107 protein-coding genes and 5 tRNA genes (2 of these 112 running past the window's edge) are annotated in these 115,343 nt (G+C 70.5%); 69 read left to right on the top strand and 43 right to left on the bottom strand.

All coding sequences use genetic code 11. The features are described from left to right. The 6 genes from mqnC to JO379_RS15640 all read left to right on the top strand — a co-directional run. Positions 1-334, top strand: the final stretch of a protein-coding gene (gene mqnC / locus JO379_RS15665; protein ID WP_130878892.1) for a cyclic dehypoxanthinyl futalosine synthase. 878 nt of this gene lie to the left of the window's left edge; the window shows 334 of its 1,212 coding nt (coding positions 879-1,212); the start codon falls outside the window, past its left edge; it ends in the stop codon at positions 332-334. Positions 335-343: 9 nt separating this feature from the next. Continuing rightward, positions 344-790, top strand: coding sequence for an imidazolonepropionase-like domain-containing protein (locus tag JO379_RS15660; protein WP_130878893.1), 447 nt, complete (start codon positions 344-346; stop codon positions 788-790). Positions 791-898: 108 nt separating this feature from the next. After that, positions 899-1,516 (top strand): Uma2 family endonuclease, encoded by a 618-nt coding sequence (locus tag JO379_RS15655; protein ID WP_130878894.1) that lies wholly within the window; start codon positions 899-901, stop codon positions 1,514-1,516. A gap of 383 nt (positions 1,517-1,899) precedes the next feature. Continuing rightward, positions 1,900-2,598 (top strand): demethylmenaquinone methyltransferase, encoded by a 699-nt coding sequence (locus JO379_RS15650; protein ID WP_130878895.1) that lies wholly within the window; start codon positions 1,900-1,902, stop codon positions 2,596-2,598. A 181-nt stretch (positions 2,599-2,779) separates the two neighbouring features. Beyond that, on the top strand, positions 2,780-5,158 hold the full coding sequence (locus JO379_RS15645) for a serine/threonine kinase C-terminal domain-containing protein (RefSeq protein ID WP_209515422.1): 2,379 nt from the start codon (positions 2,780-2,782) through the stop codon (positions 5,156-5,158). A gap of 108 nt (positions 5,159-5,266) precedes the next feature. Further along, entirely contained in the window at positions 5,267-6,544 is a 1,278-nt protein-coding gene (locus tag JO379_RS15640) for a geranylgeranyl reductase family protein (RefSeq protein ID WP_130878896.1), read from the top strand. 31 nt (positions 6,545-6,575) lie between these two features. On the opposite strand, the gene JO379_RS15635 is transcribed toward JO379_RS15640, so the two are convergent. After that, positions 6,576-7,046 carry a protein-tyrosine phosphatase family protein gene (locus JO379_RS15635; protein ID WP_207303943.1) on the bottom strand — a complete coding sequence of 157 codons (471 nt, stop codon included), beginning with the start codon at positions 7,044-7,046 and terminating at the stop codon, positions 6,576-6,578. An 11-nt stretch (positions 7,047-7,057) separates the two neighbouring features. Then, a complete protein-coding gene (locus JO379_RS15630; protein ID WP_165451570.1) occupies positions 7,058-7,231 on the bottom strand; it encodes a hypothetical protein in 174 nt (57 codons plus the stop codon). Positions 7,232-7,352: 121 nt separating this feature from the next. Between JO379_RS15630 and JO379_RS15625 the strand changes: the two genes are divergently transcribed. Beyond that, positions 7,353-8,696, top strand: a complete 1,344-nt coding sequence (locus JO379_RS15625; protein WP_209515419.1) for a trypsin-like peptidase domain-containing protein — start codon at positions 7,353-7,355, stop codon at positions 8,694-8,696. 11 nt (positions 8,697-8,707) lie between these two features. Here JO379_RS15625 and JO379_RS15620 read toward each other — a convergent pair whose 3' ends face one another. Together JO379_RS15620 and JO379_RS15615 are read right to left on the bottom strand one after the other, a co-directional pair. Next, positions 8,708-9,469, bottom strand: a complete 762-nt coding sequence (locus JO379_RS15620; RefSeq protein ID WP_209515416.1) for a class I SAM-dependent methyltransferase — start codon at positions 9,467-9,469, stop codon at positions 8,708-8,710. A 136-nt stretch (positions 9,470-9,605) separates the two neighbouring features. Then, positions 9,606-10,448 (bottom strand): C40 family peptidase, encoded by an 843-nt coding sequence (locus JO379_RS15615; protein ID WP_130878900.1) that lies wholly within the window; start codon positions 10,446-10,448, stop codon positions 9,606-9,608. A gap of 751 nt (positions 10,449-11,199) precedes the next feature. On the opposite strand from JO379_RS15615, the gene JO379_RS15610 reads away from it, so the two are divergent. From JO379_RS15610 to nuoN, 14 genes are read left to right on the top strand one after another with little or no spacing between them, the layout of a single operon-like run. Next, positions 11,200-11,559: an NADH-quinone oxidoreductase subunit A gene (locus JO379_RS15610; RefSeq protein ID WP_130878901.1), complete on the top strand. Its 360-nt coding sequence runs from the start codon at positions 11,200-11,202 to the stop codon at positions 11,557-11,559. Between the two features lie 12 nt (positions 11,560-11,571). Further along, positions 11,572-12,126: a NuoB/complex I 20 kDa subunit family protein gene (locus tag JO379_RS15605; protein ID WP_130878902.1), complete on the top strand. Its 555-nt coding sequence runs from the start codon at positions 11,572-11,574 to the stop codon at positions 12,124-12,126. Further along, the gene (locus JO379_RS15600) at positions 12,123-12,839 is read left to right on the top strand and encodes an NADH-quinone oxidoreductase subunit C (protein WP_209515413.1); all 717 of its coding nucleotides are present in this window, start codon (positions 12,123-12,125) and stop codon (positions 12,837-12,839) included. The genes JO379_RS15605 and JO379_RS15600 overlap by 4 nt, the downstream gene beginning before the upstream one ends. Then, a complete protein-coding gene (locus JO379_RS15595; RefSeq protein ID WP_130878904.1) occupies positions 12,839-14,161 on the top strand; it encodes an NADH-quinone oxidoreductase subunit D in 1,323 nt (440 codons plus the stop codon). Before JO379_RS15600 ends, JO379_RS15595 begins: the two co-directional genes overlap by 1 nt. Positions 14,162-14,196: 35 nt before the next feature. Further along, positions 14,197-15,030, top strand: coding sequence for an NADH-quinone oxidoreductase subunit NuoE (nuoE, locus tag JO379_RS15590; RefSeq protein WP_207303952.1), 834 nt, complete (start codon positions 14,197-14,199; stop codon positions 15,028-15,030). Next, entirely contained in the window at positions 15,027-16,388 is a 1,362-nt protein-coding gene (gene nuoF / locus JO379_RS15585) for an NADH-quinone oxidoreductase subunit NuoF (RefSeq protein WP_130878906.1), read from the top strand. Before nuoE ends, nuoF begins: the two co-directional genes overlap by 4 nt. After that, positions 16,385-18,910: an NADH-quinone oxidoreductase subunit G gene (locus tag JO379_RS15580; protein ID WP_209515411.1), complete on the top strand. Its 2,526-nt coding sequence runs from the start codon at positions 16,385-16,387 to the stop codon at positions 18,908-18,910. Before nuoF ends, JO379_RS15580 begins: the two co-directional genes overlap by 4 nt. A gap of 47 nt (positions 18,911-18,957) precedes the next feature. Next, positions 18,958-20,304 (top strand): NADH-quinone oxidoreductase subunit NuoH, encoded by a 1,347-nt coding sequence (gene nuoH / locus JO379_RS15575; protein ID WP_130879198.1) that lies wholly within the window; start codon positions 18,958-18,960, stop codon positions 20,302-20,304. Further along, positions 20,294-20,944 carry an NADH-quinone oxidoreductase subunit NuoI gene (nuoI, locus tag JO379_RS15570; RefSeq protein WP_209515408.1) on the top strand — a complete coding sequence of 217 codons (651 nt, stop codon included), beginning with the start codon at positions 20,294-20,296 and terminating at the stop codon, positions 20,942-20,944. The genes nuoH and nuoI overlap by 11 nt, the downstream gene beginning before the upstream one ends. Next, a complete protein-coding gene (locus tag JO379_RS15565; protein WP_130878909.1) occupies positions 20,941-21,780 on the top strand; it encodes an NADH-quinone oxidoreductase subunit J in 840 nt (279 codons plus the stop codon). The genes nuoI and JO379_RS15565 overlap by 4 nt, the downstream gene beginning before the upstream one ends. Next, positions 21,777-22,076 (top strand): NADH-quinone oxidoreductase subunit NuoK, encoded by a 300-nt coding sequence (gene nuoK / locus JO379_RS15560; protein ID WP_130878910.1) that lies wholly within the window; start codon positions 21,777-21,779, stop codon positions 22,074-22,076. Before JO379_RS15565 ends, nuoK (JO379_RS15560) begins: the two co-directional genes overlap by 4 nt. A gap of 9 nt (positions 22,077-22,085) precedes the next feature. After that, positions 22,086-24,026 carry an NADH-quinone oxidoreductase subunit L gene (nuoL, locus tag JO379_RS15555; RefSeq protein WP_130878911.1) on the top strand — a complete coding sequence of 647 codons (1,941 nt, stop codon included), beginning with the start codon at positions 22,086-22,088 and terminating at the stop codon, positions 24,024-24,026. A gap of 3 nt (positions 24,027-24,029) precedes the next feature. Next, positions 24,030-25,637, top strand: coding sequence for an NADH-quinone oxidoreductase subunit M (locus JO379_RS15550; protein WP_130878912.1), 1,608 nt, complete (start codon positions 24,030-24,032; stop codon positions 25,635-25,637). Continuing rightward, positions 25,634-27,286, top strand: a complete 1,653-nt coding sequence (gene nuoN / locus JO379_RS15545; protein ID WP_209515405.1) for an NADH-quinone oxidoreductase subunit NuoN — start codon at positions 25,634-25,636, stop codon at positions 27,284-27,286. The genes JO379_RS15550 and nuoN overlap by 4 nt, the downstream gene beginning before the upstream one ends. A gap of 85 nt (positions 27,287-27,371) precedes the next feature. Here nuoN and JO379_RS15540 read toward each other — a convergent pair whose 3' ends face one another. From JO379_RS15540 to fahA, 3 genes are all read right to left on the bottom strand, one after another. Continuing rightward, positions 27,372-27,878 carry a hypothetical protein gene (locus JO379_RS15540; RefSeq protein ID WP_130878914.1) on the bottom strand — a complete coding sequence of 169 codons (507 nt, stop codon included), beginning with the start codon at positions 27,876-27,878 and terminating at the stop codon, positions 27,372-27,374. Between the two features lie 67 nt (positions 27,879-27,945). Next, positions 27,946-28,638 (bottom strand): GOLPH3/VPS74 family protein, encoded by a 693-nt coding sequence (locus JO379_RS15535; protein ID WP_209515403.1) that lies wholly within the window; start codon positions 28,636-28,638, stop codon positions 27,946-27,948. Beyond that, entirely contained in the window at positions 28,635-29,819 is a 1,185-nt protein-coding gene (fahA, locus tag JO379_RS15530) for a fumarylacetoacetase (protein WP_209515401.1), read from the bottom strand. The genes JO379_RS15535 and fahA overlap by 4 nt, the downstream gene beginning before the upstream one ends. Before the next feature lie 445 nt (positions 29,820-30,264). Here fahA and JO379_RS15525 point away from each other — a divergent pair, with 445 nt between their 5' ends. The 6 genes from JO379_RS15525 (at position 30,265) to JO379_RS15500 (ending at position 37,898) form a co-directional block, all read left to right on the top strand. Further along, complete coding sequence (locus JO379_RS15525) at positions 30,265-31,470, top strand: carboxylate--amine ligase (RefSeq protein ID WP_130879199.1); 1,206 nt, start codon at positions 30,265-30,267, stop codon at positions 31,468-31,470. A gap of 18 nt (positions 31,471-31,488) precedes the next feature. After that, positions 31,489-32,691 carry an NAD(P)-binding domain-containing protein gene (locus JO379_RS15520; protein ID WP_209515399.1) on the top strand — a complete coding sequence of 401 codons (1,203 nt, stop codon included), beginning with the start codon at positions 31,489-31,491 and terminating at the stop codon, positions 32,689-32,691. 404 nt (positions 32,692-33,095) lie between these two features. Then, complete coding sequence (locus JO379_RS15515; protein WP_130878918.1) at positions 33,096-34,106, top strand: polyprenyl synthetase family protein; 1,011 nt, start codon at positions 33,096-33,098, stop codon at positions 34,104-34,106. Positions 34,107-34,398: 292 nt separating this feature from the next. Continuing rightward, complete coding sequence (locus JO379_RS15510) at positions 34,399-35,694, top strand: LolA family protein (RefSeq protein WP_209515397.1); 1,296 nt, start codon at positions 34,399-34,401, stop codon at positions 35,692-35,694. Positions 35,695-35,857: 163 nt separating this feature from the next. Further along, on the top strand, positions 35,858-37,027 hold the full coding sequence (locus JO379_RS15505) for an ATP-binding cassette domain-containing protein (protein ID WP_372449140.1): 1,170 nt from the start codon (positions 35,858-35,860) through the stop codon (positions 37,025-37,027). Then, positions 37,014-37,898 (top strand): ABC transporter permease, encoded by an 885-nt coding sequence (locus tag JO379_RS15500; RefSeq protein WP_130878922.1) that lies wholly within the window; start codon positions 37,014-37,016, stop codon positions 37,896-37,898. The genes JO379_RS15505 and JO379_RS15500 overlap by 14 nt, the downstream gene beginning before the upstream one ends. 135 nt (positions 37,899-38,033) lie before the next feature. Here the strand turns inward: JO379_RS15500 and JO379_RS15495 are convergent, their stop codons facing one another. The 8 genes from JO379_RS15495 to JO379_RS15460 form a co-directional block, all read right to left on the bottom strand. Beyond that, entirely contained in the window at positions 38,034-39,368 is a 1,335-nt protein-coding gene (locus tag JO379_RS15495) for a M28 family metallopeptidase (RefSeq protein WP_130878923.1), read from the bottom strand. Positions 39,369-39,551: 183 nt separating this feature from the next. Next, positions 39,552-40,517 carry an EamA family transporter RarD gene (gene rarD / locus JO379_RS15490; protein WP_242626181.1) on the bottom strand — a complete coding sequence of 322 codons (966 nt, stop codon included), beginning with the start codon at positions 40,515-40,517 and terminating at the stop codon, positions 39,552-39,554. Positions 40,518-40,757: 240 nt separating this feature from the next. Next, on the bottom strand, positions 40,758-42,728 hold the full coding sequence (locus JO379_RS15485) for an APC family permease (RefSeq protein ID WP_209515395.1): 1,971 nt from the start codon (positions 42,726-42,728) through the stop codon (positions 40,758-40,760). A gap of 89 nt (positions 42,729-42,817) precedes the next feature. After that, positions 42,818-43,897, bottom strand: a complete 1,080-nt coding sequence (locus JO379_RS15480; protein WP_130878926.1) for a 2-oxoacid:ferredoxin oxidoreductase subunit beta — start codon at positions 43,895-43,897, stop codon at positions 42,818-42,820. After that, on the bottom strand, positions 43,890-45,854 hold the full coding sequence (locus JO379_RS15475; protein ID WP_209515393.1) for a 2-oxoacid:acceptor oxidoreductase subunit alpha: 1,965 nt from the start codon (positions 45,852-45,854) through the stop codon (positions 43,890-43,892). Before JO379_RS15475 ends, JO379_RS15480 begins: the two co-directional genes overlap by 8 nt. A 384-nt stretch (positions 45,855-46,238) precedes the next feature. Beyond that, a complete protein-coding gene (locus JO379_RS15470) occupies positions 46,239-46,898 on the bottom strand; it encodes a response regulator (protein ID WP_307842211.1) in 660 nt (219 codons plus the stop codon). Between the two features lie 261 nt (positions 46,899-47,159). Then, positions 47,160-48,485 (bottom strand): sensor histidine kinase, encoded by a 1,326-nt coding sequence (locus JO379_RS15465; RefSeq protein WP_209515391.1) that lies wholly within the window; start codon positions 48,483-48,485, stop codon positions 47,160-47,162. A gap of 299 nt (positions 48,486-48,784) precedes the next feature. Beyond that, complete coding sequence (locus JO379_RS15460) at positions 48,785-50,026, bottom strand: sensor histidine kinase (protein WP_130878930.1); 1,242 nt, start codon at positions 50,024-50,026, stop codon at positions 48,785-48,787. Between the two features lie 198 nt (positions 50,027-50,224). On the opposite strand from JO379_RS15460, the gene JO379_RS15455 reads away from it, so the two are divergent. The 14 genes from JO379_RS15455 to JO379_RS15390 all read left to right on the top strand — a co-directional run bounded on the left by JO379_RS15455 (position 50,225) and on the right by JO379_RS15390 (position 65,518). Beyond that, a complete protein-coding gene (locus JO379_RS15455; protein WP_130878931.1) occupies positions 50,225-50,641 on the top strand; it encodes an NADH-quinone oxidoreductase subunit A in 417 nt (138 codons plus the stop codon). Beyond that, the gene (locus JO379_RS15450) at positions 50,632-51,306 is read left to right on the top strand and encodes an NADH-quinone oxidoreductase subunit B (RefSeq protein WP_209515388.1); all 675 of its coding nucleotides are present in this window, start codon (positions 50,632-50,634) and stop codon (positions 51,304-51,306) included. Before JO379_RS15455 ends, JO379_RS15450 begins: the two co-directional genes overlap by 10 nt. Positions 51,307-51,602: 296 nt before the next feature. Beyond that, positions 51,603-53,009, top strand: a complete 1,407-nt coding sequence (locus JO379_RS15445; RefSeq protein WP_209518714.1) for an NADH-quinone oxidoreductase subunit C — start codon at positions 51,603-51,605, stop codon at positions 53,007-53,009. Beyond that, positions 53,006-53,971 (top strand): complex I subunit 1/NuoH family protein, encoded by a 966-nt coding sequence (locus JO379_RS15440; RefSeq protein WP_209515386.1) that lies wholly within the window; start codon positions 53,006-53,008, stop codon positions 53,969-53,971. The genes JO379_RS15445 and JO379_RS15440 overlap by 4 nt, the downstream gene beginning before the upstream one ends. Then, entirely contained in the window at positions 53,971-54,531 is a 561-nt protein-coding gene (locus tag JO379_RS15435) for a NuoI/complex I 23 kDa subunit family protein (protein WP_130878934.1), read from the top strand. Before JO379_RS15440 ends, JO379_RS15435 begins: the two co-directional genes overlap by 1 nt. Continuing rightward, entirely contained in the window at positions 54,528-55,136 is a 609-nt protein-coding gene (locus JO379_RS15430) for an NADH-quinone oxidoreductase subunit J family protein (protein ID WP_130878935.1), read from the top strand. The genes JO379_RS15435 and JO379_RS15430 overlap by 4 nt, the downstream gene beginning before the upstream one ends. Beyond that, complete coding sequence (nuoK, locus tag JO379_RS15425; RefSeq protein WP_242626151.1) at positions 55,136-55,549, top strand: NADH-quinone oxidoreductase subunit NuoK; 414 nt, start codon at positions 55,136-55,138, stop codon at positions 55,547-55,549. Before JO379_RS15430 ends, nuoK (JO379_RS15425) begins: the two co-directional genes overlap by 1 nt. After that, on the top strand, positions 55,546-57,540 hold the full coding sequence (locus JO379_RS15420) for an NADH-quinone oxidoreductase subunit 5 family protein (protein ID WP_209515385.1): 1,995 nt from the start codon (positions 55,546-55,548) through the stop codon (positions 57,538-57,540). The genes nuoK (JO379_RS15425) and JO379_RS15420 overlap by 4 nt, the downstream gene beginning before the upstream one ends. 17 nt (positions 57,541-57,557) lie before the next feature. Continuing rightward, on the top strand, positions 57,558-59,147 hold the full coding sequence (locus JO379_RS15415) for a complex I subunit 4 family protein (protein WP_130879201.1): 1,590 nt from the start codon (positions 57,558-57,560) through the stop codon (positions 59,145-59,147). After that, a complete protein-coding gene (locus JO379_RS15410; protein WP_130878937.1) occupies positions 59,147-60,676 on the top strand; it encodes an NADH-quinone oxidoreductase subunit N in 1,530 nt (509 codons plus the stop codon). Before JO379_RS15415 ends, JO379_RS15410 begins: the two co-directional genes overlap by 1 nt. Positions 60,677-60,908: 232 nt before the next feature. Further along, positions 60,909-61,772: a zinc metalloprotease HtpX gene (gene htpX, locus JO379_RS15405; protein WP_130878938.1), complete on the top strand. Its 864-nt coding sequence runs from the start codon at positions 60,909-60,911 to the stop codon at positions 61,770-61,772. Between the two features lie 161 nt (positions 61,773-61,933). Further along, a complete protein-coding gene (locus JO379_RS15400; RefSeq protein ID WP_130878939.1) occupies positions 61,934-62,326 on the top strand; it encodes a YccF domain-containing protein in 393 nt (130 codons plus the stop codon). Positions 62,327-62,410: 84 nt separating this feature from the next. Next, positions 62,411-63,133, top strand: coding sequence for a hypothetical protein (locus JO379_RS15395; protein ID WP_209515382.1), 723 nt, complete (start codon positions 62,411-62,413; stop codon positions 63,131-63,133). A gap of 48 nt (positions 63,134-63,181) precedes the next feature. Next, positions 63,182-65,518: a tetratricopeptide repeat protein gene (locus tag JO379_RS15390; protein ID WP_209515380.1), complete on the top strand. Its 2,337-nt coding sequence runs from the start codon at positions 63,182-63,184 to the stop codon at positions 65,516-65,518. Positions 65,519-65,815: 297 nt separating this feature from the next. On the opposite strand, the gene JO379_RS15385 is transcribed toward JO379_RS15390, so the two are convergent. Further along, a tRNA-Asp gene (locus JO379_RS15385) sits at positions 65,816-65,890 on the bottom strand. An 84-nt stretch (positions 65,891-65,974) separates the two neighbouring features. Beyond that, entirely contained in the window at positions 65,975-66,463 is a 489-nt protein-coding gene (locus JO379_RS15380; protein ID WP_030368439.1) for a YajQ family cyclic di-GMP-binding protein, read from the bottom strand. A 187-nt stretch (positions 66,464-66,650) separates the two neighbouring features. On the opposite strand from JO379_RS15380, the gene JO379_RS15375 reads away from it, so the two are divergent. Then, positions 66,651-66,732: transfer RNA gene (locus JO379_RS15375), tRNA-Tyr, on the top strand. A 98-nt stretch (positions 66,733-66,830) separates the two neighbouring features. Here JO379_RS15375 and JO379_RS15370 read toward each other — a convergent pair. Further along, entirely contained in the window at positions 66,831-67,493 is a 663-nt protein-coding gene (locus tag JO379_RS15370) for an NAD(P)H-binding protein (RefSeq protein ID WP_209515377.1), read from the bottom strand. Between the two features lie 79 nt (positions 67,494-67,572). After that, positions 67,573-68,847 carry an amidohydrolase family protein gene (locus JO379_RS15365; RefSeq protein WP_209515373.1) on the bottom strand — a complete coding sequence of 425 codons (1,275 nt, stop codon included), beginning with the start codon at positions 68,845-68,847 and terminating at the stop codon, positions 67,573-67,575. A gap of 217 nt (positions 68,848-69,064) precedes the next feature. Between JO379_RS15365 and JO379_RS15360 the strand changes: the two genes are divergently transcribed. The 6 genes from JO379_RS15360 (at position 69,065) to JO379_RS15335 (ending at position 71,676) form a co-directional block, all read left to right on the top strand. Then, positions 69,065-69,137, top strand: a tRNA-Thr gene (locus JO379_RS15360). 51 nt (positions 69,138-69,188) lie between these two features. Next, positions 69,189-69,261 (top strand) — tRNA-Met (locus tag JO379_RS15355). Between the two features lie 85 nt (positions 69,262-69,346). Then, complete coding sequence (gene rpmG / locus JO379_RS15350) at positions 69,347-69,511, top strand: 50S ribosomal protein L33 (protein WP_087927546.1); 165 nt, start codon at positions 69,347-69,349, stop codon at positions 69,509-69,511. A gap of 90 nt (positions 69,512-69,601) precedes the next feature. Next, a complete protein-coding gene (locus JO379_RS15345) occupies positions 69,602-70,054 on the top strand; it encodes a MaoC family dehydratase N-terminal domain-containing protein (RefSeq protein ID WP_130878944.1) in 453 nt (150 codons plus the stop codon). Further along, the gene (locus JO379_RS15340) at positions 70,054-70,485 is read left to right on the top strand and encodes a MaoC family dehydratase (protein WP_130878945.1); all 432 of its coding nucleotides are present in this window, start codon (positions 70,054-70,056) and stop codon (positions 70,483-70,485) included. The genes JO379_RS15345 and JO379_RS15340 overlap by 1 nt, the downstream gene beginning before the upstream one ends. A 135-nt stretch (positions 70,486-70,620) precedes the next feature. After that, positions 70,621-71,676, top strand: coding sequence for a UDP-N-acetylmuramate dehydrogenase (locus JO379_RS15335; protein ID WP_209515370.1), 1,056 nt, complete (start codon positions 70,621-70,623; stop codon positions 71,674-71,676). Positions 71,677-71,740: 64 nt separating this feature from the next. Here the strand turns inward: JO379_RS15335 and JO379_RS15330 are convergent, their stop codons facing one another. Together JO379_RS15330 and JO379_RS15325 are read right to left on the bottom strand one after the other, a co-directional pair. Beyond that, positions 71,741-72,814, bottom strand: a complete 1,074-nt coding sequence (locus JO379_RS15330; protein ID WP_130878947.1) for an adenosine deaminase — start codon at positions 72,812-72,814, stop codon at positions 71,741-71,743. A 143-nt stretch (positions 72,815-72,957) separates the two neighbouring features. Continuing rightward, positions 72,958-74,196, bottom strand: coding sequence for a pyridoxal phosphate-dependent aminotransferase (locus JO379_RS15325; protein ID WP_130878948.1), 1,239 nt, complete (start codon positions 74,194-74,196; stop codon positions 72,958-72,960). 239 nt (positions 74,197-74,435) lie between these two features. On the opposite strand from JO379_RS15325, the gene JO379_RS15320 reads away from it, so the two are divergent. The 9 genes from JO379_RS15320 to JO379_RS15280 all read left to right on the top strand — a co-directional run bounded on the left by JO379_RS15320 (position 74,436) and on the right by JO379_RS15280 (position 87,044). Beyond that, a tRNA-Trp gene (locus JO379_RS15320) sits at positions 74,436-74,508 on the top strand. Between the two features lie 108 nt (positions 74,509-74,616). Then, a complete protein-coding gene (gene secE, locus JO379_RS15315) occupies positions 74,617-74,907 on the top strand; it encodes a preprotein translocase subunit SecE (protein WP_130879202.1) in 291 nt (96 codons plus the stop codon). Between the two features lie 80 nt (positions 74,908-74,987). Next, positions 74,988-75,908 carry a transcription termination/antitermination protein NusG gene (nusG, locus tag JO379_RS15310; RefSeq protein WP_130878949.1) on the top strand — a complete coding sequence of 307 codons (921 nt, stop codon included), beginning with the start codon at positions 74,988-74,990 and terminating at the stop codon, positions 75,906-75,908. Positions 75,909-76,071: 163 nt separating this feature from the next. Next, positions 76,072-76,506, top strand: a complete 435-nt coding sequence (gene rplK, locus JO379_RS15305) for a 50S ribosomal protein L11 (protein WP_130878950.1) — start codon at positions 76,072-76,074, stop codon at positions 76,504-76,506. A 171-nt stretch (positions 76,507-76,677) separates the two neighbouring features. After that, positions 76,678-77,394 carry a 50S ribosomal protein L1 gene (gene rplA, locus JO379_RS15300; RefSeq protein WP_130878951.1) on the top strand — a complete coding sequence of 239 codons (717 nt, stop codon included), beginning with the start codon at positions 76,678-76,680 and terminating at the stop codon, positions 77,392-77,394. 483 nt (positions 77,395-77,877) lie between these two features. After that, entirely contained in the window at positions 77,878-78,438 is a 561-nt protein-coding gene (gene rplJ, locus JO379_RS15295) for a 50S ribosomal protein L10 (protein WP_130878952.1), read from the top strand. A 109-nt stretch (positions 78,439-78,547) separates the two neighbouring features. Continuing rightward, positions 78,548-78,934, top strand: coding sequence for a 50S ribosomal protein L7/L12 (gene rplL / locus JO379_RS15290; RefSeq protein WP_130878953.1), 387 nt, complete (start codon positions 78,548-78,550; stop codon positions 78,932-78,934). Positions 78,935-79,539: 605 nt separating this feature from the next. Next, positions 79,540-83,022 carry a DNA-directed RNA polymerase subunit beta gene (gene rpoB / locus JO379_RS15285; RefSeq protein ID WP_130878954.1) on the top strand — a complete coding sequence of 1,161 codons (3,483 nt, stop codon included), beginning with the start codon at positions 79,540-79,542 and terminating at the stop codon, positions 83,020-83,022. A gap of 122 nt (positions 83,023-83,144) precedes the next feature. Next, positions 83,145-87,044, top strand: coding sequence for a DNA-directed RNA polymerase subunit beta' (locus JO379_RS15280; protein ID WP_130878955.1), 3,900 nt, complete (start codon positions 83,145-83,147; stop codon positions 87,042-87,044). 180 nt (positions 87,045-87,224) lie between these two features. Here JO379_RS15280 and JO379_RS15275 read toward each other — a convergent pair whose 3' ends face one another. From JO379_RS15275 to JO379_RS15225, 11 genes are all read right to left on the bottom strand, one after another. After that, positions 87,225-87,497, bottom strand: a complete 273-nt coding sequence (locus tag JO379_RS15275; protein WP_130878956.1) for a hypothetical protein — start codon at positions 87,495-87,497, stop codon at positions 87,225-87,227. Further along, a complete protein-coding gene (locus tag JO379_RS15270) occupies positions 87,494-87,769 on the bottom strand; it encodes a hypothetical protein (RefSeq protein WP_130878957.1) in 276 nt (91 codons plus the stop codon). The genes JO379_RS15275 and JO379_RS15270 overlap by 4 nt, the downstream gene beginning before the upstream one ends. A gap of 38 nt (positions 87,770-87,807) precedes the next feature. Further along, the gene (locus JO379_RS15265) at positions 87,808-88,842 is read right to left on the bottom strand and encodes a peptidoglycan-binding protein (protein ID WP_209515367.1); all 1,035 of its coding nucleotides are present in this window, start codon (positions 88,840-88,842) and stop codon (positions 87,808-87,810) included. Positions 88,843-89,001: 159 nt separating this feature from the next. After that, complete coding sequence (locus tag JO379_RS15260) at positions 89,002-90,483, bottom strand: phage tail protein (protein ID WP_130878959.1); 1,482 nt, start codon at positions 90,481-90,483, stop codon at positions 89,002-89,004. 31 nt (positions 90,484-90,514) lie between these two features. Next, positions 90,515-91,225 carry an NHL repeat-containing protein gene (locus tag JO379_RS15255; RefSeq protein ID WP_130878960.1) on the bottom strand — a complete coding sequence of 237 codons (711 nt, stop codon included), beginning with the start codon at positions 91,223-91,225 and terminating at the stop codon, positions 90,515-90,517. Continuing rightward, entirely contained in the window at positions 91,226-92,344 is a 1,119-nt protein-coding gene (locus JO379_RS15250; protein WP_209515364.1) for a hypothetical protein, read from the bottom strand. After that, on the bottom strand, positions 92,341-93,459 hold the full coding sequence (locus tag JO379_RS15245; protein ID WP_209515361.1) for a hypothetical protein: 1,119 nt from the start codon (positions 93,457-93,459) through the stop codon (positions 92,341-92,343). Before JO379_RS15245 ends, JO379_RS15250 begins: the two co-directional genes overlap by 4 nt. A gap of 113 nt (positions 93,460-93,572) precedes the next feature. After that, a complete protein-coding gene (locus JO379_RS15240; protein ID WP_209515358.1) occupies positions 93,573-94,499 on the bottom strand; it encodes a phage distal tail protein in 927 nt (308 codons plus the stop codon). A 26-nt stretch (positions 94,500-94,525) separates the two neighbouring features. After that, positions 94,526-95,707, bottom strand: coding sequence for a phage tail family protein (locus JO379_RS15235; protein ID WP_209515355.1), 1,182 nt, complete (start codon positions 95,705-95,707; stop codon positions 94,526-94,528). 45 nt (positions 95,708-95,752) lie between these two features. Next, positions 95,753-96,826, bottom strand: a complete 1,074-nt coding sequence (locus tag JO379_RS15230) for a phage tail family protein (RefSeq protein WP_209515353.1) — start codon at positions 96,824-96,826, stop codon at positions 95,753-95,755. Positions 96,827-96,875: 49 nt separating this feature from the next. Next, positions 96,876-97,418 (bottom strand): hypothetical protein, encoded by a 543-nt coding sequence (locus tag JO379_RS15225; RefSeq protein WP_209515350.1) that lies wholly within the window; start codon positions 97,416-97,418, stop codon positions 96,876-96,878. Positions 97,419-97,552: 134 nt separating this feature from the next. Here JO379_RS15225 and JO379_RS15220 point away from each other — a divergent pair, with 134 nt between their 5' ends. Continuing rightward, a complete protein-coding gene (locus JO379_RS15220) occupies positions 97,553-97,972 on the top strand; it encodes a hypothetical protein (RefSeq protein WP_209515347.1) in 420 nt (139 codons plus the stop codon). Between the two features lie 46 nt (positions 97,973-98,018). On the opposite strand, the gene JO379_RS15215 is transcribed toward JO379_RS15220, so the two are convergent. The 5 genes from JO379_RS15215 to JO379_RS33925 all read right to left on the bottom strand — a co-directional run bounded on the left by JO379_RS15215 (position 98,019) and on the right by JO379_RS33925 (position 101,122). After that, the gene (locus JO379_RS15215) at positions 98,019-98,366 is read right to left on the bottom strand and encodes a hypothetical protein (RefSeq protein WP_209515345.1); all 348 of its coding nucleotides are present in this window, start codon (positions 98,364-98,366) and stop codon (positions 98,019-98,021) included. A gap of 65 nt (positions 98,367-98,431) precedes the next feature. After that, positions 98,432-98,722, bottom strand: coding sequence for a hypothetical protein (locus JO379_RS15210; RefSeq protein ID WP_130878967.1), 291 nt, complete (start codon positions 98,720-98,722; stop codon positions 98,432-98,434). Positions 98,723-98,848: 126 nt separating this feature from the next. Continuing rightward, on the bottom strand, positions 98,849-99,424 hold the full coding sequence (locus tag JO379_RS15205; RefSeq protein WP_130878968.1) for a phage tail tube protein: 576 nt from the start codon (positions 99,422-99,424) through the stop codon (positions 98,849-98,851). 106 nt (positions 99,425-99,530) lie between these two features. Further along, positions 99,531-99,938, bottom strand: coding sequence for a hypothetical protein (locus tag JO379_RS15200; protein ID WP_130878969.1), 408 nt, complete (start codon positions 99,936-99,938; stop codon positions 99,531-99,533). A gap of 254 nt (positions 99,939-100,192) precedes the next feature. Beyond that, on the bottom strand, positions 100,193-101,122 hold the full coding sequence (locus JO379_RS33925) for a peptidoglycan-binding domain-containing protein (protein ID WP_209515342.1): 930 nt from the start codon (positions 101,120-101,122) through the stop codon (positions 100,193-100,195). Between the two features lie 231 nt (positions 101,123-101,353). On the opposite strand from JO379_RS33925, the gene JO379_RS15190 reads away from it, so the two are divergent. Beyond that, positions 101,354-101,719, top strand: a complete 366-nt coding sequence (locus tag JO379_RS15190; protein ID WP_130878971.1) for a cupin domain-containing protein — start codon at positions 101,354-101,356, stop codon at positions 101,717-101,719. A 137-nt stretch (positions 101,720-101,856) separates the two neighbouring features. Here JO379_RS15190 and JO379_RS15185 read toward each other — a convergent pair whose 3' ends face one another. After that, positions 101,857-102,369, bottom strand: coding sequence for a GntR family transcriptional regulator (locus JO379_RS15185; protein WP_245382144.1), 513 nt, complete (start codon positions 102,367-102,369; stop codon positions 101,857-101,859). A 194-nt stretch (positions 102,370-102,563) separates the two neighbouring features. Between JO379_RS15185 and JO379_RS15180 the strand changes: the two genes are divergently transcribed. Beyond that, positions 102,564-102,782, top strand: coding sequence for a DUF397 domain-containing protein (locus JO379_RS15180; RefSeq protein ID WP_372449085.1), 219 nt, complete (start codon positions 102,564-102,566; stop codon positions 102,780-102,782). Between the two features lie 155 nt (positions 102,783-102,937). Here the strand turns inward: JO379_RS15180 and JO379_RS15175 are convergent, their stop codons facing one another. Next, on the bottom strand, positions 102,938-103,495 hold the full coding sequence (locus JO379_RS15175; protein ID WP_209515339.1) for a hypothetical protein: 558 nt from the start codon (positions 103,493-103,495) through the stop codon (positions 102,938-102,940). Between the two features lie 50 nt (positions 103,496-103,545). Continuing rightward, positions 103,546-104,223 carry a hypothetical protein gene (locus JO379_RS15170; RefSeq protein WP_209515337.1) on the bottom strand — a complete coding sequence of 226 codons (678 nt, stop codon included), beginning with the start codon at positions 104,221-104,223 and terminating at the stop codon, positions 103,546-103,548. Between the two features lie 262 nt (positions 104,224-104,485). Here JO379_RS15170 and JO379_RS15165 point away from each other — a divergent pair, with 262 nt between their 5' ends. Continuing rightward, positions 104,486-104,812 (top strand): hypothetical protein, encoded by a 327-nt coding sequence (locus JO379_RS15165; RefSeq protein WP_242626154.1) that lies wholly within the window; start codon positions 104,486-104,488, stop codon positions 104,810-104,812. 107 nt (positions 104,813-104,919) lie between these two features. Here JO379_RS15165 and JO379_RS15160 read toward each other — a convergent pair whose 3' ends face one another. The 3 genes from JO379_RS15160 to JO379_RS33695 are packed head-to-tail and all read right to left on the bottom strand — an operon-like array spanning position 104,920 to position 106,240. After that, entirely contained in the window at positions 104,920-105,141 is a 222-nt protein-coding gene (locus tag JO379_RS15160) for a hypothetical protein (protein WP_242626155.1), read from the bottom strand. Beyond that, positions 105,138-105,902 carry a hypothetical protein gene (locus tag JO379_RS15155; protein WP_242626156.1) on the bottom strand — a complete coding sequence of 255 codons (765 nt, stop codon included), beginning with the start codon at positions 105,900-105,902 and terminating at the stop codon, positions 105,138-105,140. The genes JO379_RS15160 and JO379_RS15155 overlap by 4 nt, the downstream gene beginning before the upstream one ends. An 8-nt stretch (positions 105,903-105,910) precedes the next feature. Beyond that, positions 105,911-106,240 carry a WhiB family transcriptional regulator gene (locus JO379_RS33695; RefSeq protein WP_130878975.1) on the bottom strand — a complete coding sequence of 110 codons (330 nt, stop codon included), beginning with the start codon at positions 106,238-106,240 and terminating at the stop codon, positions 105,911-105,913. Between the two features lie 290 nt (positions 106,241-106,530). On the opposite strand from JO379_RS33695, the gene JO379_RS15145 reads away from it, so the two are divergent. The 8 genes from JO379_RS15145 to JO379_RS33690 form a co-directional block, all read left to right on the top strand. Next, complete coding sequence (locus JO379_RS15145; RefSeq protein WP_372449084.1) at positions 106,531-106,986, top strand: helix-turn-helix domain-containing protein; 456 nt, start codon at positions 106,531-106,533, stop codon at positions 106,984-106,986. Between the two features lie 664 nt (positions 106,987-107,650). Continuing rightward, complete coding sequence (rpsL, locus tag JO379_RS15140) at positions 107,651-108,022, top strand: 30S ribosomal protein S12 (protein WP_003948652.1); 372 nt, start codon at positions 107,651-107,653, stop codon at positions 108,020-108,022. A gap of 2 nt (positions 108,023-108,024) precedes the next feature. Further along, complete coding sequence (rpsG, locus tag JO379_RS15135) at positions 108,025-108,495, top strand: 30S ribosomal protein S7 (RefSeq protein ID WP_130878978.1); 471 nt, start codon at positions 108,025-108,027, stop codon at positions 108,493-108,495. 38 nt (positions 108,496-108,533) lie between these two features. Continuing rightward, entirely contained in the window at positions 108,534-110,657 is a 2,124-nt protein-coding gene (gene fusA / locus JO379_RS15130; RefSeq protein WP_130878979.1) for an elongation factor G, read from the top strand. 168 nt (positions 110,658-110,825) lie between these two features. Next, positions 110,826-112,019 carry an elongation factor Tu gene (tuf, locus tag JO379_RS15125; RefSeq protein ID WP_130878980.1) on the top strand — a complete coding sequence of 398 codons (1,194 nt, stop codon included), beginning with the start codon at positions 110,826-110,828 and terminating at the stop codon, positions 112,017-112,019. A gap of 181 nt (positions 112,020-112,200) precedes the next feature. Then, positions 112,201-112,986, top strand: coding sequence for a thioesterase II family protein (locus JO379_RS15120; protein WP_130878981.1), 786 nt, complete (start codon positions 112,201-112,203; stop codon positions 112,984-112,986). A 215-nt stretch (positions 112,987-113,201) separates the two neighbouring features. Next, positions 113,202-114,851: an SDR family NAD(P)-dependent oxidoreductase gene (locus JO379_RS33920; RefSeq protein ID WP_307842014.1), complete on the top strand. Its 1,650-nt coding sequence runs from the start codon at positions 113,202-113,204 to the stop codon at positions 114,849-114,851. 46 nt (positions 114,852-114,897) lie between these two features. Continuing rightward, positions 114,898-115,343: the start of a type I polyketide synthase gene (locus tag JO379_RS33690; protein WP_209515334.1), read on the top strand. 9,883 nt of this gene lie beyond the right edge of the window; the window shows 446 of its 10,329 coding nt (coding positions 1-446); the start codon lies at positions 114,898-114,900; its stop codon lies off the right edge, out of view.

The raw sequence follows: 115,343 nt of genomic DNA, 5'->3' as shown, positions 1-115,343 counted from the left end.
CGCCCACATCCAGGGCTCGTGGCTGACCACCGGCAAGGAGGTCGGCCAGCTCTCCCTGCACTACGGCGCGGACGACCTCGGCTCGATCATGCTGGAGGAGAACGTGGTCTCCTCGGCCGGTGCGAAGCACCGCTCCAACCGCATGGAGATCATCGACCTCATCCGCAAGGCGGGCCGGGTCCCGGCGCAGCGCGCCACGACGTACGAGCACCTGGTCGTGCACGACGACCCGGCGAACGACCCGGTGGACGACAAGGTCGTCTCGCACCTGTCCTCGACGGCGATCGAGGGCGGCACGGCGCACCCCGAGCTGAAGCTCGTCTCCTCCGACTGAGGCCGCGTTGTGCTGACGCTTCACGCGGCGCCCCTCGTGTGCCGCACCTGGGACGCCGAACCGATCGCCGACGGCGGTGTCGCCGTCGACGGCGACCGGATCGCGGCGGTCGGCCCGCTCGCGGACCTGCTGGAGCGGTTCCCGGGCGCCCGGGTCCGGCGGTGGCCGGGCACGCTCGGCCCGGCGCTGGTGCACGAGGGCCCGCTGCCGGACGCGCCCAGCCCGCGCGAGCGGGTGCACGAGGTGCTGAAGCGGGGCGGCGGGGCCGTGCTGGCCGCGCACGCGGCCGACCCCGAGCTGCGGGCGGCGGCGGGTCGGGTCGGTGTGGCCGTGCTGGGGCGGGTACGTCCGGTGGCGGTCGCCGAGACCGGGCGCGCGGATCTGGCCGCCTTCGCGGAGGACGGCCGGTGCGTCGCGACGGTGCTGGGCGGACGGCTGGTGCATCGTCGGGCCTGACGGCCTGCGGCCGGGCGTCGTCAATGGCGTTACGGGTAATCACCACTTCGGGTGGCACTACCGTCGTATGTAGGACCGCGAACCGTACCTACGTCCACACTCGCGTCCATGGGAGCAGTTGGGACTACTCGCCGACGCGACGAGGTCGCCACCACGGACAACTGGATGTTTCCGCCCTCCGAGGGCTGGACGTTCGACCAGGTGAAGGATCTTGAGCTGCCCTTCGGCTGGGAACTCGTGGACGGAGGGATCACGGTTCGTGGACGGACGAAACTGTGGCACGACTGCGTGCGTGGCAAACTCCTCCGAGAGCTCGAGCAGGCGATGCCGGACAATTGCGCGGTCAACGTCGAGCGGTGTGTGATGTTGGACGAGAACAACGTCCGGAAGCCGGATGTGGTCGTCTTCGACGCGACGGACCTCGATATCTTCGCCGTGGAGTGCACCTCTGTGGACAGGGTGCGGCTGGCCGTGGAAGTGGTGTCGACCGGGTCGAAGAGTGAAGACCGGATTCGTAAGCCCGCGTTGTTCGCCGAGGCCAAGGTTCCGCATTACTGGCGCATCGAGCTTGAGTCGGACCGGCGCCTTGCCGTGCACGAGTTCTGGCTGCCCGTCGATTCACGGTCGTACATTCCGGCACCTATGCACCCGGTCCACCGGGAGAAGTTGGTCACGGAACTGCCATTCCCGGTCGAGATCGACCTGACGGCCTTGCTCAGGATCTGAGCAAGTGGCGCTCTCGCCGTCAGTGATCCGTCAGGACGCCGTCACCGCACGTCAGAGCCGCATCAAGGGGAGTCACCGCTACCGCTTCACCCACCAGGATGGAAACCGCGGGGACGGCCGCTCAGGCCGCTTCGCGATGCGCCCTGTGGAGGGCTCGGGCAACCATACGTACTGCCGGGCCGCAAGGACGCGCACGCCGGAGGAAGCATCGGCCGTCGAGGGGGCGGTCGGGCAGGGGCCGGCGGTCCCGGGAAGCGGGGGTTTCCGGGGCGGCGCAGTCGGCATCGCGGGGCGGCGGCCCGCCAAGGGGAGCGCGCCGTCCTCGACCAGGCGAATGGGGTACCGGCGCCCCGCGCCGGACGCGCACCGTGAACAATGGGGGCGTGACCCGAGCATCCCTGGACAAGCAGCCGCACGAAGTCGCCGCGATGTTCGACGACGTGGCGGCGAAATACGACCTGACCAACGACGTGCTGTCGCTCGGCCAGGCCCGCCTGTGGCGCAAGGCGGTGGCCCGCGCGGTGGCCGCGCGCCCGGGGGAGAAGGTGCTGGACCTCGCGGCCGGCACGGGCACCTCCTCGATGCCCTTCACCGCCGACGGCGCCTACGTCGTGCCGTGCGACTTCTCCGTCGGCATGCTGCGCGAGGGCAAGAAGCGCCACCCGTGGCTGCCGCTCACCGCCGGTGACGCCACCCGGCTTCCCTTCGCGGACGACGTGTTCGACGCCGTCACGATCTCCTTCGGGCTGCGCAATGTGCAGGAGACCGACACCGCGCTGCGCGAGCTGCTGCGGGTGACGAAGCCCGGTGGGCGCGTGGTGATCTGCGAGTTCAGCCACCCCACGTGGGCGCCGTTCCGCACCGTCTACACCGAGTACCTGATGCGGGCCCTGCCGCCGGTCGCGACGGCCGTCAGCAGCAACCCCGACGCCTACGTCTACCTCGCCGAGTCGATCCGCGCCTGGCCCGACCAGGCCGCGCTCGCGGCACGGCTCCAGCAGGCCGGCTGGTCCAAGGTCGCCTGGCGCAATCTGACGGGCGGAGTCGTGGCCCTGCACCGGGGGATCAAGCACGCCGGGTAACCCTTGGGCACGGCATACCCCGCAATTCGGGCGCGTATTGACGGTTTGTCATGGGCAGGGTGCGTGATCTGTACGATCATCCGCACCCCCCATCCGAACCGCCCGCCCGAATACGGGAGCACCATTGCCGTCGTTCTGTCCTGCCTGTGGTTCCGCGTTCGTCCAGGACGCGCGTTTCTGCATGAAGTGTGGCCGGGAGCGTCCGCAGGAGGCGGGTGCGGCTGCCTCGGCGACTCCGGCCGCCGTCTCGGCGACCCCGTCCGTGCCGCCCGCGGCACCGCCGTCCGTGCCGCCCGCGGCACCGCCGTCCGTGCCGCCCGCGGCACCGCCCCTGCCACCGCCGCCCTCGTCACCCGCGCCGCCTGCCTACGCGCCGCAGGGCGGCTACGCGCAGCCCGGCCCCGGCGCGCTGTTCCTGCGCCGGACGTTCACCGGCGACTGGCTGGGCTCGGCCAAGGCCGTCCTGTGGCCGACCGCCCTCCTGCTCGTCCTCGCGCTGGCGGTCTCCCTCCCCTCCTCGGACGACTACGAGGAGGCGGACTTCGCTCATTGGAGTGACCGCTTCCAGGTCGTCATCGCGGTCCTGATGCAGGGCCTCGGTGGCACCTTCGAGGTGGAGACCCGCCGCGGCGGCAGCCTCATCACCATGTTCGTCCAGGGCGGCGGCTCGCTGTCCGTATGGCTGCTGACGTTCACGCTCGCGTGGGCGGGCGCCGTGGCGCTCGGCGCGCGTCTGCTGCGCCGCTCGCGGCCGCAGGGCGCGGGCGGCGGCGCGGAGGCCGCGCTGCGGATCGGGCTGCTGTCGGGCGCGGTCGTGCTGGTGCTCGGCCTGTACGGGCAGCCGGACGTGAAGCTCTTCACGGTCGACACCTCCCCGGTGCTCGCCGCGCTGTTCACGTTCGCGCTGTCGGGCGCGGTGAGCGCGAGCGTGCTGTGCCGCGAGGAGCTCCTCGCCCGGTCCGGCGCGGGCGCGTTGATGGCCGTACGGGCGTGGGGCACCGCCCTGCGCGCCCTCGGTCTGACGGTCGCGCTCTGCGCCGTCGTCGTGTTCGTGGTCGTCGCCTCGCACGAGAGCGACGTGTCCGGCTGGGGTGTGCTGGCCTCGCTGCTGGTCCTCGTCAACCTGGCGCTCATGGCGCTCGGGCTGTCGTGGGGCGCGAGCGTGGAGGCGTCGGCCGCCAAGGGCCGCGGTGGCGAGGAGGGCGGCACCTTCGGGCTCTCCCAACTCGGTGACACCTACGGCGGCTGGGCCCAGACCGGCGCGCTGGCGCTCGGCGTCGTGTGCGCGGTGATCCTGGCCCTCCTGCTGGCACGGCGCTCGGCCGACCGGCGCGAACAGATCCTCTCCGGGGCCTTCTTCCTCGGGGCGTTCTGGCTGCTGTCCCTCGTCTCCGGCGCGGAGATGGAGATGTCGGCGGGGACGAGCTTCGGTTACGGCTCGCAGTCCGGCGGGGGCCGGATGGGGCCGAACGTCGGTGAGTCGCTGCTGTTCGGCCTGCTGTGGACGGCGGGAGCGGTGCTCCTGGCCGCGTTCCTCACCCGTACCGGACGCACGACACCGGGCGTCCCGCCGGGCTACCCGGCACCGCCGGTGGCGTGGCCGGCCCCTGCGGCGCCCACGGCACCCGCCGCACCCGCCGCACCCGCAGCGCCCACCGGGCCTCCCGCAGCGCCCGCACAGCCGCCGGTCGCCCCGGCGGTGTCGGCGGCCCCCGCGGCTCCTGCCGCCCCTCCCGCACCCGAGGTGCCGACGGCCGTCACGGACGTCACCCCGGCCCCGGTGGCTCCCGCGGCAACTCCGCCGCGCCGCACCGGCCGTAGCCGGATCTTCATGTGGGTGGCCGTCGGTCTCGCCGCCTTCGTGGTGGGCGGCGCCGCCGCGGGCGGTGTGCTGCTGATGAACAAGAAGAACGACGAGAAGAGCGGCGGCGGGACCGCCCAGGCGAACAAGCCCGCCGCGAGCCCGGCAGAGGGCGCGAAGGCGAGCGGCGGCCCGGCCACGGCGCAGCCGCCCGCCTCTCCCTCCACGTCCCCCTCCATGTCCCCCTCCACCTCTCCGTCCTCCCCGGCCCCGTTCCACGACGGGCCCGTTCCGGAGAAGGACCTGCCCAGCGGCTACTCGACGACGATCGCCCCCGAGGGCTTCTCGGTCGTGCTGCCCGACGGCTGGCACCGCATGGACAAGGGCAGCGGCCAGATCGACTTCGTGGGCTCCACGGGCTTCCGCCACCTGCGCGTCGGCATCGCCAGGGACCTCGGGAAGTCCGCGCACGACCACTTCCTGGAGCTGGAGAAGGTGGTCTCCCGGCAGGACGGCTACCAGCGGGTCCAGCTGACGGCCAACAGGTTCCAGGGCAAGCCGGGCGCGCTGTGGGAGTGGACGTACAAGGAGAAGGGCTCCGGCCGTCTCGTGCGCTCCATCGACCAGGCGTACATCGACGACACCGGCACCGAGTACGCCATCCAGTACGAGGACTACGACGAGAACTGGACCGCTACGCGGACCGTCTTCGACAACGCGGTGCGGTACTGGAGGGTCGCCCCGCTCGACATCGACTAGCGGGGGCCGCTCCGGGCGGAAGGGTACGGGGTGGCCACTGGCCGCCCGTACCCGTCCGGCTCATAGACTCGGTCGTGACCAGCCCCTCGCCGAACGGGAGAGCCGACCGTGACCGACTCAGAGCGCAGCGCCGATGTGATCGTGGTCGGGGCGGGTCCCGCCGGCTCGACCACCGCGTACTACCTGGCCAAGGCGGGGCTCGACGTCCTCCTGCTGGAGAAGACGGCGTTCCCGCGCGAGAAGGTGTGCGGTGACGGCCTGACCCCGCGGGCCACCAAGCAGCTCGTCTCCATGGGGATCGACATCTCCGAGGAGGCGGGCTGGCTGCGCAACAAGGGCCTGCGCATCATCGGCGGCGGCGTCCGCCTCCAGCTCGACTGGCCGGACCTCGCCTCCTACCCCGACTACGGCCTGGTCCGTAAGCGCGACGACTTCGACGAGCAGCTCGCCCGCCAGGCCCAGAAGGCCGGCGCCCGGCTGTACGAGCGCTGCAACGTGGGCGCGCCCGTCATCGACGACCGCACGGGCCGCATCACCGGCGTGCACGCCAAGCTCGGCGAGGAGAAGACGCCGGTCACCTTCCACGCCCCCCTGGTGGTCGCCGCCGACGGCAACTCCACCCGGCTCTCCCTCGCGATGGGCCTGCACCGCCGCGAGGACCGCCCGATGGGCGTGGCCGTCCGTACGTACTTCACCTCCCCGCGCCACGACGACGACTACCTGGAGTCGTGGCTGGAGCTGTGGGACCGGCGCGGCGCCACCGACCGGCTGCTGCCCGGCTACGGCTGGATCTTCGGCATGGGCGACGGCACGTCCAACGTCGGCCTCGGCGTCCTGAACACCTCCAACTCCTTCAAGGAGCTGGACTGGCGCGAGATCCTCAAGGCGTGGTGCGCCTCGATGCCGGAGGACTGGGGCTACACCCCGGACAACATGACGATGCCGATCCGCGGCGCCGCACTCCCGATGGCCTTCAACCGCCAACCGCACTACACGCGCGGCCTGTTGCTCGTCGGCGACGCGGGCGGCCTGGTCAATCCGTTCAACGGCGAGGGCATCGCCTACGCCATGGAGTCCGGCCAGCTCGCCGCGGACGTCATCGTCCAGGCCCACGCCCGCTCCTCCTACGCCCAGCGCGAGCTGGCCCTCCAGCGCTACCCGAAGGTCCTCAAGGACACCTACGGCGGCTACTACACGCTGGGCCGCGCGTTCGTGAAGCTCATCGGCAACCCGAAGGTCATGCAGATCGCGACGCAGCGCGGTCTGACGCACCCGCTGCTGATGAAGTTCACGCTCAAGATGCTGGCGAACCTGACGGACCCGACGGGCGGCGACGCGATGGACCGCATCATCAACGGGCTGAGCAAGGTGGCTCCGCGCTCCTGACGGCGGTCGGCGCGCGCCGCCCGGCGCGCGCCTACGCCGGCCCGTCCGCGAAGCGCCGTACGTAGCGCCGCTGCCAGGGAGTCTCGACGGCGTGCGGGTCGTAGTGCTCGCGGACGAAGGCCACCGCCCGGTCGGCCGGCACCCCGTCGAGCACGGCGATGCAGGCCAGAGCCGTCCCGGTGCGCCCCCGGCCGCCCCCGCAGGCCACCTCGACCCGGTCGCCACCGGCCCGCTCCCAGGCCTCGCCCAGCACGCCCCGGGCATCCGCGCCCCGGGCGGGCAGCCGGAAGTCCGGCCACCGCAACCACCGTGCCTCCCAGGGCACTTCGGGCGGCTGCTTGCCGAGCAGATACACGGCGAAGGTGGGCGTGACCCCGGCCGGCAGGGCCCGCCGCAGCCCCCGCCCGCGCACGAGCCGCCCGGACGGCAGCGTCAGCACACCGGCGGCGTTCGGATCCCAGGTCTCGGTCACGCCCGCCACGATAATCGGCTCCGGCCGCATCCGAGGGCGGTTCACGCCCGGGGGCCGGGCCGGCCGCCGCGCCACGACGCGTACAGGCCGGACAGTGCGATGGCGATCGTCGCCAGGGACTGCGGCGCCACGCCCAGGCAGATGAGGACGATGCCCGTGGCGAGTACGGCGACGAAGACGATGAGGTCGTGCGACCCCTGCTTGTTGTTGCGCATTGAGGCTCTCCCCCGCTTGCTGTGGTGTATCACCCACGGTCGAGGGGGAGGGGTGTGCTGCGGCAGGTGCAGCGGTGCTGCCGGGCGGTCGGCAGCACCCGAGCGGCGATCGGGGGATTCCGTGACGGAGTTACGGCAGTTCGGGCAGGGGCTCTCGCGCGAGATGCGGGCACTGGCGGAAGCATTGCGCGGGCTCTTCGTGGGGCTGAGGATCTCCGAGAGGCGCTATGCCGCCCGCAGGCGCTATGACTCCTCGACGATCTCCCGCTACCTCAGTGGCCAACGGCTGCCGCCGTGGGAGTTCGTCCTCAACCTGCTGCACGACGTCGCGGAGGAACGGGGCACGGTGCCGACCGCCGAGACGACGGAGATGCTGCGCTCCCTGCACCTCGCCGCGCTCGAGGCGGGCAAGAGCCCCACCCACAGGATTCAACTGCTCGAACAGCGGTTGGCGCTGGCCGATGAGCAGGCACGGCGGGTGGCCACGCGCGAGCGGTGGCTGGAGGACACCCTGCGGGACCGGGAGCATCGCATCCGGGACCTGCAGATGCAGTTCCGTGAACTCCAGGCCTCGATCTCCCTGGACCCCGGGCCACCCGTCGACGACGGGGATGCCGACGGCATGGACAGGGGTGCCGAACGGGCGCGGCTGTGCGCGGAGATCCGGCAGCTGAAGGAGGAGCTGGAGCAGGCCCGGGCCTTGCACCGGCAGGCGGAGGAACGCTGTGACCAGCTCGAACGACAACTGGCCGAAGCCGAGACCGAAGACGGTCCACGCGAGGACGGGCCGGGCGGGTCGACGGCCGTCGGCCCCGTGGGCGGCGACGGGAGCGCGCATCGCAACGTCATCCACGGCGATGTCGTCTACAACATCAGCTCGACGGAGACGGGCATCGACGAGCGGTTCGCCGATGCCATGACGGTGCAGTTGCTGATCGATGGCCGGATCATGAGCAACGGCCTGCTCCTCGGCCCCACGACCGTCGTCACCACGTGGTCGGCGATCGGGCCCCCTGGCACAGCGGAGCCGGTGGCGGTCGTAGCGAACAACAAGCGCGTGGACGCGACCGTGGTGGAGTGGCTGCCGTCCGAGGACCGGACGAGTCCGGAGGCATTCCCGAGGCTGGCGGTACTGCGGCTGGCCTCTCCCGTCGCCGCGTCCGTGCCGGCCGTCGAGATCGACATGCAGCCCTCCCCGGGCAGCCGACTGCTGGTCAGCGGATACGGCAGCGATCACAAGCCGGCGGGGCACTATTCGTGCCTGCTGGAGGTCAAGGGCCGGACCGGTAGCTGGGTGCGGGTGGAGGGAGAGCTCGTCCCCGGCCTCGGGGGCGCTCCGGCCTTCCACGTCGGGACCGGTGCGCTGGTGGGGCTGGTCAGCTCCCGGTTCCGCGACGCCCCCAAGGGCCTGCTGGCCCCCGCCGAATCCCTCCGCGACCTGACCACCCTGTCCTGGCCGGACTAGGGCAGGCGGCGTCAGGCCGGCTTGCGGGCCTCGATCAGGAAGCGGGTCGCGTGCGCGACGAAGGGGCCCTCGGCCCGGATGCGTTCGTCGAGCTCGCGCAGCCGGTCGCGGTACCGGTCGACGGTGAAGCCGGGGACCATCCAGATCACCTTACGCAGGAAGTAGATCACCGCGCCGATGTCGAAGAACTCGGTCCGCAGGGACTCCAGCCGCAGGTCGTGGACCTGAAGGCCGGCCGCCTCCGCCTCCCGCCGTTCGTCGTCGGGGTGGCGCCTGCGGCGGATCTCCTCGGGCTGCGGGCCGAGGAAGTACTCGACCAGCTCGAAGACGCTGGCCGGGCCGACGTGCTGGGCGAGGTAGGTGCCGCCGGGCCGGAGCACCCGGGCGATCTCCGACCACCACACCGTGGCGGGGTGACGGCTGGTCACCAGGTCGAAGGCCGCGTCGGCGAACGGCAGGGGCGGCTCGTCGGGGTCCGCGACGACGACCGCCCCGAGCGGGTGCAGCAGCTCGGTCGCCTTGGTGACGTTCGGCGGCCAGGATTCCGTGGCCACCATCAGGGCGGGCAGCTTCGGCACCCCGGCGAGGACCTCACCGCCGCCCGTCTGGATGTCGAGAGCGGCGGACGCGCGGGCCAGGTGCTCGCCCATCGTGCGCTGGTAGCCCCAGGAGGGGCGCTGTTCGGTGGCCCGGCCGTCCAGCCAGGAGAAGTCCCAGCCGTCGACCGGGACGGTCTCGGCCTCGGCCACCAGTTCCTCAAAGGTTCGTGCCATACCGGGATTGTCGCGGCAAAACACTCGGCGGCCAAGCGAATTGTCCCGCGTCGGGGCGTCCGCCGCACACGGCGAAGGCCGCCGTCCCGAGCGGAGGGAACGGCGGCCTTCGGAAGAATGCTGGGGGTACCCCGCGTCACATGACGCGAACGGCACCCGTCGGCGGGGAGTAGCTCATCGAGCGCTCGACGACACCCGTGCTCGGGTTCTGCGCGCCGATGAACTTGCCGTCGCCGATGTACACGCCCACGTGGTACGCGCTGCCGGCGGAGCCCCAGTAGAGGATGTCGCCGACCTGGAGGTTGTCGAGGGACACCGCGGTGCCCGCCGTCGACTGGTCCTGCGAGATGCGGGGGAGGTCGATGCCGATCTGGCTGTAGGCCGACATGACCAGGCCCGAGCAGTCGAAGGAGGAGGGGCCGGTGGAGCCCATCACGTACGCCTTGCCGACCTGCGCCTTGAGGTAGGAGACCAGCGTCGCGGCCGAGCCCGTGGCGGAGGAACCGGCGGTGGAGCCGGAGCCTGCGGTCTCGGTGCCCTCGGAGGAGTCGGCGGAAGCGGACTTGGTGCCCAGGTCCGAACGGTCGGAGGTGCGGGAGGCGCGGGCCTGCGCGGCCTCCTTCTCCTTGGCCTCGGCGACCTTCTTCTCGGCCTCGGCCTTGCGGTCGGCCTCGTCCTTGACCTTCTTGGCCTCGGCGCGGGCCTCGCCCTCGGCCTTCTCCTGCTGCGCCTGGACCTCGTAGTCGAAGGCGGCCTGGTGCGTGGAGGCGGCGCTCTGCGTGATGGAGGCGGCGAGGGCGGCGTTGATCGCCGGCATCTCCATCGTCGACTCGACGGGCTTCTCAGCGGCGTTGGCCGCCGCCGCCCCGGTCACCGCGAGGGTGCCGAGGACACCGCCTGCAACGCCGGTGCGGACCACCCAGGACTGCGTCGCACGGCGGGGCTTCCGGTGGCTGGTTATCTGCGCGTTCGGGGACATGGAACAACGGCTATCAGTCCCCGTAGGTTGAGATCAACAAAAGTGGCGTGCGCCACAATCGCCGCGCTCGCGCCTGGAATTCGGACTTTTCGCCCCCGGGGTCGTCGCGGCCGTGACCTGTCCGTAACCCGCGATCATGTGCCTCAGCATGGCATTTGGCCATCCGCGCCGCCCATTGGACGGCCTATCACTTTTACGGCACGCCCGTCGAGGCTTCCCCTCGAATCCGCATCGGAAACCTGCCGTCGCGTGGCGGACGTCACGCCACTCCCGCCCCGTGCGCCCTTCCCGGATCGGGGTGCGAATCGGAGCACACGTCGTGATCGAGGGGCGGCGGGTACCGGTGGATGACTGCCGTCGTCCCACCGAGTGGCACTCCCTTATCAGTTGACGGGTGCTATTGCCAATTTGCCTGGACCGGCCATGGCTTGATAATGGCTCACCCCTTCCGACCAGCGCGGACGCCCCTGAATGTCACCTCTCGTGATCACTCGGCCGCTTCGCGTATGAAGATCACTGCTCATCCGACTTGATGATCGTTCGTCAGGTGGCGTAGATCACAAACACCGGCGCGTACCCCGTGTCGCAGATCACAGACCGGCGGGCATAGGATGCAGGCGACCCGGGCTTGTGAACTGCCTCACATGGGGGTGATCTTCGTGGCGACGCCGCGGCCCCCGGCCTTGAGCGCGGTCCGCCCGCCGGGTCCGGTCAGCCAGCAGTCAGCGTCGACTGGAAGGAGCGAGGAGCGGTGAACGCCTACGCGCCCATCCTCGTACTGGGAGCCCTCGGAGCAGGCTTCGCGATCTTCTCCGTGGTCATGGCCTCGCTCATCGGGCCCAAGAGGTACAACCGCGCCAAGCTCGAGGCCTATGAATGCGGCGTCCAACCGACCCCGCAGCCGGCCGGTGGCGGGCGCTTCCCGATCAAGTACTACCTGACGGCGATGCTCTTCATCGTCTTCGACATCGAGATCGTCTTCCTCTATCCCTGGGCCGTCACCTTCGACGCCCTGGGGTTGTTCGGGCTCGTGGAGATGCTGCTCTTCGTGCTCACCGTCTTCGTCGCCTACGCCTATGTCTGGCGGCGCGGCGGCCTGGAATGGGACTAGGGGGCACCAACCGTGGGACTCGAAGAGAAGCTGCCCAGCGGCTTCGCGCTGACCACCGTCGAGCAGGCCGCCGGCTGGGTCCGCAAGTCGTCCGTCTTCCCGGCCACCTTCGGCCTGGCCTGCTGCGCCATCGAGGTGATGTCGACCGGCGCCGGGCGCTACGACCTCGCCCGCTTCGGCATGGAGATCTTCCGTGGCTCGCCCCGCCAGGCCGATCTGATGATCGTGGCCGGGCGGGTCAGCCAGAAGATGGCGCCGGTGCTGCGCCAGATCTACGACCAGATGCCGAACCCCAAGTGGGTGATCTCCATGGGGGTCTGCGCCTCCAGCGGCGGCATGTTCAACAACTACGCCATCGTGCAGGGCGTCGACCACATCGTGCCGGTCGACATCTATCTGCCCGGCTGCCCGCCCCGCCCCGAGATGCTGATGGACGCGATCCTGAAGCTGCACCGGAAGATCCAGGGCGAGAAGCTCGGCGCGCACCGCGAGGAAGCGGAGCGCGAGGCGGAGCAAACGGCGCTGAAGGCCCTGCCGTTGATCGAGATGAAGGGTCTGCTGCGGTGAGCGAGCAGGAACAGGCGCCGGACGAGCGGCTCCCGGGCCAGCGCGGCGAGCAGGGCGAGGCCATCCGGGTCCAGCGCGGCATGTTCGGCGTCGGGAACGGCGGCGACACCAGCGGCTACGGCGGCCTGGTGCGGACCGTACGGCTGCCGGGAGCGTCGAACCGCCCGTACGGCGGCTGGTTCGACGAGGTGGCCGACGAGCTGGAGGGCGCCCTCGAAGAGCAGGGCCTCCTCCCGGAGAACGCGATCGAGAAGACCGTCGTCGACCGCGGCGAGATCACCTTCCACATCGCCCGCGAACACCTGCCGCGCGTCGCCCGCACCCTGCGCGACGACCCGGCGCTCCGCTTCGAGCTGTGCACCGGCGTGAGCGGAGTGCACTTCGAGGGCGACAAGGGACGCGAGCTGCACGCGGTCTACCACCTGCGCTCGATCACCCACAACCGGCTGATCAGGCTGGAGGTCAGCGCCCCCGACAGCGATCCGCACGTGCCGTCGATCGTCGACGTCTATCCGACCAACGACTGGCACGAGCGCGAGACCTACGACTTCTTCGGCCTGATCTTCGACGGCCACCCGGCGCTCACGCGGATCTTCATGCCGGCCGACTGGCAGGGCCACCCGCAGCGCAAGGACTACCCCCTCGGCGGCATCCCCGTCGAGTACAAGGGCGCCCAGATCCCGGCTCCGGACCAGCGGAGGTCGTACAGCTGATGAGCACTCCCCGAGCCAGTGCCCGCGACACCACCGAGGGCCCCGTCTACACCGTCACCGGCGGCGACTGGGACGAGATCGCGGCGGCGGCCAAGCGGGCCGACGACGAGCGGATCATCGTCAACATGGGCCCCCAGCACCCCTCCACCCACGGGGTGCTCCGCCTCATCCTGGAGATCGACGGCGAGACGGTCACCGAGGCCCGCTGCGGCATCGGCTATCTCCACACCGGCATCGAGAAGAACCTCGAGTACCGCAACTGGACGCAGGGCACCACCTTCGTCACGCGCATGGACTACCTCACCTCGTTCTACAACGAGACGGCGTACTGCATGGGCGTGGAGCGGCTGCTCGGCATCGAGGACCAGGTCCCGGACCGGGCCACGATCGTCCGCGTGATGCTGATGGAGCTCAACCGCATCTCCTCGCACCTGGTGTGCATCGCCACCGGCGGCATGGAGCTCGGCGCCACCACGATCATGATCTACGGCATCCGGGACCGCGAGATGATCCTGGACCTCTACGAGCTGATCACCGGGCTGCGGCTGAACCACGCCTACATCCGGCCCGGCGGGCTCGCCCAGGACCTGCCCCCGGGCGCGGTGGACGCGGTGCGCGAATTCGTGAAGAAGATGCGCAAGAACTTCCCCGAGTACGACAAGCTCGCCACCGGCAACCCGATCTTCAAGGGCCGGTTGCAGGACGTCGGTTATCTCGACCTCGCCGGCTGCATGGCCCTCGGCGCGACGGGCCCGATCCTGCGCGCCGCCGGCCTCCCGCACGACCTGCGCAAGGCCCAGCCCTACTGCGGCTACGAGACGTACGACTTCGACGTGCCGACCGCCGACACGTGCGATGCCTACGGGCGCTTCCTCATCCGGCTGGAGGAGATGCGCCAGTCGCTGCGGATCGTCGAACAGTGCCTGGACCGGCTGGAGCCGGGCCCGGTCATGGTGGCCGACAAGAAGATCGCCTGGCCCGCCCAGCTGGCGCTCGGCCCGGACGGCCTCGGCAACTCCCTCGACCACATCAAGAAGATCATGGGCACCTCGATGGAGGCCCTGATCCACCACTTCAAGCTGGTGACGGAGGGCTTCCGGGTACCGCCCGGGCAGGTGTACGTGGCGGTGGAATCCCCCAAGGGCGAGCTGGGCGTGCACGTGGTCAGCGACGGCGGCACCCGCCCCTACCGCGTCCACTTCCGCGACCCCTCCTTCACCAACCTCCAGTCCATGGCGGCGATGTGCGAGGGCGGCCAGGTGGCCGACGTCATCGTCGCCGTCGCGTCCATCGACCCCGTGATGGGAGGCGTCGACCGGTGAGTGCCACATCGAGCAGTCAAGGGGTGCAGCTGGGGATGCCGCAGCTCCCCGCCCCCGACTACCCCGCCGAGGTCCGCGCCCGGCTCGACGCGGACGCGAAGGAGGTGATCGCCCGCTACCCCGACAGCCGCAGTGCGCTGCTGCCGCTGCTGCACCTCGTACAGGCCGAGGAGGGGCACGTCACCCGCACCGGTGTCCGCTTCTGCGCCGAGCAGCTCGGCCTGACCACCGCCGAGGTCACCGCGGTCTCGACCTTCTACACCATGTACCGCCGCCGGCCCAGTGGCGATTACCAGGTGGGGGTCTGCACCAACACCCTGTGCGCGGTGCTCGGCGGCGACGCCATCTTCGACGCGCTGAAAGAGCACCTGGGCGTCGGCAACGAGGAGACGACCCCCGACGGCAAGGTCACCCTCGAACACATCGAGTGCAACGCGGCCTGCGACTTCGCGCCCGTCGTGATGGTCAACTGGGAGTTCTTCGACAACCAGACCGTCGAGAGCGCCAAGCGGCTCGTCGACGACCTGCGGGCGGGACGCACCGTCGCGCCCACACGCGGCGCGCCCCTGTGCACCTACCAGGAGACGGCCCGCATCCTGGCCGGCTTCCCCGACGAGCGGCCGGGCGCCGTCGAGGCGACCGGTGGTGCCGGGCACGCCTCGCTGGCGGGGCTCCGGCTGGCCCGGGGCGAGAGCGGCCCGGCCCGGGTCGGCCCCCCGCGCGGCGGCGTACCGCAGCAGGACACCCCGCAGCATCACGACGAACAGCCGCCCCAGCGGCACCCCAGCTCGCACGACGCACCCCAGAAGACGTCCGACTCCGACCCGGACTTCCCGGCCGGGCCGATCGCCGAGGAGGGGGAGGGATGACCGTGGCAGCCGCTCTCAACGAAACCAGTCCCGAGAAGCTGCTCGCACCCGTGCTGAGCGCCTTCTGGGACCAGCCGGAGTCCTGGACGCTGGAGACCTACCGGCGCCACGACGGCTACCAGGGCCTGCGCAAGGCACTCGCGATGTCCCCCGACGAAGTGATCGCCTACGTCAAGGACTCCGGGCTGCGCGGCAGGGGCGGCGCGGGCTTCCCGACCGGGATGAAATGGCAGTTCATCCCGCAGGGCGACGGCAAACCGCACTACCTCGTCGTCAACGCGGACGAGTCCGAGCCGGGCACCTGCAAGGACATCCCGCTGCTCTTCGCCAATCCGCACTCCCTCATCGAGGGCATGCTGATCGCCTGTTACGCGATCCGCTCGGAACACGCCTTCATCTATCTGCGCGGCGAGACCGTCCCCGTACTGCGCCGGCTGCACGAGGCCGTGCGCGAGGCCCGCGCGGCGGGCTACCTCGGCCGGAACATCCTGGGCAGCGGACTCGACCTCGAGATCACCGTGCACGCGGGGGCGGGGGCGTACATCTGCGGCGAGGAAACGGCACTCCTCGACTCGCTCGAAGGCCGTCGCGGCCAGCCCCGGCTCCGGCCCCCCTTCCCCGCGGTCGCCGGCCTCTACGCCTGCCCCACCGTGGTGAACAACGTCGAGTCCATCGCCTCGGTTCCCGCGATCCTCAACCGCGGTAAGGACTGGTTCCGTTCGATGGGCAGCGAGAAGTCGCCAGGCTTCACGCTCTACTCCCTCAGCGGCCATGTCGCGGGCCCCGGCCAGTACGAGGCGCCGCTGGGGATCACGCTGCGCCAGCTGCTGGAGATGAGCGGCGGCATGCGCCCCGGCCACCGCCTGAAGTTCTGGACCCCGGGCGGCTCGTCCACCCCGATGTTCACCGACGAGCACCTCGACGTGCCGCTCGACTACGAGGCGGTGGGCGCCGCCGGATCGATGCTCGGCACCAAGGCCCTGCAGTGCTTCGACGAGACGACCTGCGTGGTGCGGGCCGTCACCCGCTGGACCGAGTTCTACGCCCACGAGTCCTGCGGCAAGTGCACACCCTGCCGCGAAGGCACGTACTGGCTGGTGCAGTTGCTCCGCGACATCGAAGCCGGCAAGGGGCGCATGGCCGACCTCGACAAGATCAACGACATCGCCGACAACATCAACGGCAAGTCCTTCTGCGCGCTCGGCGACGGCGCCGCGAGCCCGATCTTCTCCTCGCTGAAGTACTTCCGCGAGGAGTACGAACGGCACATCACCGGCAAGGGCTGCCCCTTCGACCCGGCCGCGTCGACGGTGTGGGCCGACGACACCAGGACGTCGCACCCGGAGGTGCACGCATGACCGTCACCACGTCCGCCCCCTCCGGAGGAGAGGCGGCACCGCCGCCGGACGATCTCGTCTCCGTCACCATCGACGGCATCGCCCTCTCCGTGCCCAAGGGCACGCTCGTCATCCGGGCCGCCGAGCTGCTCGGCATCGAGATCCCCCGGTTCTGCGACCACCCGCTGCTCGACCCGGCCGGCGCCTGCCGCCAGTGCATCGTCGAGGTCGAGGGCCAGCGCAAGCCGATGGCGTCCTGCACCATCACCTGCACCGACGGCATGGTGGTCAGGACCCAGCTCACCTCGCCCGTCGCCGAGAAGGCCCAGCGCGGGGTGATGGAGCTGCTGCTCATCAACCACCCGCTCGACTGCCCCGTCTGCGACAAGGGCGGCGAGTGCCCCCTGCAGAACCAGGCGATGTCCGCCGGGCAGTCCGACACCCGCTTCGAGGGCCCCAAGCGCACGTTCGAGAAGCCGGTGCCGCTCTCCCCCCAGGTGCTGCTGGACCGCGAGCGCTGCGTGCTGTGCGCGCGCTGCACCCGCTTCTCCGAGCAGATCGCGGGCGACCCGATGATCGAGCTCCTGGAGCGCGGCGCGCTCCAGCAGGTCGGCACGGGCGAGGGCGACCCCTTCGAGTCGTACTTCTCGGGCAACACCATCCAGATCTGCCCGGTGGGGGCGCTCACTTCGGCGGCGTACCGCTTCCGCGCCCGGCCCTTCGACCTGGTCTCCTCGCCGACGGTCTGCGAGCACTGCGCGGGCGGCTGCGCGACGCGCACGGACCACCGGCGCGGCAAGGTCATGCGCCGCCTCGCCGCCGACGACCCCGAGGTCAACGAGGAATGGGTGTGCGACAAGGGCCGCTTCGCGTTCCGCTACGCGCAGCGGCCGGACCGGCTGACGCACCCGCTCGTGCGGAACGCCGACGGCGTACTGGAGCCGGCGAGCTGGCCCGAGGCGCTCGACGCCGCGGCCCGCGGGCTGTCCGCCGCGCGCGGCCGGGCCGGGGTGCTCACGGGCGGACGGCTGACGGTCGAGGACGCCTACGCCTACGCCAAGTTCGCCCGCGTCGCCCTCGACACCCATGACATCGACTTCCGCGCCCGCGTGCACAGCGCGGAAGAGGCCGACTTCCTCGCGGCCCGGATCGCCGGCCGCGGCCGGGACATCGACGGCGGCGGGCTGACGTACGCGGCGCTGGAGAAGGCCCCGGCGGTGCTGCTCGTCGGATTCGAGGCGGAGGAGGAGGCGCCCGGGGTGTTCCTGCGGCTGCGCAAGGCGCACCGCAAGCACGGGCAGCGCCTCTTCGCCCTCGCCACGCACGCCACGCGCGGGCTGGTGAAGGCCGGCGGCACGCTGCTGCCCGCCGCCCCCGGCACCGAGACCGAGTGGCTGCGGGCGCTGGCGGACACCACCGGTCTCTCCGGCGGGCTCGACACGGGTGGCCGGGCCGCGGCCGACGCGCTGCGCGCCCCCGGCTCGGTGATCGTCGTGGGGGAGCGGACGGCGGCCGTGCCGGGCGCCCTGACCGCCGCCGTGGCGGCCGCCACGACGACGGGGGCGAGCCTGGTGTGGATCCCGCGCCGGGCGGGCGAGCGGGGCGCGCTGGAGGCGGGCGCCCTGCCGGGCCTGCTGCCGGGCGGCCGTCCGGCCACCGACCCGCGCGCGCGGGAGGAGACGGCCGTCGCGTGGGGCACGGGTGAACTGCCCCGCAGCCCCGGCCGGGACACCGGCCAGATCATCGAGGCGGCCGCCACGGGCGAGCTGGGTGCCCTGGTGGTGGCCGGGGTGGAGGTCGCGGACCTGCCCGACCCGGCACGCGCGCGTACCGCGCTGGACGCCATCGGCTTCCTCGTCAGCCTGGAACAGCGGCCGAGCGAGGTGACGGACCGGGCGGACGTGGTGCTGCCGGTCGCCGCGGTGGCGGAGAAGTCGGGCACGTTCCTCAACTGGGAGGGCCGGGCCCGCCCGTTCGAGCTCGCGATCAAACCGGACCAGGTGACGCGGCGCCATCTCATGCCGGACATCCGGGTGCTGCACATGCTCGCGGACGCCATGGGCGCGGCCCTCGCGCTGCCGGACGTCCCGGCCGCACGGGCGGAAATGGCCCGGCTCGGCACCTGGACCGGCGCGCACGCGGCGGACCCGGCCGAGTCCGCCCGCCCGCTGCCCGCCCCCCGGCCCGGCGAAGCGGTCCTCGCGGGCCACCGGCTGCTGCTCGACGAGGGACGGCTGCAGGACGGCGACGAAGCCCTCGCCGGCACCCGGCACGCGGCGCTCGCCCGGCTCTCCGCCGCCACGGCGGCGGAGGCGGGGGTGCGCGACGGCCAGCCGCTGGCGGTGACCGGCCCGGCCGGGACGGTGCGGCTGCCGCTCGCCGTCACGGCCATGCCGGACCGGGTGGTGTGGCTGCCGCTGAACTCCGTCGGCGGCTCGGTCGCCGACGCGGTGGGCGCGAGCCCGGGCGCGCTCGTACGGATCGGCCCGGACACCTCCGGGGCGGATACGGCCGGCACCGGTGCGCGGGAGGTCCGGCTGTGATCACGAACCTCGCCCCGCTCCACGAACTGGCCGCCGAGGACCTGTCGATGTTCGGCCGGGACCCCTGGTGGCTGATCGCCCTCAAGGCGGTCTTCTGCTTCGCGTTCGTCATGGTGACCGTGCTGCTCTCGATCGTCTTCGAGCGCAAGATCGTCGCCTGGATGCAGTTGCGCATCGGCCCCAACCGGCACGGCCCCTGGGGCATGCTGCAGTCCCTCGCGGACGGCATCAAGCTGATGCTCAAAGAGGACGTGATCGTCAAGCGCGCCGACAAGGCGGTCTATCTCCTCGCCCCGGTCGTCGCCGCCGTCCCGGCCTTCATGGCGATCGCGGTGATCCCCTTCGGCCCGGCCGGCAACGAGGTCTCCATCTTCGGCCAGCGCACGACGATGCAGCTCACCGATCTGCCGATCGCGGTGCTCTACATCCTGGCCACCGCCTCCATCGGCATCTACGGCATCGTCCTCGCGGGCTGGTCCTCCGGCTCGACCTATCCGCTGCTCGGCGGGCTGCGCTCCTGCGCGCAGATGATCTCCTACGAGATCGCGATGGGCGTCTCCTTCGCCGCCGTCTTCCTCTACTCCGGTTCCATGTCGACGTCGACGATCGTCGACGCGCAGGAGGACCGCTGGTATGTGCTGCTGCTGCCGGTGTCCTTCCTGATCTACATCGTGTCGATGGTCGGCGAGACCAACCGGGCGCCGTTCGACCTGCCCGAGTCCGAGGGCGACCTGGTCGGCGGCTTCAACACCGAGTACTCGTCGATCAAGTTCGCGATGTTCATGCTGGCCGAGTACGTCAACATGGTCACGGTCTCGGCGGTCGCGGTGACGCTCTTCCTGGGCGGCTGGCGGGCCCCGTACCCGGTCTCGGCGTTCTGGGAGGGCGCGAACCACGGCTGGTGGCCGATGCTCTGGTTCGTCATCAAGCTCCAGCTGCTGCTGTTCTTCTTCATCTGGCTGCGCGGCACGCTGCCGCGGCTGCGCTACGACCAGTTCATGAAGCTGGGGTGGAAGGTCCTCATCCCCGTCTCGATGGTCTGGCTGATGCTCGTCGCCACGGTGCGGGCGCTGCGCAACGAGCGGTACGACTTCCAGGAGATCGTGCTCTACGTCGGCGGCGCGGTCGTCGCGATCCTGCTGGTCTCCTTCGTGTTCGACATCTTCCGCGACCGCGGCGGGCAGCGGGACGGCGCCGACGGCGTGCCCGCCGAGCCGGGGCCCGGCTTCGACCCGATGGCGGGCGGCTTCCCCGTGCCGCCGCTGCCCGGGCAGACCCTGCCGCCGGTGCCCCGCCGGCGGTCGCGCCAGGACCGCGAGCTGATTGTCAGTGGTGGCGTCGATACTCTCAGTGACGACTCCCGTGACGGAAAGGAGGCCGGTGGTGCCTGCTGAGCCCTCCCGGGGGGACACCCCCCGGACCCCCTTCCAGAACCCCGTGGCCGGCTTCGGCGTGACCTTCAAGGCCATGTTCAAGAAGCGGCTCACCGAGCAGTACCCGGAGGAGAAAAAGCTCACCGCCCCCCGCTTCCACGGCCGTCACCAGCTCAACCGCCACCCCGACGGCCTGGAGAAGTGCGTCGGCTGCGAGCTGTGCGCGTGGGCCTGCCCGGCGGACGCGATCTATGTGGAGGGTGCGGACAACACCGACGAGGAGCGCTACTCCCCGGGTGAGCGCTACGGCCGCGTCTACCAGATCAATTACCTGCGCTGCATCCTCTGCGGCCTGTGCGTCGAGGCGTGCCCCACCCGGGCACTGACGATGACCAACGACTACGAGCTGGCCAACACCACTCGCGCCTCCCTCATCTACACCAAGGAGGAGCTGCTGGCGGGGCTCGACGACCGGATGGTCGACACCCCGCACGCGATCTTCCCCGGGATGACCGAGCAGGACTACTACCGCGGTCTGGTGACCGGCGCCGCACCCGGAACGGTCCAGCAGACCGCCGTCTCCAAGGGGGCCGCGCCGCAGGAGGGTGCCTCCGACTTCGGCCCCGAGGAGCCCGCCTCACGGAAGGTGGCCGGGAAATGAGTGCCGGTACGATCGCCTTCGCCGCCGCGTCCGCCACCTCCACGGGTGAGGCGGTCCAGTTCTGGGTGCTGGGCACCGTCGCCGTGCTCGGCGCGCTCGCCACCGTGTTGATGAAGAAGGCCGTGCACAGCGCCCTGTCGCTGGCCGCCACCATGATCATCCTGGCGGTCTTCTACCTCGCCAACGGCGCGTACTTCCTCGGCATCGTCCAGATCGTCGTCTACACCGGCGCGATCATGATGCTGTTCCTCTTCGTCGTCATGCTGGTCGGCGTCACCGCCGCCGACTCCCTCAAGGAGACCATCAGGGGACAGCGCTGGCTCGCCGCCTGCTGCGGGCTGGGCTTCGGCATCCTGCTCATCGCCGGCCTCGGCAATGCCTCGCTCCGCCAGTTCAACGGACTCGGCCAGGCCAACTCCGGTGGCAACGTCCAGGGCCTCGCCGCCCTCATCTTCACCAAGTACGTCTTCGCCTTCGAGCTCACCGGCGCCCTGCTGATCACCGCCGCCGTCGGCGCGATGGTGCTCACCCACCGCGAGCGCGCCGAGCGTGCCGCGACCCAGCGCGAGCTGTCCGAGGCGCGCGTCCGGGAAGGCAAGCAGCTGCCGCCGCTGCCCGCACCCGGCGTCTACGCCCGGCACAACGCCGTGGACATCCCCGGCCTGCTGCCCGACGGCACGCCCTCCGAGCTCACCGTCAGCCCGACGCTCCGCGCCCGGGGCCAGATCCGTGACGTATCCGGCCAGGCGCTCGCCGAGCTGGCGGCCCTGGAGCAGCGCTCCGGGGACTGGGTGGAGCGCGGCCACAGCGAGGACACGAAGGGGGCCGCGAAGTGAGCCCGGTCAACTACCTCTATCTGGCGGCGCTGTTGTTCACCATCGGAGCGGCCGGCGTGCTGATCCGGCGGAACGCGATCGTCGTCTTCATGTGCGTCGAGCTGATGCTGAACGCCTGCAATCTGGCGTTCGTCGCCTTCTCCCGGATGCACGGCAATCTCGACGGCCAGATCATCGCCTTCTTCACGATGGTCGTGGCCGCCGCCGAAGTCGTCGTCGGCCTGGCGATCATCATGACGATCTTCCGCTCCCGCCACTCGGCCTCGGTCGACGACGCCAGCCTGCTGAAGCTGTAAGGGGACGCTGTGGAGAACCTCATCGGATTGCTCGTCGCGGCACCGCTGCTGGGCGCGGCCCTGCTGCTGTGCGGCGGGCGGCGGCTGGACAAGAGCGGCCATTGGATCGGCACCCTGCTCGCGGCCGTGTCGTTCGCCATCGGCGTGGTGCTCTTCGCCGACATGCTGGGCCGTGACGGCGAGCGGCGCGCCCTGCACACCACGGTGTTCAGCTGGGTGCCGGTCGGCGGCTTCCGGGCGGACGTCGGCTTCCAGCTCGACCAGCTGTCGATGACCTTCGTCCTGCTGATCACGGGCGTGGGCACGCTGATCCACCTCTACTCGGTCGGCTATATGGAGCACGACGAGAAGCGGCGGCGCTTCTTCGGCTATCTGAACCTGTTCCTCGCCGCGATGCTGTTGCTCGTCGTCGCCGACAACTACCTGCTGCTGTACGTGGGCTGGGAGGGCGTCGGCCTCGCCTCGTTCCTGCTGATCGGCTTCTGGCAGCACAAGCCCAGCGCGGCCACCGCCGCGAAGAAGGCGTTCATCGTCAACCGTGTCGGTGACGTCGGCCTCTCGATCGCGATCATGCTGATGTTCACCACCTTCGGCACCTTCGCCTTCGGGCCGGTCCTGGAGAGCGCGGGCGACGCGGGGCAGGGCAAGCTGACGGCCGTCGCGCTGATGCTGCTCCTCGCCGCCTGCGGAAAGTCCGCCCAGGTGCCGCTGCAGTCCTGGCTCGGTGACGCGATGGAGGGCCCGACCCCGGTCTCGGCCCTCATCCACGCGGCGACGATGGTGACCGCCGGGGTGTATCTGATCACCCGCTCCGGGGCGATCTTCAACGGCGCTCCGGACGCCCAGTTGGCGGTCGTCACGGTCGGCGCGGTCACGCTGCTCTTCGGTGCGATCGTCGGTTGCGCGAAGGACGACATCAAGAAGGCCCTGGCCGGCTCGACCATGTCCCAGATCGGGTACATGATCCTCGCAGCCGGGCTCGGCCCGATCGGCTATGTCTTCGCCATCATGCACCTGGTGACCCACGGCTTCTTCAAGGCCGGCCTCTTCCTCGGGGCGGGATCGGTCATGCACGGCATGAACGGCGAGGTCGACATGCGGCGTTACGGCGGCCTGCGGAAGTACATGCCGGTCACGTTCGTCACCTTCGGCCTCGGCTATCTCGCCATCATCGGCTTCCCCGGTCTGTCCGGCTTCTTCTCCAAGGACAAGATCATCGAGGCCGCCTTCGCCAAGGGCGGCACGGAGGGCTGGATCCTCGGCGGGGTGGCACTGCTCGGCGCGGCCATCACGGCGTACTACATGACCCGGGTCATGATCATGACCTTCTTCGGTGACAAGCGCTGGCAGCCGGCCCCGTCCGCGCAGGAGCCCGGTGCTGAGCCGGCCGCGGGGACGGAAGGGGCCGGGGAGCTGCCCCACCCGCACGAGTCGCCGCGGACGATGACGATCCCCATGGTCGTGCTGGCCTTCGGATCGGTCTTCGCCGGCGGGCTGTTCAGCCTCAACGACGCCTTCCTGAAGTGGCTGGAGCCCGTCACCGGTCACGCGCACGGGAATTCGCCGGTCAGTGCCCTGACGGTGACGGCCGCGACCGTGGTGGTGCTCGTCGTCGGCGTCACGCTCGCCTGGTTCCAGTACGGGCGCGGTCCCGTTCCGGTCACCGCGCCGCGCGGCAGCCTGCTGACCCGGGCCGCCCGCCGCGATCTGCTCCAGGACGACTTCAACCACGTGGTGCTGGTCCGCGGCGGCGAGCACCTCACCCGCAGCCTGGTCTACGTCGACCACAGCCTGGTCGACGGCGTCGTCAACGGCACCGCCGCCTCCGTCGGCGGGCTCTCGGGCCGGATGCGCAAGCTGCAGAACGGTTACGCGCGCAGTTACGCGGTCTCGATGTTCGGCGGTGCGGCGGTGCTCATCGTCGCCACCCTGCTGATGAGGGCGGTCTGATCCATGTCATTTCCCCTGCTGACGGCCACGGCCGTGGTTCCCGCGCTCGGCGCGGTCCTCACCGCCGCCGTCCCGGCCGCGCGGCGCTCGGCCGCCAAGTGGCTCGCACTGGTCTTCTCGCTCGCCACCCTGGCGCTCGCCGCCGTCCAGCTCGTGCGGTTCGACCCGGGCGCCGAGGGACCGTTCCAGCTCACCGAATCCCACGCCTGGATCAAGGACTTCGGGGTCCGCTACGAGCTGGGCGTGGACGGCATCGCGGTCGTGCTGATCGCCCTGACCGCCCTGCTGATCCCCTTCGTGATCCTGGCCGGCTGGCACGACGCCGATCCCCTTGAGACGACGTCGTCGCGCTGGCGGCCCACCCAGGGCTTCTTCGCTCTGATCCTCATGGTCGAGGCGATGGTGGTGATCTCCTTCGAGGCCACCGACGTCTTCCTCTTCTACATCTTCTTCGAAGCCATGCTGATCCCGATGTACTTCCTCATCGGCGGCTTCGGCGACCGGGCCGGCGGGCGCGGCGCGGAGGAGACGGCGGCCCAGCGGTCGTACGCGGCCGTGAAGTTCCTGCTCTACAACCTGGCCGGCGGGCTGATCATGCTGGCCGCCGTCATCGGGCTGTACGTGGTCACCGCCGACCAGCTCGGCACCGGCACCTTCTCCCTCCAGGAGATCGTCCAGGCCCGGGCCGACGGCAAGCTGGACATCGCCACCAGCACCGAACGGGCGCTGTTCCTCGGCTTCTTCTTCGCCTTCGCGGTGAAGGCGCCGCTGTGGCCGCTGCACACCTGGCTGCCCAATGCCATGGGCGAGGCCACCGCCCCCGTCGCCGTGCTGATCACCGCCGTGGTCGACAAGGTCGGCACCTTCGCGATGCTGCGCTTCTGCCTCCAGCTCTTCCCGGAGGCCTCCAAGTGGGCGACGCCCGTGATCCTGGTGCTCGCGCTCGTGAGCATCCTCTACGGCGCGCTCCTCGCGGTCGGCCAGCGGGACATCAAGCGGCTGGTCGCCTACGCCTCGATCTCGCACTTCGGCTTCATCATCCTCGGCATCTTCGCGATGACCACCCAGGGCCAGGGCGGCGCGACGCTCTACATGGTCAACCACGGCATCTCCACGGCCGCGCTGATGCTCGTCGCGGGCTTCCTGATCTCGCGGCGCGGCTCCCGGCTCATCGCCGACTACGGCGGCGTCCAGAAGGTCGCCCCCGTCCTCGCGGGGACGTTCCTCGTCGGCGGACTGGCCACCCTGTCGCTGCCGGGGCTCGCGCCCTTCGTCTCCGAATTCCTGGTCCTGGCCGGCACGTTCAGCCGGTATCCGGTCATCGGGGCCATCGCGACGTTCGGCATCGTGCTCGCCGCGCTGTACGTCCTCGTGCTGTACCAGCGCACCATGACCGGCCCGGTGAAGGACTCCGTCCGGGGCATGCCGGACCTGCGGGTGCGTGAGCTGGTCGTCGTCGCTCCGCTGATCGCCCTGCTGATCTTCCTCGGCGTCTATCCGAAACCGGTGACCGAGATCGTCGACCCGGCCGTCGAGCACACGATGACCCAGGTGGACAAGGTCGACCCCAAGCCCGATCTGCCCGTGACCGATGTGGAGGCCGCGAAGTGAGCCACGCAGCACCCGTCCACAGCCTGTGGACACTGGCGGCCGACCCCCCGAGGGAGATCCCCGCGCCGCACATCGAGTACGCCCAGCTGGCGCCGACGCTGATCGTGCTCGGCGTCGCCGTCCTGGGCATTCTCGTCGAGGCGTTCCTGCCGCGCCGCGCCCGGTACCACGCACAGCTCCTGCTGTCCGTCGTCGGCCTCGCCGCCGCCTTCGCCGCCGTCGTCGCCCTGGCGGCGGGCGGTCACGCGGGCGAGAAGGCGCAGATCGCCGCCATGGGGGCCGTCGCCGTCGACGGTCCGGCGCTGTTCCTCCAGGGCACCATTCTCCTCGTCTCACTGATCGCCGTCTTCACCTTCGCCGAGCGCCGGCTCGACCCCGCCGCGCACGGCAACCGGGTCGACTCCTTCGCCGCGCAGGGCTCCGCCGTCCCGGGCGGAGAGGCCGAACAGGCCGCGGTGAAGGCCGGGTTCACCACCACCGAGGTCTTCCCGCTCGCGCTCTTCGCGATCGGCGGGATGCTGGTCTTCCCCGCGGCGAACGACCTGTTGACGCTCTTCGTCGCGCTGGAGGTCTTCTCCCTCCCGCTGTACGTGCTGTGCGCGCTGGCCCGCCGCCAGCGGCTGCTCTCGCAGGAGTCGGCCGTCAAGTACTTCCTGCTCGGTGCCTTCTCCTCCGCCTTCCTGCTCTTCGGCGTGGCCCTCCTCTACGGCTACGCGGGCACCGTCACGTACTCCGGCATCGCCGAGGTGGTGAGCGGCACCACGCGCACGGTCGACCCCGCCCTGGCCTCCACCATGGGCAATGACGCGCTGCTGCTGATCGGCGGGGCGCTGGTGCTGATGGGCCTGCTGTTCAAGGTCGGCGCGGTGCCGTTCCACATGTGGACCCCCGACGTCTACCAAGGCGCCCCGACGCCCGTCACCGGCTTCATGGCGGCCGCGACGAAGGTCGCCGGCTTCGGCGCCCTGCTGCGGCTGCTGTACGTGGTGCTGCCGGGGATGCGCTGGGACTGGCGGCCGGTCATGTGGGGCGTCGCGATCGTCACGATGCTGCTCGGCGCGATCGTGGCCGTGACGCAGACGGATGTGAAGCGGCTGCTGGCCTACTCCTCCATCGCCCACGCGGGGTTCATCCTCGCCGGTGTCATCGCGGCCAGCCCGGACGGCGTCTCCTCCGTGCTGTTCTACCTCGCCGCGTACTCCTTCGTGACGCTCGGCGCCTTCTCGGTCGTGACGCTGGTGCGCGACGCGGGCGGCGAGGCCACGCACCTGTCGAAGTGGGCCGGTCTCGGGCGGCGTTCGCCCCTGGTCGCAGCCGTCTTCGCGGTCTTCCTGCTGGCCTTCGCGGGCATTCCGCTCACGAGCGGCTTCGCCGGAAAGTTCGCCGTCTTCAAGGCGGCGGCGCAGGGCGGCGCCGGGACGCTCGTCATCGTGGGTGTGCTGTCCTCGGCCATCGCCGCGTTCTTCTACGTCCGGGTGATCGTGCTGATGTTCTTCAGCGAGCCGAAGGCCGACGGCCCGACGGTGGCCGTGCCCAGCGTGCTCACCTCCACGGCCATCGCCGTCGGCGTCGCCGTCACCGTCGTCCTCGGGGTGGCCCCGCAGTACTTCCTGGATCTCGCGGGCCAGGCGGGCACGTTCGTGCGCTAGCCGCCACGGACGCGGTACGGACGTCACGCCGCTGCCCGGCACCCCACGGGGTGCCGGGCAGCGGCGCGTCCGGGTACCGGAGCCGTCAGCCCGCCGGGATGGTCGGGGTGTCGATCTTCGGCATCTCGATCTTCGGCATCTCGACCTTGATGGGGTCCTTGGTGAAGTCCTCGGTCGGGCCGTTGTCCCAGCTGACCGTGAGCTTCTTGCCGTCGGCCGACAGGGTGGCGGTGCCCTTGGCGCGGGTGTTGTCGCTCGCGTTGCACTTGAGGTCGAGCTTCGCCGTGGTGCCGGACTTCGTCGCCGGGCCGTTGCACACCGCACCGGCGGAGGCGGAGATGGCCGTGGTGCTCATGATGGTCACCCGGACGATCTCGGTGCCCTTCTGGCGGTTCCACATGCCGTCCATCCTGGCGGGGTCCCCGGCGCCGGGCTTGGCGGACTCCCCGCCCGCGCCCGGCTTGTCGGACGCCGGGGCCGTGGCCCCGGTCTCCTTGTCCTTCTTCTTGCCGTCGTCGCTTCCGCTGCCACAACCGGTCATCAGCACAGCGGCGATGAGCGCCGCCCCCGTGAACTGCGCTGCCTTGCGCACGTACTACTCCTCAGACGTCGAACAGGACATGCCAAGTTAGCAGCCCCGTTCCGGCGGGCCGGGGCGTTCAGTCGCCCCCGCCTCCGCCCCCTCCGCCGTCGCCGCCACCGTCACCGCCGAAGCCACCGGAACCGCTGGACTTGTCGGCCTGGACGTTGCGGCGCACCGCCTTGGCCGTCCAGGAATGGTCCAGGGCGTCCCGCATGGCCGAGCGTTGGTGCCGCGCGCCCCAGCCGGGGTAGAGGACACCGCCGACGCCTATGGCGAACACCAGGGCGGCCAGCGCCCGGGAGCGCGGGTCGGGCCAGCCCGCCGTCCGCGCCGCCTCGAACCGCCGCCGGGTCTCGCTGGTCAGATCGACCGGCCCGACGGGATACCGCGTGTACGGGAAGAGGCCGAGCGCCCGCCGCCGCTCCGCGCGCACGGCCCGCCGCTCCACCAGCCCCGTGAGCCAGGGCTCCTCCACGTGCCGGGCGGCGGTCCGCACCCAGCGGTATGTCTTCGGCGCCTTGGCGCCGGGCTCACCGAGGCTCCGCAGAGCCCCGGCCAGCCGCCGGTCGGCCGGCGGTGCGCCCGGGAGCACGACCGGGCGCACCCGGTCCTCCCTGATGTGCCCGCCCAGCTGGAGTTCGGCCAGTACGGCCCCGGCCATGCCGTACCCCAGATACCGGGCGCTGCACAGCCTGTTGCCCTTTTCGGGGTGGAGGGCGAGCAGCAGCAGCTCTTCCGGCAGCGTGAGGTCCGGCGTGCCGTGGTTCATGGCGCGGTGGTGCCGTGCGCGGGGACGATACGGCCGGTGACCTCGCCGAGCCCGATCCGGGCGCCGCCCGGACCCGGCGCCCAGGCCGTCAGGGTGACCTCGTCGCCGTCCGCCAGGTACGGGCCCTTGCCCTCGGTGAGCTCGAGGAGGCAGCCGCGCTGGTCGGGCTCGGGGCCGCTGACCGTGCCGGAGGCGTAGAAGTCGCCCGTGCGCAACGAGGCGCCGTTGACCGTCATATGGGCCAGCTGCTGGGCCGCCGTCCAGTACATGGCGGCGAACGGCGGCCGGGCGACGGTCTCGCCGTTGATGCGCACCTCGATGCGCAGGTCGATGCCGCCCGGCTCGCTGTCGGTGTCGTCGAGGTAGGGCAGCAGCGGGTGGGTGCGCTCCGGCGGCGCGGTGCGGGCCTCGTCGAAGGCGTCGAGCGGGGTGATCCACGCGGAGACGGAGGTCGCGAAGGACTTGCCGAGGAACGGGCCGAGCGGCACGTACTCCCAGGCCTGGATGTCGCGCGCCGACCAGTCGTTGACGAGGCAGACGCCGAAGACGTGCTTGCGGAAGCCGTCGAGGCCGACCGGGGTGTTCTCCGGTGCCGGGGTGCCGACGACGAAGCCCACCTCGGCCTCGATGTCGAGCCGCACGGACGGCCCGAAGACGGGCGTGGCGTCGGCGGGGGTCTTGCGCTGGCCCTGGGGGCGCACGACGTCGGTGCCGGAGACCACGATCGTCCCGGCGCGGCCGTGGTAGCCGATGGGCAGGTGCTTCCAGTTGGGCGTGAGCGGCTCGCCGTCGGGCCGGAAGATCTTGCCGACGTTGGTGGCGTGGTGCTCGCTCGCGTAGAAGTCGACGTAGTCGGCGACCTCGAACGGCAGCCGCAGCGTCACCTCGGCGAGCGGGTGGAAGTGCTCCCCGGTGAGCCAGGAGCGGACCTCGGCGCGCACGGCCTGCCACACGGGGCGTCCGGCGGCGAGCAGGGGGTTGAGCGTCGGCTGGTCCAGCAGCGCGGCGTGCGCGGAGCCGTGGGCGGCCGCGGCGGCCGCCGCGTCGAGCACGAAGTCGCCGTAACGGACACCGATCCGGGGGTGGTCCGGGGCGTCGGGCGTCGTGAACACGCCGTAGGGGAGGGTGGCCGCGCCGAAGGGGTCGCCTTCGGACAGTTCGCGGGGGCGGTGCTCGGGCATGGGACGCTGCCTCGCTTTCTCCGGGACGCTCCTGGAGGGCCGGTGGGAACTGGGCACCACATTACGTGCTGGCCGCCGCGTGGAGCCTGCCCGGCGGCTTTCGGCTGTGCACCTCCGCTGCGCGGCGGTGTCCTCGATCGCCGGACGGGCCGGATGTGGCTGACCTCAGCCGAAACAGCCCGTCCGGCGATCGAGGACGCGCCCGCAGGGCGCCCGCCGCCGCAGGCGGCTCGAACGGTTGCGCAAGCGCTGGTCGCGCGCCGTCCGTACACCCGCCAAAGAGCTGGCAATGTCCCGGATTGCCTTGCTGGAAGCGGTAGTTCCGAAGTAGCGTCCTGTGTCGAGTCACACACAGTGGGGGGCCGCTGCGGGTGAGTGGCCGAGGGGGGTGCTGGTGGCGAGCAGAAGCACGCCCATCGCGGCGGACCGGTCGGTGCCCGGGCTGATGGTGAAGATCGGCGGCTATCCCCTGCACCACGGCGGCGTCGGCGCGATCCGCAGTCTCGGCCGGCTCGGGATCCCGATGTACGCCATCACCGAGGACCGCTGGACCCCCGCCGCGCTCTCCCGCTATCTGGACCGTGCCTTCGTCTGGCCCACCACCGGCACCGAGCGGTCCGAGGAGCTGGTCGACGGGCTGCTGACGATCGGGCGGTCCATCGGGCGCCCCACGGTCCTGGTGCCGACCGACGAGGAGGCGGCGGTGCTCATCGCCGAGCACGCCGAGGCACTGTCCGGGCCGTTCCTCTTCCCACCGGTGGAGCGGGGATTACCCCGCCGGCTCGCCAGCAAGCAGGGGCTGTACGAGCTGTGCGTGGAGCACGGGGTGCCCGCCCCGGCGTCCCTCTTCCCCGCCTCCTACGAGGAGATCGAGAAGTATGCGACGACCGCCCGCTTCCCCCTGGTGGCCAAGAACCGGGAGGCGTTCGAACGCCGCCGGCAGCCCGCCGTGCACGGCACGACGCGGATAGGCGGCCCCCGTGAGCTGCTGGATCTGGCACGCGGCTGGGGGCGGATGCCGGGGGTGATCCTCCAGGAGTATCTGCCGCGCGAGGACGCCGAGGACTGGATCGTCCACGCGTACTTCGACGCGGAGAGCGCGCCGCTGGCGATGTTCACCGGGGTCAAGGTGCGTTCCTGGCCCCCGCACGCGGGCATGACGGCCAACGCCTACGTCGTCGACAATCCCGAACTCGCCGCGATGGCAGCGCAGTTCATCAAGCAGATCGGCTTCAGCGGCATCATCGACCTGGACTGGCGCTACGACCGCCGCGACGGCCGTTACAAACTCCTGGATTTCAACCCCCGCATGGGTGCGCAGTTCCGTCTCTTCGAGAGCGTGGCGGGCATCGACGTCGTCCGCGCCCAGCATCTGGACCTCACCGGCCGTGAGGTCCCCGAGGGGGAGCAGCGCGCGGGCCGCCGCTTCGTCGTGGAGAACATCGACCTGCCCGCGCTCGCCGCCTACCGCCGCAGCGGTTACACCACCCCCCACGCACCCGTCCGGGCCAGCGGCACCGAGCTGGCCTGGGCCGCGGCGGACGACATGAAGCCGTTCTTCACCATGCTCGCCCGGTTCATACGACCGGGCGCGCGGCACCTGTGGCAGCTGTGGCGATCCCGTCGCCGTGCCGCTGCCGTCGTCGAGTAACGCCCTGGGAGGGGACTCGTGACACTTCCGGTAGCAGTCATCGGGGCCGGTCCGTACGGTCTCTCGACCGCCGCCCATCTGCGGGCACGCGGCATACCCGTGCGCGTCCTGGGCTCGCCGATGGTGAGCTGGCGTGCGCACATGCCCGCCGGGATGCTGCTGAAATCCACCCCCGACGCCTCCAACATCGACGCCCCCCAGCCCGGGCACACCCTCCTCGACTTCTGCCGCGCGACGGGGGAGCGGCGCTACGAATCGGACTGGGACCCCATCCCGGTCGAGACCTTCGCCCGCTACGGGCTGTGGTTCCAGGAGCGGCTGGTGCCGGGGCTGGAGCAGGTGCGGGTGGTCTCGGTCGACCGGCGCGGCGCCCGGCCGGGCTTCGAGCTGAAGCTCGACTCCGGGGAGCAGTTCACCGCCCGTGCCGTCGTCGTCGCCACCGGGCTGAGCGGCTTCGCCCACCTGCCGCCCCAGCTGGCCACCGCCGTCCCCGACGGCCCCTCCCCGAGCGGCCCCGTCTCGCACAGCTCGCAGCACCGTGACTTCGACCGCTTCAGCGGCCAGGACGTCGTCGTCGTGGGCGCCGGGCAGTCGGCGCTGGAGAGCGCGGTGCTGCTCGCCGACGCCGGGGCCGCCTCGGTGCGCGTCCTCGCCCGCACCCGGGGCGCGGTGCGCTTCGGAGCCGCACCGGACGGACAGCCTCCGCTGCGTCCCTCGTCCCCCTTCGGGCGGGCCTGGTCGCTGTACGCCTTCTCCTACTACGCGGACGCTTTCCGCCATCTTCCGGCCCCGGCCCGCCGGTTCCTGGTGGGGCGGGTGCTGGGGCCGCTCGGCGCCTGGTGGCTGCGCGAGCGCTTCGTCGGCCGGGTGCAGGTCACCGAGGGCAAGCGGATCGCGCGGGCCCGGGTGGAGTCGGGACGTCCGGTGCTGACCCTCGTCGGCGACGGCGGCGCGGCCGGTGAGCTGGCCGCCGATCATGTCCTGGCCGCGACGGGCTACCGGGTGGACCTCGCCGCCCTGGACTTCCTGGGCCACGGCCTGCGCGCCAAGCTCGCGGTCGGCGCGGGCGGCCCGCGCCTGGGCCCCGGCTACCACTCGTCCGTGCCCGGCCTGTTCTTCACCGGGCTCCCTGCCGCCGCCAGCTACGGCCCGGTCATGCGGTTCGTCTGCGGCACCGAATACGCCTCCCCGCGGCTGGCCAGGGCGGTGGCTGCGCTCTAGGCGTGTGCACCTCCGCTGCGTAGCGGTGTCCTCGAGCGCCGGACGGGCTCATTCGAGCCCGTCCGGCGCTCGAGGACGCGCCCGCGGGGCGCCCGCCGCCGCAGGCGGCAAAGGCGCCCCGCACTCCACAGAGGAATCCGTACTGGCCGGTCTGCCACGGGTGGCGGAGCCGGCCAGTACGTCTGTGCGGAAACAACCGGGTGATCAAGGACACGGCGGGGCAGACGTCGAGCAGTGTGACGGCGGAGGCCGACGCGTGTTCCAAGGCAGCCGGGGAGCCCCGGGAGAGTGCCAGCCGGGCAGGCGCCCACGGTGATCCACAGTCGACCGGATACGCTGACTTTTGGTGGAGACAGCGACACATCGACAATCCCCGTGTTCGCAGGCAGACAGGAGTACCCCTCGTGACCGTCGTCGGGCCTTTCGGGCTGAGCGTGCGGGACCAGGCTCTTGAAGCCGATGTCCAGGCCGGTTTGGCCGCCGTCGAGGAGGGCCTCCTGGAGGCCACCAAGAGCGGTGTGCCCTTCATCACCGAGGCCGCCCAGCACCTCGTCCGGGCCGGAGGCAAGCGGTTCCGGCCGTTGCTGGTGATGCTCGCCGCCCAGTTCGGCGACCCCTACGCCCCGGGCATCGTGCCGTCGGCCGTCGTCGTCGAGCTGACGCACCTGGCCACGCTCTACCACGACGACGTCATGGACGAGGCCGATGTGCGCCGCGGCGTGGACAGCGCCAACGCCCGCTGGGGCAACTCCGTGGCCGTCCTGACCGGCGACTTCCTCTTCTCCCGGGCCTCGCACATACTGGCCGACCTCGGCCCCGAGGCCGTGCGGATCCAGGCCGAGGCCTTCGAGCGCCTGGTCACCGGCCAGATCCTGGAGACCGCGGGCCCGCGCGACGGCCGCGACCCCATCGAGCACTACCTCGACGTCATCGCCGGCAAGACCGGCTCGCTGATCGCCGTCGCCGGACGGTACGGCGCGATGATGTCCGGCGCCGACGAGCGCACCGTCGAGATCCTCACCCACTACGGCGAGCGGCTCGGCACCGCCTTCCAGCTCGCCGACGACGTCCTCGACATCGCCAGCGACTCCCATGAGTCGGGCAAGACCCCCGGCACCGACCTGCGCGAGGGCATCCCCACCCTGCCCGTGCTCCACCTGCGCGCGCAGGCCGCCGCCAGCGGTTCGGCCGACGACCGCCGGCTGTGCGAACTCCTCGACGGCGACCTCACCGACGACGCCCGGCACGCCGAGGTGCTGCGCCTGCTGCGTGCCCATCCGGCCCTGGAGCAGGCGCGCCGCGACACCGTCCGCTACGCGCAGGAGGCCCGCGCGATCCTCGCGCCGCTGCCCGAGTGCGACGCGAAGTCCGCGCTCGAGGACCTCTGCGACGCGGTCGTGCACCGGGCGGGCTGAGCCCGCCGCGCCGGGGCCCGCGCGCCCCGGCCCGCCCCGGAGGGACCGCTCGGTCTCGGCCGATTCCCCTGTGGTGGGACGGCCCTTAAGGGGTGTCATACCCGAGAACTACGGGAAAGTGATCCCGTCGGCTGACGACGTCGCGTGGCCGGTTTGGTGGAATTGACAGTGTCGTTCCCCGGGGGAAACCCCCGGACTCCCGCGCCACCACCGAGCGGTCGGGCCACAATGAGCCTAGGGGTGGGCGAGTGCACGACGCGTATGACCGCCGCCGACGACGGAGGTAGAGCAGATGGCACGGATCCAACCGACCCAGGGCGCCGACGAGGCCGGGACGCCCGGCACGGGCCGCCGCAAGGCCGCCCGTTACGTGGTGCCGGTCGCGGTGGCCGGTGTCGCGGCGGCGACGATCGGGTTCGTCGTACCGGCGCTGGCGAGCACCGGAGACCCGGACCTGCCGAAGATCAGTGCGCAGGACCTGATAGCCAAGATGGCGAAGTCGGATGTGCAGCAGGCCTCCGGCACCGTCAAGATCTCCACCGACCTCGGCCTGCCGTCGCTGCCCTCGGGCTTCTCGCTCGGTGACGCCGGCAAGGGCTCGGGCGGCGGAAAGGGCGGGGACGCCGCCGACCCGCAGGCCAAGCTGACCGAGCTCCTCTCCGGCTCGCACACCCTGCGCATAGCCGTCGACGGCCCCGACAAGCAGCGGCTCTCCATAGTCGAGCGCGCCGCCGAGTACAGCGTGATCCGCAACGGCGACGACGTCTGGGCGTACGACAGCGCCAGCGACTCCGCCCACCACTCCAAGGCCCCGAAGTCCAAGGCGCCGAAGCAGCAGGGCGGCGACGGACACGAGGTGCCGAAGGACCTGGCCGGTGCCTCGCCGCAGGAGCTGGCCAAGCGGGCCCTGGCCACCGTGGACGACACCACCTCGGTGACCGTCGACGGCACCGCCAAGGTGGCCGGCCGGGACGCGTACCAGCTGGTGATCAAGCCGAAGGGCGGCGACTCCACGGTCGGTGCCGTCCGGATCGCGGTCGACGCGAAGAACGGCGTGCCGCTGAAGTTCACCCTCGCTCCGAAGAGCGGCAAGGCCATCGTCGACGCCGGCTTCACCAAGGTCGACTTCGGCAAGCCCGCCGCGAAGAACTTCACCTTCACCCCGTCGAAGGGCACCAAGGTCACCGAGGACTCCGGGAAGCCGGGCAAGGGTGACGACGCCGCGAAGCTCAAGGGCAAGCTGCCCGGCGCCGGTGAACTGCCGGGCCTGACCGGTCTGCCCGGTCTGGACGGCGCCTCCGACGCGTCCGGCATGAAGGTCATCGGCAAGGGCTGGTCCTCGATCGCCGAGATCAAGGGCCCCAAGGACGCGGTCGGCAAGCTGAGCGAGGACGCCAAGGGCAAGGGCAAGAGCGGCGACGCCGCGGCCCTGCTGGACAGCTTCGGCAAGAAGGTCTCGGGCGACTTCGGCTCCGGCCGGGTGTTCAGCACCCGCATCGTCAATGTCCTCATGACGGACGACGGCAGGGTCTACGCGGGCGCGGTCACCAAGGACGCGCTGGTCAAGGCCGCCAACAGCGCGAAGTAGGCAGGCTGCCGGCCCTCCCGCTCGGCCCGCTCGGCCCCCGCTGCCCGGCGGCACCACGGTGCCGCCGGGCAGCGGGTTTGGCGCAGGGCACGCGGTACGGGGGCGGGGGATGACGAAAGGGGAACCGGTGGAGGAGCAGCGGATCGCCTCCGGCGGGGGCCGGATGACAACGCCACCCGTCGGGCCGGTCAAGGCGCCCGGTCACCCGGGTGCGCCCGCCGCGTCTGCGGCTTGCGCCGCGACCGTCCCGTCAGGCGCTCCCGCGCCCGCCGGGGCCGCCGGGGCCGCCGTGCACTCCGAGCCGGAAGCGTCCGGCGAACCCGCCGGCCCGGGCCCCGCCGACAGCGCCGCGTCCGCCGCATCCGCCGCCACGGCCCCCGCCGTCGCCGCCGTCATCGAGACGCGGGGGCTCACCAAGCGGTATCGCGGTGGGCAGCTCGCCGTCGACGGCTTGGACCTCACCGTCCCGCGCGGCAGCGTCTTCGGTTTCCTCGGGCCCAACGGGTCCGGCAAGACCACCACCATCCGCATGCTCATGGGCCTGATCGAACCGAGCTCCGGCACCGCCCACGTCCTCGGCGAGCCCATGCCGCGCGCCGGACGGCGCGTGCTGCCCCGGGTGGGAGCGCTCATCGAGGGCCCCGCCCTCTACGGCTTCCTCAGCGGTCGCGAGAACCTCGTGCGCTACGACGCCGCCGACCCCACCGCCGACCCCCGCACCCGCGCGGCCCGGGTCGCCGCCGCGCTCGACCGGGTGGGTCTCGCCGCCGCCGCGGGCAAGAAGGCCCGCGCGTACTCCCTCGGCATGAAGCAGCGCCTCGGCCTCGCCGCGGCCCTCCTCCAGCCCCGCGAGCTGCTGGTGCTGGACGAACCGACCAACGGCCTCGACCCGCAGGGCATGCGGGAGATCCGTACCCTCGTGCGCGAGCTCGCCGCCGACGGCACCACCGTCTTCCTCTCCTCCCACCTCCTCGACGAGATCGAGCAGGTCTGCACACACGCCGCGGTCATGGCCCAGGGGCGGCTGCTCACCCAGGGCACGGTCGGCGAGCTGGCCTCCTCCACCCGCGGCCGGCTGGCCGTCACCACCCCCGACCCCGTGGACGCCGCCCGCGTCCTCAAGGAGCACGGCCTGACCGATCTCGTCGTCCTGGAAACGGGCGTCACCGGAGAGCTGCCCCTGAGCTCTCCCTCCGCCCCCCTCGACCTCGCCGACCTCAACGCGGCCCTGGTCCGGGCGGACGTGCGGGTGCGGTCCTTCGGCGTCGAACGGGCCTCACTGGAGGACGCCTTCGTCGCGCTCACCGGGGAGGGCTTCGATGTCGCGGGCTGATGTGGCGGACGACCGGGGCGCGCGGCCGGCCCCGAGCCCCCTGTGGCAGCTGTCCCTCTTCCGCAGCGAGGTCACCACCGTGCTGCGCCGATGGCGGACGCTCGCGCTGCTCGGGGTGCTCGCGGCGGTCCCCGTGCTGGTCGGCACCGCCGTGAAGATGGAGACGGGCGACGGCGGCTCGTCCGGTAGCGACGGTCACGGCCCGGCGTTCATCAGCCAGATCAGCAACAACGGCCTGTTCCTGGTCTTCGCGTCCCTCGCCGCGACGCTGCCGTTCTTCCTGCCGATGGCCGTCGGCGTGGTCGCGGGCGACGCCGTGGCGGGCGAGGCCGGCTCCGGCACGCTGCGCTATCTCCTCGTCGCACCCGCCGGGCGGAGTCGGCTGCTGCTCGCCAAATACGCCTCGACGCTGGTCTTCTGCCTCACCGCCACCCTGGTCGTGGCCGTCTCGGCGCTGACGGTGGGGATGCTGCTCTTCCCCGTCGGGGACGTCACGCTGATCAGCGGCACACAGATCTCCTTCGGCGAGGGGCTGCTGCGCGCGGTGGCGATCGCGGGCGTGGTCGCCGCGTCCCTGGTCGGGGTGGCGGCGGTGGGGCTGTTCGTCTCGACGCTCACCAACAGCGGCATCGCGGCGATGGCCACCACCGTGGGGCTGTTGATCACGGTGCAGATCCTGGACCAGTTCCCGCAGCTGCACGCCGTCCAGCCGTATCTGTTCCCGCACTACTGGCTGAGCTTCGCCGACCTGCTGCGCGAGCCGGTCTACTGGGAGCAGCTCCAGCGCAACCTCGGCCTTCAGGCGCTCTACGCGGCGGTCTTCGGCTCGGCCGCGTGGGCCCGGTTCACCACGAAGGACATCACCGTCTGAGCCGTCCGAGCCGTCGGAGCCGTCGGAGCCGTCGGAGCCGTCTGAGCTGTTTGTGGCCATGAACGGTGTGGCCGGCCCCCGTCCCGCACGGCGGGGGCCGGCCACGTCACCGTGGCCTTACCGGGGTGGCAGCGCTCAGAAGGTGATCTTCCAGCTGTCGATGTAGCCGGTGTCCTGCGCGGCCGTGTCCTGGACGCGGAGCTTCCAGGTGCCGTTCGCCGTTTCGGCCGAGGCGTCGACGGCGAAGGTCGCGACGATGTTGTCGCCCGAGTCGTTGCCGCTGGCGCCCTTCAGCCGGTACGCCCGCCCGCTCGGCCCGACCAGGTCGACGGCGACGTCACCGCGCCAGGTGTGCTTGATGTCGACCCCGACCTGGAGGGACGAGGGTGCGTTCCCCGTGATGCCGGTGACGGCGATCGGGGAGTCGACCGGGGAGCCCGCGTCGGGGATCGCGACATCGGTGGTGCTCTCGAAGGTGCGCCCGGGCGGGTTGGTGGCACCCGCGCTCAGCGTCCAGACGGCGTTGGCGATGGCGTCGCTGTTGTTGTCCAGCGCCGTCTCGTTGATGTTCGCCGTGGTGTCACAGGCCGAGTGGTAGCAGCGGTCGAAGGCCTGGCCCGCCGTGCCGCCCCACTTGGCGGCCTGGGCCGAGGTCTTGCGGCTGCTGGCACCGGTGAACAGACCGCCGACCCGCACGCCGGCGCTCTTGAAGGAGGCGTGGTCGCTGCGGCCGTCGCCCTCGGTCTCGATCTCGGTCGAGATGTTCTTCGCCGCGAAGAAGTCCTTGAAGACCTTCTCCAGCTGGGTGTCGTCGTCGTAGACGAAGTAGCCCGGGTTCGGCGAGCCGATCATGTCGAAGTTCAGATACGCGTCGATCTTCGACCGCTCGGTGCCGGGGAGGTTGTTGACGTAGTGCCGCGACCCGACCAGGCCCAGCTCCTCGGCCCCCCACCAGGCGAACCGCAGGTGCTTGTCGGGCTTGTAGCCCTCGCGGGCGACGGTGAGCGCGGTCTCCAGCACGGCGGCCGAGCCGGAGCCGTTGTCGTTGATGCCGGGGCCGGAGCCCACCGAGTCGAGGTGCGATCCGGCGAAGATCACGTGGTTGGCGTCGCCGCCGGGCCAGTCGGCCACGAGGTTGTAGCCGGTCGAGCCGCCGGAGGTGAACTGCTGGATGCTGGTCGTGTAGCCGACGGCGTCCAGCTTGGCCTTCACGTAGTCGATCGAGGCCTTGTAACCGGCGCGGCCGTGCGCGCGGTTGCCGCCGTTGGCGGTGGCTATCGACTGCAGTTGGTTCAGATGGCCCTTGACGTTGGCGACGGATATGTCGGGCGCGGCGGCGGCGACGGTGGGAGTCGCGTGCGCCGCGCCCGGGAAGGCGCCGAGCAGGGTGGCCGTGAGGGCCGCGCCGGTGGCCAGCAGCGCGGTGGCACGAGATCTTCGGGGCAGGGTGGGTCCGTTGAGTCCAAGCATGGGGGGCTCCCAACTCCATTTGACGTGGCCATGATGTTGAGGGCGCCCTGATGGTGCGTCAAGGGCGGATTTCGGACACCGAGCACCGCTTTCCGGATATCGGGCAGCGGAAAACCACGCTGATCTGTGGTTTCAGGGACCACTGCGCTCTTTGTTATTTCTGTGTTTCGTGGGGCGTGATGCCTAAGTCGTGGCTTTTGTCGGCGTGTCGCTGACGCTCTCCGACACGCCCGGGGCCCCACCTTCCACTGCCGCCTCCGCCGCCTTGGCCCGCGCGTTCCGCAGCTCCGCCCGCGAGATCCGCGCGGTCCGCAGCGCGTCCCAGGTGAGCACCGCCAGCGCCAGCCAGACGAGCGCGAAGCCCGCCCAGCGCTCGGCCGGCATCGCCTCGTGGAAGACCAGCAGCCCGAGGGCGAACTGGAAGATGGGGGCCAGGTACTGGAGCATCCCGATCACCGACAGCGGCAGCCGGACCGCCGCCGCGCCGAAGGAGATCAGCGGCAGCGCGGTGATGGCCCCGGTGCCCATCAGGAGCAGCAGATGGCCGCTGCCCTCAGAGGTGAAGGTGGACTCGCCGCGCGAGCCGAGGAAGACCAGCACGGCGAGCGCGGGCAGGAACTGCACGGCCGTCTCGGCGGCCATCGACTCCAGGCCGCCCAGCCCGACCTTCTTCTTGACCAGGCTGTACGTGCTGAAGGTGGCCGCGATGGCGAGCGCGATCCACGGCGGCTTGCCGTAGCCGACGGCCAGCACGATCACGGCGGTCACGCTGACCCCCACGGCCACCCACTGCGCGGGCCGCAGCCGCTCACGCAGCACGAGGACGCCGAGGGCGATGGTGGCCAAGGGGTTGATGAAGTACCCGAGGGAGGTCTCGACGACGTGCCCGGAGTTCACGGCCCAGATGTAGACCCCCCAGTTCAGGGAGATGACGGTCGCGCCGACCGCGATCATCCCCAGGCGCTTGGGCTGCCGCAGCAGCGGTCGTATCCAGTCCCAGCGCCGGGTCACGGCCAGCACGACGGCGACGGCGGCCAGCGACCACACCATGCGGTGGGCGAGGATCTCGACCGCGCCCGTCGGCTCCAACAGCGGCCAGTAGAGGGGGAAGAGCCCCCAGATCCCGTAGGCGAGGACGCCGCACAACATCCCGGTGCGGGTCTCGGTCTTCGACTCGTGCGACTCCACGGGGCTCCTTCCGGAGGTTTCGATGAGTGGACCTTCGGAAGGTAGCGCCGCCGTGGCCCGACTGTCATGCGCGTATCGCATGATGGTCCTGACAGGTGTCCTCAATCGCCGGACGGGCTTGATGTTGCTGAGCTCAGCAACATCAAGCCCGTCCGGCGATTGAGGACACGCCCGCAGGGCGCTTGCCGCCGCAGGCGGCACCTACACCCGCGCGGAGCGCAAGCGCTCGACGGCCCGGCCGACATCGAACGGCAGGATCGTCACGGCGACATCCGGCAGGTGCTCCAGGGCCTTCGCCAACTCGTCGCCCGTGCCCGGGTGCAGCAGCCGGCCGAGCGGTGGCCGATAGGCACGGCGGGGGATCAGCAGGGTCAGGGCGGTGGTGCCGTCGGCCGTCGTCCGGGCCGCGAGGGCGACGAGCGTGTGCCGCAGCCGTCGGTCGGGGCAGTCGATCAGCTCCAGCGGCACCGTCGTGGCGGGTGACCGCTCCCACCGCTCCACGAGCCGGTGCGCGCGGGCCTCGTCGACCACGACATGCAGGGCCCTTACCTCGTCCGGCCGCAGCTCGTGCGCGTAGGCCAGTGCCTTGAGGGTGGCCAGATCGAAGCCATCGACGAGGACGTGCACCAGGTGCCGCCGCCAGCGCGGGCGGTCCGTGGCGAACGGGGGCAGGTTCTCCAGGGCCTCCGCCTCCGCCCGGTACTGCTCGTTGACGCGGATCAGCGCCCACACCCCGAGCGGGAAGACCGCGACGACGAGCCACGCGCCCTCGGTGAACTTGGTGACCGCGAAGACCACCACGACCAGCGCGGAGACCACGGCGGCGGAGACGTTGACGGTGAGCTTCCAGTGGCGGTGCGGCTCGCCGGGCCGCCGCCAGTAGTGGGCCGTCAGCCCGGCGGCGGCCATGGTGAAGCCCGTGAAGACACCGATGGCGTAGAGGGCGACGAGCTCGTCGACGTTGGCACGCGTCACCAGCAGCAGCGCGAGGGAGACGACGGCGAGGCAGACGATGCCGTTGGAGAAGGCCAGCCGGTGCCCGCGCCGCGTCAGCTGACGCGGCAGGAAGCTGTCCCCGGCGACGAAACTGGCGAGGAACGGGAAGCCGGTGAACGGCGTATTGGCACCCGTATAGAGGATCAGCGCGGTCGCGAGCTGCACGAAGACGAGCCCGGCCGTGCCCGGCGGGCTGTCGCCGAAGACGAGCCGCGCCTCCTGCGCGAGCACGGTCGGGTTGCCGTCGGCGTAGGGGATCGCGTGGGTGTAGTGGGCGAGGACGGAGACGCCGAGGACCATGCCGCCCAGCAGGCAGCTCATGACGGTGAGGGTGCGGCGGGCATTGGGGCCCTGGGGGCGGCGGAAGGCGGAGACGCCGTTGGAGATCGCCTCCAGGCCGGTCAGCGAGGAACCGCCGTTGGCGAAGGCCCGCAGCACCATGAACAGCGAGGCGCCGTACAGCCAGCCGTCGCCCGCCTCGCCGAGCGGCACCGCCCCGGCCGCGTGCACGTCCGCGCGCGGAAGGCCCCCGGTCAGGGCCCGGACGAGACCGAAGGCCAGCATCAGCGCCACGGCCAGCACGAAGAGGTACGCGGGCGCGGCGAAGGCCCGCCCGGCCTCCCGGATGCCGCGCAGGTTCCCGTACGCCAGCAGCAGCACCATGCCGGCGGACAGGGGGACCTTGAGATGGTCGATGCCCGTGTACCCCTCCCCGACGAGATGGGCGAGGGAGATCAGGGCATCGGTTCCGGCGGCGGTCTGCACGGCCACGGTGACGATGTAGTCGACGAGCAGGGCGACCGCCGCGATCTGCGCGACGCGCGGCCCGAAGTTCTCCCGGGCGACGACGTAACTGCCGCCGGCGCGGGTGTAGACCATGACGACGTCACGGTAGGAGAGCGTCAGCATCAGCAGGACCAGCAGGATCGCCCCGGTCACCGGCAGCAGCAGGGTGAACGCGGCGACCCCCACGACCGGCACCAGGATGCGCAGCATCTCCTCGCTGCCGTACGCGGTCGAGGACATGCAGTCGGAGGCGAGGACGCCGAGCGCCATCGGGTTCGACAGCTTCTCGCGCGCGAGCTGCTCGGTGACCAGCGGCGGGCCGAGCAGACGGCGCTTGAGCCGGTAGCCGAGCGGATCACGGGGAACGAGGGCGGCTTCGGTGTCGGCCATGGGCCCCATCAGAGCGGGTGCCCGGCGGGGGCGCCGTCAGACGCCCCGGCCGGGCACCCGTCTGTGCCCGTACGTACCAGTACGAAGAGCTATCCGACGACCGTCCAGGTGTCGTTGCCGGCGAGCAGCGCGGACAGGTCGCCCTTGCCCTTCTGCTCGATGGCGGCTTCGAGCTGGTCCGACATCTGGGTGTCGTAGACCGGCCGGCCGACGCTGCGCAGCACACCGATGGGGGTGTGGTGGAGGGTGTCGGGGTCGGCGAGGCGGGAGAGGGCGAACGCGGTGGTCGGGGACGTGGCGTGCGCGTCGTGGATCAGCACGTCGGCCTCGTTCTCCGGCGTCACCGCGACGACCTTGAGGTCGCCGGTGGCCGGGTCGCGGACGACGCCCTTGTTCCGGTCGGTGCCGAAGCGGATCGGCTTGCCGTGCTCCAGACGGATCACGGCCTCCTCCGCCTGCTGCTTGTCCTTGAGGACTTCGAAGGCACCGTCGTTGAAGATGTTGCAGTTCTGGTAGATCTCCACCAGTGCGGTGCCCGGGTGGGCGGCCGCCTGTCGCAGCACCTCGGTGAGGTGCTTGCGGTCGGAGTCCACGGTCCGGGCCACGAAGGAGGCCTCCGCGCCGATGGCGAGGGAGACGGGGTTGAAGGGTGCGTCCAGTGACCCCATCGGCGTGGACTTGGTGACCTTGCCGATCTCCGAGGTGGGGGAGTACTGGCCCTTGGTGAGCCCGTAGATCCGGTTGTTGAACAGCAGGATCTTGAGGTTGACGTTGCGGCGGAGGGCGTGGATGAGGTGGTTGCCGCCGATGGAGAGGGCGTCGCCGTCGCCGGTGACGACCCAGACCGACAGATCGCGCCGCGAGGTGGCGAGGCCGGTGGCAATGGCGGGTGCGCGTCCGTGGATGGAGTGCATCCCATAGGTGTTCATGTAATAGGGGAATCGGGAGGAGCAGCCGATTCCGGAGACGAAGACGATGTTTTCCTTCGCGAGGCCGAGCTCGGGCATGAAGCCCTGGACGGCGGCGAGGATGGCGTAGTCACCGCAGCCGGGACACCAGCGCACTTCCTGATCGGACTTGAAGTCCTTCATGGACTGCTTGGCGTCGGCCTTCGGCACCAGGGAGAGCGCCTCGATCGAGGAAAAGCCCTCCGAGATCGTCTCAGTCATTGATGGCCTCCTTGAACACATCGGCGAGCTGCTCGGCCTTGAACGGCATTCCGCTCACCTGGGTGTAGGAGCGGATGTCGGTCAGGAACTTCGCTCGCAGCAGGGTCGCGAGCTGACCGAGGTTCATCTCCGGCACGACCACCTTGTCGTAACGCCCCAGCGTCTCCCCGAGATTCCCGGGGAAGGGGTTGAGGTGACGCAGGTGGGCCTGGGCGATGCGGTGGCCCTCGGCGCGGGTGCGCCGCACGGCCGCGGTGATGGGCCCGTAGGTCGAACCCCAGCCGAGGACGAGGGTGTCGGCCTCGCCGCTGGGGTCGTCCACCTCCAGATCGGGGACGGTGATGCCGTCGATCTTGGCCTGGCGGGTGCGGACCATGAAGTCGTGGTTGGCGGGGTCGTAGGAGATGTTGCCCGTGCCGTCCTGCTTCTCGATGCCGCCGATGCGGTGTTCGAGACCGGGGGTGCCGGGCACCGCCCACGGGCGGGCCAGGGTCTCCGGGTCGCGCTTGTACGGCCAGAAGACCTCGGTCCCGTCGGCCAGCTCGTGGTTCGGCCCGGAGGCGAACCGCACCCGCAGATCGGGGAGTTCGTCGACCTCCGGGATCCGCCAGGGCTCGGAGCCGTTGGCCAGATAGCCGTCCGACAGCAGGAACACCGGCGTCCGGTACGTCAGCGCGATACGCGCCGCGTCGATCGCCGCGTCAAAACAGTCCGCCGCGGTCCGGGGCGCCACGATCGGCACGGGGGCCTCGCCGTTGCGCCCGTACATCGCCTGGAGCAGGTCGGCCTGCTCGGTCTTGGTGGGCAGACCGGTGGAGGGCCCGCCGCGCTGGATGTCGACGATCAGCAGCGGCAGTTCGAGGCTGACGGCCAGTCCGATGGTCTCGGACTTGAGCGCGACGCCGGGGCCGGAGGTGGTGGTGACGGCGAGGGCACCGCCGAAGGCGGCTCCCAGGGCGGCGCCGATGCCGGCGATCTCGTCCTCGGCCTGGAAGGTCCGCACGCCGAAGTTCTTGTGCTTCGACAGCTCGTGCAGGATGTCCGAGGCCGGAGTGATCGGGTACGAGCCGAGGTAGAGCGGCAGGTCGGCCTGGCGGGCGGCGGCGATGAGCCCGTAGGACAGCGCCAGGTTTCCGGAGATGTTGCGGTAGGTGCCGGCGGGGAAGGCGGAGGTCGCGGGGGCGACCTCGTAGGAGACGGCGAAGTCCTCGGTCGTCTCGCCGAAGTTCCACCCGGCCTGGAAGGCGGCGACGTTGGCCTCCGCGATCTGCGGCTTCTTCGCGAACTTCGCCCGCAGGAACTTCTCGGTGTTCTCCGTCGGCCGGTGGTACATCCACGACAGCAGGCCGAGCGCGAACATGTTCTTGCTGCGCTCCGCCTCCTTCCGCGACAGCCCGAAGTCCTTCAGCGCCTCGATCGTGAGCGTCGTCAGCGGGACGGGATGGACGTTGTAGGCGTCCAGGGAGCCGTCCTCCAGCGGGCTCGTGGCGAAGCCGACCTTCGCCATCGGGCGCTTGGTGAACTCGTCGGTGTTGACGATGATCTCCGCGCCGCGCGGCACGTCCGCGAGATTCGCCTTCAGTGCCGCCGGGTTCATCGCCACCAGAACGTCCGGTGCGTCACCGGGGGTGAGGATGTCGTGATCGGCGAAATGCAGCTGGAACGACGAAACCCCCGGCAGGGTGCCTGCGGGGGCTCGGATCTCGGCGGGGAAGTTCGGCAGCGTCGACAGGTCGTTGCCGAACGACGCGGTCTCGGAAGTAAACCGATCACCCGTGAGCTGCATACCGTCACCGGAGTCACCCGCGAAACGGATGATCACCCGGTCCAGTCGGCGCACCTCCTTGGCGCCGCCCGGGCCCCCGGAGGGGCTGCGCTGTCCGGCGAGGTGTGACGGCTCGCCTCGCTGCTCGGCTGGATCGGCCTGCTCGGCCGGGCTACTGACCTGGCTGGTCACTGCTTCGGACCTCCCTCATGGCGGCGGTCCGCACATGGTGGTGCCGACCGGCGTTCCCACGGCCATCGTACGTGGGGAAGGGTTTCCTCCTCCGGAGGTACCACAGGATGAACCCACGGATGTGACCCCCTTATGCCCTTGTATGTCATGGTCATCCGCCCCCGCGCCCTCTCATTTACGAGGGTTACTGCTAGGACTTTGTTTCGGGGGCCACGTATCCGACGCGGCCCGCGCCGCACCCCGACCGGAGTACATCAGGGGTGCGGCAGGGTCGCGCCGGGCGGATGACAGCACGTCAGAACGGTGAGCCGGGTCGGAACGAGGGAATCCGGATCAAATGCGGACGACAGCGGCGGGAGCCGGTCAGGGCCGCGGAGCCGCCGGTCAGGACCGCAGGTAGGTCAGGACCGCGAGAACCCGACGGTGATCCCCGTCACTCGGCGACAGGCCCAGCTTCGCGAAGATGTTGCTGACGTGCTTCTCGACCGCCCCGTCGCTCACCACCAGCTGCTTGGCGACCGCGGAATTCGTCCGTCCCTCGGCCATCAGACCGAGGACCTCCCGCTCCCGGGGGGTCAGCCCGGCCAGCACGTCCTGCTTGCGGCTGCGGCCCAGCAGCTGCGCGACGACCTCGGGGTCCAGCGCGGTGCCGCCCCGGGCGACCCGCACCACCGCGTCCACGAACTCGCGGACCTCGGCGACGCGGTCCTTGAGCAGATAGCCCACGCCCCGGCTGCTGCCGGCCAGCAGCTCCGTCGCGTACTGCTCCTCCACGTACTGCGACAGCACCAGCACACCCAGGCCCGGATGGTCCCGGCGCAGCCGCACCGCCGCCCGGACGCCCTCGTCGGTGTGGGTGGGCGGCATCCGGACGTCCGCGACCACCACGTCCGGCAGGGCGTCCTCGGCGGCGAGCTCCGTGATGGTCTTGATCAGCGCCTCGGCGTCGCCGACCCCGGCCACGACATCGTGCCCCCGGTCGGTCAGCAGCCGGGTCAGCCCCTCCCGGAGCAGCACCGAATCCTCGGCGATGACCACCCGCACCCTGTCCTCCACGATTTACGGCCCCCCAGGCCCGGCGCGCACGCCGAGCGGTTCACGCTGTAGGCAATTGTCACCGCCCAGCATGTCAGCATCCGGCCCCCCAGCGGGCGCGCGATGCCGCCCGCGCCCGGACCTTTCCCGGCCCCGCGCCCGCACCCGCCTGCCACGCGGCAGCACGTCGCCCCGCCGGCGACCGGCGGGGCGACGTGATCAGGCGGGGTCAGGCGTGGGACGGACGCGGGCCGCCCGGGGCAGGGCGCGTCAGCCGCGCCAGGGCAGCTCCGCCGTGATCGTCGTCGGACCGCCGGCGGGGGAGTGCACCACCAGCAGGCCGTCCACCGCGTCCAGCCGCTCGGCCAGCCCCGCGAGGCCGCTGCCGCCGGCCGTCGACGCACCACCGCGGCCGTCGTCGGAGACCTGGAGCATCAGCCGGTTCGCCGACCGCCACACGTCGACGCGGGCCGTACGGGCGGCGCTGTGCTTGCTGATGTTCTGCAGCAGCTCGGAGACGATGAAGTAGGCCGTGCCCTCGATCGCGGCGGCCGGCCGGAGCGACAGGTCCACGTCGACCCGCACGGGCACCGTGCAGCGCGCGGCCAGCGCCGACAGCGCCGGGCCGAGCCCGCGGTCGGTGAGGATCGCCGGGTGGATGCCGCGGGCGAGGTCCCGCAGCTCCTGGAGGGCGAGCTTCACCTCGCCGTGCGCTTCGTCCACCATCCTGGCGGCGGCCTCCGGGTCCTCCTCCAGCTTCTCCTTCGCGAGGCCCAGGTCCATGGCGAGGGCGACGAGCCGGGCCTGGGCGCCGTCGTGCAGATCGCGCTCGATGCGGCGCAGATCGGCGGCGGCCGTGTCGACGACGACCCCGCGGTCCTCCTCCAGCTCCCACACCCGGCTCGCCAGCCGGGACGGCCCGAGCAGCCCCGCCACCATCAGCCGGTCCACCTGCGTCAGCCCACGGATGATCCACGGGTTGACCAGCACCAGGAGCAGACCGGCGGCGCAGGTGACGCCGACCTCGAAGGGGTTGTCGAGGTAGACGGCCGTGCCGCTCGCGTCGCCGTACAGCTGCATCCCCGGCTGGTCCCAGTACTTCGGGTAGACCCAGGAGTAGGCCGGGTAGAGCAGCAGCGCCCAGCCGACGATCGTCAGCGTCAGCGACACGCAGAACGCGCCGACCGCCCACGGGAAGTGCAGCACCCCGTACAGCAGGTGCCGCCAGGACGCACCGCTCTTGAGGACCGCCCCCATCCAGGCCATCGGCCCGCTGTGCCCCTTCCGCGGCCGGATCGGCTCCGGGTCGGCGATCTCCAGATCCAGCAGCCCCCGCGCCCGGGTCCGCTCCACCGCGCCCAGCGCCCGCGCCCCGAGGAGCGCGCCGGCCAGTACCGGCACCCCGATGAAGGTGATCAGCAGACCGGCGCCGAGGCTGGTCATGGTGATCGCGTACGAGAAGAAGAGGACCGCCATCGGGAGGCTGAGCATCAGATAGAGGAACTCGCGCCATGTGCGGCCCGCCAACGGCGCGCGCAGCACGACGGGCACACGGTGGGGCCGGGGGGCCGGCTGCCGTCCGTAATCGATGGCCATTTCTCTTCCGATCTCCGAGCATCCGGGGGTTCGCCTGATGACTCAAGACTCCGGGAACGCGGGCCCGGGAACCATGTGGTGAGTGGGTGTCTTGGGGGTGGGGCCAGCCCTACCCCTCCGGGGCGGGCGGGCCGGCGACGGCAGCCGCGGGATGTGCCCGCAGGGGCCGGGCGGACCAGCAGGCCGGCGGTGGCGCGATGGCGAGCCGGCCCGCCGGGCGGTGGCGTCGGCGTAGTTCCGCCGTGACGACCGCAGGGCGTGCCGGGCATCGGGACCCGTGAAGATCCGCCGGACAGGCCCTAGCGGTCGCGCCAGGGCAGTTCCGCCGTGACGACCGTCGGGCCGCCCACGGGTGAGTCCACGACGAACAGCCCGTCCACCGACCCCAGGCGCTCGGCCAGCCCCGCCAGCCCGCTCCCGGTCGCCGTCGAGGCGCCGCCGCGCCCGTCGTCGCGCACCTGGATCAGCAGCCGGTCCGTCGTCCGCCACAGCTCGATGCCGGCCGTGCGGGCGCCGCTGTGCTTGCTGATGTTCTGCAGCAGCTCGGAGACGGTGAAGTACGCGATGCCCTCGATCGCCGGCGCCGGGCGGGCGTCCAGCTCCACGGTCACGCTCACCGGCACGGTGCAGCGCGCCGCCACCGACGACAGCGCCGCGTCCAGCCCCCGGTCCGTCAGCACCGCCGGGTGGATGCCGCGGGCGAGGTCCCGCAGCTCCTGGAGGGCGAGCTTCACCTCGCCGTGCGCCTCGTCGACCATCTGCGCGGCGGCCGCCGGATCCTCCAGCACCTTCTCCTTCGCCAGCCCGAGCCCCATGGCGAGGGCGACGAGCCGGGCCTGGGCGCCGTCGTGCAGATCGCGCTCGATGCGGCGCAGATCGGCGGCGGCGGTGTCGACGACGACCCCCCGGTCCGACTCCAGCTCGGCGACCCGCCGCTCCAGCTCGTCGGACGGGCTCAGCAGGCCGCGCACCATCGCCCGGTCGACATTGGTCATGGCACGCGCCAGATAGCCGAGAACCGGCCACAGCACGAAGAGCGAACAGAGCGTGACCGCGAAAGTGAGAACGCCCCATGGCAGTCTGATGAACGAATACAGCGTGCTCCGCCACCCCACCGGGTCCTTCAGCGTCATCCACAGCCAGGGGAAGAAACCGGCGGTCCCGCGCCGCCCCCGCAGCAGCGGACTCGGCTCCTCGATCCGCACGCCCAGCAGCCTGCGCGCCCGCATCCGCTCGAAACGGCCCACGTACCGGGCGCCCATCAGCCCGAGCGCCAGCAGCGGCAGCCCGATCACGGTGATCGACAGACCGACGCCCACATACAGCCATACCGAGACATAGACGAAGCCCACGATGCCCTCGGGCAGGTTCAGCAGGAGATGCGCGATCTCCCGCCACGTCTGCCCGCCGAAGGCCGGGCGGGCGGGCGGAAGCCGCTCGCCCGTGCCGCCGCCGGGGTCGTCATGGGTGTCGTGGGCGGCGAAACCGGACCGACGGGAGGTGCCCGGGGCGGCCTCGCGGGCCGTACTGCTGGCGTTCATAGGGCAAAGACTGCCGGGCGGCCGGGCACGACGCCATGGGGGCCGTGGGTGCGAAGGTGTAGGGATAACCCCACCACAGGCCGGTAGCGCTGCTCACTCCAGGCGCGGCAGGGCCTAGACTCCCGTGCGTACAGATCGTCGAACGCGGGTGACCGGGACAAACCGGAAGAACAGCCGCACAGGGAGCGAGGGGCGGACGTGCCGGAGGCGACCGTGCGCACCGCGAGTGCCGACGTCCGGCTCGCGGCCGACTACTTCGATGGCTACGCGACGGTCGGCCTGCTGGCCGTCGTCGGCGTGCTGTTCGTCGCCGTGTCCTTCGTGGCCGGGCGACTGCTGCGGCCCGTGGTGCCGACCCCCGAGAAGCTGCTGACCTACGAATGCGGCGTGGACCCCGTCGGCGAGGGCTGGGCGCACACCCAGGTGCGCTACTACGTCTACGCCTTCCTCTACGTCATCTTCGCGGTGGACTCGATCTTCCTGTTCCCCTGGGCGACGGTCTTCGCCGCGCCGGGCTTCGGCGGCGCGACGCTCGTCGAGATGTTCATCTTCCTCGGCTTCCTCGCCGTGGGCTTGTTGTACGCATGGAAGAAGGGCGTCCTCGAATGGACGTGACACCCCCGGTTGACCTTCCCGAGCCGCGCCGGCTCGGGGTGCTGTCCCGCCTCGCGCCCGAACCCATGAAGGTGGTCCTGAACTGGGGCCGCCGCTACAGCCTGTGGGTCTTCAACTTCGGCCTCGCCTGCTGCGCGATCGAGTTCATCGCCGCGTCGATGGCCCGGCACGACTTCATCCGCCTCGGCGTCATCCCCTTCGCCCCGGGCCCCCGCCAGGCGGACCTCATGATCGTCTCCGGCACGGTGACGGACAAGATGGCCCCGGCCGTGAAGCGGCTGTACGAGCAGATGCCCGAGCCGAAGTACGTGATCTCCTTCGGCGCCTGCTCGAACTGCGGCGGCCCCTACTGGGACTCGTACTCCGTCACGAAGGGCGTCGACCAGATCATCCCGGTCGACGTCTACGTACCGGGCTGCCCGCCCCGGCCGGAAGCGCTGCTGCAGGGCATCCTCAAGCTTCAGGAGAAGATCGCGAAGGAGTCGCTGAGCGACCGGTACGGGCCCGCCTCCGGCGCGGGCGCGTCCGTCGCGGCGCTGCGCAGCGATCTGGTGACGCCGCCGCCGACGCCCGGCACCTCCGGTGCGGGTGCGGGCGCCTCCGGCGGTGCGGCCGGTGCCGGTGGCGCGACTGGCGCCGGTGGCGCGGAGGAGACGGACCGATGACGACCGATCCGACGAGCCCGGCGGGGAGCCCGGACGGGGATTCCGGCGCGGCCGGGCAGCCGACGTCCGGGGCCGCTCCCGGCGAGGGCCCCGTGTCCGCCAAGGGGCCGGCCTCCGGCGCGGCCGAGCCGACCTCGGGCGGGGACGCCGAATCCGCCCCGAAGGCGGGGAAGGTCTCCGAGGGGACCGCTCGCACCGCCCGCCCGGCCGGGGCGACCGCCCCGGAGCCGACCGAGGACGACGCCGAGTCCGCCGGACCGTCGGAGGCCCCCGCTCCCGAGCCCGTCGTCGGGTGGCTGCCGAGTGGCGCCTCCGAGCTGTTCGGCGAGGGGGCGAGCGCGGAGGAGTCGTACGGGCTGCTCACCGTGGACGTACCCGCCGCCGCGTGGATCACCGCGCTGGAGACCGCGCGGGACACCCTCGGCTGCACCTACTTCGACTGGCTGAGCGCGGTCGACGAGCCCGGCACGGGCTTCCGCATCTGCGCGCACGTCGTCGCCCTGCCCGTGGGGCCCGGCGCGGCCGGTGGCATGCGGCGGCTCGTCGTACGCACCACCGTGCCGCACGACGCCCCCGCGCTGCCCAGCGCGATCGGCGTCTACGCCGGAGCGGCGTGGCACGAACGCGAGACGTTCGAGATGTTCGGCGTCGACTTCACCGGTCACCCGCACCTGGTGCCGCTGCTGCTGCCCGAGGGCTTCGAGGGGCACCCGCTGCGCAAGGACTTCGTGCTCGCCGCGCGGGTCGCGAAGGCGTGGCCCGGGGCCAAGGAACCGGGCGAGACGGAGGGCGGTGGCCCCAAGCGCCGTCAGATGCTCCCGCCGGGCGTCCCCGACCCCAACGAGTGGGGCCCCCTCAAGGGCCAGCTCCCGCCCGCACCCGCCCGCCCGGCCCGCGGCCCCCGCGCCGCGGGTGCGGCGGGCGCCGCAGCCGCCGACCGCCCGGCCCGCCGCACGCGCAGCGTGGCCGCCGGCTCGGCGAGCCAGGCGGAACCGGCGGCCGACACTCCGGCAGCGGCTCCCGAGCGGCCTGCCCGCCGTAGCCGCAGCGTGAGCGAGGGCTCTGCGAGCCAGGCCGCACCCTCGGCCGAGGCGTCCGGTGCGGACGCCCCGGCGCGCCCTGCCCGTCGCAGCCGCAGCGCGAGCGAGGGCTCTGCGAGCCAGGCCGCGCCGCCTGCCGAGGCCGGGACGCCCGCTGCCGAGCGCCCGCGCCCGGCACCGCGCTCGGCCGACGCCCCGTGGCACCACGCCCGCCCCGCGTTCGAAGGCACACCGGGGGAGCCAGGCCCTGAGGCCGGATCCCCCAAGGGCGCCACCCCGTCGGCACCCGCCGAGGGCCCCGGGCCTGCGGCCGGGCCTGCGGCCGGGCCTGCGGCCGGGCCTGCGGCCGGGCCGACCCCGACAGCCCCCGCAGCACCACCGGCAGCTGCCGAGCCCGCCCCAGAGGCCAAGCCCGGCGCAGCCGAACCCGCAGCACCGGCCCCGGTGGCCAAGCCCGGCGCAGCCGAACCCGCTCCCGGGAGCAAGCCTGAGCCCGGCGCAGCCGAAGCCGCAGCCGAAGCCGCAGCCGAAGCCGCCGCCGAACCGCCGCCCGGCGAAGCCGAGCGCCCCGAGGGGGAGGCCCCCACGACCCGCCCGCCCAAGGGCGGTCGCGATCGCGACACCCGAGACGACGACGACCCGGCAGGAGGCGCCCCCGCATGAGCGACATCCTCGACGTGGCCGTCCGCCTGGCCGCCGTGTTCGTCGCCTTCCTCGTGCTGCCGCTCGTCCTCGGGCAGACCGAGCACAAGGTGATGGCCCATATGCAGGGCCGGCTCGGGCCGATGTACGCCGGTGGGTTCCACGGGTGGGCGCAGCTCATGGCGGACGCCGTGAAGTTCGCGCAGAAGGAAGACATCGTGCCCGCGGGCGCGGACCGGCGGATCTTCCAGCTCGCGCCGGCCGTCGCCCTGCTGCCCTACCTCCTCGTGCTCGTCGTGATCCCGATCGGGCCGGGCAACGCCGTCGGTGAGTTCATCGACGCCGGGATCTTCTTCGTCCTCGCCGTCCTGGGCATCGGCGTGCTCGGCTCGCTGATGGCCGGCTGGGCGTCGGCCAACAAGTTCTCCCTGCTCGGCGGTCTGCGGACCGCCGCGCAGCTGATGGCCTACGAGCTGCCGATGCTGCTCGCCGCGGCCTCCGTCGCGATGGCGGCCGGGACGCTGTCGCTGCCCGGCATCCTGGAGGCCTTCCACTGGTGGTGGGTGCCCTGGCAGATCGTCGGCGGCGTCGTCTTCTTCACCGCCGGGCTCGCCGAACTCCAGCGGCCCCCGTTCGACATGCCGGTCGCCGACTCCGAGATCATCTTCGGTGCGTACACCGAGTACACCGGCCTGCGCTTCGCGCTCTTCCTGTTCGCGGAGTTCGTGGGCATCGTCGTGCTCTGCGTGCTGACGACCGTCCTCTTCCTCGGCGGCTGGCACGGGCCCTTCGGGGCCGACGGCCTCGGCCCCGTGTGGACCCTGCTCAAGACGGCGCTGCTCGCCTTCGTCGTCATCTGGCTACGGGTCAGCTACCCCCGGCTCCGTGAGGACCAGCTGCAGAAGCTGGCCTGGACCGTACTCATTCCGCTCGCTCTCGCGCAGATCGCACTGACCGGCGTGATCAAGGTGGTGATCCAGTAATGGGGATTCCCGGTTCCGGCCTCGCCAAGGGCCTCGCCGTCACCCTCCGCACGATGACGCGGCGTTCGATCACCGACCAGTACCCGGACGTCCAGCCCGAGCTGTCGCCCCGCACCCGCGGAGTGATCGGCCTGTTCGAGGAGAACTGCACGGTCTGCATGCTGTGCGCCCGTGAGTGCCCCGACTGGTGCATCTACATCGACTCCCACAAGGAGACCGTGCCCCCGGCCGCGCCGGGCGGGCGGGAGCGCAGCCGCAATGTGCTCGACCGCTTCGCGATCGACTTCTCGCTCTGCATGTACTGCGGTATCTGCATCGAGGTGTGCCCCTTCGACGCGCTGTTCTGGTCGCCGGAGTTCGAGTACGCCGAGACCGACATCCACGAACTGACCCATGAGCGCGACAAGCTCCGCGAATGGATGTGGACCGTGCCGGAGCCGCCCGCGCTCGACCCGGCGGCCGAGGAGCCGAAGGAGCTCGCGGCGGCCCGGAAGACGGCCGAGAAGCTGGCCGCGCAACAAGCCGCCGAGGCGGAGAAGCAGCAGGAGGACGAGGCATGACCGGCACCGCCGACGTCACCGCGCTCGCCGCGAACGCCCACGGCTTCCTCTCCCCGACCGGCGTCGAGATCCTCTTCGTGCTGGTCGGCATCGTGACCCTCGGCGCCGCCGTCGTCACCGTCACCACCAAGCAGCTGGTGCACGCCGCCCTGTGGCTGGTGGCGGCGCTCGGCGGGCTCGCCGTGGAGTACCTGCTGCTCACGGCGGAGTTCATCGCCTGGGTGCAGGTGCTGATCTACGTCGGCTCCGTCGTCGTCCTCCTCCTCTTCGGGCTGATGCTCACCAAGGCCCCCATCGGCCGCTCCCCGGACGCGGACTCCGGCAATCGCTGGGCCGCCCTCGCGGTCGCGGCGGCCGCGGCCGCCGCGCTCGTCTGGGTGGTCGTGGACGCCTTCCGCGCCACCTGGATCGATCTCGACGGCGCCGTCCAGGGCTCCACGAAGGTCTCCGGAGAGAGCCTCTTCCGGTACTGGGTGCTGCCCTTCGAGGCGCTGTCCGTGCTGCTGCTCGCCGCCCTCGTCGGCGCGATCGTGCTCTCCCGCCGCGACATCGAAGGCGGCTCGGACAAGCAGCCCGGCAAGGCCGGCAAGGGGGGCGAGCGCTGATGCACCTCGTCTACCCCGCCGTCCTCGCCGCCCTCCTCTTCGCCGTCGGCCTCTACGGCGTGCTCGCCCGGCGCAACGCGATCCTCGTCCTGATGTCCGTCGAGCTGATGCTCAACGCCGTCAACCTCAACCTCGTCGCCTTCGACGTGTGGCTGCGCGACACGCTCCACGCCGGGCAGGCGCTCACCCTCTTCACCATCGCCATCGCCGCCGCCGAGATCGGCATCGGCCTCGCGATCGTGCTGCTCGTCTACCGCAACCGCGGCACCGCCGACGTCGACCGGCTCCGCGACCTCAACGAGGGCGAGGACGCCGAGCGCTACGCGGCCGACACGGACATCCCCGTGGACCCGGCCCGCGCCGACGGTGACCGGCCGAACGGCCCCGACAAGAAGGCAGAGGCCGTCGCGTGACGACCACGACCACCGCCGTCCTCGTCCCGCTGCTGCCCTTCCTCGGTGCCGTCGCCGGCATCCTGCTCGGCCGCCGCGCCCCCGGCTTCGTACGACCGCTGGCCATCCTGCCGACCCTCGCCGCGGCCGTGCTCGCCGTCGTCGTCGCCTGGCAGCAGGGCGGCGGCGAGGACATCGACGCCGCCACCCGGCTCACCCCGACCGGGTCCGTGCCCATCGACCTCGCCCTGCACCTCGACGGCTTCGCCGTGCTCGTCGCGGTCCTCGTCGGCGTCGTCGCGTCCTGCGTACAGCTCTACTCGACCGCCTACCTGCGCGACGCCCCCCGCTACCCCTCCTACGCGGCCCTCGTCTCCCTCTTCACCGCCGCGATGCTGCTCGTCGTCTACTCCGGCGACCTGATGGTGCTGCTGGTCGGCTGGGAGATCATGGGCGTCTGCTCGTACTTCCTCGTCGGCCACTACTGGGAGACCGAGGCCGCCCGCGCCGCCTCCCTCAAGGCCTTCCTGGTCACCAAGCTCGGCGACGTCCCCTTCCTGATCGGCATCCTCGCGCTGGCCGCCGACGCCGGAACGTTCCGCATCAACGGCATCCTGACCGCCGCCGTCTCCGGCGACGGGCTGGACCACCCGACCGTCATCGCGCTGCTGCTCCTCGCCGGAGTCGCGGGCAAGTCCGCGCAGTTCCCGCTGCACACCTGGCTGCCCGACGCGATGGCCGGCCCCACGCCCGTCTCCGCGCTGATCCACGCCGCGACGATGGTCGCCGCCGGTGTCTACTTCATCGCCCGGCTCCTGCCCGTCTTCGCCGCCTCCACCGCGGCGCTGGTCGTGCTCGCCGCGATGGCCGCGATCACCATGATCGGCTCGGCGCTCGCCGCCCTCGCCCAGGACGACATCAAACGCGTCCTCGCCTACTCGACCGTCGGCCAGCTCGGCTACATGACCGGCGCCCTCGCCGTCGGCGACCGCGGTGCCGCCGTCTTCCACCTGATCACCCACGGTGCGTTCAAGGCGCTCCTCTTCCTCGGGGCAGGCGTGATCATCCACGCCGCCGGCACCAACTCGCTGGCCGCGATGGCACGCATGGGCCACCTCACCAAGCGCATCCCCGACGCCTACTGGACGATGACCGTCGCCCTCCTCGCCCTCGCCGCGATCCCCCCGTTCAGCGGCTTCTTCTCCAAGGAAGCCGTCCTCGGCGCGGCCGAGCACGCCGCCACCGGCGACGCGAGCGGCATCCCCGGCACGGTCGGCTGGATCGTCCTGGTCGCCGGACTGCTCACCGCCCTCCTCACCGCGGGCTACGCCACCCGGCTGTGGCTGCTGGCCTTCCACGGCCGCGGCACCGAGGCCGCCGACCACGGCAAGCAGCCTGCCGTCATGAACGTCACCCTCTGGGTCCTGTTCGTCCCCGCCCTCGGGCTCGGCCTCGCCGCCTGGAAGCTCCCCGACTGGTTCGACGGGCACTCCCTCACCCCGACCCTCACCACCTCCGTCCTCGGCACCGGCTGCGCCCTCATCGGCGCGCTCGTCGTCTGGGCGGCCTGGCGGCGGACCGCCGCGCTCGCCGCCGGCACGCCCATGGGCGCCGTCGCCGCCGACCCGGACGCCGCCCCCGCGGTCTCCGAGGAGGAGGCCGTCGCCAGCCACACGGCCGCCTACGGAAACATCGCCTCCGCCCAGGACCCGGCCGACCCCGGCCGGCTCCTCCTCGGCCCCCTGCACCGCCACGCCGCCGTCGGCTTCCACCTCGACGCCGCGTACAGCGCCCTGTTCGTCCGGCCCGTGCGCGCGGGCGCCCGCCTCGCGCACTTCCTCGACCGCGAGGTCGTCGACACCTACGTACGCGGCGCGGGCGCGGCCCCCGGCCTGCTGGGACGGGCCGTCCGCCGGGCCCAGACCGGCAATGTGCAGACCTACCTCGGCGCCCTGCTCGCCGGCTCCGTCGTCCTGGCCGTCGCCGCCGTTCTCGTAGCCACCGGAGCCTGACCGTGAGTCATACCGTCATGCAGATCCTCCTCGCTGCGATCGTCGTCCTCCCCCTCCTCGGAGCCGTCGCCGCCCTGCTCCCGGCCCCTCCCGGCCTCAAGGGCAAGAGCCCCGGCCAGGCCGTGCTCCGGCACGGCGTCACCGTCACGGGCGCCGTGCTCGGGCTGTCCGTCGCCCTCGCCGCCGGCTTCGACCACGACGACCCCGCCCGGATGCAGGCGACCACCGACATCAGCTGGATCCCGGCCCTCGGCATCCGGATCCACCTCGGCGTGGACGGCGTCTCGCTCCCCCTCCTCGTGCTGACCGCGCTGCTGACCTTCCTCAGCGCGCTCTACAGCTACTTCAAAATGCCCGACGGCCCGTCACCGAAGGCATTCGTCGCACTGATCCTCGTCCTCGAGTCCGGCACCCTCGCGTCCTTCGCCGTCCTCGACCTGATGCTGTTCTTCCTCGCCTTCGAGATGGTGCTCATCCCGATGTACTTCCTCATCGCCCGCTGGGGCGGTGACGGCCGCGAGCGCGCGGCCTGGCGGTTCATCCTCTACACCCTGCTCGGCTCCGTCGTGATGCTGCTCGGCCTCCTCCTCATCGGCATCAAGGGCGGCACCTTCGACATGGTGGCACTCGCCACTGACAACGGGTCCGGGCTCAGCCACACCACCCAGCTCGTCGCGGTGCTCGCCATCGGCGTCGGCCTCGCCGTCAAGGCCCCCATGTGGCCGCTGCACAGCTGGCTGCCCGACGCCCACACCGCCGCCCCGACCGTCGGCTCGGTCCTCCTCGCGGGCGTCCTGCTGAAGATGGGCACCTACGGGTTCGTCCGCATCCTGCTGCCCATCACCCCCGACGGCGTGCACACCTTCGCGCCCTACCTCGCCGCCTTCGCGGTCGTCGGCATCATCTACGGCTCCCTGGTCTGCCTCGCCCTCGCCCGCAGCGGCGCCGGCGGCGACCTCAAGCGCCTGATCGCCTACTCCTCCGTCGGCCACATGGGCTTCGTGCTCCTCGGCATCGCCACCCTCACCCCCACCGGTGTGAACGGCGCGCTGTTCGCCAACATCGCCCACGGCCTCATCACCGGCCTGCTGTTCTTCCTCGTCGGCGCCGTCAAGGACCGCTACGGCACCAGCGACCTCGACCGGCTCTCCGGCGCGAGCGGCGCCGCGCTCTACGGCAAGGCGCCCCGCCTCGGCGGGCTCCTCGCCTTCGGCGCCGTCGCCTCGCTCGGCCTGCCCGGCCTCGCCGGGTTCTGGGGCGAGATGCTCGCGATGTTCGGCTCCTTCGAGCCCGCCGAGGGGCTCAGCCGCCCCGCCTACCTCACCTTCATGGTCATCGCCGGCTTCGGCACCCTGCTGACCGCCGCGTACATGCTGATCGTCGTGCGCCGGGTCTGCATGGGGGGCGACGGCGAGACCGGCAGCCACCCCGGCGGCCACGGCGGCGGTTCCGCACCGGCACCGACGTCGCTCCCCGACGTCCAGACGTACGAGTTCGCCGCCTGGACCCCGCTCGTCGCCCTCACCGTCCTCGCCGGACTCTGGCCCGCGGCCCTCCTCGGCCTCACCGACCCGGCCGTTCAGCAGCTCCTCCGAGGAGGCAACTGATGGGCTCCCTGGTCCAGTCCGTCGACTGGCTCGCCATCGCCCCGCCCACCATCACCGCCGTGGTGGCGCTCGTCATCCTGGTCGCCGACCTCTTCCTGCCCCAGGAGCGCAAACCCCTCCTCGGCGGGATCGCGATCGGCGGACTGCTGCTGGCCGGGCTCTCCCTGCTGCCCCTGCACGACGGTGACCGCTCCACGTTCTGCCTGAGCACCGGCACGCGCGCGTGCAGCTACTCGGCGGACCACTTCACGCTCGTCATCCAGTTCCTGGTGCTCGGCGGCGCCCTGCTGACGGCGCTTCTGTCCGTCAGTACGCTCACCGACTTCAAACTCCCCTCCGGCGAGTACTGGTTCCTGCTGCTGTCCTCCGCCGCCGGCGCCGCCCTGCTGCCCGCCTCCCGGGACCTCGCGACCCTCGTCGTGGCGCTCGAAGTGGCCTCGCTGCCCGCCTTCGCCCTCGTCGGCCTGCGCCGCGACGACCGCCGCTCCTCGGAGGCGGCGCTCAAGTTCTTCCTCTCCTCGGTCACCGCGACCGCCGTCATGCTGCTCGGCGTCAGCTTCGTCTACGCGGCCACCGGCACCCTGCACCTCACCGAGGTGGCCAGGGCCCTCACCGACGTCGACCCGCGCCTGGAAACCCTCGCCCAGGCGGGCGTCGCCCTCACCCTCGTCGGCTTCGCCTTCAAGACCGCGGCCGTGCCCTTCCACTTCTGGGTACCCGACACCTACGTGGGCGCCCCGCTGCCCATCGCCGCCTACCTGTCGGTCATCGGCAAGGCCGTCGGCTTCACCGGCCTCATCCTCGTGACCGTCGTCGGCTTCCCCTCGTACTCCGACATCTGGGGCCCGGCCCTCGCCGTCCTCGCCGCCCTCACCATGACCGTGGGCAACGCCGCCGCGCTGCGCCAGCGCGCGGACCGCGCCCACAGCGCCGTACGCCTGCTGGCCTGGTCCTCCGTCGGCCAGGCGGGCTATCTGCTGGTGCCGATCGCCGCCGCGGCGTACACCGACGACCCGGCCCACGCCATCGGCTCCACCGTCGCGTACGCCCTGATGTACGCCGTCGTGAACCTCGGCGCCTTCGCCGTGGCCGCGCTCGTCGCCCGTACGCGCCCCGCCAACCGCATCACGGACTACCGGGGCCTCTACGCCCGCCGTCCGCTCGCCGCCCTGGCCATGGGCTTCTTCCTGCTCTGCCTGGCCGGGCTGCCGCCGGGGATCATCGGCCTGTTCGCCAAGGTCACCGTCTTCTCGGCGGCGGTCGACGCGGGCCTGGGCTGGCTGGCGGTCGTCATGGCGGTCAACGTCGTGATCGCGCTCTACTACTACCTCCAGTGGACGGCGGTCCTCTTCCGCGCGCCGGAGGAGGCCGCGCCGGAAGACTCGGAGACCGCTTCGCCCGGCGGACAGCAGCGGCTGCGGGTGCCGGCCCCCCTGGCGACGGCGATCGCCCTCGCCGCCGTCCTCGGCATCGCCCTCTCCGGCGCCCCGCAGCTCGTCCTGCGCTTCGCCTCCGGCGCCCTGCTGTAACGCGGCTCCCGAACCGCCCGCAGGCGGGCCGCACGGTCACCCGTACGGCCCTACGGGCGGGCGGCGCGCTGCCCGGTGCCCGGCCGGGGCGCGCGCGGTGCGCGTGAGGGAACCAGCCACCTTCATCTGGCGTTGACCAGTTCGGAAGGTTCCACTGGAACGTGGAAGCGGAAGCGCAAGGTGGCAGCACCGAGCAAAGGGTTCCCCTGCCGCACCATTTGGAGGGCGTACCGTGCACCGCCGGCACAACGGGTTGAAGACCGCCGTACTCCTCGGTGGGCTGTCCGCACTCATCATCGTCATCGGCAGCCTCTTCGGACGTACGGGCCTGATCGTCGCCGTCCTCGTGGCGCTCGGCACCAACGCCTACGCCTACTGGAACAGCGACAAGCTCGCGCTGCGCGCGATGCGCGCCCGGCCGGTCAGCGAGTTCGAGGCCCCGCAGCTCTACCGCATGGTCCGCGAGCTCTCCACCGCCGCCCGCCAGCCGATGCCCCGCCTCTACATCTCCCCGACCGAGGCCCCCAACGCCTTCGCCACCGGCCGCAACCCGCGCAACGCCGCCGTCTGCTGCACCGACGGCATCCTGCGCCTCCTCGACGAGCGCGAGCTGCGCGGCGTCATCGGCCATGAACTCAGCCACGTCTACAACCGCGACATCCTCATCTCCTCGGTGGCGGGCGCGCTCGCCTCGGTGGTGATGTTCCTGGTCAACTTCGCCTGGCTGATCCCCTTCGGCCGCTCGGACGACGACGAGGGCCCCGGTCTCATCGGCATGGTCATGATCATGCTGCTGGGCCCGATCGCCGCGTCCGTCATCCAGCTCGCCGTCAGCCGCTCCCGCGAATACGAGGCCGACGCCTCCGGCGCCCGCCTCACCGGCGACCCCCTCGCCCTCGCCGACGCCCTCCGCAAACTCGACGCCGGCACCAAGCGGCTGCCCCTGCCGCCCGAGCCGCGCCTGGAGACCGCGAGCCACATGATGATCGCGAACCCGTTCCGCGCGGGCGGGGGCATGTCCAAGCTGTTCTCCACCCACCCGCCGATGGCGGAGCGCATCAGCCGCCTGGAGCGGATGGCGGGCCACCGGGGGTAGGCCCGGCGGCGCCCCGGCCGACGGGCCAGGCGCGCCTGACGCGCAGCGTGTCCACTGCGTGGCCGGCGAGTAAGGCCATCGCCTGCGGGTAGCGGCAACCACAGGCCAGCGCCCAGGCGTCTCAGTGGCCAAGGAGCCAGTTGCGTGGAAGGCTGTTGAATATGAAGTTTGTCCTGAATGTCATCTGGCTGGTTCTCTGTGGCCTCTGGATGGCACTCGCCTATGTCCTCGCGGGCCTGATCTGCTGTGTTTTGATCATCACCATCCCCTGGGGCATTGCCTCGTTCCGTATCGCTGCCTTCGCCCTGTGGCCCTTCGGCCGTACGACGGTGGAGCGGCGTGACGCCGGCGCGGGCTCGTTGCTCGGCAACGTCATCTGGTTCGTCTTCGCCGGATGGTGGCTGGCGCTCGGCCACATCCTCACGGGCATCGCCCTGTGCGTCACGATCATCGGTATCCCGCTGGGCATCGCCAACTTCAAGCTGATCCCCATCTCGCTGATGCCGCTCGGCCGCGAAATCGTCCCCACGAACGCCCCGTTCGCGACGCGCTGACGAGGCCGGCGAAGTCCCAGGCGCAAGCCGACGGCTTGTGGAAGGGTCGTGCCTGTTCGATCGGTACGGCTCAGGGGGGCCGCGGTGCCCAAGAAGAAGAACGCTCGGAAGAAGGCGGCTGTCCGGGACGAGGCGGGCTGGGCCGAGCGTCGTCGACTCGTGCGGCAAGAGGCGCTGCGCAAGGTACGGAAAGGGCGCTCTCGGTCAGCCGGGGAGGAGGGGCACGAGATATCCCGGGCATTGGAAGGCCGACTGGCCGCCTTCCGGGAGACATTCCAGGAACCGGCGCGCAGGACCGGGCCGGACGTCGGGGGCGTGGGCGCCGCCGCCGAGGCCCCGCAGGACGTCGACCCGCAGGCCGATGCCGCGGACCTTCTGGAGCCGCTTGTCGGCGCGATCGTCGAGGCCGAGGACCCGCGCATCGCCCTGCGCGTACACGTCGGTCTGGAACGCATCAGCGACCTGGAAGGCCCAGAGGCGGCCGGCTACTTCGGGGCGACCCTCTTGGCCGTCGTCTTCGGCTGGCTCGTCGGCGCGCGTGAGGCCGGGCTCACGCCACGGGAAGCCGGGCGGGCCGTGGAGTGGATCCGGGACGCATGCGGTGCCGACGCCGAGCGGGCGGTGCTGATCCTGGCCGGTCTCATCGGCCACGCCGACGCCTGGGACGGCACGGTCGACGACGCCATGGACGAGCTGGGAGACGCGTTCCTCCCCGCGGCCATCTGGCTGGTCGCCGGCGTCGTGGCCACGGCCGGCGGCGGGGACACGGCCTGGCTGCGGCAGTTCGACCTCGCCCCGGCCGGCTGAGAGGCCGAGGTGACGACACACAACGAGTTCGGTGGGCGCGCCGAGCATGTGATCCAGGGCCGCGACATCGGCGTCACGTTCAGCCTTCCGGACCGGCCGCCGCCGGCGCTCGCGGGGCTGCCTCCGTGTTCCACCACCTTCGTGGGGCGCGACCGGCAAGTCCGGGATCTCATCGAGGGTTTGGCCCCGTCCACGGAAGGCCAGGTGCCGGTGGCGGTCGTGACGGGGCCGGCCGGCGTGGGCAAGACGGAGCTGGTGCTCCAGGCCGCGGGGCATGCCCTGCGGCAGCCCGGCTGGTTTCCCGGCGGGGTCCTGTTCGTCGACCTCTTCGGATACGACAGCGCGCGGCGGGTCGCACCGTCCCAGGCGCTCGTCACCCTTTTGCACGCCCTCGGGGTGCCGAGCGAACACGTCCCACCCGAACTCCCCGAGCGCGCGCAGCTCTTCCGTACCGTGCTCGCCACACGCGCCGAAGCCGGTCGACGCGTGCTGATGGTGTTGGACAACGCCTCGAGCGAAGAGGACGTACGGCACCTCCTGCCGAGCGACGAAGGCACCGCCGTCCTCATCTCCTCACGCCACACACTGGCCGGGCTGGATGCCCGACCGCACAGGCTCGGGCTGCTTCCCGCCGACGCCGGCGTCACGCTGCTCCGGGACGTGCTCCGGCAGGCCTGCGAGCGCGATACGAGGGTGAGTGACGCACCGCAGGACGCGAAGCGGCTCACCGAGCTCTGCGACGGTCTGCCCTTGGCGCTGCGCATCGTGGCCTCGCTCCTCGTGGACAGGCCCAACCGGCCGTTGTCGTCCATTCGCGAGGCCCTGGAGGACGGTCGCTCGCGGCTGGACACTCTGAGCCGCGAGGAGCGTGCCGTACGGGCGGCCTTCGACCTCTCCTACGAACAGCTCTCCCCGGGCCAGGCGCGGTTGTTCCGGTTGCTCTGCCTGAACCCCGGCCCGGACTTCTCGACAGAGGCCGCGGCCCAGTTGAACGGTTCCGGCATCCCCGAGGCCGACCGGCTCCTGGACGGCCTCGCCCGCATGCACTTGGTCGCGCTCGGCCGCACGGACGGTCGCTGGCGCCTGCACGACCTCGTCCGCCTGTACGCCGCCGATTGCCTTCGGGCGGAGGGCGATGAGCGTGACGGGGGTGACAGCCTGCATCGCCTCTGGCTCCACTACTGCGGGGTCAGTCTCGATGCGAAGGACCGCGCGTTCGTCAACGGGGATGACGCGCAGCCTGCGGAGAGCCGCTTCAAGTGCCGTGCCGATGCACTGGATTGGCTGGATGCCGAGCGCCATTCGCTCATGGCCGTGGCGCTGTCGACTCACCGGGGCGGTGACGACGTGGTGTGCGTGGCGATCGCCCTGCACATTTCGCCGTTCCTGCGGGACTTTCGCTACCTTGACGACGCCGTCGCCGTCCTCGACGCCGCGGTCAGGTCGAGCCGGAAACTCAAGGAGCCGGGCGATGAGACCATCCTCCTGACCAGGCTCGGTCTCGTCTACCGCGACCTTCGGAAGCTAAAGAAGTCCATGCGCGCGCATGCCAGGGCGATCGCGTTGTCCCGGAAGCACAAAGACCTGAGCGGCCGGGCCAGCGCCCTGAACAATCTCGGCCTGACGCTGTACGACCTGCGGCGTTTCGATGAGGCGGTCGACGCCCACGCGAAAGCCGAAAAAATCTTCCGACGTCTGGCTGACGAGCACGGGGCCGCGCAGGCACTGTCGAACATCGGGGAAACGCTGACCGCGGTGGGAAGGACGGGGGAAGCGGCCGCGATCCACCGTCGCGCGGCGAAGATCTACCGCACGTCGGGTGACCGGCTCGGCTATGCCCAGGCGCTGGGCGGCCTGGGGATGGCGCTGCGCAATGACGGAAAGCTGAACAAGGCCGTCGCCGCCCACACCGAGGCGGTCTCCCTCATGCGGGAGCTGGACGCCCCGCATCCGCTGGCGATCGAGCTGGGCAACCTCGGGGTCGGGCTCTTCATGGTCGAGAAGTACAAGGAGTCGCGCGCCGCCCAGGAGGCGGCCCTGGAGATATTCGAGCGCATGGGTGATCGCCACGGCCAGGCGAAGGTCAAGGGAAATATCGGCCTGGTCCGGCAGAAGCAGGAGAAGTGGACCAAGGCCGCCGAGGCCCACACCGAGGCGGCCGAGCTGTTCGCGGAGACCGGGGACGACCACGGTCTCGCCATGGAGCTGGAGCACCTGGCCCAGGCGCTGGCACCCCAAGGCCTGCTGGCCGAGGCGTTCGAGAATTTCCTGCTGGCCGCCGGCCTGTTCGAGCAGGTGGGGGATGCGGGGGCGGCGCGAACGGCCGCCAGGTGGGCGGACGTCGTCTGGCAGGTCGCCGAAGAGCTGTCCACCGGCCACGGCTGAGCGGTTTGTCGTGCCGACCGCGGGCTGGCGTCTTGCCGCCGTGCGGCAGCGGACGCCCTGCGGGCGCGTCATGAATCGTCAGCGGACGCGCACTCGACACCGCGAAGGCCCGCCGGGCGGGCCCTGGTTGCTCGAACCGCCTGCCCTGGCCCGTTGTCCACACCGCCTGGGCGGTCAGGCGGCGGAAGCGCCATTCCTGGCCCGTCCGCACCACCTTGCCCGTGAACGTGTCGAGGCCGTCACCTCGAAACGTACGGACGGACAGACACAGGCGCCGGCGTGCGCGAAGTCCGAAGGGGCGGGGCGGCCGGATTCGAACCGGCGTCCTCCTCCATGACGTGTAGGCGCACTGCCTCTGTGCTACGACCCCGCCTTGCGGTGATCATAACCAGACTGCCCGGCGCGGAACCGGTCGCGGCCGGAGCCCGCGCCGAGGCGGTCTGAACTGCCGCGTGATTACCGGTAGTTCACGAACTGGATCGCGAAGTCCAGGTCCTTGCCCTTGAGGAGCGCCTGGACGGCCTGGAGGTCGTCACGGCTCTTGGAGCTGACGCGCAGCTCGTCGCCCTGGACCTGCGCCTTGACGCCCTTCGGGCCCTCATCGCGGATGATCTTGGCGACCTTCTTCGCGTTCTCCTGCGAGATCCCCTCCTCGATCGAGGCGAAGATCTTGTACTCCTTGCCGGAGGCCTGCGGCTCGCCCGCGTCCAGCGACTTCAGCGAGATACCGCGCTTGACCAGCTTGGTCTCGAAGATGTCGAGAACCGCCTTGACCCGCTCCTCGGCGTTGGCGCGCATCTCGATCTTCTCGCCGGACCAGGCGATCGAGGCGCCGACGCCCTTGAAGTCGTAGCGCTGCGAGATCTCCTTGGCGGCCTGGTTGAGGGCGTTGTCGACCTCCTGCCGCTCGACCTTCGAGACGATGTCGAAACTGGAGTCGGCCATATTGAGTTGGCTCCTCGTACGTAGATCCATCAGGGGTACGGCCCCGGAGGGCCGCTGCCAGCCTAGCCACCCGGGGCCCGATCGAGGGGCCGCGAATCGAGTGGCGGACCACCCCTGGTCATCGGGTATGGTTTACGTCGTTGCCACGGACAACCGCCGCGAGGTGGGAATCCAGGCAGCAACCCTTGGCGGTGTGCCCGAGTGGCCAAAGGGAGCAGACTGTAAATCTGCCGGCTCAGCCTACCCAGGTTCGAACCCTGGCGCCGCCACGGAACGAGACCCCCGACCTTCTGGTCGGGGGTCCTTTCGTTTTCCGGCGGCAGACCGGCGGAAGACCGGCGGAAGCCAATCGGCGGCAGCCGGCCCGCTACCCCGCCGCGACCGTCTTGACCGCCTGTTCCACCGGGACGTCGCCGCCGACCAGCTCCAGCGTGCGGCCCGCCGTGCCCGGCTCGGCGAGGACCGCCGCCAGGACCGCCGCCACGTCGTCGCGGGTCACCTCGCCCCGGCCCGTCGACTCCGCCAGCGTCACCCGGCCCGTGCCGGGGTCGTCCGTGAGCCGGCCCGGGCGCAGAACGGTCCAGTCCAGCCCGGCCCGGGAACGGACGTCGTCGTCCGCCGCGCCCTTCGCCCGCAGATAGGCCGCGAAGACCGGGTCCGTGCCCTCCGGCGGCTCGCGGTCCGCGCCCATGGACGAGACGATCACGTAGCGGCGGACCCCGGCCGCCTCCGCCGCGTCGGCGAAGAGGGAAGCCGCGGCCCGGTCCACGGTGTCCTTGCGCTCGATGCCGCTGCCCGGCCCGGCCCCGGCCGCGAAGACCGCGGCGTCCGCGCCCTCCAGATGCCGGACGAGCTCCTCGACCGTCGCCGACTCCAGATCGCACACGACCGGCTCGGCGCCCGCCGCGAGGAGCGCGCCCGCCTGCCCCGGCTTGCGGATCACACCCGCTACCTCGTCACCGCGCCCGGCGAGCAAACGCTCCAGCCGTAGCGCGATCTGACCATGTCCACCAGCGATGACAATGCGCATGTCTTCGACCGTACGCCGTACGCACCGGGCCGCCATCGGACGCACGGACAAGATCGGCCACTTCCCCCCGGGCGGCCCGTCAGCCCGGCTCGCCGCCGCCCCGTGAGGACTGCCGGGGCAGGTCCAGGGCCACCATCGCCCGGGAGTCCCGGAACTCCCGCACCGCGCTCGTACGGGCCACCACCCGCCCCTCGTGGACCACCAGGCGGCTGTACGCGAGCGAGAGCATCCCCGCGACCCCGCTGCCCCGCACGGCCAGCAGCTCGGCGGGGAAGCCCGCCTCCACCCGCACCTCCGGCAGCCCCATCGCCGCCCGCGCCCGGTCGCTGACGGCCGCGTACGCCTCCTCGGGGCGGAGCTCGCCGCGCGAGGCCAGCAGGAACGCGGCCTCGAGGGGGTCGCCCCGGCCCACCGGGTTGGCCGCGTCCCGCAGCGCACCGCTGCCCGCCGCCACCTCGACGCCCGCCGCCCGCAGCAGCCGCACCGGCGCGCAGGTCGAGACCCGGCCCCGCTGCGGGCCCGACGCGCAGCAGTCGCCCTGGGGCAGGCAGACCACGGTCACGCCGGCCGCCGCGAGCTGTTCGGCCGCCCGCGTCGCCGGCTCGCGGGGCAGCCGGGCCAGACCGCCGCACGGGCCCAGGGTGACGCCGGGCCGCAGGCCCCCGGCCATGGCGGCCAGCCGGGCGAGCCGGGCCGGGTCGTCACCGTCCGTGTGCAGATCCACGGCGCAGCCGTGCTCGGCGGCGATGTCCAGGACGGCCTCGGCGTAACCCGTCGGGTCGGGGTCGAGGTCGGGGCAGCCGCCGACGACGGACGCGCCCATCTTCACGGCGTCCCGCAGCATGGCCAGCCCGTCGGCCCCGGCGGCGCCGGTCAGCAGCCGGGGCACCGCGACGGCGGTCAGGTCGGTGAGGCCGCGCAGCGCCCGGCGCGCCTGGAGCACCGCCTCCAGCGACCGCAGGCCCTGGACGTCACCGATCCGGACGTGGGAGCGCAGCGCGGTCGCGCCGTGGCCGAGTTGCAGCAGCGCGGCCTCCGTGGTGCGCCGCTGGACGTCCTCGACGGCGTACGAGACGGGGCCGCCGATGTCCGCGGTCAGCGCGGTGTCGCAGTGCGCGTGGGGCTCGGCGGGGGCGGGCAGCAGGAGATAGCCGCAGAGGTCGACGCGGGGCCCGGGCACGAGGCTGCCGGCCGTTCCGACGGCCTCGATGCGGCCGTTGCTGAGCCGGACGTCCACGGTGCGGCCGTCGGCGAGCCGGGCGCCGCAGAGCACCAAGGCACCCCCGCCGTGCGGGGGCGGGCCGACGGCGTCGCCGTCGGGCTTCCTCGGCGGCTGCGGCTGGCTGTCGGGCATGGCGCTCCTCCGGGCCGGTGGCGAGGCATGATCACGCAGCTGGAACGAGCCTAGGGCGCAGGTGGGGCGGCTTCGAGGAGGCGGCCAATAGTCGTACTGCTGTGGCCCCTGGGGCCCTCGGGGAGGGGCCCGGCGAGAGCCGCGAGAAGGCCCTGCGTACGGCGGTCCGATACGGATTTCACCTTCGGCCGCAGACCGTGTAATGTCTTCCTCGCTCGCCCCAATAGCTCAGTCGGCAGAGCGTCTCCATGGTAAGGAGAAGGTCTACGGTTCGATTCCGTATTGGGGCTCTGGTGTGTGAGGTTCCTCGCCTGTGAGGGCGAGGATCTCTCTCGCATCAAAGCGGTGTAGCTCAGTCGGTAGAGCAAGCGGCTCATAATCGCTGTGTCACCGGTTCAAGTCCGGTCACCGCTACACACAGTAGCCGATTGTGGGGTCGGTCCTCCGATCGGCTACTCTTTTATGCGTTCATCCGTCCATTCCGTCAAGGAGCACTCACGTGGCTGCCACCGACGTCCGCCCGAAGATCACGCTGGCCTGCGTGGAGTGCAAGGAGCGGAACTACATCACCAAGAAGAACCGGCGTAACGACCCGGACCGACTGGAGATGAAGAAGCACTGCCCGCGTTGCAAGGCGCACACCGCGCACCGCGAAACGCGATAACACTCAGGCTCGTTCGTGAGGCCGTCCCCATTTTTTGGGGGCGGCCTCACGGCGTATCCCCACCCAGTCCACTCTGGAGGTGCCGAGCCGATGGCGCTCGACCAGTCCTTCGTCGGACGGACCTATCCGGCCACCGACCCGTATGAGGTCGGCCGGGAGAAGATCCGCGAATTCGCCGAGGCCGTCGGCGATGCCAATCCGGTGTACCGCGACCCCGAAGCCGCCAAGGCGCTCGGTCATTCGGACGTGATCGCCCCGCCGACTTTCGTGTTTGCGATCACATTCAAGGCGGCCGGGCAGGTCATCCAGGACCCGCAGCTGGGCCTGGACTACGACCGCGTGGTGCACGGCGACCAGAAGTTCGCCTACACCCGCCCGGTCCGCGCCGGTGACCGGCTGTCGGTCACCTCCACGATCGAGTCGATCAAGTCCCTGGCGGGCAACGACGTGCTGTCGGTGCGTGGCGAGGTCCACGACGAGAGCGGCGAGCACGTGGTGACCGCGCACACGATGCTGGTGGCCCGCGCCGCCGAGGAGGCGTGATGACCGCCCGGATTTCGTACGACGAGGTAGCGGTCGGCACCGAGCTGCCCGCCCAGTCCTTCCCGGTGACGCGCGCCACGCTCGTGCAGTACGCGGGCGCCTCCGGCGACTTCAACCCGATCCACTGGAACGAGAAGTTCGCCAAGGAGGTCGGGCTGCCGGACGTCATCGCGCACGGCATGTTCACCATGGCCGAGGCGATCCGTGTGGTGACCGACTGGGCCGGCGACCCGGCCTCCGTGGTCGAGTACGGCGTGCGCTTCACCAAACCGGTCGTCGTGCCGAACGACGACCAGGGCGCGGTCATCGAGGTCAGCGCCAAGGTCGCGGCCAAGGACGACGAGGCCCGCACGGTCCGCGTCGATCTCGTGGCCAAGAGCGACGGCCAGAAGGTGCTGGGCATGTCCCGCGCCACGGTCCGCCTCGCCTGAACACGAGACGTAAGGGGCACCCGCGATTGCGGGTGCCCCTTACGCATGCCCGCTACGGACGGTGACGGGTTCGCAGGGGGCCCGGCGTCCAGGGACCCGCAGGGCCCGGCGCAGCGCCCCCGTACTCTTGTGCTCGTGCAGGAACTCCACGACGCCCCCCTCGCCCCCCTGACCACCTTCCGCCTCGGCGGCCCCGCGACCCGTCTGGTCACGGCCACCACCGACGACGAGGTCATCGCGGTCGTCCGCGAGGCCGACGCGAGCGGCACCCCGCTGCTGATCATCGGCGGCGGCAGCAACCTGGTCATCTCCGACAAGGGCTTCGAGGGCACCGCCCTGCGCATCGCCACCACCGGCTTCCGCCTCGACGGCACCCGCCTGGAGCTGGCCGCCGGCGAGAACTGGTCCGACGCCGTGGCCCGCACCGTCGAGGCCGGTCTGGCCGGCATCGAGTGCATGGCCGGCGTGCCGGGCTCCGCCGGTGCCACCCCGATCCAGAACGTCGGCGCCTACGGGCAGGAGGTCTCGGCGACCATCACCGAGGTCGTCGCCTACGACCGCCGTGCCGACGAGGTCGTCACCATCCCCAACGCCGACTGCGGCTTCTCCTACCGCCACAGCCGCTTCAAGCAGGACCCCACGCGTTTCGTCGTGCTGCGCGTCCGCTTCGAGCTGGAGGACGCGGGCGGCCTGTCCGCGCCCCTGAAGTACCCCGAGACCGCCCGGACCCTCGGTGTCGAGGCCGGCGAGCGCGTACCCGCCGCCACGGCCCGCGAGACGGTGCTGAAGCTGCGTGCGGGCAAGGGCATGGTCCTCGACGCCGAGGACCACGACACCTGGTCCGCCGGATCCTTCTTCACCAACCCGATACTCACCGAGGCCGAGCACGCGGCCTTCCTGGCCCGCGCGGCGGAGCGGCTGGGACCGGACGTCACGCCGCCCGCCTACCCGGCGGGTGACGGGTTCACCAAGACGTCGGCGGCGTGGCTCATCGACAAGGCGGGCTTCACGAAGGGGTACGGGGCCGGGCCGGCCCGGATCTCGACGAAGCACACGCTCGCGCTGACGAACCGGGGCGGGGCCACGACCGAGGACCTGCTCGCGCTCGCGCGGGAGGTCCGGGACGGGGTGTTCGCGGCGTTCGGCGTGACGCTGGTGAACGAGCCGGTCACCGTGGGCGTCAGTCTGTAGGGACGCTTTCCCCTACCCGCCCCTTCCCGTAACCGGGGGCTCCGCCCCCCGGGCCCCCGGCTCCTCAAACGCCGGACGGGCTGGACCCATCCAGCCACTGATCGATCTCCGCGAGCAGCTTCTCCCGCACACCCGTCGGCGCAGCCGACCCCCGTACCGACTGCCTCGCCAGCTCCGCCAGCTCCGCGTCCGTGAAGCCGTGGTGCTCGCGGGCCAGCTCGTACTGGGCGGCCAGGCGGGAGCCGAAGAGCAGTGGGTCGTCCGCGCCCAGCGCTATCGGCACGCCCGCCTCGTACAGGGTCCGCAGCGGCACGTCCGCGGGCTTCTCGTAGACGCCCAGGGCCACGTTCGACGAGGGGCAGACCTCGCACGTCACGCCGCGCTCGGCGAGCTTGCGCAGCAGGCGCGGGTCCTCGGCGGCGCGGACGCCGTGGCCCACGCGGCCCGCGTGCAGATCGTCCAGGCAGTCGCGCACGCTGCTGGGCCCCGACAGCTCGCCGCCGTGCGGGGCGGCCAGCAGACCGCCCTCGCGGGCGATCTCGAAGGCGCGGTCGAAGTCGCGGGCGAGGCCGCGCCGCTCGTCGTTGGAGAGACCGAAGCCGACCACGCCGCGGTCGGCGTAGCGCACCGCGAGGCGGGCGAGGGTGCGGGCGTCCAGCGGGTGCTTCATGCGGTTCGCGGCGACGAGCACCCGCATGCCCAGCCCGGTCTCCCGCGAAGCGCTGTCCACCGCGTCCAGGATGATCTCCAGCGCGGGGATCAGCCCGCCCAGCCGCGGTGCGTACGAGGTGGGGTCGACCTGGATCTCCAGCCAGCGCGAGCCGTCGCGGACGTCCTCCTCGGCGGCCTCGCGCACCAGGCGCCGGATGTCGTCGGGGGAGCGCAGACAGGACCGGGCGATGTCGTACAGCCGCTGGAAGCGGAACCAGCCGCGCTCGTCCGTGGCGCGCAGCCGGGGCGGCTCGCCGCCGCTCAGGGCCTCGGGCAGGTGCACGCCGTACTTGTCCGCCAGCTCGATCAAGGTCGAGGGGCGCATCGAGCCCGTGAAGTGCAGATGCAGATGGGCCTTCGGCAGCAAACGGACGTCACGGAAGGATTCGCTGGGGTACGGGGGCTGCTCCCCGGAAGACTGCCGCATCCCAGGATCTTGCCGTATACGTGTGACAAGCGGTAGGGGAATTACCTGAACGAGGGCTGAGGCGAATGCAAAGCCGAAAGCAGAACGCGGGCCCCCGGCCACAGCCGGAGACCCGCGTTCTGTCCGCGCACAGCCGTCAGGCGTTACGCCTTGGCCTCGGCGAGCAGCTTCTGGATCCGCGAGACGCCCTCGATCAGGTCCTCGTCGCCCAGGGCGTAGGACAGGCGCAGGTAGCCCGGCGTCCCGAAGGCCTCACCGGGGACGACCGCGACCTCGGCCTCGTCGAGGATCAGCGCGGCCAGCTCCACGGACGTGGCGGGGCGCTTGCCGCGGATCTCCTTGCCGAGCAGGTCCTTCACGGACGGGTAGGCGTAGAACGCGCCCTCCGGCTCGGGGCACAGCACGCCGTCGATCTCGTTGAGCATCCGGACGATCGTGCGGCGGCGGCGGTCGAAGGAGACCTTCATCTCCTCGACGGCCGTCAGATCGCCCGAGACGGCGGCCAGGGCCGCCATCTGCGCCACGTTGGAGACGTTGGACGTGGCGTGCGACTGGAGGTTCGTGGCGGCCTTCACGACGTCCTTCGGGCCGACGATCCACCCCACGCGCCAGCCGGTCATCGCGTAGGTCTTCGCGACACCGTTGACCACGACGCACTTGTCGCGCAGCTCCGGCACCACGACGGGCAGCGAGCAGAACTCGGCGTCGCCGTAGACCAGGTGCTCGTAGATCTCGTCGGTCAGCACCCACAGGCCGTGCTCGGCGGCCCAGCGGCCGATCTCCTCGACCTGCGCCCGGGTGTACACCGCGCCGGTCGGGTTCGACGGGGAGACGAAGAGCAGCACCTTCGTGTTCGGCGTACGGGCCGCCTCGAGCTGCTCGACCGAGACGCGGTAGCCGGTCGTCTCGTCCGCGACGACGTCCACCGGGACACCGCCCGCGAGGCGGATCGACTCGGGGTAGGTGGTCCAGTACGGGGCCGGGACGATGACCTCGTCGCCCGGGTCGAGGATCGCGGCGAAGGCCTCGTAGATGGCCTGCTTGCCGCCGTTGGTGACGAGCACCTGGGAGGCGTCGATCTCGTAGCCCGAGTCGCGCAGCGTCTTCGCGACGATCGCGGCCTTGAGCTCGGGGAGCCCGCCGGCCGGGGTGTAGCGGTGGAACTTCGGGTTGCGGCAGGCCTCCACCGCGGCCTCGACGATGTAGTCGGGCGTGGGGAAGTCGGGCTCGCCCGCGCCGAAGCCGATCACCGGACGCCCGGCGGCCTTGAGGGCCTTCGCCTTGGCGTCCACGGCGAGGGTCGCGGACTCGGAGATCGACCCGATGCGGGCCGACACCCGACGGTCGGTGGGGGACTGTGCGGGAGGAGTGGCAGCGGTCATGAGGGCATCGTCCCAGACCCGGAACGAACCGGGCACACGGGTTTCACGGACGGCCGCGGCGACGTACGGGACCCCTCTCCCGCGTCCCTCTCACGGCTCCATCCAGGCGCCTCGCACCCCGGCTGTTCGACGCTGGGCTCCGGAGCACGTACACTCATGCGTCGTTGGCCCCTCACAGGCGACTCCACTCCGCACACACCGTGCACCCGAGTGGATGCGGTACGTTGGGGGAACCACAAAGGGTCGTAGCTCAATTGGTAGAGCACTGGTCTCCAAAACCAGCGGTTGGGGGTTCAAGTCCCTTCGGCCCTGCTACACGCATCGTCACCAGGGTGCGTGCATGCGTACGTACTGAAATGCACCGCCGTGCGGCTCAACCGGGCGCGGCACGGCCACGACCCGGATTCAGGTGAGGACGTAGTGACGGAAGCCCTTGGCTCCACCGCGACGCCTGAGAGCGGTCGTCCCGAGGACGAGGTGGCCGCCAAGAAGGGCCGCCGCGGCGGGAAGCGCGGGAAGAAGGGCCCCATCGGGCGCCTCGCACTCTTTTACCGCCAGGTAGTAGCGGAACTCCGCAAGGTCGTCTGGCCCACCAGGAGCCAGCTCTCGACGTACACCACCGTGGTGATCGTCTTTGTCCTCATCGTCATTGGTCTGGTGACCGTGATTGACTATGGGTTCGAGAACGCCGTCAAGTACGTCTTCGGCTGAACCCGCGCGTAGGGCGGCTGCTCTCAGGAGAGCCGCCCCTTCGCACGTTCCACCCCTTGAAGCCAGGAAGAAGCAGCCACGTGTCTGACCCGAACCTGAACGACGCCGTCGAGCCCGTCGAGGCGGCAACGGCCGACGTGGACGCGCCGGCTGCCTCGGACGAGGTCGGCGACGACACCGAGCTTCAGATCGTCGAGAACGCCGACGGCGTCGACGAGCTCGACGCCGAGGACGACGCCGCCGGCGAGCCGGCCGAGCAGGACGCCATCCACGTCGAGGACGAGGACGCCGAGCTCTCCGACGAGTCCGCCGAGGACGTCGCCGAAGCCGCCCCGGCCGAGGCCGGGGAAGAGACCGAGGAGCCCGCCGAGGAGCAGGCCCCCGTCGACCCGGTCGCCGCCCTCCGCGACGAGCTGCGCGGTCTGCCCGGCGAGTGGTACGTCATCCACACCTACGCGGGTTACGAGAACCGCGTGAAGACCAACCTCGAGCAGCGCGCCGTCTCGCTCAACGTCGAGGACTACATCTTCCAGGCCGAGGTGCCGCAGGAAGAGGTCGTCCAGATCAAGAACGGCGACCGCCGCACCGTCCGCCAGAACAAGCTCCCCGGCTACGTGCTGGTGCGCATGGACCTGACGAACGAGTCCTGGGGCGTCGTCCGCAACACCCCCGGCGTCACCGGCTTCGTGGGCAACGCCTACGACCCGTACCCGCTGACCCTGGACGAGATCGTCAAGATGCTCGCCCCGGAGGCCGAGGAGAAGGCCGCCCGCGAGGCCGCCGAGGCCGAGGGCAAGCCCGCTCCGTCCCGCAAGGTCGAGGTCCAGGTGCTGGACTTCGAGGTGGGCGACTCGGTCACCGTCACCGACGGCCCGTTCGCGACGCTGCAGGCGACGATCAACGAGATCAACGCCGACTCGAAGAAGGTCAAGGGCCTCGTCGAGATCTTCGGTCGCGAGACCCCGGTCGAGCTCAGCTTCGACCAGATCCAGAAGAACTAGTTTCTTCCGGGACACAAGCCTCCGAACAGGTCAGATTGGCTGCTTGCAGCTGGTCTGACCTGCTCGGTTTTTGGCCGAGCCATGTTACCCGTTATCGTGGTGCGGTATGCCTGCGCGCTCTGTGCGCAGGCAAAAAAACTCTCACTAGGACCCGGAGAGAGCAATGCCTCCCAAGAAGAAGAAGATCACGGGGCTTATCAAGCTCCAGATCAGCGCCGGTGCCGCGAACCCGGCCCCGCCGGTCGGCCCCGCGCTCGGCCAGCACGGCGTCAACATCATGGAGTTCTGCAAGGCCTACAACGCCGCGACCGAGTCGCAGCGTGGCATGGTCGTGCCGGTGGAGATCACGGTCTACGAAGACCGCTCCTTCACCTTCGTGACGAAGACCCCGCCGGCCGCGAAGCTGATCCTCAAGGCCGCGGGCGTGGAGAAGGGCTCCGGCGAGCCGCACGTCAAGAAGGTCGCCAAGATCACCCGCGACCAGGTTCGTGACATCGCCACCACGAAGATGCCCGACCTGAACGCCAACGACCTGGACGCCGCCGAGAAGATCATCGCCGGCACCGCCCGTTCCATGGGCATCACGGTCGAGGGCTGACGAACGAGTTCGCGCAGTGGCCGGCCGAGCGCAGCGAGGTCGACCGCGTAGCGAGCGAGTGAGGAAGCCCGAGCGAAAACGCGCGGGCTGATCAGCCTCCACCCCCCGCAGTACCCGTGGAAGGACCAGCGCTGGTCCGCACCACGACTCCATAACCACTGAGGAGAAGCAGTGAAGCGCAGCAAGACTCTCCGCGCTGCGGACGCCAAGGTCGAGGCGGAGCGCCTGTACGCCCCCCTCGAGGCCGTCCGTCTCGCGAAGGACACCTCCGCCACCAAGTTCGACGGCACCGTCGAGGTCGCCATGCGTCTGGGCGTTGACCCGCGCAAGGCCGACCAGATGGTCCGTGGCACCGTGAACCTTCCGCACGGCACCGGTAAGACCGCCCGGGTCCTGGTCTTCGCGACCGGTGACCGTGCTGCGGCCGCGGAAGCCGCCGGCGCCGACATCGTCGGCTCCGACGAACTGATCGACGAGGTTGCGAAGGGCCGTCTGGACTTCGACGCCGTCGTCGCCACCCCGGACCTCATGGGCAAGGTCGGCCGCCTCGGCCGCGTGCTCGGTCCGCGTGGTCTGATGCCGAACCCGAAGACCGGCACGGTCACCCCGGACGTGGCGAAGGCTGTCACGGACATCAAGGGCGGCAAGATCGAGTTCCGCGTCGACAAGCACTCGAACCTGCACTTCATCATCGGCAAGGTCTCCTTCGACGAGACGAAGCTGGTCGAGAACTACGCCGCGGCGCTGGACGAGATCCTTCGTCTGAAGCCGTCCGCCGCCAAGGGCCGCTACATCAAGAAGGCGACCCTCACCACGACGATGGGCCCCGGCATCCCGCTGGACTCCAACCGCACCCGCAACCTCCTCGCGGAGGACGAGACCGTCTGATAGACGCGTTCTCGTAGCGAGCGGCGATCGTTACCGGGCCGGGCCCCGCACCCTTCGAGGGTGCGGGGCCCGGTCTTTTCGTATGCGCGCCCGCACAGGCGCCTGGCGGGCCTTCTGAGCGTCTCGCGGCGGCGGGCCACCCGAAAGGGAGCGCCTCTCACGAGAGGCCGCCACACCCCCGCTGAGCAGCGCTCAAACCACCCCGCGGGAGGCGATTTGCTTCCGGGCGCCCCCTTCACGTACCTTGAGCCAGAAGCCAAAGACCGCTGGTCGTTGCTGTGCCTTCGCAAGAAGGTGTGGTGGCCGAAGGATCCGCTAGCTGCGGGCGACCTGCGCAGGTGATTTGAGGATGAACTCCCGTGAGGACTTCTGGTCCGGACGGTCGAGTACACGCCCCGAGCGCCTGCGCCGGGGCGTTTCGTTTTGCCCAGGTCCCTTCGCGTGTCTATGCGGTCCGAATCACCCGGAAGGAGGCCGAGGCTCATGGCGAGGCCCGACAAGTCTGCCGCGGTTGCCGAGCTGACGGACCAGTTCCGCAGCTCGAACGCCGCCGTGCTGACCGAGTACCGCGGTCTCACCGTGGCACAGCTCAAGGAGCTGCGCCGTTCGCTCGGTGAGAACGCCCAGTACGCCGTGGTGAAGAACACGCTGACCAAGATTGCGGCCAACGAGGCCGGGATCACCACGCTCGACGACCACTTCACTGGTCCGACGGCGGTTGCCTTCATCACCGGTGACCCGGTGGAGTCGGCGAAGGGTCTTCGTGACTTCGCCAAGGAGAACCCGAACCTGATCATCAAGGGCGGTGTCCTTGACGGTAAGGCGCTGTCCGCCGATGAGATCAAGAAGCTTGCGGACCTCGAGTCCCGCGAGGTTCTGCTCGCCAAGCTGGCGGGTGCCATGAAGGGCAAGCAGTCCCAGGCTGCCGCGCTCTTCCAGGCCCTGCCGTCGAAGTTCGTCCGCACTGCGGAGGCGCTTCGCGCGAAGGTCGAGCAGGGCGGTGCCGGTACGCCGGCTCCCGTCGAGGCCGAGGCTGCCGAGTAATCACGCGCAAGCGTGTGACCTCGCGTCCGTCACGGTCGCAGCGGGCCCGTAGTACGCCCGCCGAAATGTACATCCGGCACCAGCCGAATTAGTGGAAGGACCGCCAATCATGGCGAAGCTCAGCCAGGACGACCTGCTCGCGCAGTTCGAGGACATGACCCTCATCGAGCTCTCCGCGTTCGTGAAGGCGTTCGAGGAGAAGTTCGACGTCACCGCCGCCGCCCCGGTCGCCGTTGCCGCCGCCGGTGGTGCCGCTGGTGGCGCCGCCGAGGCCGTCGAGGAGCAGGACGAGTTCGACGTCATCCTCACCGCCGCCGGTGACAAGAAGATCCAGGTCATCAAGGTCGTGCGTGAGCTGACCTCCCTGGGCCTGAAGGAGGCCAAGGACCTCGTCGACGGCACCCCGAAGCCGGTCCTCGAGAAGGTCGCCAAGGACGCCGCGGAGAAGGCCGCCGAGGCCCTCAAGGGCGCCGGCGCCTCCGTCGAGGTCAAGTGACCTTCGGAGTCTGCTGACTCTCCTGTGCCGTCGGACACGTTCCGGTAGCGCGAACTCAAGGGCGATCACCCATGCGGGTGGTCGCCCTTGGGCGTTCCCCCGGCAGATGCCTTGCCCTGTGGCCGGGGACGAGTATGGTGATCTTCGTTGTCCCCGTCGTGCGGTCCACAGGTGGCCGCTCAGAGGGGTCACGGGGGCTGCTGAGGGGCTTCCACGGGGCCGCCCGGTGCCGAGGGGCCTTGACGAACGGCACGTCGCGCGCAATTCTCAGGACGCGCGTCACATCGATCCAAAGGCCGAGGCATGGATCGAAGACGAAGAGGGAAGCCTTGCGTCAGGCGATGTGCCAGACGCGAGGAACAACAGGATCCCGGAGGGAGAGATTGGTATCGCACCGGTCTCCGGAATTCCGCTCTGGACATCAGTGGGCCAAGTGGCTACACTGACCCTTTGCGCTGCCTGTTAGCTGCTCCCTGCCCGTCACCAGGGGCATGCCCGCTGTCGAGCACTGCTGATGGAAACCCACTGAGCTGGGATTTCTCTCGTATGCACGGAGCGGGACCGGTACGCGCGTAGTGAGTCCGAGCCCTCGGAAGGACCCCCTCTTGGCCGCCTCGCGCAACGCCTCGACTGCCAATACGAACAACGGCGCCAGCACCGCCCCGCTGCGCATCTCTTTTGCGAAGATCAAGGAGCCCCTCGAGGTTCCGAACCTCCTTGCGCTGCAGACCGAGAGCTTCGACTGGCTGCTCGGCAACGCCGCCTGGAAGGCTCGCGTCGAGGCTGCGCTGGACAGTGGTCAAGACGTCCCCACCAAGTCCGGTCTGGAGGAGATCTTCGAAGAGATCTCCCCGATCGAGGACTTCTCCGGGTCGATGTCGCTGACCTTCCGCGACCACCGTTTCGAGCCGCCGAAGAACTCCATCGACGAGTGCAAGGAGCGCGACTTCACGTACGCGGCCCCGCTCTTCGTCACCGCGGAGTTCACCAACAACGAGACCGGTGAGATCAAGTCTCAGACGGTCTTCATGGGCGACTTCCCGCTCATGACCAACAAGGGCACCTTCTGCATCAACGGCACCGAGCGTGTCGTCGTGTCGCAGCTGGTCCGCTCGCCTGGTGTCTACTTCGACTCCTCCATCGACAAGACGTCCGACAAGGACATCTTCTCCGCCCGGGTGATCCCCTCCCGCGGTGCGTGGCTGGAGCTCGAGGTCGACAAGCGCGACCTGGTCGGTGTCCGCATCGACCGCAAGCGCAAGCAGTCCGTGACCGTTCTCCTGAAGGCTCTCGGTTGGACGACCGAGCAGATCCTCGAGGAGTTCGGCGAGTACGAGTCGATGCGCGCCACCCTGGAGAAGGACCACACCCAGGGCCAGGACGACGCGCTGCTCGACATCTACCGCAAGCTGCGTCCGGGCGAGCCGCCGACCCGTGAGGCCGCGCAGACGCTGCTCGAGAACCTCTACTTCAACCCCAAGCGCTACGACCTCGCGAAGGTCGGCCGCTACAAGGCCAACAAGAAGCTCGGTGCGGACCAGCCGCTCGATGCCGGTGTGCTGACCGTCGACGACATCATCGCGACGATCAAGTACCTGGTGAAGCTGCACGCCGGCGAGACGGAGACCGTGGGCCAGAACGGCACCACGATCGTCGTCGAGACCGACGACATCGACCACTTCGGCAACCGTCGTCTGCGCAACGTCGGCGAGCTCATCCAGAACCAGGTCCGCACGGGTCTGGCTCGTATGGAGCGCGTCGTCCGCGAGCGGATGACCACCCAGGACGTCGAGGCGATCACGCCGCAGACCCTGATCAACATCCGGCCGGTCGTCGCCTCCATCAAGGAGTTCTTCGGCACCAGCCAGCTGTCCCAGTTCATGGACCAGACGAACCCGCTGTCGGGCCTGACCCACAAGCGTCGTCTGTCCGCGCTGGGCCCCGGTGGTCTGTCCCGTGAGCGGGCCGGCTTCGAGGTCCGAGACGTTCACCCGTCGCACTACGGCCGCATGTGCCCGATCGAGACGCCCGAAGGCCCGAACATCGGTCTGATCGGCTCGCTCGCCTCGTACGGCCGCGTCAACGCGTTCGGTTTCGTCGAGACCCCGTACCGCAAGGTCGTCGACGGTGTCGTCACCGACCAGGTGGACTTCCTCACCGCCGACGAGGAGGACCGCTTCGTCATCGCGCAGGCGAACGCCCCGCTGACGGACGAGAACACCTACGCCGAGGACCGCGTCCTGGTCCGCCGTCGTGGCGGCGAGATCGACTACGTGCCCGGCACGGACATCGACTACATGGACGTCTCCCCGCGCCAGATGGTGTCGGTCGCGACCGCCATGATCCCGTTCCTCGAGCACGACGACGCCAACCGCGCGCTCATGGGATCGAACATGATGCGCCAGGCCGTTCCGCTGATCAAGGCGGAGGCCCCGCTGGTCGGCACCGGCATGGAGTACCGCTGTGCGGTCGACGCCGGTGACGTCATCAAGGCCGAGAAGGACGGTGTGGTCCAGGAGGTCTCCGCGGACTACGTCACCGTCGCCAACGACGACGGCACGTACAACACGTACCGGGTCGCGAAGTTCTCCCGCTCGAACCAGGGCACGTCCTTCAACCAGAAGGTCGTCGTGGACGAGGGCGCCCGCGTGATCACCGGTCAGGTGCTCGCCGACGGCCCGTCCACGGACGAGGGCGAGATGGCGCTCGGCAAGAACCTCCTCGTGGCGTTCATGCCGTGGGAAGGCCACAACTACGAGGACGCGATCATCCTGTCGCAGCGCCTCGTGCAGGACGACGTCCTCTCCTCGATCCACATCGAGGAGCACGAGGTCGACGCCCGTGACACCAAGCTGGGCCCCGAGGAGATCACCCGGGACATCCCGAACGTCTCCGAGGAGGTCCTCGCCGACCTCGACGAGCGCGGCATCATCCGCATCGGTGCCGAGGTCGTCGCCGGCGACATCCTCGTCGGCAAGGTCACGCCCAAGGGTGAGACCGAGCTGACCCCGGAGGAGCGCCTGCTCCGCGCGATCTTCGGTGAGAAGGCCCGTGAGGTCCGTGACACCTCGCTGAAGGTCCCGCACGGCGAGATCGGCAAGGTCATCGGCGTCCGCGTCTTCGACCGCGAAGAGGGCGACGAGCTGCCCCCGGGCGTGAACCAGCTGGTCCGCGTCTACGTGGCGCAGAAGCGCAAGATCACCGATGGTGACAAGCTCGCCGGCCGTCACGGCAACAAGGGCGTCATCTCGAAGATCCTGCCCGTCGAGGACATGCCGTTCCTCGAGGACGGCACCCCGGTCGACATCATCCTCAACCCGCTCGGTGTCCCGTCCCGAATGAACCCGGGACAGGTCCTCGAGATCCACCTCGGCTGGCTCGCCAGCCGCGGCTGGAAGGTCGAGGGCGACGAGGACTGGATGAAGCGTCTGCAGGCGATCGGCGCCGACGATGTCGCCGCCGGCACCAACGTCGCGACCCCGGTCTTCGACGGCGCCCGCGAGGACGAGATCGCCGGTCTCTTCGAGTCCACGATCCCCAACCGTGACGGTGACCGTCTGGTCCTGCCCTCGGGCAAGGCCCGGATGTTCGACGGCCGCTCCGGCGAGCCGTTCCCGGACCCGATCTCGGTCGGGTACATGTACATCCTCAAGCTGCACCACCTGGTCGACGACAAGCTGCACGCCCGTTCGACCGGTCCGTACTCGATGATCACTCAGCAGCCGCTGGGTGGTAAGGCTCAGTTCGGTGGCCAGCGCTTCGGTGAGATGGAGGTGTGGGCGCTGGAGGCATACGGCGCCGCATACGCCCTCCAGGAGCTGCTGACCATCAAGTCCGACGACGTCACCGGCCGCGTGAAGGTCTACGAGGCCATCGTCAAGGGCGAGAACATCCCCGAGCCCGGCATTCCCGAGTCCTTCAAGGTGCTCATCAAGGAAATGCAGTCCCTGTGCCTCAACGTGGAGGTGCTGTCCTCGGACGGCATGTCCATCGAGATGCGCGACACGGACGAGGACGTCTTCCGCGCTGCGGAAGAGCTCGGTATCGACCTGTCCCGGCGCGAGCCGAGCAGCGTCGAAGAGGTCTGACGGGTCTGGTCGGGGCTCTCTAGCAGAGCCCCGGCCGTCCCCGGACCCCCAGACCATGATGTAGAGCCCACTAACTCGCTGGCGCGAGGGGGCACAAACCCTGAAAGAGGGATTGACGAACAGTGCTCGACGTCAACTTCTTCGACGAGCTGCGGATCGGCCTGGCGACCGCGGACGACATCCGAACCTGGTCCCACGGCGAGGTCAAGAAGCCTGAGACCATCAACTACCGCACCCTGAAGCCCGAAAAGGACGGACTCTTCTGCGAGAAGATCTTCGGTCCGACCCGGGACTGGGAGTGCTACTGCGGCAAGTACAAGCGTGTCCGCTTCAAGGGCATCATCTGTGAGCGCTGCGGCGTCGAGGTCACTCGCGCCAAGGTGCGTCGTGAGCGGATGGGCCACATCGAGCTTGCCGCTCCCGTGACCCACATCTGGTACTTCAAGGGCGTTCCGTCGCGGCTGGGCTACCTGCTCGACCTCGCCCCGAAGGACCTCGAGAAGGTCATCTACTTCGCCGCCTACATGATCACGTGGGTGGACGAGGAGCGCCGCACGCGCGACCTGCCCTCGCTGGAGGCCCACGTCTCCGTCGAGCGTCAGCAGATCGAGCAGCGTCGTGACGCCGACCTCGAGGCCCGCGCCAAGAAGCTCGAGTCCGACCTGGCCGAGCTCGAGGCCGAGGGTGCCAAGGCCGACGTGCGCCGCAAGGTGCGCGAGGGCGCCGAGCGTGAGATGAAGCAGCTGCGCGACCGCGCGCAGCGCGAGATCGACCGCCTCGACGAGGTGTGGAGCCGCTTCAAGAACCTCAAGGTCCAGGACCTCGAGGGCGACGAGCTGCTCTACCGCGAGCTGCGCGACCGCTTCGGCACCTACTTCATGGGTGCGATGGGCGCCGCCGCGCTGCAGAAGCGCCTGGAGTCCTTCGACCTCGACGAGGAGGCCGAGCGCCTCCGCGAGATCATCCGGACCGGCAAGGGCCAGAAGAAGACCCGTGCGCTCAAGCGCCTCAAGGTCGTCTCCGCCTTCCTGCAGACCCGCAACAGCCCCAGCGGCATGGTGCTCGACTGCATCCCCGTGATCCCGCCGGACCTGCGTCCGATGGTGCAGCTGGACGGTGGCCGCTTCGCGACCTCCGACCTGAACGACCTGTACCGCCGTGTGATCAACCGCAACAACCGCCTCAAGCGTCTCCTTGACCTCGGTGCCCCCGAGATCATCGTGAACAACGAGAAGCGGATGCTGCAGGAGGCCGTCGACGCGCTGTTCGACAACGGCCGCCGTGGCCGTCCGGTCACCGGTCCGGGTAACCGCCCGCTGAAGTCCCTGAGCGACATGCTCAAGGGCAAGCAGGGTCGTTTCCGTCAGAACCTGCTCGGTAAGCGTGTGGACTACTCCGCGCGTTCCGTCATCGTCGTCGGTCCGCAGCTGAAGCTGCACCAGTGTGGTCTGCCCAAGGCCATGGCGCTGGAGCTCTTCAAGCCGTTCGTGATGAAGCGCCTGGTCGACCTGAACCACGCGCAGAACATCAAGTCGGCGAAGCGCATGGTCGAGCGCGGCCGCACGGTCGTGTACGACGTGCTCGAAGAGGTCATCGCCGAGCACCCGGTGCTGCTGAACCGTGCGCCCACGCTGCACCGTCTCGGCATCCAGGCCTTCGAGCCGCAGCTGGTCGAGGGCAAGGCCATCCAGATCCACCCGCTCGTCTGCACCGCGTTCAACGCGGACTTCGACGGTGACCAGATGGCCGTGCACCTGCCGCTCTCCGCGGAGGCGCAGGCCGAGGCCCGCATCCTGATGCTGTCCTCGAACAACATCCTCAAGCCGGCCGACGGCCGTCCGGTCACCATGCCGACCCAGGACATGGTGCTGGGCCTGTTCTTCCTCACCACCGACGAGGAAGAGCGCAAGGTCATCGGCGAGGGCCGGTCCTTCGGCTCGGTCGCCGAGGCGATCATGGCGTTCGACGCCCGGGAGCTCTCGCTCCAGGCGAAGGTCGACATCCGCTTCCCGATCGGCACCGTCCCGCCGCGTGGCTGGACCCCGCCGGTCGCCGAGGAGGGTGAGCCGGAGTGGCAGCAGGGGGACACCTTCCGCCTGCGCACCACCCTGGGCCGCGCGCTCTTCAACGAGCTGCTGCCCGAGGACTACCCGTTCGTCGACTACTCGGTGGGCAAGAAGCAGCTCTCCGAGATCGTCAACGACCTGGCCGAGCGCTACCCCAAGGTCATCGTGGCGGCGACGCTCGACAACCTGAAGGCTGCGGGCTTCCACTGGGCGACCCGTTCCGGCGTCACCGTCGCCGTCACGGACATCGTCGTCCCGGAGGCCAAGAAGGCCATCGTCAAGGGCTACGAGGCCCAGGACGAGAAGGTCCAGAAGCAGTACGAGCGCGGTCTGATCACCAAGGACGAGCGCACGCAGGAGCTCATCGCGATCTGGACCAAGGCGACCAACGAGGTTGCCGAGGCGATGAACGCGAACTTCCCCAAGACGAACCCCATCTTCATGATGGTTGACTCGGGTGCCCGAGGAAACATGATGCAGATGCGACAGATCGCCGGTATGCGTGGTCTGGTGTCGAACGCGAAGAACGAGACCATCCCGCGACCCATTAAGGCGTCGTTCCGTGAGGGTCTCTCCGTGCTGGAGTACTTCATCTCCACCCACGGTGCCCGTAAGGGTCTCGCGGACACCGCGCTCCGTACCGCCGACTCGGGTTACCTGACCCGTCGTCTGGTGGACGTCTCGCAGGACGTGATCATCCGCGAGGAGGACTGCGGCACCGAGCGCGGCCTCAAGCTGGCGATCGCGACCAAGGGCGCCGACGGTGTCCTGCGCAAGACGGACGACGTCGAGACCAGCGTGTACGCCCGTATGCTCGCCGAGGACGTCGTCGTCGACGGCAAGGTCATCGCGCCTGCCAACGTCGACCTCGGTGACGTGCTCATCGAGCAGCTCGTCGCGCACGGTGTGGAGACGGTCAAGACCCGCTCGGTCCTGACCTGTGAGTCCGCGGTCGGCACCTGTGCCTTCTGCTACGGCCGCTCCCTGGCGACCGGCAAGCTCGTCGACATCGGTGAGGCCGTCGGTATCATCGCGGCCCAGTCGATCGGTGAGCCCGGTACCCAGCTGACGATGCGTACCTTCCACACCGGTGGTGTGGCCGGTGACGACATCACCCAGGGTCTGCCCCGTGTCGTCGAGCTCTTCGAAGCCCGTACGCCCAAGGGTGTCGCCCCGATCTCGGAGGCGGCCGGCCGCATCCGTATCGAGGAGACCGAGAAGACCAAGAAGATCGTCGTCACTCCGGACGACGGCAGCGACGAGACGGCGTTCCCGATCTCGAAGCGTGCCCGTCTGCTGGTCAGCGAGGGTGAGCACGTCGAGGTGGGCCAGAAGCTCACCGTGGGTGCCACCAACCCGCACGACGTGCTGCGCATCCTCGGCCAGCGCGCGGTCCAGGTCCACCTGGTCGGCGAAGTCCAGAAGGTCTACAACTCGCAGGGCGTGTCGATCCACGACAAGCACATCGAGATCATCATCCGGCAGATGCTGCGCCGTGTGACGATCATCGAGTCCGGCGACGCGGAGCTGCTGCCGGGCGAGCTCGTGGAGCGCACGCGCTTCGAGGGCGAGAACCGTCGTGTGGTCACCGAGGGCGGTCACCCCGCCTCCGGCCGTCCGCAGCTGATGGGTATCACCAAGGCCTCGCTCGCGACCGAGTCCTGGCTGTCGGCGGCGTCCTTCCAGGAGACGACCCGGGTGCTGACCGACGCGGCGATCAACGCCAAGTCGGACTCCCTGATCGGCCTCAAGGAGAACGTCATCATCGGTAAGCTCATCCCGGCCGGTACGGGTCTCTCCCGCTACCGCAACATCCGGGTGGAGCCGACCGAGGAAGCCAAGGCCGCGATGTACTCGGCCGTCGGCTACGACGACATCGACTACTCGCCCTTCGGGACGGGTTCGGGTCAGGCCGTGCCGCTGGAGGACTACGACTACGGTCCGTACAACCAGTAAGCCGGTACAACACGCGCGCAGGGCGGTCACCTCGGAAGAGGTGGCCGCCCTGCGGCGTTCCCTGCCGGGATGGGCACGTAGGTCCCGGCGGGCGGCCGTGGTGTGTGCGCCTCCGCTGCGCGGCGGTGTCCTCAAACTCCCCCAGCTACCGCTGGGAGGTGCCCCCAGCGGGCTGCTGCGCTAGCGGGCCGCCAGTCCCCACGCCGAGAGCACCAGCCCGGCCAGGGCTGTGAGCGCGGCGATGCTGGCCAGCGGCCAGCGGGCCCGCTCCAGGGCGTAGAGCCGGGACTCGTGGTCGGCGAGCTGCTTGTCGGTCTGGTCACTGCGCTGGACGAGCAGCGCGAGCGCGCCGTCGACCCGGGCGAACCCGGCCTCCATCGTGCCGCGGAGCCGTTCCAGCTCCAGGGCGACGGTGGCGGTGGTGCCGGACGCCTCCGTGCCGGGGTCGTTCATGCGCGGCCCCGGTCGTCCTCGGCGGCGAGGGCGCGCAGCGCGGCGTCGCCGTTCGGGGGCGTGCCCTCGGTGCGGAGCCAGGCGGGGAGCAGGGTCTGCACGGCCGGCAGCGCCATGACGCGGGCGAGGCCGCCCGCGGCGGCCAGCGCCCCCGCGACCCAGGGGAGGGTCGCGGGGACACCGGAGGCGTCGACGATCGCGGGAAGGACGACCGCGAGGCCGACGGCGGTCTGGAGAACGGTGCGGAGAGTCCGCTTGGTGGCGTCGGACAAGGGACGGCCTTTCCGGGTGTTCAGGTGTGGTGACGTGATCAGGAGGAGCGCGGGACCTTGAGCGCGTCCCAGGAGTTCCGGCCCGGCCAGCCGTCGGCGTCGGAGCTGCTGAAGCCGAGCTTGCGCTGCCACTTCGCGTAGGAGTCCCGGTCGGCGTCGGTCCACCGGGAGCCGGGGCCCTCGGCGTACGCGGAGCAGCCCTCGGCGACGAGACGGCGGCCCATGGCGGTGACGACGGGGGAGTCGGGCCCGCTCTTGAAGAAGTCGGCGCCGGGGAAGGGCTCGTAGGAGTTGCCCGCGGCAGGGACCTTCAGCTCCTGGCCGGGGTGCAGGACATCGGGGTCCTTGATGCCATTGAGGCTCACGAGGCGGGGGACGTTCGTGGCGTGGGACTCGGCGATGCCGGTGAGGGTGTCGCCGGGCTGGACCGTGTAGGGCTGGGTGTCCTTGGAGGGCTTGCCCTCGGCCGGCTTGCCCGGCGCGGAGCCGAGACGGCCCGCGATCTTGCCGCGCATGCCGTCCATGGAGAAGCCGACCGGGTCGATCTTGTCGTTGGTCCACTCCTTGTGCCCGATGACGGACGCGGAGCTCCAGCCGTGCGCGCGGCAGAGGGCGGCGGACACCCGCTCGATGGCCTCCAACTGGGCGGCGGGCCACGGGTCGTCGCCGTCCCCGAGGTTGATGCACTCGAAGCCGTAGAAGCGCGCGTTGCCGTCGGTGTCCATCGCCGTGGGGCGGGGCAGGGCGGTCTCGGCGACCACGGCGCCGAGGACGTCGCTGTCGCCGCTGCCGGCGTGGTTGGTGCGGCCGTTGCCGACGAGGTGGACGGTGCCGGCCTTGTCGATGACACCGTGGCAGAGCGGGCCGGGCAGCTCGTCGTAGCCCTCGTAGCAGAGGTCGACGCTGCCCTGGGTGCCGCTGGTCACGGTGTGATGGATGATCACGCCGTTGACCGGCCCCCAGGCGCCCTTGTGATTGCGGTTGTGCTCACGCCAGCCGCCGACCTCGACGACGTTCACCCCCTCGGCGCGGAGGGCGGCGACGAACTGGTCGGCGGAGAGGGGAGTAGCCATGCGGTTTCACTCCTGTGTGGGTAGGGGGAAGGCTGCTGAGTGGTGTCCTCAAGCGCCGGACGGCTGTCATCGGCTGGGCTCAGCCGGAATCAAGCCCGTCCGGCGCTCGAGGACGCGCCCGGAGGGCGACGCTCGCCGCCGCAGGCGGCACAACGCGGCCTAGGCGACCGCGGCCCAGATGGCGTTGGCGTCGTCGATGACGGACGACGGGGTGAAGGAGGCGGGCAGCGAGGTCTGGCCCGTCGCGGGGAGGCGGCCGTGCCGGACGAACTCGCCCGGCATGCGGGCGGCACAGGACGGGCGGAGGCCGAAGTTGGACCCGGCGGCGAAGCCCGGTCCGTCGGTCTTGGTGGCCGGCCCGTTGAAGACGAAGGCGACCCAGTACTTCCCGGGCTGCGCGACGTAGGACGCGGTGAGGGGGAAGGCGACGGTGGAGCCCTCGTGCACCGCCGGGAAGATGTCCTTCAGCGACGGGGTCACGGCCACCCGGGCGCCGGCGGCGTTGTACAGGCCCGCGTACGAGGCGGTGCTGAGGGTGTTGCCCACGTAGCCGTGGCAGTAGAACGCCAGCTTGCTGATCTCCGTGGGGGTGTGGAAGACGACACCCATCAGGTACACGTTGCCGGTCGAGCAGTACTGCGGTGCCTGGGTCTTCTCGGTGGACGTCGACATCGACGCCGTGGCCGGGTCGAACGTCCAGGCCTTGAAGCCGAGGTCCGTCGGCCCCCAGGTGCCGGGGCTGGACACCAGGTCCACGTAGTCCTTGCGGACCAGGTGACCACCATTGGTCGGCGCGCCCATCGACATCGGCGGCGTCATGAAGGTCTTCGTGCCCTCGATGGTCTGCGAGCCGCTCAGCAGCACCGCCGTGTCCACCGGGACGGCGTTGACCTCGTTGGCCGTCAGTACGATCTTGCCCGTCGCGCCGTTGACGGACTGGACGGGGAAGTCCGCCGGCTTCGCGTACCGCAGGTCACCCGCCGCCTGGTCGAGCGCGCCGACGTCGGCGGCGGTCAGGACGACCGCGCCCTTCTTGCCGTTGACGGACGACACCGGGGCGACCGCGCCCGGCGGCAGCTGCGCGGCCGGGACCTTGCCGGTCGCGTCGAGGCCCGCGACACCGTTCGCCACGCCGACCGACGCGGCCGGGACCGCCTTCACGTCGGCGGCCGCGAGGGTGATGTCCGCGGTGCTCTTGCCGTTGACGGACCGGACGAGCCCCGGCGCGCCCGCCGGACCCGCCGGGCCCGGGGCGCCGGCCGGGCCGGGCGGGCCCGGGACGGCGACGTACTCGGGGGCCTCGGGGTTGACCGGGGCGATGTCGGCGAGGTCGACGGTCGCCTGGGAGGCCGGGAGCACGATGTTGTACGTGCGGTTCACCGGCAGCCCGGACAGCTGCTCGGTGACGGTGTACTGCCACTTCGCCGGGTTCATGCCCGGGGCGTCCGTGGCGGGCAGGGCGGCCTTGATCCGGCCGTCCGCGTCGAGCTGGGCGACGATCGGGCCGCCGAGGATGACGTCGCTGCCGGTGTGCGTCAGCAGCGTCGGCGCCTGGAAGATGACGTTGCCGGTGAGGGCCAGTCCGTCCGGGGTGAGGTAGCGGGCGGTGACGGTCACCGTGGGGATGGTGTCGGGCAACACGTGGGTGGCTCCAAGGGAATTGGGGAGAAGGTCAGGACTGGACGCCGTACAGCGCGCGCGGGCGGCAGGAGACGGCGCCGCCCGCGGCGGTCGCGCGGGCCTGGACCTGGAAGGTCACACGGCTGTCGAACGCGGCCCCGATGGGCGCGGTGAACTCCAGCGGCCCCGGGCCGGCCGGTCCGACCTGGGCGTCGTTGACCAGCAGCCGGACCTCGCCGCCGGCCGTGGCGGCGATCAGGCAGTAGAGGTTCGGGTGCTGGGCGATGGCTTCGCCGCTGTAGAGCGTCGTCCACTCGGTGGAGTCGGTGGATTCCCAGCGGCGGGTGTTCTCCGGCGTCGGCATCGGATACGGGATGTACGGCCGGGCCAGCCCTTCCCCCGTGGTGTCGTCCGCGAAGAGGGCGTTGCCCTTGCGGTCGAAGACCTTCACGGACTGGCTCGGCTGGAGGTCGGGGGCCTCGGCGTGCACGGTGAGCGCCTTCGAGCCGTCGTCGCGGCGGACGAAGAAGCCCTGCTGCTCCCCGTCGGGCCGGGCGGGGGAGACCTGCCCGATGTAGAGCAGCTCGGCGCCCTTCTGCTCGTCGCGGTTGCGGACGGCCAGCTGGCCGCCGTCGCTGATGACGACGTTGCCGCCGCTGACCCGGTCCATGGCGGGGCGGGTGTTCGCGCTGCCCATGAGCGCCCGTACCTGCCGCTCCAGGGAGCGGATGCGGTCGAGGAGATCGGTGGGGATCGCGGCCATCTATGCCTCTTCCAGATAGAGCTTCGCGGTCTCGCTCCTGCCGCGCGCGGGCGGTGTGACGGTCAGGCCCACGACGCGGTAGCGCAGGTCCGGACCGTCCACGTGCCAGCCGTCGCGGATGCGCAGCCGGACGGACGCGCCGATGAGCGCGGGGGTGATCCGCCCGTCCACGCGGATGGTCACCTCGGGGATGATCTGCGGCCTGCGGGCCCGGGCCAGCTCGGCCCGTGCCGCGCTGTTCAGGACCGCCTGCTCCGAGACACCGCTGTGGTCCGAGGAGTTCTCCAGGCGGGGCCAGCCCGCGTCGAGGTCCTCGGTCGCGACGGCGGGGACGGACATCTCCGGGAGCGAGTCGGAGGCCTGGTTGCGGTTGGCGGTCTCGCCCCGGGCGATCCAGACGTTGGCCTGCACGGTCGAGTCGGCCGGCAGGCTGTAGGTGAGGACTTGGCCGGGCCGGTCGAGCACGATGTCCGCGTCACCCGTCGTGATCTTCGGATGGCCGAGCTGGAGCTTCTTGACCCGCGCGCCCGTCTCGGGGTCGCGGAAGCACTGGACGCGCCACTCGAACCCGTCCTGCATGGCCGCCAGTTGGTCGATCAGCTCCCGCACCCGCGCCAGGTCCGTATAGGCGTAACGGCGGTTCCACACCACGCCGGAGAAGTCGTCCCCGTAGGTGATGCCGATGTCGCCGCCCGGCTGGGACTGGACGTGCCGGACGAGGGCACGGACGATCTCGAACTGGTCGACGGTCGAGAAGCTCCGGTCCCGGCCCAGGATGCGGTGGTCGAGGTAGGAGTCGAAGGTGCCCGCCTGGATCTGCACGCTCAGCCGGCCCCGCTCGTCACCCGCCGGGGTGCACGTCCACAGGATGCCGCCCCACCAGATGTCGGAGCCGCGCTCCAGCCAGACCGCGGTGCGGCCGGGCTGGAGCGCGGCACGGGCCCGCTGCGCGAGGGCCGTGTCGGGGAGCGGGACCGTGGCACGCAGCTGCCCCGGCTTGCCGATGAAGTCGTCGAACTCGACCTCGGTGAGGGGCAGCGAGTCGATGACCCGGTCGGTGCGGAGATCGCAGAAGAGGGCGCGGTAGGTCACGTCCGCCGCCGGCGTCGTCCGCCTCATACGGCGGCCTCGTAGGTGCCGTACACCTCGTACCAGTTCTTGGCGACGGGCGGCATCGGGTCGTCACCGTCGACCCAGAAGCCGGTGGGCTTGCCGGAGGCCTGGACGGCGGACCAGCTGCGGGCGACGCCCTTCTCCTCGTACGAGGCGCTGATCTCGGCGCCGCCGTGGAAGTAGCCGTTGGACTCGCCGCCGATGCGGGCCCGGAAGTTGACCGTGTGGACCGGCTTGGCGACCGGACGGACCGGGAGGCTGAGGTACCAGTTGCCGTTGCTGCCGGAACCGCCCCACGTGGTGGTGGAGCCGATGGTGAGCTCGGCGCGGAAGTGGACGATGGGGCCGTCCTGGATGTAGCGGCCGGTCACGGAGCCGTTGCCGAGGTTCACCGGCGGGCCCTGGGTGGCCCGCCAGATCGGCGTGTAGTCCTGCCAGGACGGGCGCTGCGGGTAGGGCATCCACTTCTGGCCGTCCCAGCGCTCCAGCCCCACGCCCGTGTCGCGGTACTGACCGGGGTAGGCGCCGTCGAAGCCCAGGCCCCAGCCGAGCGGGATGATGCCGCCGACCGCGACGGTCGCCCGGCGCCGGTCCTTCACGGCGGTCGCCCAGTTGATGCCGCCGGTCCCCGACGAGGCGCCCTTGGGGACCGTGACCTCGGCCAGGGCCAGCGAACCGAGCGGTGTCTTCGGTGCGACGGGGTTGGCCGCCGGTATGCCCTGGACGACCTCGATGACCGCGGCCGTCTGGTTCGAGGCGTCCTGCTGGGCGTCGTAGATGCGCAGCACGACGAGGTCCACGCGGGGGTAGCCCGGGTCGCCGTCCCCGAAGGTGACGCTCGTGTGCTCGCTGCACACGACGGGGTAGGCGCCGGCGACCTCGGTGCTCTGCACGACGGCGCGGCCCGGAGCCACCTTGGCGCTCATGCCCGCGGTGTCACCGAAGACACGCAGACCGGAGATGGCCTCGTTGCCGCCGACGGAACCGGGGATCACCCCGTCGCGCGAGCTCAGGACGCCGTTCGGGGTCATGGTGCCGAGCGGGGCGAGCCGGGTGTCGACCCGTGTCTGGCCGCCGTCGGCGTCGGTGGAGTTGAGCAGCCAAGCACTGCGGATGTTCATACCGTTCTCCAGGTGGTGTGCGGGGTGGTGGAAGGCGGCGGGCCCTGTGGTCGGAAAGGCGGCGGCCTCTGTGGTGGAAGGAGGCGGGCTCCGTGGTGGAAGGAGGCGGACTCCTACCAGTGCGCGTTGCGCCAGGTGACGGCCACCGAGGCGGCGGGGTCGACCGGTCCGGGCGCGGCGCGGAACGCCAACGCGGTGGAGCCGGGCTCCAGTTGGAAGAGCTGCTCGGGCGTCGACCAGGCGGTGGCGGTGTGGATGCGGGAGGCGGAGTCGTTGAGCACGACCGTGCCCGCGTTGGTGTCGATCGTCAGCACATCGGAGGCGGCCAGCTTGAGGTCGTACTCGATGCGCAGGCCGTCACTGAGGCGGGTCAGCGACGGGCGGCGCACCGGACCGCGGAACTCGATCACGGGGTTCGCCGGGGCGTCGCCGTCGTTGACCGCGGTGACGATGCCGGTGGAGGTGATGTCTCCCCAGTTCAGCGGCCATTTCAGGCCCTGCTCCCGGTCCCAGCCGAGGCCGCGTTCGGGGGTGGGCAGGCCGGTCCGTTCGGTCTGTTCGTCGACGGAGAAGCGGCGCGGATCGGCGCAGACCCACTGCACGGTGGCCTTGGCGGCGCCGTGCGTCACGAACATCCGGTCCTGGGGGATGGAACGCTGGTTGACCCGGGCCCGGCAGGCGAGGGTCTCGCCGTGCAGCCGCACGGCCAGCCACTGCTCGCCGCTGTGCACGGAGGTGGCGGCCCGGAACTGCGCGGCGACGGCCGCCGCCCGGGACGGCTGGTCGGGCAGCAGCCAGACGGGCGCGGTGACGGTACGGGCCTGGGACCACTGGGAGCCCGGCCAGGCGCCGTGCTGGTCGGGGCGCAGGACGTCGCCGCTGTCGAGGCCGGGCAGGTCGGCCCAGCCGGTGAGCCCGCTGTCGGCGATCTCGTAGTCGGTACCGGGGCCGAAAAGCAGTCCGGCCCACTGGATCTGCCCATCACGGGTGATCAGTGAGCCGGGGGGTGCGGTGGCCGTGTTCATTTGTGTCGGGGGCATGGGTTGCGTGGCCCTCACCTTCTCGTTTACGTCGTGTGCGCCAGGAACAGCAGGTCCTCGGCGATGCCGTGGGAGCCGCGGTTCTCGGGCTCGTAGTAGTTCTCGATGCGCCGGGGCGCCGGGCGGGCGCCGGGCACCGAGCGGGCGGCCTCGGCGGTGCGGGCGAGCAGCCGGTCGAGCGCCGACAGCGGCAGAACGGCCTCGGCCTCGCCGGCCTCGGCGAGGATCACGGGCACACCGCCGTCGCGAGGGGTGACCACGCCGCCCTGGGCGAGCATCGGGATCTTCGACAGGTGCACCCCGAACTTCTTGCCGAAGAGGCTGAAGCTGAGGCTGTTGAGACCGTCGATCACCCAGTTGGCGAAGGCGATGAGCCCGTTGAGCGGACCCTTGACGACGCCGACGACCATCTGGAACCCGGTCTGGAGGAAGTCGCCCATGCCGTGGAGGGCCTTCTCCATCGCGGAGTTGACCTTGTGGAACCCGTCCGGGATGGACTTGGTGACCCACTTGACGACGGGCTTGATGACATTGCCGACCGCGTCCCAGACGCCCTTGATCACCGTGACATAGGCGGTGACGACCGGGACGATCACGGTCAGCGCCGCGTCGATCAGGTCGCCGACGGTGGTGAAGACCGTCTCCATGAGCTGCTGACCCAGCTCCGAATCCATCGCGAACTCGATGAGCTGGACGGCGAACGGGGCGAGGAGCGTGGCGACGAGGACGAAGGGGTTGGTCTTCATGACGAGGTTGACGGCCGTCATGACCTTGGAGGCGATGTTCAGATTGCCGCCGAGGACCCCCGTGATGCGCCCGATGATGCCCGCGCCCTTGCCTTGAAGGGCGATGGACTTGGTGGCGCCGTCGGACTGCCGCTTGATGTTCTTCAGCAGCCGCGTCGACTGCTGGGCGCCGGTCTTCGACTTGAGGATGCCGGCGTTGGCGGTCCCGGCCTGCTTGCCGAGCGCGGTGGCGGCACGCCCGGCGGCGGTGGCCCCGGTGCCGAACTGCTTGACGTCCTTGCCGGCCTGACCGGTGGAGGACTTGATGCGGTCGGCGGCACGGGAGGCGTTGCGGATGCCGGTCTGGCCGGTACGGATCGCGCGGGTGGCCTGGCTGAGGGCGGTACCGAAGTTACGGAAGGCTCCAGCGGAGTTGGCGAGTGGGTTGCGCGGGGCTCGGGCGATGGCCATCGCTGCCGCCATGGTGGGTTTTCCTCCCCTCGGGAACGGGGACTGCCTTCACGCGATTCACCCGCGGGCCTTGGCGAGGAACATCAGCGCCATGGCAGTGTCCTTGGGGTCGCTGGACGACGTGGCGTAGTAGTTCTCGATGTGGAAGCCATTGCCTTGCGTGCCGTTGCCGAGCGCGCCGGCGGAGGCGAGACGGGACTGCACGGCGGTACGGGTCAGCAGCCGGTCGAGCTTCGACAGCGGCATGACGGCCTCGGACTCACCGGCCTCGGCGACGATCGCGGGCACGCCGCCGCTGCGCGGCGCGACGATGCCGCCCTCGGCGAGCATCGGGATCCGGGGAATGCTGACCCCGAAGGTCTTGCCGCCGACGACGGGCACCCAGCCGGGGATGGAGACCTTGATGCCGTTCAGCGCGCCGATGGCACCGTTGATCAGGCTGATCACACCGTTGAGCGGTGACTTGACCGCCGACATGATCCCGTCGAAGACACCACCCGCGAAGCGGGACAGCCCGCCCCAGGCGCTGGACAGCGCGTCCTTGACGGTGTTGAACGCACCGGGGATGGCGGAGCCGATCCACAGGGCGATGGGCAGGATCGCGGCCTTGATGCCGTTCCACACACCGGAGATGATCTTCCCGGTGGCTCTCATGATGGGCCCGATGGCCTTCATGACGGTCGAGACGACCTTGCCGATGACGTCGAACGCCACCTTCATGACCTTCTGCATCGCCTTCGACTTGGACGCCATGGTGACGACCTTCTCGATGAGCGGTGCGAAGAGTTCGAGCAGCGTCCCGATGACGTTGCCCTTCATGGACTTGTTGAGCCCCTTGAACCCACCGTCGGCCTTCTTGAGCCCGCCCTGGAACTTGCCCATGGACTGCCCGCCCTTGCCGGCTTCCTTCCCGACCTTGGCGACCGACTTCGCCGCCTGGTCGGCGGCGGTCTTCATGCCCTTGAGCTCGCGGGTGGACTGCTTGGCGGAGTTCTTGATTTTGCCGACGTTGGTGTTGGCGGTGCCGGCTTGCTTGCCGAGGGTGCCGGCGGAGCGGCCGGCGCCTTCCAGGTTGGTTTTGAAACCTCGGGCAGCGCCGGAGGCTCTGCCGAGGGATTGCACTAGGGACACGTTCTACCCCAATTCAGTTGGTCATCCGGGCGACTGGTGGGTTACCCGGTTAACCCAGTGCGCGCACCAGGTTCGTGACACGCAGTTCGAGGTCGCGTATTCGAGCAGCCTCATTTCCGCCGACAGGCGTCGGGCGGCGTTGCGCCCGGTCGCCGGTACTCACTTGATTGCGGGTTTCGGACCGACGTCTTTCGATTCCGTCGATGCGTAGGTGAATATTTCGGTCGGCACCCTGCAGTAGACGTATGTTTGTCGTGTTTCGGCGCACCTCGGGTTCCAGTGCGTCTATGCGCAGGACCTGTTCGTCCAGAGGGTTCTCGGGCTTTTTCCAAAGGAAGCCCCATTTGTTGCGCTCGAGCTTGAACTGCTTCTCGATCGCGGTGTCGATGCTGAAGAGCTTGGGGAGGCCCAGCGTGAATATCGCCGTTATCTTGGTAACGACGATTATTTCGACCCACTTGCTCCAGTTTACTTTCCAGTCGGTCCAGTTTACGGATGGTGCGTCGTTCTTTATGTCGGCTGGCTTGGCTGATTTATTGGCCAGATCGCTTTCGACTTTGCTGAGTCGATCCTCGATCGTTGGTGTTGTCATGACCGGAGCGTTCACTCCTTTCGGATTCTGAAGTCATGCGAGTGTGCATCGGGTTGACGGGTGGTCAGGCCAGGCTCTAGTGTTGGCGAACATATGCCCGATTTCTGCTGTTCGCGAGGCAAGGAAAACCGCAAGTGAGAGCTGAAGCACTCGAAGGTCCCCTGTCGGCTGCCGTCTGGTTGATATTTGCGTTCGGATGCGCGTGGCTATTGTTCGGGGCGGTGTTGGCTCTCGCCGACACCCTCGCTTACCGCAGAAGAGTGACGGTCCCTGCTGATTGTCAGGCGCTGAACGATGAGCCAGGTGGTGTGGTGCGGCACCTGCTCAGTCGAAGCCCTGTAGCCGGCGAGGACCGGAAGGTTCTACTGCGCGCCAAGGGTGTAGTCGCCGAAGTGGGGTCCACGGTCTTGATTTCCTATGACCTGAAGAGGCCGCACCAGGTCTTTCTCGCCTCCCATCATCCCCGCTTCGAGCATTTGAGGGGTGAAGTGCTTGCTGGAGTGATCGGCGCGCTGCCCATCTTGTACGTCCTCATCAGGTGGGTAATCTCCTGACAAGTGGAAAGCGAGGGGCGGGGCGCTGAGCCCGTCAATCTCTTTCTCAAGCGAAGAATCGTGCCAGATCGGCTGGTGCCGGCAGCGTGTCAGAGTCGAGGCCTTCGTCACGGAGTGAATCCGTTTCCGGGTTCGAGTTTGCGAGGTTCGGCCTCGGTACGGGATCCGGGTATTCCATACCATCGGAGTCCTCGCCACTGTTGATCGTGGCAGTGATCCAGTTGGCCACCGCCAGGTGATCAACCGCCGCCGCAAGCAAATGCGTCGACGCATCCCACTCCACGGCTTCCCCGTGCAAATCACGGTTCACGGCGCTATCGCGTGGCATGTGCTTGACCAGCACCGAAAGCCGTCGCGTCGAGAGCGACCCCCGGTGCCAGTCCAGCAAGTCCACGCCGTAATGCCGCAGCAGATCGGCTTCCAGAGCCTCGGCGTGTTCTTCTACGAACGCGTCGAGGCTCAGTCTTCCCCCAGGCCGAGCCCGGTCTCCTTGCCGTACGCCTCAAGGATCGCGGCGATGTCCTGCATCGTCACGTCATGCTCGACGAAGAGCTTGAACTGCTTCTCGCCCAGCAGCAGCCCCAGCAGCCCGTCGACGTCGTTGTCGTCGAGGTCGCGCAGCGCGCGCGCCGTGCGGTGGCCGATCTCGGTGGGGAGTTCGAAGGTGTCGCCGTCGAGCTGGAACGACCACGACTTGCCGTGGGCCTCCATGCGCTGGGCGCGGGCCGCGTTGACGTCGAATCCGGACATGGTGCTGCTCCTTGAGAGAAGAGAAGTAAAGGGTCGGGCGCCGCCCCGCGTCGGGGAGAGCGCGGGGCGGCGGCCCTGTTCATGTGGTCCGCGGGAAAGATCCGCGGGAAAGGCCGGACTACGGCCTTACTTGGCCGCGAACGCCTTGTCCTTCATCAGCCAGGTCGCCAGCGGCGCGCCCGCCTTCGAGGCCATCGCCGTGAAGGTGACGCCCAGCTTGACCGCACCCTTGCGGTTGAGGTCCATGTCATCGCTGACCGTGACCAGACCGCGCGGCACGACGAAGCGGTAGCGGACGTCGGCGCCGTCGGTGAATTCCAGACCCAGGGCGCGCTCGTCCTCGCCCTGGTCGCTCTGGATCTCGTACTTGTAGATGCCCGAGTTCGGGGCGGTCTCGGCGACGTCGCCGCCACCGAAGAAGAACGGCAGGGTGTCCTCGTTGAGCTGGAGCATGCCGAACTTCAGGGTCAGCTCGCGCTCGGTGTAGATCGTGCGGGCCGGGGTGAGCGACTGCCAGGTGTCGATGTTGGCGGTCTTGCCCTTGCGGCCGAACTTCACACCGTCGGTGCTGGTGTAACCCAGGTCGTGCCAGGCCGCGCTCCACTCGGTGGTGGTGTCGAGGGGGGCGTCGGTGCCGACCTTGGCGACGAGGATGCGGCCGGTGCCGGCAACGCGGATCTCGCTCGGGTTCATACCGGGCATGGGGGTTCTCCTTGATGAGAGTGATGTGTGAGGTGGTGCGGGGTACGACAAAGGCCCCGCCGGTGTGCGGCAGGGCCTGTGGGGAAAGCGCGGGTGCTCGGTCCGGTCAGGCCGGGCGGAGCGAGAACCGCACTGTGGTGAGGTAGCGATTGCCGGCGGGCCGGTTGTAGTCCGGCAGCCAGCGCACGGCCTCGGTCTCGACGACGTCGGTGACGACCGCGGTCCCGTAGACGGTGCCGCGGAGCTGGAGGAGCGCGGCGCGGACGGACAGCGACACGGTGTGTGCCGTCGTCTTGTCCGGTCCGTAGACCTCCAACTCGACGAGGGGCTGGTCGAGATGGAGATCGTCGACCCAGGCGCCGCCGGTCCGGGAGACCAGCACCACCTTCTGCGTACCGTCGAAGCCGTTGGGCGGACGGTTGTCGACAACCACCCCGGCCAGTTCCGGCCGGTACTTCAGGTTCTCGACGATGAGGCGTTCCACATCGGGGAACGAGAGCAGGGCCTCATTCACATGCGGTCTCCTTTCGTGCGGGCGGCGGGTGCGTCGGGCGGCCGGCGCGTGCGGCGCGGCGCGGAGGCGAGCGGTGCGGTAGGGAGAGCGGGCTGCCGTATGCGGCCCGTATGCACCGGCCGCCCAACGCGAAGCGGCGGTAGCCGCCGCCCTGTTGTGGGCGCAGCTCCGCCGCTGCACTTATTGTGAACGAGATCGCGCGAGCACGCAACTAGAAGTTTCGAGCTCGCAATCACCGGCCCGTGGGGTCACGGCTACGGCTCGCTGGTCATCGCTTCCAGCGCCCGGCGCGTGTTCGGGCCGTAGACGCCCGAAGGGTCACCCTTGATGCCGTTGTCCCGCTGGAAGTCCGCCACGGCGTGGCCGTCCTCGCCGCTGTAGTGGCCGTCCTCCCGGACGACATCCGGAGCCAGGAGCCAGCCGCCCTCCTCGTTCAACCGCTGCTGCATCTCCAGGACGTCCGGGCCTCGCATGCCCTGCTTCAGCGTGGCCGCCGTGTTGTCCGACGGCGGGGCAGTGCGGGCCGTGGCACCCGACGGTGCCGAGGCGTTGCTTGAGGCGTCGGCGAGAACGGGCGTCCGTGCCGAGGCCGGGTGGGCTCCCGAGGCCGAGGGCGACGCGCTCGTCTTCGCGTCGGCGCTCTTGCCCGGCGACGGCGACGCGGACGCCTTCGCGGTCGCCCGGGAGGCCGAGCCCGACGGCGTCGGGCCCTTGGTGGCATCCCCGGTGGAGGCGTTCGCCGTGGGGCCGCCCGCGAGGTCGTTCGGCCGTGCCTGATCGCGTTCGTCATCGCCGCCGAGCAGGCCGGCGGCGAGCAGGCCGCCGCAGACGGCGACCACCGCCACCGCCGCCCCGGCCACGGCGGCCAGAGGGCGCTTCCGGCTCCGTCGGCGTCCGCGCGGGCTGTCGGCGCGCTGCGGCCTGCTCTCGCCGGGAGCGGGGTGGGCGAACAGGCCCAGGTCCTCCGGGGCGGCGCCGGCCTCGTGATCCGGTGTGATGCTCACGGCCGTGGTGTCCTCATACGGCCCGACCCCCGGCTGGGCGACGTACGGCCTGATCCGCAACGGATCGAAGCCCCCGGTCACGGCGTCCGCGTCCACGCCCGCGCGCAGCGCGCACCCGCAGCCGGGGCCGCTGTCCGCGTCCCGCTCCGTACCGCAGTCAGGGCAGCGCTGTGCCGTCACCGTCGTCCCTCCGTCGAATGGCAGCGATTATGCAGACCGGATTCCGATCTGCACAGGCCTGACCTGCGATAAAGCGGTTTCGATGCCTTCTCCGGCGGTCCATAACCCTGCAAACCCCCAAGGACCGGACGGCCGGCGGTGCGGCCCAGATCTCGCGTGGCCCAGCCGTCAGGACCAGACTGGAAGAAGGAAGGCTTCTCGGGCCCCTCCCGGGCCGGGAAGGGAGGAGTGATGACCTCGACCACAAGGGAAGACGCCCCTGTCGGCTTCGAAGGCGACGGCGTCGAACTGCGCATGAAGGACCTGGGCGGCGACATGGGCGCCGCGTTCATCCGGTTCCCCAAGGGAACGGACATGGCGCCGGCCCTGAAGGGCCTCCCGGACGACCTCTGCCAGTGCCCGCACTGGGGCTACATATTCAAGGGGCGTCTGAAGCTGAAGACGAAGCACGGTGACGAGATCTACGAAGCGGGCCAGGCCTTCTACTGGGCCGCCGGCCATGCGCCGGAGGCGCTTGAGGACTGCGAGTTCGTGGACTTCTCGCCGACGCAGAAGTTCAAAGAGGTGATCGACCACGTGAACTCGCAGATGAGCTGAGTTCAGGGCTCGGTGGTCTCGCCGCCGGGGCGGCGAGGCCTGCGTGGAGAACGGCGCTCACTCGTCGCGCAGATCGGCGGCGATCCGCCCGTGCAGAGAGCGCCCGTCCTGCGAGTCCGCCTCGGCCTTGGGCACGGTCATCCGATCGTGATCTCGTAACGCAGTCGCTGGCGATGGGCGGGCATGGTCATCATGTCGACCTGAAACGGCCGCTGCCGGCTGTCGAGCGTGAGTCGCGTCAAACGCAGAACTGGTTCGTCCGCCGCTGTCTGAAGCAGTTCCCGCTCTCCGTCGCTCGGCATCCCGGCGATCACGTCCTCGCGGACCTTCGCACCCACGTACCCGAGTTCGGCGAGCAGGGTGATTGCTCCGCCGGGAATCTTGGCTGTCTTGGCGAGACGAGTGCCGCGGGCGATGTCCGCCGGGTAGTAGGTGTCCGTCAGCTCGTTCGGCCGGTCGTCGAGATACATCATCCGGCGGCGCACGACGACGGAATCCCCGTCAGGCAGCCCGAGCAGCTCGGCGACATCCGGTGGTGCCGCGACCTCCCCGGCGTGGATGATGCGCTGGCTTCCGCGTCGGCCCTGAGCTGCGGCTTCGGCCCTCCAGGCGTCGCCTCCGCCGGCGCCGCGCGGCGTCAGATACGGCATCGAGCTGCTGATCCACCGGCTGTTGCTCACGATGTCTGCCCTCCGGCCGTCGAGCTTCACACCCTTGCCGCTTCACACGGTATGCGACCAGCCAGGGGTGGGTGCAGTGTGTGTGCAGGTGCGGCGCTCCGGCATCGCGGGACCCGCTGCGCCGCGCCTGCTACGACTACAGAGACTTAGGGGACTGACGAGCCGTGTTATCTGTCGTTGACCTGACGTGTGCCCTTTGGTTCAAGAGCACCTACAGCGGGACCGACTCCAACTGCGTGGAGGTCGCCCGCGCCCCTGGTGTGATCGGTGTCCGGGACTCGAAGGACCCGGGCGGGCCCGTCCTCACCTTCGGCCCGGTGGCGTGGAGGGCCTTCGGGGCGGGAGGGGAAGTGGGTAAGGGCTGCGTGCGCTCAAGCCGGTGAACCCCGGCTCGGTGAAGGCGCACGTTGGCCGGGATGTAGACGTCACGTCGGCAGGAGGGGCATGAGCAAGAGGAGCAACGGCACCGCCAGCAGGGAAGTCAGAACCGCTCCGAAACAGCCATGAGTACACCTCGCACCGTGCCGCCGGGCGGAGTCTAGATCGAGACTTCCCAGGGGCCGAGTGATTCGATGCGTAGATATCCAGGGCCGGGAATCCTCATCTTCCCTCGGACCGTTCCGAACTGCATGACCGTGGTGACGGTCCTTCCGTCCGGCGCCATATGGGTGATCACCGAACCGCCGTCGGCGGTCTTTCGATCAAATGCAAAGTTGACGGTTCGTAGCCCTGCCGGGCACCACAGGACGTCGTTCGTTCGACCTCGGACGCTTCCGGAGATCTCCCGAGCGGCTTCGAGCGGCAGAACCCGTACTCGCCAGCGAGCGAATCCGCCTCCACTGCTCGAGGACGAGAGGCGTTGAATGTGCACGTGGGTGTACTTCCGCCCGAGGAGAAGGCGCTGTGGCCTCCTCCCTATCGCCAGCGCTGCTACGGGACCGCGCACCTCGCGTTGCGGGGTCTTCTCTACCCCGTGCGCCATGAACATGCTGTACCAGCCCATCGAGCGCACCTCCAGGAGCGTCGGCGCCCCAGGGGTTCGCGGTATCTCGACGTCGCGGTTCCGCCAGCCCTCGTACGAGGCTAGGTCTTCCAACGTTCTTCCCTTCTGCCGGCGTTCGCCTGCTGTCCAGCCGCGCCGCACGCTCAGTACGCCGACCGCGGTACCGCGTCGCGGATTTCGGCGATCTCCGCCTCCACGTCGCGGTACCAGTCGGTGACCTTGCGGTCGGGCTCGACCTCTATGTGGCCCGCGTCCAAGGCGCGCAGGCGGTCGCCGACCGCGTTGAGCCTGGCCTCCAGTGCGAAGCGGCCCTGGACGGCCGGGCCGTCCCAGGCGAGTTCGTTGGCGGCTGCCGCCATCGCGGCGTGGGCGCGTGCCCTGATCGGGGCCACCTTGTCGCGCAGCTCCAGAAGCGTGTTCCGTAGGCCGAGGAGGGATTCCGTGGCACCCTCCAGGTCCGGCACCATGGAGGCGCAGTTCTGGCTGTACTCCGTGAAGAACTCGGCGGCAGCCTTGATCGCCTCGAAGTCAGTGTCTGCCACGTCGCACCACGAGGCGCGCATGTCCTCGTACGTGGCGATCATCGAGTCCACGCTGTCCCAGGTGGCCTGGCTTTGTGCCAGCTGGGTGCGCACCGTGTTCACCGGCAGCCCGTCGCCGAAGCCGAGCTTCGCCGAGACCTGGTTGTGGGCGTCTTCGATCCCGACGCGCGCGTCCCGCAGCAGTTGGTGGGCATCTTCCGCCACCTGCATCACATACGCCAGCGTCTCCTCGGCTTCCGCCAGCAGCCGGGCCTCCGCGTTGCGCCTGCGTCCCCACATATCCTCTCCCCACCCCTCTGCGTGCCCCCTGCACGCATGAAACGATCTCATGTTCGAGCGGGGTGGGCGGGCGATGTCGCGGACTGTCCCCCTGAGGGGACGGAGTGTCAGACCGGCGGGTTAGATTAATGGGCGATCGCGCACACTCCCGGGTATCTCACGACAGATGCACAGGAGGCGTCACGGAGGGGCATATGAGTCGGCCAATAGCACCTGGGGGTGGCATGAGCGAGTCGGTCGTGGGGTGCGGAGGGGGCACGCGGTGAGTGTCCACAGCGAGCGGCTCGCGGAGGTCGTGGCCGCCACCGTGGAGGTGGCCGCCGAATCCGGGTCCGCCGGGGTCTTCACCGGCGAGGTCGCCCAGGCGCTGGCCGCCGTCGTCGGCAAGGTGGCGGACAGGGCCGTCGACGCCGCCGAGCTCAGTGGGTTCGTCAGTGGGTGGCAGGAAGCCATCGAGGCGGTAGGGGAGGACGCCTCGGCGGGTGCTCAGGTGGTGCGGATGGCCTCGTGGGGGACCATGAACGGGGGCGGTCCCTCCGGCGGCAGCCCCAGCGGGAACGATTCTTCGCCGCCGCCCCGAGTCCGTTAGGGCGGCCGGCCCGGAGTGCGTAAGGAGCGCCCCGCAGCCTTCTCGGCTGCGGGGCGCTCCTTTATATAGACGCCCTGCGTATATAGGGGACAGGAGCGGGGACAGGATCACGCCCGCGCGCGGCGCTCGTGTGCCCTGCGCGTCGCGCGCTCCGCCGCGAAGACGTCCTCCAGGCGGAACAGGTGTGTCCGGCCCCGGCGGCCCGCCGGGGTCAGGTGTTTGAGCTGGACCCACTTGCGGATGGTGTCCGGGACCACCGCCGCCTCTTCCGCCGCCATTGCCGTCGTCACCAGAGCGGACGCCGGTACGTACATAGGCGCTGTCGTCATCGGGAACCCTCCGTGGTCGTGTCCTCGTCCTCGGCACCGTCCTGGGCGGCTGTCAGCTCCGCCAGGTCGCCGTCCGTCGCCTCCGCGAGCTGCCGCCACTCCGCGCGGACCCAGGAATGCCGGTGGCGGGCGTCCGTGCGGCAGGTGCAGGCCGGGTCGGCGCAGCGGCAGCCGGGGTTGACGCACAGGACCGTCTCGCGGTGGGGGAAGACGCGCAGGGAGACGGAGTCGCAGTACTGGCAGCGGCCGCTGACGCGGACCGGGGTCTCGGCGTCGCCCAGGGCCAGGGAACAGCGGCGGGCCATGCGGCGGGCCTCGCCCCGTACGTGTTCGGCGAGCACCGGCTGGGCCGAGACGCGGTCGAGCAGGCCCAGCAGTCTGGTCAGCCGCTGCTCCACCGTGCCGCGCTGCGGGCGCGGGACGCGCAGTTTCTCGCAGACCGCTTCCTCCAGCTCCACCACTCCGTCGGTGATGTCGCGGATGGTGTCCGAGATGAACAGGCGGATGGGCGCGCCGGGAGCCGTCGGCCTTCCGCCCCGGCCGCCACCGCCGGTGAGGGAGGGGCGGGCGGTGCGGCTGGGGGCGAGCTCCTGGCTCAGCTCGGGGAACTGGCGGAGCAGGATGCCCAGCCATACCCCCGCCGGGTCGGGACGGTTGAGCCGGTTGGGCTGATCCGGCTGATCGGGCAGGGACGCGCGGTCGGGCAGGGACGCGCGGTCGGGCACGGCGGCGCGGTCGGAGCGGTCTGGGCTGTGGGTCATGGCTGCTCCTACGGGTGGTCCGGGTGGTCGACGGCGAGGTCCCGCTCCGGGTCCAGGTCCGCGGGAATCCTCACTTCCCTGCCGTTGCGCCACAGGCGCCCCCCGCTCACCCCGTCGAACCAGCTCTCCGCCGGGGCGACGGTCTCCAGGCAGCGGCGGCGAACGGGGCAGATGGCGCAGGCGCGCAGGGCGGGCAGGGCGGGTTTGGGGCGGCGGGCGAAGACCGTCTCGTCGGGGAGGCCGGCGCAGGCGGCGTGGGTGCGCCAGTCGGCCGGGCGGGCGGCGGCGGGGTAGGCGTCCCCGTGGAAGGTGGTGTGGACGAGCGCGGATGCGGGCATGGCAGGTGGTCCCTCTCAGGGCAGGGGAGGGGTTGCGGAGGCCCCCGTGACCCTTGTTGCGGTTGCGCAATCAACGTTACCGAGCTTGCGTGCGGGAGCGCAACAAACGATCAGGATGTGCTGCTCACCACGGCCCCACGGGGGCATTTACTAGTCAAGTGGCGCGAATTATGGGCTGCGGGGTAGCGGGTTGCGCGCTCGCACCGCATTCTGGTTATTGCGCGCGCGATCGGACGGTAGGGTCTGTTGTTGCGGAGGGAGAGCGTGTTATGGGCGAAAAAGGCTCGGATATGGAGCGTTTCGCGAGCTGGGTCGAGGGTCTGATGCGTGAGCGCGGATACGACATCGACAGCCCGCGGGGCGGCGGCAGGTCCCGGCTGGCGGAGGACGCCGGCGTGCATCGGGCCGCGGTGACGCGGCTGCTGCAGCGGCAGAGCCTGCCGGACCTGGAGACGATGCGCGCGCTGGCGCGCGTGCTCGGCGTGGGGCTGCGCGACATGCTGATCGAGTCCGGCAGGGTGACGGCGGACGACCTGCCGCTGCCCGGCGCCGGCCGGAGCGGCGCGGCGGCCTCGGGCCCCGGCGCCGGACGGGTGACGCCCGCCGAGGCGGCCGACCTGCTCGGCATCCCCGACAGTCACCGGCGGCAGTTCGTCGAGATGACCGAAATGATCATCGCGGTGGGCGGGGTCCGCCCGGCCGACGCGCACGGTGGCGTCCAGCGGGGTGTCTCGGCCAGTCGCTGAGCGCCGTCGCTGAGCGCGCACCCGGTCAGCCGAGTCGGCCACGTCGGCCCGGATCGGCTCGCGTCAGCCGTTGGGCGTAGTCGTTTGTCACGATTGACTGATTCAGGGTGATTCGCCCGCTGCGCGACGCCGCCTGACGTGACCATCCCCGTGCGTCACCCGTGGGTGTCGTCGCCCGCCCGGCGCGCACCGCTGTGAGCCGTGTCGCGTGCCCGCCCCGCCGACGCGGTCCCCGGCCCGTCGTCCGGGCGGTGCGCGGCCCCGGAACGGAGCCGCAACGTCCGGTCTCGGCCGGCCGGGACCCGGCCGGGACCCTTGGGGCGCCTGGGCGGCAGCGGTACGGTGGGGTGCGGTGGACCCGAGCCGCGCGGGCTCCCTGATCGGCGACATACGCTGCACATCAGGGTGTCCTCCGCGTGTGCATTTGTTTTGACCGCAGCCCATGCGGTAGGTACGCTCTGACCTTGTGCCTGGGGTGTCCCTGGGCTCTCGTGCGTGCCTTTTGACCGTACGAGGGGCCCAGACCGTAGCGGTCAGAGACGCCGAAATCTGCACCAACCCGTCGTCCGGCGGGGGTCTGCAGCCTTCGACACACCCGACCGCGTGGGTCGGCGAAACCCCAGGTTAGTTTTATCGTGATCGGCACACAGAAACCGGAGAAACGGTGCCTACGATCCAGCAGCTGGTCCGAAAGGGCCGGCAGGACAAGGTCGAGAAGAACAAGACGCCCGCACTCGAGGGTTCGCCCCAGCGTCGTGGCGTCTGCACGCGCGTTTTCACGACCACCCCGAAGAAGCCGAACTCGGCGCTCCGTAAGGTCGCGCGTGTGCGTCTGACCAGCGGCATCGAGGTCACCGCTTACATTCCGGGTGAGGGCCACAACCTCCAGGAGCACTCCATCGTGCTCGTGCGTGGCGGTCGTGTGAAGGACCTGCCGGGCGTTCGCTACAAGATCATCCGTGGCTCGCTCGACACCCAGGGCGTCAAGAACCGCAAGCAGGCTCGCAGCCGCTACGGCGCCAAGAAGGAGAAGTAAGAATGCCTCGTAAGGGCCCCGCCCCGAAGCGCCCGGTCATCATCGACCCGGTCTACAGCTCTCCTCTTGTCACCTCGCTGATCAACAAGATCCTGTTGAACGGCAAGCGTTCCACCGCCGAGCGCATTGTGTACGGCGCCATGGAAGGCCTGCGCGAGAAGACCGGCAACGACCCGGTCATCACCCTCAAGCGCGCGCTTGAGAACGTGAAGCCGGCCCTCGAGGTCAAGTCCCGCCGTGTCGGTGGCGCCACCTACCAGGTGCCGGTCGAGGTCCGTCCGGGCCGCGCCTCCACCCTGGCGCTGCGCTGGCTCGTCGGTTACTCCCGCGCCCGTCGCGAGAAGACCATGACCGAGCGCCTCATGAACGAGCTCCTGGACGCCTCCAACGGTCTCGGCGCTTCGGTCAAGAAGCGTGAGGACACGCACAAGATGGCCGAGTCCAACAAGGCCTTCGCGCACTACCGCTGGTAGTCGCTACCCACATCGAGACCGAGAGAAGACTGAGCCATATGGCCACCACTTCGCTTGACCTGGCCAAGGTCCGCAACATCGGGATCATGGCCCACATCGACGCGGGCAAGACGACCACCACCGAGCGGATCCTGTTCTACACCGGTGTCTCGTACAAGATCGGTGAAGTCCACGACGGCGCTGCCACGATGGACTGGATGGAGCAGGAGCAGGAGCGCGGCATCACGATCACGTCTGCCGCGACGACCTGCCACTGGCCGCTGAACGACGTCGACCACACGATCAACATCATCGACACGCCGGGCCACGTCGACTTCACCGTCGAGGTGGAGCGTTCGCTGCGCGTCCTCGACGGTGCCGTGACGGTGTTCGACGGCGTCGCCGGTGTTGAGCCGCAGTCCGAGACCGTTTGGCGTCAGGCGGACCGCTACGGCGTGCCGCGCATCTGCTTCGTCAACAAGCTCGACCGCACCGGCGCCGAGTTCCACCGCTGCGTCGACATGATCGTCGACCGCCTCGGTGCGGTGCCGCTGGTCATGCAGCTCCCGATCGGTGCCGAAGCCGACTTCAAGGGCGTGGTCGACCTCGTCCAGATGAAGGCTCTGGTCTGGTCCGCCGAGGCCGCCAAGGGCGAGATGTACGACGTCGTCGACATCCCGGCCACGCACACCGAGGCCGCCGAGGAATGGCGCGGCAAGCTCCTCGAGGGTGTCGCCGAGCACGACGACGCCATGATGGAGCTCTTCCTCGAGGGCCAGGAGCCCACCGAGGAGCAGCTGATGGCGGCCATCCGCCGCATCACGCTGGCCTCGCGTGGCAGCGCCGACTCCGTCACCGTCACCCCGGTGTTCTGTGGCACCGCGTTCAAGAACAAGGGCGTCCAGCCCCTGCTCGACGCGGTCGTGCGCTACCTGCCGTCGCCGCTCGACATCGAGGCTGTTGAGGGCCACGCCGTCAACAACCCCGACGAGGTCGTGAAGCGCAAGCCTTCCGACGACGAGCCGTTCGCCGGTCTTGCCTTCAAGATCATGAGCGACCCGCACCTCGGCAAGCTCACCTTCGTCCGGGTTTACTCGGGCCGCATGGAGACCGGCACCCAGGTGCAGAACTCCGTGAAGGGCAAGAAGGAGCGCATCGGCAAGATCTACCGCATGCACGCGAACAAGCGTGAGGAGATCGAGTCGGTGGGTGCCGGTGACATCGTCGCCGTCATGGGTCTGAAGCAGACCACCACCGGTGAGACCCTCTGTGACGCGGGCAAGCCGGTCATCCTCGAGTCCATGGACTTCCCGGCCCCGGTGATCCAGGTCGCCATCGAGCCGAAGTCCAAGGGCGACCAGGAGAAGCTGGGTGTCGCCATCCAGCGTCTCGCCGAGGAGGACCCGTCCTTCCAGGTCCACACGGACGAGGAGACGGGCCAGACCATCATCGCGGGTATGGGCGAGCTGCACCTCGACGTGCTGGTCGACCGTATGCGCCGTGAGTTCCGCGTCGAGGCGAACGTCGGTAAGCCGCAGGTCGCGTACCGCGAGACGATCCGCAAGGCCGTCGAGCGTATCGACTACACGCACAAGAAGCAGACTGGTGGTTCCGGCCAGTTCGCGAAGGTGCAGATGGCCATCGAGCCCCTCGAGGGCGACGGCTACGAGTTCGAGAACAAGGTCACCGGTGGCCGTATCCCGCGGGAGTACATCCCGTCCGTGGACGCGGGTTGCCAGGAGGCCATGGAGTTCGGCGTGCTGGCCGGCTACCCGCTGACCGGTGTCAAGGTGACGCTGCTCGACGGTGCCTACCACGACGTCGACTCGTCCGAACTCGCCTTCAAGATCGCCGGTTCCATGGCGTTCAAGGAGGGTGCTCGCAAGGCGTCCCCGGCTCTTCTCGAGCCGATGATGTCGGTCGAGGTCACCACCCCCGAGGACTACATGGGTGACGTCATCGGTGACATCAACTCCCGCCGTGGCCAGATCCAGGCCATGGAGGACCGTCACGGCGCCAAGCTCGTCAAGGGCCTGGTTCCGCTGTCGGAGATGTTCGGCTACGTCGGAGACCTCCGCAGCAAGACCTCGGGTCGCGCAAGCTACTCGATGCAGTTCGACTCCTACGCCGAGGTTCCGCGGAACGTCGCCGAGGAGATCATCGCGAAGGCCAAGGGCGAGTAACTCCGCGTCTTCGCACGCGAAGCTCACGCTTTAGGCTTTACACCGACTGTCGGGGCATACCGCAGCAATCCGAAGGAATGCGGCGGATGCCCCGGCGGACGGCACCCCAGCAAAGATCACCTGGCGCCGTTGAAGTAAGGCGTACAGAACCACTCCGTAGGAGGAACAGTGGCGAAGGCGAAGTTCGAGCGGACTAAGCCGCACGTCAACATCGGCACCATCGGTCACGTCGACCACGGTAAGACGACTCTTACCGCGGCGATCACCAAGGTGCTGCACGACGCGTACCCGGACCTGAACCCCTTCACGCCGTTCGACGAGATCGACAAGGCGCCGGAAGAGCGTCAGCGCGGTATCACGATCTCGATCGCTCACGTTGAGTACCAGACCGAGTCGCGTCACTACGCCCACGTCGACTGCCCGGGTCACGCGGACTACATCAAGAACATGATCACCGGTGCCGCCCAGATGGACGGCGCGATCCTCGTGGTCGCCGCGACCGACGGTCCGATGCCGCAGACCAAGGAGCACGTGCTCCTGGCCCGCCAGTCCGGCGTTCCGTACATCGTTGTCGCCCTGAACAAGGCCGACATGGTGGACGACGAGGAGATCATGGAGCTCGTCGAGCTCGAGGTCCGTGAGCTCCTCTCCGAGTACGAGTTCGACGGCGACAACTGCCCCGTCGTCCAGGTCTCGGCTCTCAAGGCGCTCGAGGGCGACAAGGAGTGGGGCGAGAAGCTCCTCGGCCTCATGAAGGCCGTGGACGAGAACATCCCGCAGCCCGAGCGTGACGTCGACAAGCCGTTCCTGATGCCGATCGAGGACGTCTTCACGATCACCGGTCGTGGCACCGTCGTCACCGGTCGTATCGAGCGCGGTGTCCTCAAGGTCAACGAGACCGTCGACATCATCGGCATCAAGACCGAGAAGACCACCACCACGGTCACCGGTATCGAGATGTTCCGCAAGCTGCTCGACGAGGGCCAGGCCGGTGAGAACGTCGGTCTGCTCCTCCGTGGCATCAAGCGCGAGGACGTCGAGCGCGGCCAGTGCATCATCAAGCCCGGTACGGTCACGCCGCACACCGAGTTCGAGGCCACGGCGTACATCCTGTCGAAGGACGAGGGTGGCCGTCACACCCCGTTCTTCAACAACTACCGTCCGCAGTTCTACTTCCGTACGACTGACGTGACCGGTGTTGTGACCCTCAAGGAGGGCACGGAGATGGTCATGCCCGGCGACAACGCCGAGATGACCGTCAACCTGATCCAGCCTGTCGCGATGGAGGAGGGCCTGCGCTTCACCATCCGTGAGGGTGGCCGCACCGTCGGCGCCGGCCAGGTCGTCAAGATCAACAAGTAACAACCCGGCCTCCGGGCCGATTGTTGCCGAAGGATCTGGGCGGGCCCCGCACATCATTTCGATGTGCGGGGCCCGTCTTTTTTGCATCCGGGCCCGGTCCGGGCTTTGTGTCCCGCCCCGGCGCTCTGGCAGGGTGTCGCCGACGTACGCCGGGGATCCGCGACGGGATTGGACGGACGCCTTGACCATCCGGAGCGAGGACGACGAGCTGTGGATCCGGCGTTTCCGTCCCTCGCCGGACCGCGCCGTCCCTCTCGTGTGCTTCCCGCACGCGGGCGGGTCGGCGAGTGCGTACGTCGCCTTCGCGGAGGCACTCGCCCCGTCGGTCGAGGTGCTGGCCGTGCAGTACCCCGGCCGGCAGGACCGCCGCTGGGAGCCGCCGGGCCGCACCGTCGCCGAGCTGGCGGACGGGGTGGCGGACGCGCTCGCGGACCGGCCCGGCCGGCCGCTGGCGCTGTTCGGGCACAGCATGGGGGGTGCGATCGCGTTCGAGGTGGCGCGCCGGCTGGAGGCGCGCGGCCGCGCCCCCGTCGCGCTCTTCGTCTCCGGCCGACGGGCCCCCTCCCGGCACCGCGAGGCCCTCGAAGCCCGGCCCGCGGGCGAGGAGGCCGGGCCGCCCACGGACGAGGAGATCGTGGCGGAGCTGAGGAGGCTCGGCGGCACGGACGCGGCCGTCCTGGCGGACGCCGTGCTCATGCGGATGCTGCTGCCCGTGGTGCGGGCCGATTACCGGGTCGCGGGTTCCTACCGGGGCGAGCCCGGTGCGGCCGTCGGCTGCCCGCTGACCGTGCTGGTCGGCGACCGCGACCCGGAGACCACGATCGAGGAGGCCGGGGCCTGGAGGGCGCACGCCACCGGTGCGTTCGGGATGCGGGTCTGCCCGGGTGGGCACTTCTTCATCGAGTCGAACCGGTCCGAGGTCATCGGCGTGATCGCGGCGGCGCTCCTGCCGGTCGGCGGCGTCTGACGTCGCCCCTTTCCTATACATCCCAACGAGCGACACGGCCTCGCGGCGCCGCCCCCGAACGGGCGTGATGACGCCTTCCTCCGGGGCCGGACAGGCCTGCGGGCGCCGGAATCGGGGGATTCGCCGGGCGCGTTCTCTGGTCGAATGCAACCGGGGAGGCTCGGCGTGTCGTGCGTCCCCACGAACGCGGTGAACAGGATTTCAAGGGGGAAATCGTGGGTTCCAGGAGCATGCGCCCCGCGTCGGCGCGATCGGCGGCGGGCGGGATATCCAAGGGCCGGCTCTGCGGCGAACTGTCCTTGGTGCAGGGGGAGTTACTCGGCGAGGATGCCCGGCGGCCGGACGCCGCGTCGCACCCCGCCGAGTTCACGTACACCGCCACCTGGCGGCCCGCACCCCTGACGCCCACGGGAGACGATGCCCCGGCGGGCCCGGTGCTGATCCTGTACACCCCCGCCGGGCGCCCCCTGGCCGACGCGCTCGCCGTGCGGCACATTGCCGACGGCGTCGTCCACGTCGAACTCGGGACAGTCACCCGGCAGTCGGCCCCCGGCCGCTGGGAGCTCGACGCCACCGCCCCCGACGCACCGGCCGCCCTGCGCGACACGCTCCCGAGGCCGCGCACCGTCTACTTCCTCGGCGGGCTGCGCGCCGCCGCCGAGGACGGCCCGGCGGAGCTGGACCGGGCCGAGGAGAGCGGCGTGCGGGCACTGTTCCGCTGCGCACAGCAGCTCGTGATCCCGGCGGCCGCCACACGGCCGACCGACTGGAGGATCGTCACCAACGACGCCTGGCCGGTCGCGGGCGGCCGGGTCGTGAACCCGTACGCGGCGGCCCTGGCCGGCATGGCCCGGGTGCTGGAGAACGAGCACCGGCACTGGAGCGTCCCCGTCGTCGATCTCGGCCTCGCCGGCCACCTCCCCGGGCCTGCTGGTTCCCGCCGGCACGAACTCGCCGCCCTCGTCATCGCCGAACCGGCCGAACGCGGCGCCCGCGTCGCCCACCGCGACGGCGTCCGCTACCGGCAGGCGCTGCGCCCGGTCACCCTTCCGCCCGCCGACGCCACCGTGATCCGCACCGGTGGCACGTACGCCGTCGTCGGCGGCGCGGGCGGCATCGGCCTGGAGATGGCCCGCTTCCTGGCTCGCGACCACGGCGCGCGGGTGGCCCTGATCGGCCGCTCCCCGCTGGACGAGGACCGGCGCCGCCGGATCGCCGACGCCGACCCCGACGGCTCCCGGCTGCTGTACGTACGGGCCGACGCCTCGGACGAAGACGGCCTGCGGGCCGGGCTCGCCCGCGTCCATGAGCGGTTCGGGCCCGTGCACGGCGTCTTCCACTCGGCGCTGGACCACACCGCCGCCCTGGTCCGCCACCTCGACGACAGCGCGCTGCGCGCCGGGCTCGCCGCGAAGAGCGGGGTCAGCGTCGCGCTCGCCGCCGCCTTCCGCGCCGAACCGCTGGACTTCCTGCTGTTCTTCTCCTCCGCGCAGTCCTTCCTCGGCGACCCCGGACTCGCCGGTTACGCCGCCGGATCGACGTTCCAGGACGCCTACGCGCACGCCCTGGACCAGCGGCTGCCGTTCCCCGTCCGCAGCATCGACTGGGGCTACTGGGGCACGGTCGGCGCCGTCTCCGGTGAGGGCCATCGCGAGTGGCTGACCCGGCAGGGCTTCCGTTCCATCTCGCCGCGCGAAGGCTGGGACACCGTCCTGCGCACCCTGGCCGGACCGGAGACGCAGGTGCTCGCCCTGCCCGCCGAGGACGTCCTCCTGAAGCGGCTGGGTCTGGGTGGCGGACAGCCGGCCGCGTACGCGCAGCCGTCGGCGCCCGTGGCGGTGCCGGCCACGGCACGCATCCGGTGACGGCCTTCGCGGACGGCCTTCGCCGGAGGTCCCGGGCGGTCGTGTCTTGAGCGACACCCTGGACGCCCTGGACGGGCTGAAGTGCACCGTGCTGATCCGCCACACCGACCCGGTGATGCGGGACCACACGGTGCACGGCACGAGCGTCCTGCCCGGGGTGACGTTCCTCGATCTGATCCACCGGATCCTGCGCGCCCGGGGCGTGGACACCGAGACCGCCGAACTGCGGCGGGTGCTGTTCCGGCGGGCCGTGGTGGCGAGCGAGGAGTTCGACACCGGGCTGGAGTTCACCTTCACCGCCGACGTGGGCCGCCACCGGATCGTCGTACACGGGGTGCCGCTGCCGCGCGCCGGTGGCCGGGGCGAGGCCGCCACCGTGCTGGAGGCCGAGCTGTACGCGGGCGAGCCCTTCCCCCGGCACACCGTGGACCTCGCAGCGCTGCGCGCCCGCGCCACGCACACGGTCGACATGGCGGAGCCGTACCGGGTGGC

Source organism: Streptomyces syringium (assembly GCF_017876625.1).
GTDB lineage: Bacteria > Actinomycetota > Actinomycetes > Streptomycetales > Streptomycetaceae > Streptomyces > Streptomyces syringius.
This window is presented reverse-complemented; position numbering and strand designations above follow the sequence as displayed.

Coding starts and splice junctions, on each gene's coding strand:
- JO379_RS15485 (WP_209515395.1), bottom strand. CDS start 42,728: ATGGCCGACACCGAAGCCGCCCTCGTTCCCCGTGATCCGCTCGGCTAC.
- JO379_RS15580 (WP_209515411.1), top strand. CDS start 16,385: ATGACCGTCACCACGTCCGCCCCCTCCGGAGGAGAGGCGGCACCGCCG.
- JO379_RS15370 (WP_209515377.1), bottom strand. CDS start 67,493: ATGCGCATTGTCATCGCTGGTGGACATGGTCAGATCGCGCTACGGCTG.
- JO379_RS15245 (WP_209515361.1), bottom strand. CDS start 93,459: ATGAACATCCGCAGTGCTTGGCTGCTCAACTCCACCGACGCCGACGGC.
- rarD (WP_242626181.1), bottom strand. CDS start 40,517: ATGTTGTGCGGCGTCCTCGCCTACGGGATCTGGGGGCTCTTCCCCCTC.
- JO379_RS15620 (WP_209515416.1), bottom strand. CDS start 9,469: ATGGCACGAACCTTTGAGGAACTGGTGGCCGAGGCCGAGACCGTCCCG.
- JO379_RS15415 (WP_130879201.1), top strand. CDS start 57,558: ATGCAGATCCTCCTCGCTGCGATCGTCGTCCTCCCCCTCCTCGGAGCC.
- rpsG (WP_130878978.1), top strand. CDS start 108,025: ATGCCTCGTAAGGGCCCCGCCCCGAAGCGCCCGGTCATCATCGACCCG.
- JO379_RS15265 (WP_209515367.1), bottom strand. CDS start 88,842: ATGGCTACTCCCCTCTCCGCCGACCAGTTCGTCGCCGCCCTCCGCGCC.
- JO379_RS15325 (WP_130878948.1), bottom strand. CDS start 74,196: ATGACCGCTGCCACTCCTCCCGCACAGTCCCCCACCGACCGTCGGGTG.
- JO379_RS15495 (WP_130878923.1), bottom strand. CDS start 39,368: ATGCTTGGACTCAACGGACCCACCCTGCCCCGAAGATCTCGTGCCACC.
- JO379_RS15500 (WP_130878922.1), top strand. CDS start 37,014: ATGTCGCGGGCTGATGTGGCGGACGACCGGGGCGCGCGGCCGGCCCCG.
- JO379_RS15655 (WP_130878894.1), top strand. CDS start 899: ATGGGAGCAGTTGGGACTACTCGCCGACGCGACGAGGTCGCCACCACG.
- JO379_RS33695 (WP_130878975.1), bottom strand. CDS start 106,240: ATGCCCGCATCCGCGCTCGTCCACACCACCTTCCACGGGGACGCCTAC.
- JO379_RS15345 (WP_130878944.1), top strand. CDS start 69,602: ATGGCGCTCGACCAGTCCTTCGTCGGACGGACCTATCCGGCCACCGAC.
- JO379_RS15505 (WP_372449140.1), top strand. CDS start 35,858: ATGACAACGCCACCCGTCGGGCCGGTCAAGGCGCCCGGTCACCCGGGT.
- JO379_RS15450 (WP_209515388.1), top strand. CDS start 50,632: ATGGACGTGACACCCCCGGTTGACCTTCCCGAGCCGCGCCGGCTCGGG.
- rplK (WP_130878950.1), top strand. CDS start 76,072: ATGCCTCCCAAGAAGAAGAAGATCACGGGGCTTATCAAGCTCCAGATC.
- fusA (WP_130878979.1), top strand. CDS start 108,534: ATGGCCACCACTTCGCTTGACCTGGCCAAGGTCCGCAACATCGGGATC.
- JO379_RS15535 (WP_209515403.1), bottom strand. CDS start 28,638: ATGAACCACGGCACGCCGGACCTCACGCTGCCGGAAGAGCTGCTGCTG.
- JO379_RS15565 (WP_130878909.1), top strand. CDS start 20,941: ATGAGTGCCGGTACGATCGCCTTCGCCGCCGCGTCCGCCACCTCCACG.
- JO379_RS15235 (WP_209515355.1), bottom strand. CDS start 95,707: ATGGCGGCAGCGATGGCCATCGCCCGAGCCCCGCGCAACCCACTCGCC.
- JO379_RS15380 (WP_030368439.1), bottom strand. CDS start 66,463: ATGGCCGACTCCAGTTTCGACATCGTCTCGAAGGTCGAGCGGCAGGAG.
- JO379_RS15595 (WP_130878904.1), top strand. CDS start 12,839: ATGAGCACTCCCCGAGCCAGTGCCCGCGACACCACCGAGGGCCCCGTC.
- JO379_RS15550 (WP_130878912.1), top strand. CDS start 24,030: ATGTCATTTCCCCTGCTGACGGCCACGGCCGTGGTTCCCGCGCTCGGC.
- JO379_RS15330 (WP_130878947.1), bottom strand. CDS start 72,814: ATGCGGCAGTCTTCCGGGGAGCAGCCCCCGTACCCCAGCGAATCCTTC.
- nuoE (WP_207303952.1), top strand. CDS start 14,197: ATGCCGCAGCTCCCCGCCCCCGACTACCCCGCCGAGGTCCGCGCCCGG.
- JO379_RS15170 (WP_209515337.1), bottom strand. CDS start 104,223: ATGTGGGGACGCAGGCGCAACGCGGAGGCCCGGCTGCTGGCGGAAGCC.
- JO379_RS15480 (WP_130878926.1), bottom strand. CDS start 43,897: ATGACTGAGACGATCTCGGAGGGCTTTTCCTCGATCGAGGCGCTCTCC.
- JO379_RS15630 (WP_165451570.1), bottom strand. CDS start 7,231: ATGCGCAACAACAAGCAGGGGTCGCACGACCTCATCGTCTTCGTCGCC.
- JO379_RS15255 (WP_130878960.1), bottom strand. CDS start 91,225: ATGGCCGCGATCCCCACCGATCTCCTCGACCGCATCCGCTCCCTGGAG.
- JO379_RS15160 (WP_242626155.1), bottom strand. CDS start 105,141: ATGACGACAGCGCCTATGTACGTACCGGCGTCCGCTCTGGTGACGACG.
- JO379_RS15210 (WP_130878967.1), bottom strand. CDS start 98,722: ATGTCCGGATTCGACGTCAACGCGGCCCGCGCCCAGCGCATGGAGGCC.
- nuoF (WP_130878906.1), top strand. CDS start 15,027: ATGACCGTGGCAGCCGCTCTCAACGAAACCAGTCCCGAGAAGCTGCTC.
- JO379_RS15365 (WP_209515373.1), bottom strand. CDS start 68,847: ATGCCCGACAGCCAGCCGCAGCCGCCGAGGAAGCCCGACGGCGACGCC.
- fahA (WP_209515401.1), bottom strand. CDS start 29,819: ATGCCCGAGCACCGCCCCCGCGAACTGTCCGAAGGCGACCCCTTCGGC.
- JO379_RS15250 (WP_209515364.1), bottom strand. CDS start 92,344: ATGAGGCGGACGACGCCGGCGGCGGACGTGACCTACCGCGCCCTCTTC.
- JO379_RS15460 (WP_130878930.1), bottom strand. CDS start 50,026: ATGAACGCCAGCAGTACGGCCCGCGAGGCCGCCCCGGGCACCTCCCGT.
- JO379_RS15205 (WP_130878968.1), bottom strand. CDS start 99,424: ATGCCCGGTATGAACCCGAGCGAGATCCGCGTTGCCGGCACCGGCCGC.
- JO379_RS15510 (WP_209515397.1), top strand. CDS start 34,399: ATGGCACGGATCCAACCGACCCAGGGCGCCGACGAGGCCGGGACGCCC.
- JO379_RS15410 (WP_130878937.1), top strand. CDS start 59,147: ATGGGCTCCCTGGTCCAGTCCGTCGACTGGCTCGCCATCGCCCCGCCC.
- rplJ (WP_130878952.1), top strand. CDS start 77,878: ATGGCGAGGCCCGACAAGTCTGCCGCGGTTGCCGAGCTGACGGACCAG.
- JO379_RS15430 (WP_130878935.1), top strand. CDS start 54,528: ATGACCGGCACCGCCGACGTCACCGCGCTCGCCGCGAACGCCCACGGC.
- JO379_RS15440 (WP_209515386.1), top strand. CDS start 53,006: ATGAGCGACATCCTCGACGTGGCCGTCCGCCTGGCCGCCGTGTTCGTC.
- JO379_RS15155 (WP_242626156.1), bottom strand. CDS start 105,902: ATGACCCACAGCCCAGACCGCTCCGACCGCGCCGCCGTGCCCGACCGC.
- JO379_RS15525 (WP_130879199.1), top strand. CDS start 30,265: ATGGTGAAGATCGGCGGCTATCCCCTGCACCACGGCGGCGTCGGCGCG.
- JO379_RS15465 (WP_209515391.1), bottom strand. CDS start 48,485: ATGGCCATCGATTACGGACGGCAGCCGGCCCCCCGGCCCCACCGTGTG.
- JO379_RS15275 (WP_130878956.1), bottom strand. CDS start 87,497: ATGAACGACCCCGGCACGGAGGCGTCCGGCACCACCGCCACCGTCGCC.
- JO379_RS15615 (WP_130878900.1), bottom strand. CDS start 10,448: ATGTCCCCGAACGCGCAGATAACCAGCCACCGGAAGCCCCGCCGTGCG.
- rplL (WP_130878953.1), top strand. CDS start 78,548: ATGGCGAAGCTCAGCCAGGACGACCTGCTCGCGCAGTTCGAGGACATG.
- JO379_RS15645 (WP_209515422.1), top strand. CDS start 2,780: ATGAAGTGTGGCCGGGAGCGTCCGCAGGAGGCGGGTGCGGCTGCCTCG.
- JO379_RS15190 (WP_130878971.1), top strand. CDS start 101,354: ATGACCTCGACCACAAGGGAAGACGCCCCTGTCGGCTTCGAAGGCGAC.
- JO379_RS15240 (WP_209515358.1), bottom strand. CDS start 94,499: ATGCCCCCGACACAAATGAACACGGCCACCGCACCCCCCGGCTCACTG.
- JO379_RS15340 (WP_130878945.1), top strand. CDS start 70,054: ATGACCGCCCGGATTTCGTACGACGAGGTAGCGGTCGGCACCGAGCTG.
- JO379_RS15635 (WP_207303943.1), bottom strand. CDS start 7,046: ATGCGGCCGGAGCCGATTATCGTGGCGGGCGTGACCGAGACCTGGGAT.
- JO379_RS15145 (WP_372449084.1), top strand. CDS start 106,531: ATGGAGCGTTTCGCGAGCTGGGTCGAGGGTCTGATGCGTGAGCGCGGA.
- JO379_RS15400 (WP_130878939.1), top strand. CDS start 61,934: ATGAAGTTTGTCCTGAATGTCATCTGGCTGGTTCTCTGTGGCCTCTGG.
- JO379_RS15435 (WP_130878934.1), top strand. CDS start 53,971: ATGGGGATTCCCGGTTCCGGCCTCGCCAAGGGCCTCGCCGTCACCCTC.
- nuoH (WP_130879198.1), top strand. CDS start 18,958: ATGTTCGGCCGGGACCCCTGGTGGCTGATCGCCCTCAAGGCGGTCTTC.
- nuoK (WP_242626151.1), top strand. CDS start 55,136: ATGCACCTCGTCTACCCCGCCGTCCTCGCCGCCCTCCTCTTCGCCGTC.
- JO379_RS15185 (WP_245382144.1), bottom strand. CDS start 102,369: ATGCCGTATCTGACGCCGCGCGGCGCCGGCGGAGGCGACGCCTGGAGG.
- JO379_RS15225 (WP_209515350.1), bottom strand. CDS start 97,418: ATGACAACACCAACGATCGAGGATCGACTCAGCAAAGTCGAAAGCGAT.